General features: G+C 71.7%; 103 protein-coding genes and 4 tRNA genes (1 of these 107 cut by a window edge). 48 read left to right on the top strand and 59 right to left on the bottom strand.

The window, feature by feature from the left end; all coding sequences use genetic code 11:
- The 4 genes in view from RB608_RS07155 to RB608_RS07140 are tightly spaced (at most 37 nt apart) and all read left to right on the top strand, a layout consistent with a single transcriptional unit that may run on beyond the window.
- Positions 1–95, top strand: the final stretch of a protein-coding gene (locus RB608_RS07155; RefSeq protein ID WP_308087119.1) for a hypothetical protein. It extends 169 nt beyond the left edge of the window; the window shows 95 of its 264 coding nt (coding positions 170–264); its start codon lies beyond the left edge, outside the window; the stop codon is at positions 93–95.
- Positions 95–1,618: a sodium:solute symporter family protein gene (locus RB608_RS07150; RefSeq protein ID WP_308087118.1), complete on the top strand. Its 1,524-nt coding sequence runs from the start codon at positions 95–97 to the stop codon at positions 1,616–1,618. Before RB608_RS07155 ends, RB608_RS07150 begins: the two co-directional genes overlap by 1 nt.
- Positions 1,619–1,646: 28 nt before the next feature.
- Positions 1,647–2,972, top strand: a complete 1,326-nt coding sequence (locus RB608_RS07145; RefSeq protein WP_308087117.1) for an ArgE/DapE family deacylase — start codon at positions 1,647–1,649, stop codon at positions 2,970–2,972.
- A 37-nt stretch (positions 2,973–3,009) separates the two neighbouring features.
- Positions 3,010–3,789, top strand: a complete 780-nt coding sequence (locus tag RB608_RS07140) for an SDR family NAD(P)-dependent oxidoreductase (RefSeq protein WP_308087116.1) — start codon at positions 3,010–3,012, stop codon at positions 3,787–3,789.
- Between the two features lie 12 nt (positions 3,790–3,801).
- Here the strand turns inward: RB608_RS07140 and RB608_RS07135 are convergent, their stop codons facing one another.
- Together RB608_RS07135 and RB608_RS07130 are read right to left on the bottom strand one after the other, a co-directional pair.
- A complete protein-coding gene (locus RB608_RS07135; RefSeq protein WP_308087115.1) occupies positions 3,802–4,806 on the bottom strand; it encodes a LuxR C-terminal-related transcriptional regulator in 1,005 nt (334 codons plus the stop codon).
- Between the two features lie 114 nt (positions 4,807–4,920).
- Positions 4,921–6,489, bottom strand: coding sequence for an APC family permease (locus tag RB608_RS07130; RefSeq protein ID WP_308087114.1), 1,569 nt, complete (start codon positions 6,487–6,489; stop codon positions 4,921–4,923).
- Between the two features lie 220 nt (positions 6,490–6,709).
- Here RB608_RS07130 and RB608_RS07125 point away from each other — a divergent pair, with 220 nt between their 5' ends.
- The 10 genes from RB608_RS07125 (at position 6,710) to RB608_RS07080 (ending at position 14,702) form a co-directional block, all read left to right on the top strand.
- The gene (locus RB608_RS07125) at positions 6,710–7,996 is read left to right on the top strand and encodes an aminotransferase class III-fold pyridoxal phosphate-dependent enzyme (protein ID WP_308087113.1); all 1,287 of its coding nucleotides are present in this window, start codon (positions 6,710–6,712) and stop codon (positions 7,994–7,996) included.
- The gene (locus RB608_RS07120) at positions 7,996–9,591 is read left to right on the top strand and encodes an aldehyde dehydrogenase family protein (RefSeq protein ID WP_308087112.1); all 1,596 of its coding nucleotides are present in this window, start codon (positions 7,996–7,998) and stop codon (positions 9,589–9,591) included. The genes RB608_RS07125 and RB608_RS07120 overlap by 1 nt, the downstream gene beginning before the upstream one ends.
- A 3-nt stretch (positions 9,592–9,594) precedes the next feature.
- Entirely contained in the window at positions 9,595–10,197 is a 603-nt protein-coding gene (locus RB608_RS07115) for a BMC domain-containing protein (RefSeq protein ID WP_282402966.1), read from the top strand.
- Positions 10,194–10,691, top strand: a complete 498-nt coding sequence (locus RB608_RS07110) for a hypothetical protein (RefSeq protein WP_308087111.1) — start codon at positions 10,194–10,196, stop codon at positions 10,689–10,691. The genes RB608_RS07115 and RB608_RS07110 overlap by 4 nt, the downstream gene beginning before the upstream one ends.
- The gene (locus tag RB608_RS07105) at positions 10,691–10,957 is read left to right on the top strand and encodes a EutN/CcmL family microcompartment protein (RefSeq protein WP_308087110.1); all 267 of its coding nucleotides are present in this window, start codon (positions 10,691–10,693) and stop codon (positions 10,955–10,957) included. The genes RB608_RS07110 and RB608_RS07105 overlap by 1 nt, the downstream gene beginning before the upstream one ends.
- 64 nt (positions 10,958–11,021) lie before the next feature.
- Positions 11,022–11,303: a BMC domain-containing protein gene (locus tag RB608_RS07100; RefSeq protein ID WP_038681564.1), complete on the top strand. Its 282-nt coding sequence runs from the start codon at positions 11,022–11,024 to the stop codon at positions 11,301–11,303.
- A gap of 45 nt (positions 11,304–11,348) precedes the next feature.
- Positions 11,349–11,996, top strand: a complete 648-nt coding sequence (locus RB608_RS07095) for a microcompartment protein (protein ID WP_308087109.1) — start codon at positions 11,349–11,351, stop codon at positions 11,994–11,996.
- Complete coding sequence (locus tag RB608_RS07090) at positions 11,996–12,991, top strand: phosphotransferase (RefSeq protein ID WP_308087108.1); 996 nt, start codon at positions 11,996–11,998, stop codon at positions 12,989–12,991. The genes RB608_RS07095 and RB608_RS07090 overlap by 1 nt, the downstream gene beginning before the upstream one ends.
- A 52-nt stretch (positions 12,992–13,043) precedes the next feature.
- Complete coding sequence (fabG, locus tag RB608_RS07085) at positions 13,044–13,814, top strand: 3-oxoacyl-ACP reductase FabG (protein WP_308087107.1); 771 nt, start codon at positions 13,044–13,046, stop codon at positions 13,812–13,814.
- A gap of 99 nt (positions 13,815–13,913) precedes the next feature.
- Entirely contained in the window at positions 13,914–14,702 is a 789-nt protein-coding gene (locus RB608_RS07080) for a GntR family transcriptional regulator (RefSeq protein WP_308087106.1), read from the top strand.
- A 61-nt stretch (positions 14,703–14,763) separates the two neighbouring features.
- On the opposite strand, the gene RB608_RS07075 is transcribed toward RB608_RS07080, so the two are convergent.
- The 7 genes from RB608_RS07075 to RB608_RS07050 all read right to left on the bottom strand — a co-directional run bounded on the left by RB608_RS07075 (position 14,764) and on the right by RB608_RS07050 (position 24,352).
- Positions 14,764–15,072 (bottom strand): DUF1416 domain-containing protein, encoded by a 309-nt coding sequence (locus RB608_RS07075; protein ID WP_308087105.1) that lies wholly within the window; start codon positions 15,070–15,072, stop codon positions 14,764–14,766.
- On the bottom strand, positions 15,072–15,920 hold the full coding sequence (locus RB608_RS07070; RefSeq protein ID WP_308087104.1) for a sulfurtransferase: 849 nt from the start codon (positions 15,918–15,920) through the stop codon (positions 15,072–15,074). The genes RB608_RS07075 and RB608_RS07070 overlap by 1 nt, the downstream gene beginning before the upstream one ends.
- Positions 15,921–16,100: 180 nt before the next feature.
- Positions 16,101–16,181: a putative leader peptide gene (locus RB608_RS28270; protein WP_372449664.1), complete on the bottom strand. Its 81-nt coding sequence runs from the start codon at positions 16,179–16,181 to the stop codon at positions 16,101–16,103.
- Positions 16,182–16,429: 248 nt separating this feature from the next.
- Positions 16,430–20,896 carry a LamG-like jellyroll fold domain-containing protein gene (locus tag RB608_RS07065; RefSeq protein ID WP_308087103.1) on the bottom strand — a complete coding sequence of 1,489 codons (4,467 nt, stop codon included), beginning with the start codon at positions 20,894–20,896 and terminating at the stop codon, positions 16,430–16,432.
- A 12-nt stretch (positions 20,897–20,908) separates the two neighbouring features.
- Complete coding sequence (locus RB608_RS07060) at positions 20,909–21,592, bottom strand: hypothetical protein (protein ID WP_308087102.1); 684 nt, start codon at positions 21,590–21,592, stop codon at positions 20,909–20,911.
- Positions 21,589–22,401, bottom strand: a complete 813-nt coding sequence (locus RB608_RS07055) for a cobalt transporter (RefSeq protein WP_308087101.1) — start codon at positions 22,399–22,401, stop codon at positions 21,589–21,591. Before RB608_RS07055 ends, RB608_RS07060 begins: the two co-directional genes overlap by 4 nt.
- 112 nt (positions 22,402–22,513) lie before the next feature.
- The gene (locus RB608_RS07050) at positions 22,514–24,352 is read right to left on the bottom strand and encodes a DUF4012 domain-containing protein (RefSeq protein WP_308087100.1); all 1,839 of its coding nucleotides are present in this window, start codon (positions 24,350–24,352) and stop codon (positions 22,514–22,516) included.
- Between the two features lie 137 nt (positions 24,353–24,489).
- On the opposite strand from RB608_RS07050, the gene RB608_RS07045 reads away from it, so the two are divergent.
- Positions 24,490–25,917, top strand: coding sequence for a polysaccharide biosynthesis tyrosine autokinase (locus RB608_RS07045; protein WP_308087099.1), 1,428 nt, complete (start codon positions 24,490–24,492; stop codon positions 25,915–25,917).
- A gap of 77 nt (positions 25,918–25,994) precedes the next feature.
- On the opposite strand, the gene RB608_RS07040 is transcribed toward RB608_RS07045, so the two are convergent.
- Both RB608_RS07040 and RB608_RS07035 read right to left on the bottom strand, forming a co-directional pair.
- Positions 25,995–27,044, bottom strand: a complete 1,050-nt coding sequence (locus tag RB608_RS07040) for a class I SAM-dependent methyltransferase (protein WP_308087098.1) — start codon at positions 27,042–27,044, stop codon at positions 25,995–25,997.
- Positions 27,045–27,054: 10 nt separating this feature from the next.
- Positions 27,055–28,383 carry a lipopolysaccharide biosynthesis protein gene (locus RB608_RS07035; RefSeq protein WP_308087097.1) on the bottom strand — a complete coding sequence of 443 codons (1,329 nt, stop codon included), beginning with the start codon at positions 28,381–28,383 and terminating at the stop codon, positions 27,055–27,057.
- A 100-nt stretch (positions 28,384–28,483) separates the two neighbouring features.
- Here RB608_RS07035 and RB608_RS07030 point away from each other — a divergent pair, with 100 nt between their 5' ends.
- Complete coding sequence (locus RB608_RS07030) at positions 28,484–29,446, top strand: hypothetical protein (protein WP_308087096.1); 963 nt, start codon at positions 28,484–28,486, stop codon at positions 29,444–29,446.
- 9 nt (positions 29,447–29,455) lie between these two features.
- On the opposite strand, the gene RB608_RS07025 is transcribed toward RB608_RS07030, so the two are convergent.
- Genes RB608_RS07025 through RB608_RS07015 form a run of 3 tightly spaced genes read right to left on the bottom strand, consistent with a single transcriptional unit; the run spans position 29,456 to position 31,824 of the window.
- Positions 29,456–30,208 carry a 3-oxoacyl-ACP reductase family protein gene (locus tag RB608_RS07025; RefSeq protein ID WP_308087095.1) on the bottom strand — a complete coding sequence of 251 codons (753 nt, stop codon included), beginning with the start codon at positions 30,206–30,208 and terminating at the stop codon, positions 29,456–29,458.
- The gene (locus tag RB608_RS07020; protein ID WP_308087094.1) at positions 30,205–31,575 is read right to left on the bottom strand and encodes a fatty acid--CoA ligase family protein; all 1,371 of its coding nucleotides are present in this window, start codon (positions 31,573–31,575) and stop codon (positions 30,205–30,207) included. Before RB608_RS07020 ends, RB608_RS07025 begins: the two co-directional genes overlap by 4 nt.
- Before the next feature lie 18 nt (positions 31,576–31,593).
- Positions 31,594–31,824, bottom strand: coding sequence for an acyl carrier protein (locus RB608_RS07015; RefSeq protein ID WP_308087093.1), 231 nt, complete (start codon positions 31,822–31,824; stop codon positions 31,594–31,596).
- A gap of 95 nt (positions 31,825–31,919) precedes the next feature.
- Here RB608_RS07015 and RB608_RS28265 point away from each other — a divergent pair, with 95 nt between their 5' ends.
- On the top strand, positions 31,920–32,600 hold the full coding sequence (locus tag RB608_RS28265) for a CatB-related O-acetyltransferase (protein ID WP_392390975.1): 681 nt from the start codon (positions 31,920–31,922) through the stop codon (positions 32,598–32,600).
- A 141-nt stretch (positions 32,601–32,741) separates the two neighbouring features.
- On the opposite strand, the gene RB608_RS07005 is transcribed toward RB608_RS28265, so the two are convergent.
- Genes RB608_RS07005 through RB608_RS06995 form a run of 3 tightly spaced genes read right to left on the bottom strand, consistent with a single transcriptional unit; the run spans position 32,742 to position 35,212 of the window.
- Positions 32,742–33,350: a hypothetical protein gene (locus tag RB608_RS07005; protein ID WP_308087092.1), complete on the bottom strand. Its 609-nt coding sequence runs from the start codon at positions 33,348–33,350 to the stop codon at positions 32,742–32,744.
- On the bottom strand, positions 33,347–34,018 hold the full coding sequence (locus tag RB608_RS07000) for a methyltransferase domain-containing protein (protein WP_308087091.1): 672 nt from the start codon (positions 34,016–34,018) through the stop codon (positions 33,347–33,349). Before RB608_RS07000 ends, RB608_RS07005 begins: the two co-directional genes overlap by 4 nt.
- A gap of 39 nt (positions 34,019–34,057) precedes the next feature.
- A complete protein-coding gene (locus RB608_RS06995; RefSeq protein WP_308087089.1) occupies positions 34,058–35,212 on the bottom strand; it encodes a hypothetical protein in 1,155 nt (384 codons plus the stop codon).
- 115 nt (positions 35,213–35,327) lie between these two features.
- On the opposite strand from RB608_RS06995, the gene RB608_RS06990 reads away from it, so the two are divergent.
- Positions 35,328–36,053 (top strand): FkbM family methyltransferase, encoded by a 726-nt coding sequence (locus tag RB608_RS06990; protein ID WP_308087088.1) that lies wholly within the window; start codon positions 35,328–35,330, stop codon positions 36,051–36,053.
- A gap of 44 nt (positions 36,054–36,097) precedes the next feature.
- Here RB608_RS06990 and RB608_RS06985 read toward each other — a convergent pair whose 3' ends face one another.
- The 3 genes from RB608_RS06985 to gmd form a co-directional block, all read right to left on the bottom strand.
- Positions 36,098–37,189 (bottom strand): glycosyltransferase family 4 protein, encoded by a 1,092-nt coding sequence (locus RB608_RS06985; RefSeq protein WP_308087087.1) that lies wholly within the window; start codon positions 37,187–37,189, stop codon positions 36,098–36,100.
- Between the two features lies 1 nt (position 37,190).
- Positions 37,191–38,474, bottom strand: coding sequence for a methyltransferase (locus RB608_RS06980; protein ID WP_308087155.1), 1,284 nt, complete (start codon positions 38,472–38,474; stop codon positions 37,191–37,193).
- 118 nt (positions 38,475–38,592) lie between these two features.
- The gene (gene gmd, locus RB608_RS06975; protein ID WP_308087086.1) at positions 38,593–39,570 is read right to left on the bottom strand and encodes a GDP-mannose 4,6-dehydratase; all 978 of its coding nucleotides are present in this window, start codon (positions 39,568–39,570) and stop codon (positions 38,593–38,595) included.
- Between the two features lie 54 nt (positions 39,571–39,624).
- On the opposite strand from gmd, the gene RB608_RS06970 reads away from it, so the two are divergent.
- The 7 genes from RB608_RS06970 (at position 39,625) to RB608_RS06940 (ending at position 46,233) form a co-directional block, all read left to right on the top strand.
- Entirely contained in the window at positions 39,625–40,527 is a 903-nt protein-coding gene (locus RB608_RS06970; protein WP_308087085.1) for an SGNH/GDSL hydrolase family protein, read from the top strand.
- Positions 40,528–40,695: 168 nt separating this feature from the next.
- Positions 40,696–41,538, top strand: a complete 843-nt coding sequence (locus RB608_RS06965) for a class I SAM-dependent methyltransferase (protein ID WP_308087084.1) — start codon at positions 40,696–40,698, stop codon at positions 41,536–41,538.
- A gap of 42 nt (positions 41,539–41,580) precedes the next feature.
- The gene (locus RB608_RS06960; protein WP_308087083.1) at positions 41,581–42,507 is read left to right on the top strand and encodes an SGNH/GDSL hydrolase family protein; all 927 of its coding nucleotides are present in this window, start codon (positions 41,581–41,583) and stop codon (positions 42,505–42,507) included.
- 79 nt (positions 42,508–42,586) lie between these two features.
- Positions 42,587–43,570, top strand: coding sequence for an NAD-dependent epimerase/dehydratase family protein (locus tag RB608_RS06955; protein ID WP_308087082.1), 984 nt, complete (start codon positions 42,587–42,589; stop codon positions 43,568–43,570).
- A gap of 15 nt (positions 43,571–43,585) precedes the next feature.
- Positions 43,586–44,776 carry a glycosyltransferase family 4 protein gene (locus tag RB608_RS06950; protein ID WP_308087081.1) on the top strand — a complete coding sequence of 397 codons (1,191 nt, stop codon included), beginning with the start codon at positions 43,586–43,588 and terminating at the stop codon, positions 44,774–44,776.
- Positions 44,773–45,507, top strand: a complete 735-nt coding sequence (locus tag RB608_RS06945) for a hypothetical protein (protein ID WP_308087080.1) — start codon at positions 44,773–44,775, stop codon at positions 45,505–45,507. The genes RB608_RS06950 and RB608_RS06945 overlap by 4 nt, the downstream gene beginning before the upstream one ends.
- Positions 45,508–45,510: 3 nt before the next feature.
- On the top strand, positions 45,511–46,233 hold the full coding sequence (locus RB608_RS06940) for a sugar transferase (protein ID WP_308087079.1): 723 nt from the start codon (positions 45,511–45,513) through the stop codon (positions 46,231–46,233).
- Between the two features lie 38 nt (positions 46,234–46,271).
- Here the strand turns inward: RB608_RS06940 and RB608_RS06935 are convergent, their stop codons facing one another.
- The 4 genes from RB608_RS06935 to RB608_RS06920 all read right to left on the bottom strand — a co-directional run bounded on the left by RB608_RS06935 (position 46,272) and on the right by RB608_RS06920 (position 49,977).
- Positions 46,272–47,483: a glycosyltransferase family 61 protein gene (locus RB608_RS06935; RefSeq protein WP_308087078.1), complete on the bottom strand. Its 1,212-nt coding sequence runs from the start codon at positions 47,481–47,483 to the stop codon at positions 46,272–46,274.
- Positions 47,480–48,313, bottom strand: a complete 834-nt coding sequence (locus tag RB608_RS06930; RefSeq protein WP_308087077.1) for an FkbM family methyltransferase — start codon at positions 48,311–48,313, stop codon at positions 47,480–47,482. The genes RB608_RS06935 and RB608_RS06930 overlap by 4 nt, the downstream gene beginning before the upstream one ends.
- 3 nt (positions 48,314–48,316) lie before the next feature.
- Positions 48,317–49,621, bottom strand: coding sequence for an O-antigen ligase family protein (locus RB608_RS06925; RefSeq protein WP_308087076.1), 1,305 nt, complete (start codon positions 49,619–49,621; stop codon positions 48,317–48,319).
- Positions 49,622–49,701: 80 nt separating this feature from the next.
- Positions 49,702–49,977: a MoaD/ThiS family protein gene (locus RB608_RS06920; protein ID WP_308087075.1), complete on the bottom strand. Its 276-nt coding sequence runs from the start codon at positions 49,975–49,977 to the stop codon at positions 49,702–49,704.
- Between the two features lie 129 nt (positions 49,978–50,106).
- On the opposite strand from RB608_RS06920, the gene RB608_RS06915 reads away from it, so the two are divergent.
- The 5 genes from RB608_RS06915 to RB608_RS06895 all read left to right on the top strand — a co-directional run bounded on the left by RB608_RS06915 (position 50,107) and on the right by RB608_RS06895 (position 57,224).
- On the top strand, positions 50,107–50,841 hold the full coding sequence (locus RB608_RS06915; protein WP_308087074.1) for a response regulator transcription factor: 735 nt from the start codon (positions 50,107–50,109) through the stop codon (positions 50,839–50,841).
- Between the two features lie 219 nt (positions 50,842–51,060).
- Positions 51,061–51,894: an SGNH/GDSL hydrolase family protein gene (locus tag RB608_RS06910; RefSeq protein WP_308087073.1), complete on the top strand. Its 834-nt coding sequence runs from the start codon at positions 51,061–51,063 to the stop codon at positions 51,892–51,894.
- Entirely contained in the window at positions 51,891–52,772 is an 882-nt protein-coding gene (gene mshD, locus RB608_RS06905; RefSeq protein WP_308087072.1) for a mycothiol synthase, read from the top strand. Before RB608_RS06910 ends, mshD begins: the two co-directional genes overlap by 4 nt.
- Before the next feature lie 11 nt (positions 52,773–52,783).
- Positions 52,784–56,599: a hypothetical protein gene (locus tag RB608_RS06900; protein ID WP_308087071.1), complete on the top strand. Its 3,816-nt coding sequence runs from the start codon at positions 52,784–52,786 to the stop codon at positions 56,597–56,599.
- Between the two features lie 10 nt (positions 56,600–56,609).
- Positions 56,610–57,224, top strand: coding sequence for a hypothetical protein (locus tag RB608_RS06895; protein WP_308087070.1), 615 nt, complete (start codon positions 56,610–56,612; stop codon positions 57,222–57,224).
- Positions 57,225–57,250: 26 nt separating this feature from the next.
- Here the strand turns inward: RB608_RS06895 and RB608_RS06890 are convergent, their stop codons facing one another.
- The 6 genes from RB608_RS06890 to RB608_RS06865 form a co-directional block, all read right to left on the bottom strand.
- Positions 57,251–58,186 carry a hydroxymethylglutaryl-CoA lyase gene (locus tag RB608_RS06890; RefSeq protein ID WP_308087069.1) on the bottom strand — a complete coding sequence of 312 codons (936 nt, stop codon included), beginning with the start codon at positions 58,184–58,186 and terminating at the stop codon, positions 57,251–57,253.
- 2 nt (positions 58,187–58,188) lie between these two features.
- Complete coding sequence (locus RB608_RS06885) at positions 58,189–59,574, bottom strand: tripartite tricarboxylate transporter permease (RefSeq protein WP_308087068.1); 1,386 nt, start codon at positions 59,572–59,574, stop codon at positions 58,189–58,191.
- The gene (locus RB608_RS06880) at positions 59,571–59,981 is read right to left on the bottom strand and encodes a hypothetical protein (RefSeq protein WP_308087067.1); all 411 of its coding nucleotides are present in this window, start codon (positions 59,979–59,981) and stop codon (positions 59,571–59,573) included. Before RB608_RS06880 ends, RB608_RS06885 begins: the two co-directional genes overlap by 4 nt.
- Positions 59,982–60,097: 116 nt before the next feature.
- On the bottom strand, positions 60,098–61,597 hold the full coding sequence (locus tag RB608_RS06875) for an aldehyde dehydrogenase family protein (RefSeq protein ID WP_308087066.1): 1,500 nt from the start codon (positions 61,595–61,597) through the stop codon (positions 60,098–60,100).
- A gap of 21 nt (positions 61,598–61,618) precedes the next feature.
- Positions 61,619–62,725: a zinc-binding dehydrogenase gene (locus tag RB608_RS06870; protein WP_308087065.1), complete on the bottom strand. Its 1,107-nt coding sequence runs from the start codon at positions 62,723–62,725 to the stop codon at positions 61,619–61,621.
- Positions 62,722–63,933, bottom strand: a complete 1,212-nt coding sequence (locus tag RB608_RS06865; RefSeq protein WP_308087064.1) for a CoA transferase — start codon at positions 63,931–63,933, stop codon at positions 62,722–62,724. Before RB608_RS06865 ends, RB608_RS06870 begins: the two co-directional genes overlap by 4 nt.
- 150 nt (positions 63,934–64,083) lie before the next feature.
- On the opposite strand from RB608_RS06865, the gene RB608_RS06860 reads away from it, so the two are divergent.
- Positions 64,084–65,004: a LysR family transcriptional regulator gene (locus RB608_RS06860; RefSeq protein WP_308087063.1), complete on the top strand. Its 921-nt coding sequence runs from the start codon at positions 64,084–64,086 to the stop codon at positions 65,002–65,004.
- Positions 65,005–65,017: 13 nt separating this feature from the next.
- On the opposite strand, the gene RB608_RS06855 is transcribed toward RB608_RS06860, so the two are convergent.
- Entirely contained in the window at positions 65,018–66,031 is a 1,014-nt protein-coding gene (locus RB608_RS06855; protein ID WP_308087154.1) for an alpha/beta hydrolase, read from the bottom strand.
- Between the two features lie 84 nt (positions 66,032–66,115).
- Between RB608_RS06855 and RB608_RS06850 the strand changes: the two genes are divergently transcribed.
- The 3 genes from RB608_RS06850 (at position 66,116) to RB608_RS06840 (ending at position 70,138) form a co-directional block, all read left to right on the top strand.
- Positions 66,116–68,302, top strand: coding sequence for an RNA degradosome polyphosphate kinase (locus RB608_RS06850; protein ID WP_308087062.1), 2,187 nt, complete (start codon positions 66,116–66,118; stop codon positions 68,300–68,302).
- 175 nt (positions 68,303–68,477) lie between these two features.
- Positions 68,478–69,098 carry a DUF47 family protein gene (locus RB608_RS06845; RefSeq protein WP_257430197.1) on the top strand — a complete coding sequence of 207 codons (621 nt, stop codon included), beginning with the start codon at positions 68,478–68,480 and terminating at the stop codon, positions 69,096–69,098.
- 11 nt (positions 69,099–69,109) lie between these two features.
- Complete coding sequence (locus tag RB608_RS06840; RefSeq protein ID WP_308087061.1) at positions 69,110–70,138, top strand: inorganic phosphate transporter; 1,029 nt, start codon at positions 69,110–69,112, stop codon at positions 70,136–70,138.
- A 112-nt stretch (positions 70,139–70,250) separates the two neighbouring features.
- Here the strand turns inward: RB608_RS06840 and RB608_RS06835 are convergent, their stop codons facing one another.
- From RB608_RS06835 to RB608_RS06810, 6 genes are all read right to left on the bottom strand, one after another.
- The gene (locus RB608_RS06835) at positions 70,251–70,997 is read right to left on the bottom strand and encodes a winged helix-turn-helix domain-containing protein (RefSeq protein ID WP_308087060.1); all 747 of its coding nucleotides are present in this window, start codon (positions 70,995–70,997) and stop codon (positions 70,251–70,253) included.
- A 19-nt stretch (positions 70,998–71,016) separates the two neighbouring features.
- A complete protein-coding gene (pstB, locus tag RB608_RS06830; protein WP_308087059.1) occupies positions 71,017–71,796 on the bottom strand; it encodes a phosphate ABC transporter ATP-binding protein PstB in 780 nt (259 codons plus the stop codon).
- A gap of 8 nt (positions 71,797–71,804) precedes the next feature.
- Entirely contained in the window at positions 71,805–72,860 is a 1,056-nt protein-coding gene (pstA, locus tag RB608_RS06825) for a phosphate ABC transporter permease PstA (protein ID WP_308087058.1), read from the bottom strand.
- The gene (gene pstC, locus RB608_RS06820; protein ID WP_308087057.1) at positions 72,857–73,825 is read right to left on the bottom strand and encodes a phosphate ABC transporter permease subunit PstC; all 969 of its coding nucleotides are present in this window, start codon (positions 73,823–73,825) and stop codon (positions 72,857–72,859) included. The genes pstA and pstC overlap by 4 nt, the downstream gene beginning before the upstream one ends.
- Before the next feature lie 127 nt (positions 73,826–73,952).
- On the bottom strand, positions 73,953–75,053 hold the full coding sequence (locus tag RB608_RS06815; RefSeq protein ID WP_308087056.1) for a phosphate ABC transporter substrate-binding protein PstS: 1,101 nt from the start codon (positions 75,051–75,053) through the stop codon (positions 73,953–73,955).
- Between the two features lie 302 nt (positions 75,054–75,355).
- The gene (locus RB608_RS06810) at positions 75,356–76,216 is read right to left on the bottom strand and encodes an NUDIX hydrolase (protein WP_308087055.1); all 861 of its coding nucleotides are present in this window, start codon (positions 76,214–76,216) and stop codon (positions 75,356–75,358) included.
- Between the two features lie 37 nt (positions 76,217–76,253).
- Here RB608_RS06810 and RB608_RS06805 point away from each other — a divergent pair, with 37 nt between their 5' ends.
- A complete protein-coding gene (locus RB608_RS06805) occupies positions 76,254–77,303 on the top strand; it encodes a hypothetical protein (protein ID WP_308087054.1) in 1,050 nt (349 codons plus the stop codon).
- A 182-nt stretch (positions 77,304–77,485) separates the two neighbouring features.
- On the opposite strand, the gene RB608_RS06800 is transcribed toward RB608_RS06805, so the two are convergent.
- A complete protein-coding gene (locus RB608_RS06800; RefSeq protein WP_282402914.1) occupies positions 77,486–77,632 on the bottom strand; it encodes a hypothetical protein in 147 nt (48 codons plus the stop codon).
- Between the two features lie 166 nt (positions 77,633–77,798).
- Positions 77,799–78,002, bottom strand: a complete 204-nt coding sequence (locus tag RB608_RS06795; RefSeq protein ID WP_141006089.1) for a cold-shock protein — start codon at positions 78,000–78,002, stop codon at positions 77,799–77,801.
- Between the two features lie 503 nt (positions 78,003–78,505).
- Here RB608_RS06795 and RB608_RS06790 point away from each other — a divergent pair.
- Positions 78,506–78,578 (top strand) — tRNA-Lys (locus tag RB608_RS06790).
- Here the strand turns inward: RB608_RS06790 and RB608_RS06785 are convergent.
- On the bottom strand, positions 78,576–78,989 hold the full coding sequence (locus RB608_RS06785; RefSeq protein WP_308087053.1) for a Fur family transcriptional regulator: 414 nt from the start codon (positions 78,987–78,989) through the stop codon (positions 78,576–78,578). The genes RB608_RS06790 and RB608_RS06785 overlap by 3 nt on opposite strands.
- A gap of 177 nt (positions 78,990–79,166) precedes the next feature.
- On the opposite strand from RB608_RS06785, the gene RB608_RS06780 reads away from it, so the two are divergent.
- Positions 79,167–80,171, top strand: coding sequence for a hypothetical protein (locus tag RB608_RS06780; RefSeq protein WP_308087052.1), 1,005 nt, complete (start codon positions 79,167–79,169; stop codon positions 80,169–80,171).
- Here the strand turns inward: RB608_RS06780 and RB608_RS06775 are convergent.
- The gene (locus RB608_RS06775) at positions 80,158–80,691 is read right to left on the bottom strand and encodes a GNAT family N-acetyltransferase (RefSeq protein WP_308087051.1); all 534 of its coding nucleotides are present in this window, start codon (positions 80,689–80,691) and stop codon (positions 80,158–80,160) included. The genes RB608_RS06780 and RB608_RS06775 overlap by 14 nt on opposite strands.
- 73 nt (positions 80,692–80,764) lie before the next feature.
- Between RB608_RS06775 and RB608_RS06770 the strand changes: the two genes are divergently transcribed.
- The gene (locus RB608_RS06770) at positions 80,765–81,403 is read left to right on the top strand and encodes a PaaI family thioesterase (RefSeq protein ID WP_308087050.1); all 639 of its coding nucleotides are present in this window, start codon (positions 80,765–80,767) and stop codon (positions 81,401–81,403) included.
- Between the two features lie 96 nt (positions 81,404–81,499).
- Here the strand turns inward: RB608_RS06770 and RB608_RS06765 are convergent, their stop codons facing one another.
- Positions 81,500–82,987 carry an NAD(P)/FAD-dependent oxidoreductase gene (locus RB608_RS06765; protein ID WP_308087049.1) on the bottom strand — a complete coding sequence of 496 codons (1,488 nt, stop codon included), beginning with the start codon at positions 82,985–82,987 and terminating at the stop codon, positions 81,500–81,502.
- Positions 82,988–83,215: 228 nt separating this feature from the next.
- Between RB608_RS06765 and RB608_RS06760 the strand changes: the two genes are divergently transcribed.
- The 3 genes from RB608_RS06760 to RB608_RS06750 are packed head-to-tail and all read left to right on the top strand — an operon-like array spanning position 83,216 to position 84,952.
- Positions 83,216–84,202, top strand: coding sequence for an ATP-binding protein (locus RB608_RS06760; protein ID WP_308087048.1), 987 nt, complete (start codon positions 83,216–83,218; stop codon positions 84,200–84,202).
- A complete protein-coding gene (locus tag RB608_RS06755) occupies positions 84,199–84,597 on the top strand; it encodes a CrcB family protein (protein ID WP_308087047.1) in 399 nt (132 codons plus the stop codon). Before RB608_RS06760 ends, RB608_RS06755 begins: the two co-directional genes overlap by 4 nt.
- Positions 84,598–84,616: 19 nt before the next feature.
- Positions 84,617–84,952: a CrcB family protein gene (locus RB608_RS06750; RefSeq protein WP_308087046.1), complete on the top strand. Its 336-nt coding sequence runs from the start codon at positions 84,617–84,619 to the stop codon at positions 84,950–84,952.
- Positions 84,953–84,959: 7 nt separating this feature from the next.
- On the opposite strand, the gene RB608_RS06745 is transcribed toward RB608_RS06750, so the two are convergent.
- The gene (locus RB608_RS06745) at positions 84,960–85,316 is read right to left on the bottom strand and encodes a metallopeptidase family protein (RefSeq protein ID WP_308087045.1); all 357 of its coding nucleotides are present in this window, start codon (positions 85,314–85,316) and stop codon (positions 84,960–84,962) included.
- Between the two features lie 384 nt (positions 85,317–85,700).
- On the opposite strand from RB608_RS06745, the gene RB608_RS06740 reads away from it, so the two are divergent.
- Both RB608_RS06740 and RB608_RS06735 read left to right on the top strand, forming a co-directional pair.
- Positions 85,701–86,867: an IS110 family transposase gene (locus RB608_RS06740; protein ID WP_308087044.1), complete on the top strand. Its 1,167-nt coding sequence runs from the start codon at positions 85,701–85,703 to the stop codon at positions 86,865–86,867.
- A 159-nt stretch (positions 86,868–87,026) separates the two neighbouring features.
- A complete protein-coding gene (locus RB608_RS06735; RefSeq protein WP_308087043.1) occupies positions 87,027–91,169 on the top strand; it encodes an ATP-binding protein in 4,143 nt (1,380 codons plus the stop codon).
- Positions 91,170–91,661: 492 nt separating this feature from the next.
- Here the strand turns inward: RB608_RS06735 and RB608_RS06730 are convergent, their stop codons facing one another.
- The 3 genes from RB608_RS06730 to RB608_RS06720 form a co-directional block, all read right to left on the bottom strand.
- Entirely contained in the window at positions 91,662–91,883 is a 222-nt protein-coding gene (locus tag RB608_RS06730; protein WP_308087042.1) for a hypothetical protein, read from the bottom strand.
- Between the two features lie 92 nt (positions 91,884–91,975).
- Positions 91,976–92,052 (bottom strand) — tRNA-Asp (locus tag RB608_RS06725).
- A gap of 95 nt (positions 92,053–92,147) precedes the next feature.
- Positions 92,148–92,220 (bottom strand) — tRNA-Glu (locus RB608_RS06720).
- Positions 92,221–92,375: 155 nt separating this feature from the next.
- On the opposite strand from RB608_RS06720, the gene RB608_RS06715 reads away from it, so the two are divergent.
- Positions 92,376–92,449 (top strand) — tRNA-Phe (locus RB608_RS06715).
- A 55-nt stretch (positions 92,450–92,504) separates the two neighbouring features.
- On the opposite strand, the gene RB608_RS06710 is transcribed toward RB608_RS06715, so the two are convergent.
- Positions 92,505–94,544 (bottom strand): MMPL family transporter, encoded by a 2,040-nt coding sequence (locus RB608_RS06710; RefSeq protein WP_308087041.1) that lies wholly within the window; start codon positions 94,542–94,544, stop codon positions 92,505–92,507.
- Between the two features lie 17 nt (positions 94,545–94,561).
- On the opposite strand from RB608_RS06710, the gene RB608_RS06705 reads away from it, so the two are divergent.
- Positions 94,562–95,074, top strand: a complete 513-nt coding sequence (locus RB608_RS06705; protein WP_308087040.1) for a MarR family transcriptional regulator — start codon at positions 94,562–94,564, stop codon at positions 95,072–95,074.
- Between the two features lie 81 nt (positions 95,075–95,155).
- Here the strand turns inward: RB608_RS06705 and RB608_RS06700 are convergent, their stop codons facing one another.
- The 4 genes from RB608_RS06700 to RB608_RS06685 are packed head-to-tail and all read right to left on the bottom strand — an operon-like array spanning position 95,156 to position 99,745.
- Positions 95,156–96,088: an ABC transporter permease gene (locus RB608_RS06700; RefSeq protein ID WP_308087039.1), complete on the bottom strand. Its 933-nt coding sequence runs from the start codon at positions 96,086–96,088 to the stop codon at positions 95,156–95,158.
- Between the two features lies 1 nt (position 96,089).
- Entirely contained in the window at positions 96,090–97,178 is a 1,089-nt protein-coding gene (locus RB608_RS06695; protein ID WP_308087038.1) for an ABC transporter permease, read from the bottom strand.
- The gene (locus tag RB608_RS06690; RefSeq protein ID WP_308087037.1) at positions 97,171–98,742 is read right to left on the bottom strand and encodes an ABC transporter ATP-binding protein; all 1,572 of its coding nucleotides are present in this window, start codon (positions 98,740–98,742) and stop codon (positions 97,171–97,173) included. Before RB608_RS06690 ends, RB608_RS06695 begins: the two co-directional genes overlap by 8 nt.
- A gap of 1 nt (position 98,743) precedes the next feature.
- Positions 98,744–99,745, bottom strand: coding sequence for a BMP family protein (locus RB608_RS06685; protein WP_308087036.1), 1,002 nt, complete (start codon positions 99,743–99,745; stop codon positions 98,744–98,746).
- A 190-nt stretch (positions 99,746–99,935) separates the two neighbouring features.
- On the opposite strand from RB608_RS06685, the gene RB608_RS06680 reads away from it, so the two are divergent.
- Positions 99,936–101,273 carry a hypothetical protein gene (locus RB608_RS06680; protein WP_308087035.1) on the top strand — a complete coding sequence of 446 codons (1,338 nt, stop codon included), beginning with the start codon at positions 99,936–99,938 and terminating at the stop codon, positions 101,271–101,273.
- Positions 101,274–101,526: 253 nt separating this feature from the next.
- Here the strand turns inward: RB608_RS06680 and RB608_RS06675 are convergent, their stop codons facing one another.
- The 6 genes from RB608_RS06675 to RB608_RS06650 form a co-directional block, all read right to left on the bottom strand.
- The gene (locus tag RB608_RS06675) at positions 101,527–101,709 is read right to left on the bottom strand and encodes a DUF3073 domain-containing protein (RefSeq protein WP_308087034.1); all 183 of its coding nucleotides are present in this window, start codon (positions 101,707–101,709) and stop codon (positions 101,527–101,529) included.
- Positions 101,710–101,875: 166 nt separating this feature from the next.
- Positions 101,876–102,949, bottom strand: a complete 1,074-nt coding sequence (gene purM, locus RB608_RS06670; protein WP_308087033.1) for a phosphoribosylformylglycinamidine cyclo-ligase — start codon at positions 102,947–102,949, stop codon at positions 101,876–101,878.
- 168 nt (positions 102,950–103,117) lie between these two features.
- Positions 103,118–104,587, bottom strand: coding sequence for an amidophosphoribosyltransferase (gene purF, locus RB608_RS06665; RefSeq protein ID WP_308087032.1), 1,470 nt, complete (start codon positions 104,585–104,587; stop codon positions 103,118–103,120).
- 25 nt (positions 104,588–104,612) lie between these two features.
- Entirely contained in the window at positions 104,613–106,019 is a 1,407-nt protein-coding gene (locus RB608_RS06660) for an FAD/NAD(P)-binding protein (RefSeq protein ID WP_308087031.1), read from the bottom strand.
- A 159-nt stretch (positions 106,020–106,178) separates the two neighbouring features.
- The gene (locus RB608_RS06655) at positions 106,179–107,531 is read right to left on the bottom strand and encodes a dipeptidase (RefSeq protein ID WP_308087030.1); all 1,353 of its coding nucleotides are present in this window, start codon (positions 107,529–107,531) and stop codon (positions 106,179–106,181) included.
- A 10-nt stretch (positions 107,532–107,541) separates the two neighbouring features.
- Complete coding sequence (locus RB608_RS06650) at positions 107,542–107,901, bottom strand: sterol carrier family protein (RefSeq protein ID WP_308087029.1); 360 nt, start codon at positions 107,899–107,901, stop codon at positions 107,542–107,544.
- A gap of 192 nt (positions 107,902–108,093) precedes the next feature.
- Between RB608_RS06650 and RB608_RS06645 the strand changes: the two genes are divergently transcribed.
- Positions 108,094–109,137: a hypothetical protein gene (locus RB608_RS06645; protein WP_308087028.1), complete on the top strand. Its 1,044-nt coding sequence runs from the start codon at positions 108,094–108,096 to the stop codon at positions 109,135–109,137.
- A gap of 22 nt (positions 109,138–109,159) precedes the next feature.
- Here RB608_RS06645 and purL read toward each other — a convergent pair whose 3' ends face one another.
- Positions 109,160–111,448, bottom strand: coding sequence for a phosphoribosylformylglycinamidine synthase subunit PurL (purL, locus tag RB608_RS06640; protein WP_308087027.1), 2,289 nt, complete (start codon positions 111,446–111,448; stop codon positions 109,160–109,162).
- Positions 111,449–111,506: 58 nt separating this feature from the next.
- A complete protein-coding gene (locus RB608_RS06635) occupies positions 111,507–113,327 on the bottom strand; it encodes a serine/threonine-protein kinase (protein WP_308087026.1) in 1,821 nt (606 codons plus the stop codon).
- Between the two features lie 122 nt (positions 113,328–113,449).
- Between RB608_RS06635 and RB608_RS06630 the strand changes: the two genes are divergently transcribed.
- Positions 113,450–114,667 (top strand): glycoside hydrolase domain-containing protein, encoded by a 1,218-nt coding sequence (locus RB608_RS06630; RefSeq protein WP_308087025.1) that lies wholly within the window; start codon positions 113,450–113,452, stop codon positions 114,665–114,667.
- The last annotated feature ends 143 nt before the right edge of the window (positions 114,668–114,810 follow it).

Genomic DNA, 114,810 nt, shown 5'->3' with positions numbered 1-114,810 from the left:
ACGCCCTGCTCGCCACCGGTGCCGTGTGGCTGCTGTGGATCTTCGAGAACATCCGCGGCGAGGTGGGCGAGGAGCCCGAGGAGGTGGCGGCCTGATGACCTCCATGACCGGCTCCATGGCCGTCACCCTCGGGATGCTGACCGCGTTCTTCGCCCTGATCGTGTTCGTGCTCTACGCCACCAACCGCAGCGCGAAGTCGTTCTCCGACTACGCCGTCGGCGGCCGCTCGTTCACCAGCTGGTACATCGCGATGTCCTACACCAACTCGTGGTGGCCGGGCGCGACGTACACCGCCTTCTTCGGTCTCAGCGTCAGCGCCGGCGTGCTCGGCTTCTACGCCCTGGCCTACTCGCTGCTGGGCGTCACCGCGATGTACCTGATGGCGGAGCGGGCCTGGCTCTGGGGCAAGCGCTACGACCTCAAGACCCAGCCCGACATGCTGGGCCTGCGCTTCGACTCCCAGGCGGTGCGGGTGATCGCGAGCGCCATCGGCGTCGTGTGCCTGTTCCCGTGGATCGTCCTGGGCATGCAGGCGATGGGCCTGATCTTCCGCTTCGCCAGCTTCGGGCAGTGGTCGGTGACCACCTGCCTGATCGTCGGCGTCGCGGTGATCGCGGTCCGCCAGATCTGGACCGTGCAGATGGGCATGCGCGGCCTGGTGATCACCGACCTGGTCCAGGGCATCGTGGCGTACGTGCTGGCCGCCCTGGTCTGCCTCGGCATCCTGTTCGGCCCCGCCGACTCCGGCGGCTTCACGGCGCTGAAGGACGTGCCGGACGCGCTGCTCGTCGTCCCGGGCGACGGCGGCTCCTACGGTCCCTGGTACCTCTTCTCGCTCGTCGTCACCGGCGTGATCGGCTCACTGTGCTGGCCGACGAGCTACCAGCGGATCTACACCGCCCGGGGCGTCCGCAGCGTCAAGAAGGGCACGCTGCAGACGATGCTCGTCGCCGGCGGCTTCTACCTGATGCTCACGCTGGTCGCGCTCGCCGCCGCGTCGATGACCGACATCGCCGGCTCCCCGCAGGACGGCTGGTTCACGCTGCTCTACGACCGCGGCGGCCAGTGGCTGCTCGGCATGGCGCTGGTCATCGTGCTCGCCGCGAGCATGGGCTGGATCGACGGCTGCGTGCAGGTCTGCGGCGCCCAGATCGCCAACGACATCGTGCACGTCATCTCGCCACGCACCGACTTCCAGCTCAAGGTCGTGGCCAAGGGCTCGATGGTCGTCTACATGCTGGCGTCGGCGGTCGTCGCCTACATCGCCTTCGACTACCCACGCCTCCAACTGCTGGCGCAGATGTCCTACCAGGGCATCGTCCAGCTCGCCGTCCCGATGTTCCTCGGCATGTTCTGGAAGCGCGGCAGCAAGACGGCGGCCCTGGTGTCGATGTGCACCGGCTTCCTCGTCGCCGCGGTGCTGACCTGGCAGTTCCCGGACGACATGCCCGGCCTCGGCAGCCTCACCGGCGGTGTCGTCGCCCTCGCCATCAACCTCGTCGTGTACGTCGTGCTGGCCTACCTGCTGCCGCAGCCGGAGGAGGAGCGCCGGCGCATCGACGAGCTCTTCGAGGCCGGCCGGTCGCGCCCCGAGCCGACCCTCGCCCCCACCCACTGATCCCACCGATCCGAAACGGAGCTGTGTCATGACATCGCAGGAGACCCACGACCGCGTGCTGGCGGCGGTGGACGCCCTCAAGGACGACCTCGTCACCACGCTCTCGGAGGTCATCTCGATCCCGAGTGTGAACCCGAAGTACCCAGGCCAGGTGTACGACGAGGTGGTCGGCCTCGAGGGACGCGTGTCCCGCCTCGTGGGCGAGATCTACGAGGACGCCGGCGCCGACGTGGAGTACTGGGCCGTCGAGAAGGGCCGCGACAACGCGGTCGGCACGCTCAAGGGCACCGGCGGCGGCAGGTCGCTCATCTTCAACGGCCACGTGGACGTCGTACCGCCCGGCAACCCGGACCGGTGGACCTCGGGCGACCCGTTCTCCGGCAAGGTCGACGGCGACCGGGTCTGGGGCCGCGGCGCCAGCGACATGAAGGCGGGCCTGGTGGCCCAGGCGTTCGCGGTCAAGGCGCTGCAGCGGGCCGGGGTCGCGCTGAAGGGCGATCTCATCGTCGAGGCCGTCGTCGGCGAGGAGGTGATGGACCACGAGTGCGGCGTCACCTCGACCGTCGAGCACGGCTACCGCGCCGACGCGGCCGTGGTCGCCGAGCCGAGCGGGCCGACCAACCTCGGTGTCATCCCGGTGACCCCCGGGCTGCTGTGGTTCTCCGTCACCGTCCAGGGGAAGGCGACGCACTCGTCGATGCGCGGCCAGACCATCCGCGCGGGCGGCGGGGGCAGCGCGGTCGGCGTCAACGCGATCGACAAAGGGATGCTCGTCTTCCAGGCGATGCAGCGCCTGGAGGAGGAGTGGGCGTTCACCAAGTCCCATCCGCTCTTCGCGCCGGGCCACTTCACGATCCACCCGGGTGTCGTCCAGGGCGGGCCGCACGGCGTGCTCGTGCCGTTCATCCTGTCGGAGTACATGACCATCGAGTACTGCATCTGGTACCCGCCCCAGGACGACCCGGCGTCCGTGAAGGCCGAGGTCGAGGCGCAGATCCGCGCGATCGCGCAGACCGACGGCTGGCTGCGCGAGCACCCGCCGGTGGTCGAGTGGAAGCTCAACTGGCCGGCCAACGACCCCGGCGAGGCGGCGCACGCGATCACCGCCGCCGTTTCGTCGGCCCACGAGCGGGTGTCCGGCCAGACGGCGTACCAGGGTCCGCCTCCGGTGGCCGGCTTCTGCGCCGTCGAGGACTGCAGCTTCCTCACGGCGGCGGGCATCCCGGCGATCAGCTACGGCCCGGGCGACCTTCGGGTCGCGCACGCCGACGACGAGTACTGCCTCATCGACGAGGTCCACCTGGCCACCCGGACGTACGCCTCGCTGGCGCTCGACTGGTGCGGCACCGCGTGAGCCTCCCGAACACCGACCACTGAAGAAGGGACCGATCATGATCGACCTCACCGACAAGGTGGCCGTCGTCACCGGCGGATCCTCCGGCATCGGCCGGGCCATCGCCACCACCCTCGCCCGGGTCGGCGCGCACGTCGTCGTCGCCGACCTGACCGAGCAGGCGCGCGAGGGTGGCGAGACCACCACCGCTCTGATCGTCGCCGAGGGCGGCTCGGCGGAGTTCGTGAAGCTCGACGTCACCGCCAGCGCGCACGTGGCGTCGGTCTTCGCCGACCTGGACGAGCGCCTCGGCGGGCTGGACGTGCTCGTCAACAATGCGGGCGTGCTGCGCGAGGGCAGCGTGCACGAGACCGACGACGAGACCTGGCGCACCCAGTTCCTCGTCAACGTCGACGGCACCTTCCACTGCACCCGCGAGATGGTGCGCGGCCTGCTCGCCCGCGAGCGGCCGGGCAAGATCGTCAACATCAGCTCGATCAGCGGCTTCCGCGGCAACCCGGGCTTCGCGGCGTACTGCGCGACCAAGGGCGCGATCGTGAACTTCACGCGCCAGGTCGCGCTCGACTACGCGAGCAGGGGGATCAACGTCAACGCGGTCGCGCCCGGCTTCGTCACCACGCACATGACGGCGCTCTACGACCAGGCCACCCACGACGCGCTCGCCGGGCAGACGCCCCGCGGTCGCTGGGCGAGCCCCCAGGACGTCGCCAACGCCGTGCTCTTCCTCGCCAGCCCGCTCGCCGACCACGTCGTCGGCGACAACCTGCTGGTCGACGGCGGCTGGACGATCGGCACACCGGTCGAGCTGGACGCCTGAGGGACCGGGGCGTCAGATGCGGACGAGCGAGGGGGTGGGCGCCGCGAGCGGGACGATCCCCTCGGCCACCGCCTTGCTCGCCGCGGCCACCCGGGTGGCGCAGCCGAGCTTGGCGAGGATGTGCTCGACGTGGGTGGCGACCGTGCGCGGGCTGAGCGAGAGCGAGAGCCCGATCGCGGGGTTGCCCAGGCCGGCGGCTACCAGGGTCAGCACCTGGACCTCGCGTGGGGAGAGCCGGTACGGCGCCGCAGCCTCGCGCAGCGTCACCAGGACTCCGGTCGCCAGGCGGGTGGTGCGCACCTCGTGGCACCGGCCGGCCGGCGACACCCAGGCGAAGCGGGACGGCGGGCCCTCCGGCCGGGCCAGCAGCTCGGCGGTGAGCGGCGAGTCGTCGGCCAGCCAGCGGTCCCGGCGCAGGCCGGGCAGCGCCACGAGCCGCCGGTCGGCCGTGATCAGGCCGGCCTCGGCGGCGTCCTCGAGGAGCTCGGTCCAGCTGTGCCCCTCCGGCGGGCGCATCGCGTCCATGAGCGGCGCGATCACGCGCTGCAACGCGATCAACGTCTCGACGGCGGAGTCGCTGATCGGCAACGGCGAGTCGGAGCTCAGGTGCAGCGCCCCGGTGTAGCGCCCGTCGCGGGTGAAGAGACAGGTGGTCGACCCCTCCGCGAAGCCGCCCGGGATGAAGACCTCGTGCGCGCTGAACATGTCGCGGTAGTTGGGGATGTCGCACCAGCGCAGCGGCCGCGGGTTGCGGAAGCGCATGGTCAGGAACGCCGGGTCGTCGTTGACGAAGCCGTCGTTGAGGTAGGTCAGCACGGGGTCGGAGTAGCCGATCTCGGCGACCGTCAGGTGTCGCTCCTCGACCGGGTCGAAGGTGGACAGCGCGGCCGCCTCGAGCGGGATCGCCTCGCCGATGCGCTCCAGGACGGCCGTGGCCCGCACGGTGGCGGGGGTGTGCTCGACGCAGATGGCAGCCACGTCGGCCACCAGGTCGAGCGGCGAAGGACGACTGCTCATCGGGACTCCCTGCTGACGATCGGCCCAGCCTACGCTCCCCCTGCCTCCGTCGTACCGGACAGAACGGTCGCAAAATCGGTGATTTCACGACTGTTTTGTCCGGTACGACGGGGGTCAGGCGGAGCGCTCCTGGGTGTCCTCGAGGACGATCCGGCCGATCGTGTCGTACCGCTCCGGCGCGAAGCGCTTGGCCCACAGCGCGAACCCGAGGCCGGCCACGCCCACCGCGCCGACCACCCACGGCGACAGCTTGAAGACGATGTCGCTGGCCGCGGCGCCCGCCGCGAAGCCGGCGTTCTCGACCAGCAGCCAGATCACGTAGACCATGCCGATGCCGCCGATCAGCGGCGCCACGAGGGTCCGGAACCAGTTGGCCGTCTCGGGGTGCTTGCCCTGGACGTGGAAGTAGGCGATGCACGCGAACGCCGCGAGCGCCTGGACGATCATGATCGCCGTGGTCCCCATGATCGCCATCAGCGCGTAGAGCTGGCCGTAGGGGTCACGGTCGGTGACGAAGAAGAGCAGCACGATCACGGTCGCGACTGTGGTCTGCACGAACCCGGCGATGTACGGCGAGCCGTGCCGCGGGTGCGAGGCGCCGAGCGTCCTGCCGAAGCCGGGCACGAGATCCTCGCGGCCGATCGCGTAGATGTAGCGCGACGCGCAGTTGTGGAAGGCCATGCCGCAGGCGTAGGAGCCGCTCATCAGCAGGAACTCGAACAGCACGACCGCGCCGTGGCCGAGGTGCTGCTCGACCGGGCCGAAGAAGATCTGGCCGGCGGTGGCGCTGTCCTGGGCGAGGGCCACAGCGTTGTCCGGACCGGTGCCGACGATGGCCGACCACGACACGATGACGTAGAAGAGCCCGATGCCGAGCACGGAGAGCATGGTCGCCAGCGGGATGATCTTCTTGGGGTTGCGCGACTCCTCGCCGTACATCGCGGTCGACTCGAAGCCGACCCACGACCAGAAGGCGAAGAACAGGCCGATGCCGGCCGAGCCGGCCACGACGAGCGTGGCGCCCGTGTCGGGGCTGGTGACGCTGCCGTCGAGGCCCTGGAAGGCGTTGAGCGGGTTGAGCGAGCCGAGCGACCAGCCGTCGGGCCCCCCGCCGGAGGCGAGGATCGAGACGGTCATCGCGCCGAGCATGACGATCTCGGTGACGAGGAAGACCCCGAGCACGACCGCGGTCAGGTTGATGTCGAAGTAGGTCAGTGCCGTGTTCACGCCCAGCATCAGCAGCGCGTACCAGATCCAGGAGATGTCGAGGCCGGTGTGCGTGGCGAAGAAGCCGGCCGCGAAGAACGAGAAGATCCCGACCAGGGCGGCCTCGAACACGACGTACGCGAGGGTGGTCAGGGCCCCGGCGCCCATCCCGACCACGCGGCCCAGTCCGTGCGAGATGAAGCCGTAGAAGGCTCCCGTCGACGTGATGTGCTTGGCCATCGCCGAGTAGCCGAGCGCGAACAGCCCGAGCACGATCGTGGCGACGAGGTAGCCGGCGGGGGCGTTCGCCCCGCTGCCGAAGCCGATCGCGATGGGCACGTTGCCGACCATCGCGGTGATCGGCGCGGCGGTCGCGACCGCCATGAACATGACGCCGACCAGACCGACCGCGTTCGGCTTGAGGCGTTGGACCCCTGTGTCGGTCTCCGGTACTGCGCGCGTCTCCTCTGCAGACATGCGGACTCTCTCTCCCGTGCCCGAGGGGCACGTCCGGGTTGTGTGCTGGCTCACACCAGGCCCCGCATGCTGGCACTACCGAACAGACCAAATCAAGGTTTTGGGTCAGACAATTTTCTCAACTTTCAACCATTGACTTTTTCGGTCTGACCAAACAGGATCTTCGACACCAAGGCTTCCGGTGCCGCCACGGAGCGGCCACCGACACGTAGGGATGGCGATGCACGACTACGACGCGTTCAGCTTCGACTCGAAGGCAGAGATGCTCGAGAAGTCGGCGCACTACTGGAACCCCGACAAGACCAGGTTCTGGTCGGACAGCGGGATCGACCTGGTGATCGACCGGCGCGAGGGCTACCTGCTCTGGGACATGGACGGGCGCCGGCTGATCGACGTCCACCTCAACGGCGGCACCTACAACCTCGGGCACCGCAACCCGGAGGTGGTCGCCGCGGTGAAGAAGGCGATGGACCGCTTCGACGTCGGCAATCACCACTTCCCCTCGCTCGGACGGACCGCACTCGCGGAGGCGCTCGTCGAGTCGGCGCCGGCCGGCCTGACCAAGGTCGCCTACGCCTCCGGCGGCGGCGAGGCGATCGACATCGCGCTCAAGAGCGCGCGGCACGCCATGCAGAAGCGCAAGATCGTCTCGATCGTGAAGGCGTACCACGGGCACACCGGGCTGGCCGTCGCGACCGGCGACGACCGGTTCGCCAAGCTCTTCCTGGCCGACCGGCCCGAGGAGTTCCCCCAGGTCCCCTTCAACGACCTCGACGCCATGGAGCAGGCGCTGCGCGGTCGCGACGTCGCCGCCGTGATCATGGAGACGATCCCCGCGACCTACGGCTTCCCCCTGCCCGACCCCGGCTATCTCGAAGCGGTCAAAGCGCTCTGCGAGCGGTACGACGCGCTCTACATCGCCGACGAGGTGCAGACCGGCCTGATGCGCACCGGCGAGCTCTGGGGCATCACCAAGCACGGCATCGAACCGGACATCCTGGTCAGCGGCAAGGGCCTGTCCGGCGGCATCTACCCGATCGCCGCCGTGCTGCTCAGCGAGCGCGCCGGCGCCTGGCTGCACGAGGACGGCTTCGGCCACATCTCCACGTTCGGCGGCGCCGAGCTCGGCTGCGTCGCCGCGCTCACCACGCTCGAGATCACCCAGCGCCCCGAGGTCCGCTCGATGGTCCACTACATCGCCGACCGGGTCGGCACCGGGCTGCGGGAGGTCCAGGCCCAGTACCCCGACTGGTTCGTCGGGATCCGGCAGAACGGCGTCGTGCTCGGCCTGGAGTTCGCTCACCCGGAGGGCGCGAAGTACGTCATGCGCCAGCTCTACGAGCTCGGCGTCTGGGCGATCTTCTCCACGCTCGACCCGCGGGTCCTGCAGTACAAGCCGGGGATCCTGATGACGCCCGATCTCGTCGAGGAGCTCCTCGACCGCACCGCGCTGGCCATCGGCCGCGCGGCCGCCGACCCCGCACTCTCGCGCCGGAGGGCCAGCTGATGTCCGACCAGCCCCAGACCGTCACCGCGCCCGGCGCGGCCGGGCACCTCCTCGAGCGCGCCCGCTGGGCGGCCCGCGCCTACGCGTCGTACTCGGCGAGCGACGTCGAGCGGATCGTGCGCGCCGTCGCCGACGTCGCGCACGCCCATGCCGAGAAGTACGCCGAGTGGGCCGTGCGCGAGACCGGCTTCGGCGTGGTCGAGCACAAGGTCCGCAAGAACCAGGCCTGCTCGCGCGGCATCGTCGACGCCTACGCCGGCGACGACTTCGTGACGCCACGGGTGCGCATCGACGACAAGATCGTCGAGGTGCCGCGCCCGGCCGGCGTGGTGCTCGCCCTGACGCCCTCGACGAACCCGGTCGCCACCGTCTTCTTCAAGGTGATCCTGGCGCTGTTGACCCGCAACGCCGTGGTCGTCAGCCCGCACCCGATGGCGAAGGAGTGCTGCCACGACGCGGCCCGGCTGCTGGCCCGGGCCGCGGTCGAGGCGGGCGCCCCCGACGGCATCGTGCAGAGCATCGCCGAGCCGACGATCCCCCTGGTCGAGGCGCTGATGGGCGACGCCCGCACCAACGTCATCCTCGCCACGGGCGGCACCGGCGTGGTCCGCGCGGCCTACAGCTCGGGCAACCCGGCGATCGGCGTCGGGCCCGGCAACGTGCCGGTCCTCGTCGACGCGACGGCCGACGTGCGGGCCGCCGCCCGGCGGATCGTCGAGAGCAAGGCTTTCGACAACTCGGTGCTCTGCACCAACGAGTCGGTGCTCATCGCCGAGGAGGCGGTCGCCGACCAGCTCGTGCGCGAGATGGAGCGGGCCGGCGCGGCCATGCTCAGCGCGGACGACGCACAGCGACTGCGCGACTCCATGTTCCCCCAGGGCCGGCTCGACGTGGACGTCGTCGGCAAGGACGCCGCGTGGATCGCGCAGCGGGCCGGGATCCGGGTCGGGCCGCGCACGAAGGTGCTCGTCGCGCCCTTCGACACCGCCGTGCCCGAGGAGCCGCTCACCCACGAGAAGCTCTCGCCGGTGCTCGGGCTGATCCGCGTCCCCGACGCGAGCACCGGCATCGCGACCGCGCGGGCGATCATCCGGATCGCCGGCGCCGGGCACAGCGCGGCGATCCACTCCGCCGACCCCGGCACCGTGATGCGGTACGCCGCCGAGGTGCCCGTGCTGCGGGTCTCGGTCAACGTCGGCAACAGCACCGGCGGATCGGGGCTCGACACGAACCTGGCCCCGACCATGACGATCGGCACCGGCTTCGTCGGGCGCAGCGCGCTCGGCGAGAACCTCCAGCCGAAGCACCTCGTGAACTGGACCCGGATCGCCTACAACAGCGACCCCGCCGAGGCGATGCCGGCGTACGCCGGACTGAGCCCGTGGCCCGACCACCACGCGCCGGTGCCGGCGTACCCGGTGCCGTCGAACGACGAGCGCGCGCCCCGGTCGCACACACCCGCGCACGTCGACGCACTCGTCGACCGGATCGGTGCCCGCGCCGGTGCCGGCGGCGTGAGCGCCGGCGACGCCGCCTTCCGTGAGCAGGTACGACGCCTCGTCGTCGAAGAGCTCTCCCACCTCATCAAGGGCTGACCCATGGCTGAACTGCGTTCCTTCATCTTCATCGACCGGCTCCAGCCGCAGACCCTGTGCTACCTCGGCACCTGGATCAAGGGCACCCTGCCGCGCGCCCACATGGCGGCCCAGATCATCGAGGTCGCGCCCGGCATCGACATCGAGCCGATCACCGACGTGGCGCTCAAGCACGCCGAGGTGGCCGCCGGTGTCCTCGTCGTCGAGCGGCAGTTCGGCTACCTGGAGTTCCACGGCGAGACCGGGTCGGTCAAGGCCGCCGCCGAGGGGGTGCTCGACGCGCTCGGCGCGGACGCCGGCAGCGCGGTGCGCCCGCAGATCCTGGCCAGCAAGATCATCAGCTCGATCGACCACCAGCACGCCTTCCTCATCAACCGCAACAAGATCGGGTCGATGGTGCTGCCGGGCGAGTCGATGTACGTGCTCGAGGTCCAGCCCGCGTCGTACGCGATCGTGGCGACCAACGAGGCCGAGAAGGCCGCCGACATCAAGGTCGTCGACTACCGGATGATCGGCGCGACCGGCCGGGTCTACCTGTCCGGCAAGGAGGCCGACGTCCGGCAGGCGGCAGAGGCGGCTGAGGACGCCCTGCGAGGGCTCACGTGACCTCGCCCCCCGACCTGCGGACGCTGATCGCGGAGGTGGTCCGCGAGGTCGTCGCCGACCTCGCGGGACCGGCGCCGGCCGCCGCCGCGCCCCCGGCCCCCGTCACCGCGACGCCGGCACCTCCCGCCGGCGTCGCGGGCGCCGAGCACGTGACGCCGCCGCAGCTGCGCGAGCGCGTCGAGGCGGTCCGGATCGCCGACGACGCCGACCTCGACCGGTTCGCCCGGCAGCTGCTCGCCCTGTTCGAGAACCCCAAGAACCGCCAGGACCTGCGGGCCGGGCGACTCCGCTTCCGGCTCGAGGGCGGGACGACGTCCGCCGTGCCGCAGACCCGGCCGGTGCAGCGGATCGACTCCGGCGCGGTCACCGAGCGCCAGGTCAAGGCGGCCGCCGAGGCGGGCCGCCGGCTGGTCCTCGGCCGCCGCGCCGTGCTGACTCCCCTGGCGCGCGAGAGGGCTCGCGCGCTGGGGGTTCCCATCGAGAAGGAGCGCTGATGCTGAGAGCAGTCGTGACCGGAAGCGTCTGGTCCACCAAGAGGATCGACGGCCTGCCCAACGGCGCCTTCCTGGAGGTCGAGGTCGGCACCGAGGGCGACGGCAGCGGCACCCGCCTGGTCGCCTTCGACGTCCTGGGCAGCGGGCTCGGTGAGCACGTCCTGGTCGCCCAGGGCTCGGTCGCCGCCGCCTGGTTCCCCGGTACTCCCCCACCCGTCGACGCGCTGATCATCGGCTCCGTCGACGGTCCACCCCCCGGCGCCTAGCGCCCCACCGATGTCGGGCGCCGCGAGCGCCCGTCAACCACCCACCGCACCCAAGGAGCAGCACATGTCCAGCACCGCCATCGGCATGATCGAGACCAAGGGCTTCGTCGCCGCGCTCGCCGCCGCGGACGCCATGGTCAAGGCCGCGAACGTCACCATCACCGACCGCCAGGAGGTCGGCGACGGGCTCGTCGCCGTCGTCATCAGCGGCGAGGTCGGCGCGGTCAAGGCCGCCACCGAGGCGGGCGCCGAGACGGCCTCGCAGGTCGGCGAGCTCGTCAGCGTCCACGTCATCCCCCGCCCGCACGCGGAGATCGGCAACCACTTCGACGTCAGCGCGAAGTAGCCCCACCGCCGCCGCCACGCCAGCATCCCGAGAAGAGGAGGTCCGATGACCGCCACCCACGCCCGCACGGAGCTGCGGGTCAACCTGATGGTCGAGGACCTGCAGCCGCAGTTCGCCGCCTACCTGGGCACGCCCACCCGGGCGCGCGGCTACCCGCCGTACGCCGGGGACCACGCGCTCATCATCGAGGTCGCCCCCGCGCTCGCCATCGAGCGCGTGATCGACCTGGCGCTGCGCGCGGTGCCGACGGTCGAGCCCGGCATCCTCTTCGTGGAGCGGCAGTTCGGCGTGCTCGAGCTGCACGCGTCGTCGCTGGCCGACGTCACCGCCGCCGGCCAGGCGGTGCTCGACGGCACCGGCAGCTCGGCCAGCGACCAGCTCCGCCCGCGGGTGCTCTACCACGACATCATCGAGCACATCACCGACCAGCACGCGGTGATCCTCAACCGCAACCGATCGGGGTCGATGCTGATGCCGGGACAGTCGCTCCTCGTCTACGAGATGACGCCTGCCCTGTTCGCGGCCGTCGCCGCCAACGAGGCGGAGCGCGCGGCGCCGGGCATCACCATGGTCGACGTGCAGTTCATCGGGGCGGCCGGGCGGCTCTACCTCGGCGGCACCACCGAGGACGTCGAGGTGGCCCGCGACCGGATCACCACGGTCCTGGAGTCGATCGAGGGACGGGAGCACTGATGGACACCGTCGCCGCGGCGCTCGACACCCGGATCGCCGAGCTGGCCCTGTCGTCGTACGGCTTCAGCCCGGCACGGACCCTCCGGATGATCAACCTGTCCGAGAACGCCACTTTCCTGGTCGAGGACCCGGACACCGGACGCAGCGCCATCCTGCGCGTGCACCGGGTGGGCTACCACTCCCGCACCGACATCGAGAGCGAGCTCGCCTGGCTCGCCGCGCTGCGCACGGAGTCCGAGGTCGCGACCTCCGCGGAGATCCCCAACGAGAGCGGCGAGCCGGTGACCACCGTGGTCGTCGACGGGCAGGAGCGACACTGCGTCCTGTTCGAGCTCGTGCCCGGCATCGAGCCCGACGACGTCGCCCTCGGCACGTCCGACTTCGAGACGCTCGGCACGATCACCGCGCGGATGCACGAGCACGCACGCTCCTGGACCCCGCCGGCCGGCTTCCACCGGTTCCGCTGGGACTGGGAGCACTCCCTCGGCGAGCAGCCCCGCTGGGGGCGATGGCAGGACGGCATCGGCGTCGGCCCGGCCGAGGAGGAGGCGCTGGGCGCTGCCGCCGCGATCGTGCGGGAGCGCCTCGCGTCGTACGGCGCGGGAGCGGATCGGTTCGGTCTGGTCCATGCCGACCTCCGGCTGGCGAACCTGCTCGTCGAGGGCGACCAGGTCACCGTCATCGACTTCGACGACTGCGGGATGTCGTGGTTCATGTACGACTTCGGCACCGCCGTGTCGTTCATCGAGCACGACCCGCGGCTGGCGCAGTGGCAGGACGCCTGGCTGCGCGGCTACCGCTCCGTGACGGCGCTCGCCCCCGAGCACGAGGCGATGCTGCCGACCTTCGTCATGCTGCGCCGGCTCCTGCTCGTGGCCTGGTTGGGCTCCCACGCCCACTCCCGCGAGTGCCAGGAGCTCGGCCCCGGCTACACCGCCGGCACCGTCGAGCTCGCCCACCGCTATGTGGCGTCCGACGGCGCCACCCTCGCCTGACACCGCCTGACACCGCCTGACACCGCCCGATCCCATCCGAACCGGAGGACCCATGTTCACCTCACTCGCTGGACGCTCCGTCGTCGTCACCGGCGGCAGCAAGGGCATCGGCCGCGGCATCGCCACGGTCTTCGCCCGGGCCGACGCCCGGGTGCTCGTCACCGGACGGGACGAGGCGGCGCTGGAGGCCGCGTGCGCGGAGATCGGCGGCGCGACGTCGTACGCCGTGACCGACGTGAGCTCACGCGAGGACTGCGACCGGATGGCCGCGACCGCCGTCGAGCGGCACGGCGGGATCGACGTGCTGTGCGCCAACGCCGGGATCTTCCCCGCGGCCCGGCTCGACGCGATGACGGCCGCGGACCTGCACACCGTCATGGCGACCAACCTCGACGGCACCGTCTTCGCCGTCCAGGCCTGCCTGGACGCGCTGACCGCCAGCGGCCGGGGCCGGATCGTGGTGACCTCCTCGATCACCGGGCCCTACACCGGCTACCCGGGCTGGTCGCACTACGGCGCCAGCAAGGCCGCCCAGCTCGGCTTCGTCCGCACGGCGGCGCTGGAGCTGGCGCCGCGCGGGATCACCATCAACGCGGTGCTGCCGGGCAATGTCGTCACCGAGGGCCTCGACGGGCTCGGTGAGGACTACTTGGCCGCGATGGCCGCCAGCGTCCCGCAGAAGCGGCTGGGCAGCGTGGCCGACATCGGCAACGCGGCGCTCTTCTTCGCCACCGAGGAGGCGGGGTACGTCACCGGCCAGAGCCTGGTCGTCGACGGTGGCCAGGTGCTTCCCGAGTCGCTCCAGGCGCTCGCGGAGATCTGAGCCGGTTCCGGGTCGAGCGCGCCGGGTCGGGTACCGTTTCGACCACCTGGTCAGACCAATCGGGTGGTTCGCCGGGAACAGCCGGAGAGGAGCGAGGCAATGGCCAACGAGCACGCCGTCGCGGAGACCCTGCGGCGCCGGATGCTGACCGACATCGGCGCCGGCACCCTCCCCCCGGGCGCCCGGCTGGGCAGCGAGCGCGAGCTCTCCGAGCACTACGGCGTCAGTCGGGCGACCCTGCGCCAGGTGCTCGCCGCGCTCGAGGAGGCCGGGCTGGTGCGCCGGGTCGCCGGGCGGGGCGGCGGCACGTTCATCAACCACGCGAAGGTCGAGCACGACCTGACCAAGGTGGTCGGCGTCCCCGCCTATCTCGCCCGACAGGGCTACTCCGCCGGCACCCGCGTCGTCGCCACCAAGATGGGCGTCGCCGACGCGGCCACCCGCCGTGCCCTCCAGCTCGGCGAGGGCGACCTCGTCGTCGACGTACGACGGCTGCGGCTCGCCGACGGGACGCCGTTCTCACTCGACCACGCCCGCCTGCCCGCCGACCGCTTCCCCGGGCTGCTCGAGCAGTCATTGGGGGGCTCGATCTACGAGCTGATCGAGCACCACTACGGCGTGGTCATCGCCGACGCCGAGGAGGTCGTCGAGATCGTGCACGCGACCGACGAGGAGGCGGCCCTGCTCGCCGTCGCCGTCGGCGACCCGTTGGTCTCGATCACCCGGACCACCTACGACACGACCGGGACGCCGTTCGAGTTCTCCCACGACCTGTTCCGGTCCGACCGGGTGCGGATCACCCTGCGTACGCCGGGCCGAGGTCTGCGCGGCGTCCCTGGTGGGGACACGCCGCACTTCGCGACCATCTCGTCGGTCCCCGCGAGCTGAGCGGGACGCGCGACGGCCCGGACGACATCGTCGTCCGGGCCGTCGGGGCGTTGCCGGGGTCTCAGATCGAGATCAGGACCTCGGCGACCGAGCCGGTCTGCGCCTGGACGACGCGGTCGACGGGGTCGGCCTTCGGCGCCAGCGTGCGCAGGGTCCACTGGCCGTCGCCGGCGAAGAACCGGAAGTGGCCGGTCGCGGAGGTCGGGACCTCCGCGGTGAACTCGCCGGTCTGGTCGAGCAGCCGGACGTAGGCGCTCGCCACGGGCGCCGCGTCCTCACCGCTGCCGCGGACGACCTGGCCCTGGATCACGGCCTCCTTCGCGACGTTGACGCCGTCGAGCGACAGGCCGCCGACCTTGGCGCCGCACATCAGGCGTCACCGGGCTCGTCGCCGAGCGCGATCGGAACGCCGACGAGGGAGCCGTACTCGGTCCACGACCCGTCGTAGTTCTTGACGTTCTTCTTGCCGAGCAGCTCCTGCAGGACGAACCAGGTGAGCGAGGAGCGCTCACCGATGCGGCACAGCGCGATGGTGTCCTTGGTCTCGTCGAAGCCGACCTCGGCGTACAGCGCCTGCAGGTCCTCGTCGGACTTGAAGGTGCCGTCGTCGTTGGCGTTCTTGCTCCACGGCACGTTGACCGACGTCGGGATGTGGCCGGCCCGCTGCGACTGCTCCTGCGGGAGGTGGGCCGGGGCGAGGAGGCGGCCGGCGTACTCGTCGGGGCTGCGGACGTCGACCAGGTTGTGGGTGCCGATCGCGGCGACGGCGTCGTCACGGAAGGCGCGGATGGAGCGGTCCTGCTCCTGGGCGGTGTACGACGTCGCGGCGCGCGTGGGCAGCTCGTCGGTCAGCTCGCGGCTGTCGAGCTCCCACTTCTTGCGGCCGCCGTCCATCAGCTTGACGTCCTGGTGGCCGTAGAGCTTGAAGTACCAGTAGGCGTAGGCGGCGAACCAGTTGTTGTTGCCGCCGTAGAGGATCACGGTGTCGTCGTTGGCGACGCCGCGCTCGGACAGCAGGGCCTCGAACTGCTCCTTGTTGACGAAGTCGCGGCGGACCTGGTCCTGCAGGTCGGTGGTCCAGTCGAGCTTGATGGCACCCTTGATGTGGCCCTTGTCGTAGGCCGTGGTGTCCTCGTCGACCTCGATGACGACGACCTTGTCGGTGTCGAGGTTGTCCTCGACCCACTGGGTGGAGACGAGTGAATTCTCGCGGCTCATGGTGATTCCTTCTGGTGGTAGCGATGGTGCGGTACGACGGACGGTGCTGCTGCACGCGCTCCTGACGGGCGACACGGCGAACGCACAGGACAGCGCCTGGGCGCACGAGCGCGCCACGGAGACGACGGGCGAGGTGGCGGAGAGCCGGAGTCCTCGGAGACCCTCAGGAAGGGAGACCCGTCAGCAGGGTCGACACAGCGCCGAGCTGACGCGGCAGTTGTCCACCGCGCGCCGCTTGGTCAGCAGCAGGGTCGTCGACATGGGAGAGAGCCTAGGCGGCTTTCCCGGATCCACGAACTCGGCGTTCCAAATATCGAGACGCATGCCCACATATTGAGATCATCTGTCGAGTCCCCCCGTTGAGTCGTCGGATCCGACCCGTTGAGTCGGCGGATCTGACCCGTTGAGTCGTCACGTCCTCGCGTCGAGTCGTCACTTCTGACACCGTCGCCGCGGCAACGGGCAGAAGTGACGACTCGACAGGTCAGATGTGACGACTCAACGCCACCTCACCGCTTGCGGACGGTGAACACCGCCTTGTCCTTGGCGTACGCCGCGCTGCCGGCGTACTTCGCCTTCACCTTCCAGGTGCCGGGCCGCAGGCGCACCCTGCAGGTCGCGACCCCGTCCTCGATCGTCGCCACGCACAGCCGGCGCCCGCCGCTCTTGAACACGACCCGGCCGGTGACGCCCGGCGCGACCTTGGCCTTGAGCTTGACCTTCGCGTCACCGACGAGGGACGCCTTGGCGGCCTTGGCCTTCAGTCGCGGGTCCGCCTGCGCCGCCGCGACCTTCAGGACGAAGGACCGCTGCGACTCCTGGTGGCTCTTGTCGCCGGCGTAGGACGCGACGACCACGTAGTCGCCCGGGGGCGGCAGCGTCTTGACGGTGCACGAGGCCGTGCCGTTCGCGGCCATCGCCTCGCAGAGCATCTCCTCGCCCTCGAGGAAGCGGACCAGGCCCGTGGCCGACGCGGGGCTGACCTGGGCGCTCAGCGTGGGCTGCTGGCCGAAGGCCACCGACACATTGCCCACCGTGACGGCCGTGGTGGCGCGGGCGTCGACCGGCTCCACCACCCGCACGACCCGGGAGACGATCGCCTGGTTGCCGTTCTTGTCCGCGACGACGTAGGTCAGCGGGTAGCTGCCGGCCTGGCCGGTGTCCACGTCGCCGACGACCTCCATCTGGGTGGTGAGGTCACCGTCGACGTCGTCGGTCGCCGTCACGCCGTCCTTGGCCACGAACCTGTCACCGACCGTCAGCGTGGTCTCGGCCGGCACCTCGATCGTCGGTGCCGTCACGTCCGTGCCGGCCGCGGTCGCCCGGAACACCGTGCCGAACTGCGGCAGCGAGCCGATCCGGTCGCCCGACGTCGTGCGGCTCTCCGCCGTCCAGGCGTAGACGACGCCCGCCGTCAGGTCCTTCCACTCGACGGTGGCGGGCCAGCCCGACCTCGCGGTCTGCACGCCGATCACCTCGGCGGTCGGGGTGACCACCGTGAGCCCGTCGGTCGAGAACGTCGTGGTGCGGCTGGACAGGTCCACCGGGAGCACCAGGTTGTCCTCGGCGCCGTTGTAGCGCTTGCGGTCGTCGTACTCGGTCGCGCCGAAGTTGTCGAAGTGCGGCGAGTAGGTGTCGATGCTCACCTCGGCCCGGTCGACGTCGAACTGGAGCAGCCGGAGCCAGCTGGCGCCGAACTGCAGCAGATCGGTCGCCTTGTGGTCCGTGACGCCGTCGCCGTCGAGGTCGATGTTGCCGCTGCTGTCGACCTTGTCCGGCCACAGCTCACGCGCGGACACCTTGTAGAACTGGTAGTCCGCGAGCAGCTCGACCACATCGTGCTGCACGGTCGCGCCCACACCGGTCTTCAGGTTGGTGCCGACGCCGTGCTCGTGGCCGGCCAGGATCAAGAAGACGTTCGGGTTCGCCGAGACGACCTCGTCGTACAGCTTCGAGCCGTCGCCGGAGAAGCTCGCGCCTCGGCCGTCCTTGGCGGTGGAGGGAGCGATGTAAGCGTGCGTCAGCAGGATGCCGTTGCGGTCGGGGTAGCGCTCGAAGACCGAGCTGGCCCAGTCCGCCTCCTCCTGGGTGACGCCGTAGGACAGGCCCACGGCGACGAAGTCCAGGCCGCCCGCGGAGAACAGGATGTAGTTGTTCTGGTTGTCCTGGCCCGGGGTGCTGACGTTGCCCTCGGAGTCGGTCGTCTCGTCCCAGGCGTGGTACGACGCCCCCGCGGGCCAGCCCTTCGAGACCTCGTAGTAGCGGTCGGGCCCGTAGTACCGGTTGAACCGCGACGTCGGACCGGTCTCGTTGCCCAGCTGGTTGTCGTGATTGCCCGCGATGACCTGGTTCGGAATGCCGGAGCCGTCCAACGTCTGCTGCGCGTCGGAGGTGAACTCGAACTCGCGGGTGACCTGCTCGTCGAGACCCGGGTAGAGCAGCCCGCCGCTGCCGTTGGTCGCCAGCGGGTTGTAGTAGTCGTTCTCGATGATGTCGCCCGTGTGCCCGGCCCACTTGATCTTGCGCGGACCGGCCTGCTCGGCGATCCACTCGGTGGTGGCGCGGTAGGCCCGGTCCCAGATGGCCCGCTCCGCCTCCTTCATCTGGTCCGAGGGCTCGACGTTGCCGTCCCAGTCGTCGTAGGTGCCGCCCGCGGCGCCCTCGGCGAGGTACTGGGTGTCGGTGAAGTGGGCCAGCGAGAAGTCGTAGTCCTCGGGGTCCTCGAACCGGTCCTTGGTCTGGGCCGCCGACTCGTCGCGCGGGGCGAGGTCGTCGGCGAACGGGTCGGTGCCGAGCACCAGCAGGTGCACGGTGCCCTGGTCGACCATCGCCGGGCGGACGACGGCGTTGAGGACGGTGTCCCCGTCGCGCACGCCGCGCGCCGTGGCGAGCTCGGCCCACCGCGACGTCTCGGTGCTCCAGGCGTGCAGGGTGACCGAGCGCTCCGGGTCGACGACGCCCTTCCAGACGACCTGCTGGCCGGCAACGGCCGCGCCGACCGCCACGTCGAAGCGCTGGAACGGGATGTCGCCGCTGGTGGCGCTGGCCTTCGCCTCGCCGTCGTCGGGGGTGAGCTCGCCCGCGATCGGCTGCTCGTCCTCGTGCACGAAGTCCAGGGTCGTCGGGACCTTCTTCACCACACCCTGCACACCGCCGTCGGCGACGGTCGCGGTCGCCTCACGGAAGGTCGTGGTGACCTCGCCGCCGTCGGGGCTGGTCGCGATCGCGGAGAGCTGGACGACGCCCTTGCCCTCCCCGGAGCCGGCGCCGCCGCCGGTCGGGATCGTGTCGGACTCGAACGGGATCGTGAAGGCGATCTCCTTGCCGAACACGTCGACGGCGGATGCCGTGAGGGTGTGCGGGCCGGCCTGCAGGCCGGGGCCGATCAGGTCGCCCTCGGCGACCGGCTTGCCGTCCAGCAGGTAGGTCCAACCGGCGGCGTTGTCCTCGTGGGCGATGTCGAGGTCGAGCTCGACGGGCGCGGAGAGGCTGTCCCCGGCGGCCGGCACCGAGGAGGTCAGGCTGACGCCGGCGTCCGGGTGCTCGCCGAAGGCGGCGATGTCGAGCGCCTTGATCTCGGTGTCGTTCAGCGCGCGGCTGTAGATACGGGCGTTCGCCAGCCTGGCCGGGGCGTAGAACTGCGCACCGCCGTTGGGCGAGGAGTCGGCACCGAGCGTCCAGGCCCGGGCCGTGGCGTTGGGCAGGGTCAGGGCACCGGTGGCGGGCGTCGTGGCGGCGAGCACGCCGTCGACGTACAGCCTGATCTCGGTGCCGGTCCACAGGCCGACGACGTGGTACCAGCGGTTGGCGCTGAAGGTGGCCCGGGCGGTCTTGTAGCCACCGCCGATGTGGGCCATCAGGCCGACCTTGTCCTCGTTGAGGTAGATCGAGAGGCCGCCGGCCTCCTTGCCGGAGCAGACCGCGGCCTCGGTGCTGCGCGGCAGCGTGCCCAGGTAGCGGAACGTGCACTCGAGCGTGACCGCGTTGCTGATCTCGCCCCAGTGCGGGGTGAGGGCGTAGCCGTAGGCGTCGTCGCCGTCGAAGGACGCGACGTCACGGCCGAGCGCGTTGTCGTGCGCGATGGTCGGGCTGCCGAAGGTCTTCACGGCGAGGTCGCGGACCCGGTCCTTCGGCGTACCGTCCGCGAAGTCGACGTCCAGGACGTCCGCCGCGGGGGTCGGCACCGCGGTGTCCCACTCCGCGGCGAGGGCCTTCACCTCGTCCGCGGTGACGGCGCGGGAGAAGACGCCGGAGGCCGCGAAGGTGCTCGGCGGAGCGGGCTGACCGATGCCGGTCGGACTGGCGTCGGCACCCACGATGAAACGCTGGGCCGCGGCCGCCGGAGCGGTCAGGGCACCGGCGGCCGCCGTGGTCTGGGCGAGCTGGCCGTTGACATAGAGCTTGATCTGGCTGCCGTCCCAGGTCGCGACAGCGTGGTACCACCGGTCGCCCTCGATCGGCGTCAGTGCGCTCTTGTAGCCGCCGCCGATGTGCCCCATGAAGCCGAGGTTGCCGCCGGTGACGTACATCGACAGACCGCCGGCCTCCTTGTCGGAGCACAGGTCCATCTCCCGGACCACCGGCATCGCGGTGTCCACCCGGAACACGCACTCGATGCTGGCGCCGGTCGTCAGCTTGGGCCACTGCTCCTCGAAGGCGAAGCCGACCGCGTCGTCGACGCCGTCCACGGTCATCACCGGGCCCTGCCGGACGTCGGTGCCGTACGTCGGGGTGCCGTAGGTGATCGGGGCCAGCGACTGGGCGGCGTCGGTGGGCACGCCGCCGGGGAAGCCGACGTCGAGGATGTCGGGGGTGGGTGCCGGTTCGGCGGTCGCCGAAGGGGTCTCGGGCAGCAGCGCCGGGGCTGCTGCGGGTGCGGCCTGGCTCGGCGTGGCCATCAGGCCGCCCGAGGCGACGGCCGCCGCGACCACCGAGGTGGCGAGCAGCCGGAGCCTGCGCATCGGTCGTGCGGGCACGACATGTCTCCTTTATGGGGTGGGGGTGGGAGGGACCCGGCGACGGCGCCGGGCCACGACGGCTCCGGCGACGGCGACGAGGAGGACGACGCCGAGGACGCCGCCGATCTGGAGGGCGGCGCTGGTCCCGGTGCCCAGGGACTGCGCCTGCGTGGTGCCGCCGGCCGTGCCGGTGCCGGTTCCGCCGGTGCTGCCGGTGCCGCCGGTGCCACCCAGCGTCCAGTCGTGGCTGGGCGCGTCCGCCCCGTAGACCTGGTGCTGGCCGTCGGGGCCGGTGGCGAGGGTCCGGTACGCCGGGTGCAGGTCGGTCAGCGTGCTGACCGCGACCGTGGCGACGCGCGGTGCCTCGGCACAGGCGAAGACGAGGTCGGCCCCGTCGGCGATCAGGTCGCCGGTCGCCTCGACCCGGCCGGTGCACGCCTGACCGGCGGCACTCACCGTGACGTGCTCGAGGAGGTAGGCCTGGACCTCCGCGGCCTGCTCGACGAGCGCGGCGTCGCCGTCGTCGTAGCTGATCGCCCCGTCGAGCATGACCCGGTCCTCGGGCAGCACGCCGAGGTGGATGCCGAGCAGCGTGAGGTCGTCGGCGGCACCGACCTTCCAGGTGACGTGGACGACGGCGGGGTCGGCGGCGTCGGCCGCGATCTCGACGGTCTGCGGATCACCGAACGGATGCGCCGCGAGGAGGCCGGTCACGCCGCGCCCGCCAGCTGCCCGACCGCGGTCGTCGTCAGCACGCCGCCGATCACCGTGATGCTGGCCGCCGCGAGCACCGGCGCGACCCGGGTGGCCGCGGCGACCAGCGTCCGGGACTCGGCGGCGCGCACCACCAGGTTGCGTCCGGCCAGCGCGAGCAGGCCGACCCCGAACAGGACCGTGGCCAGGCCCAGCCCGAAGGTGATCACCAGCAGCAGCGCGAACCCCGAGCGGCCGGTGAAGATGCCGGTCACCAGCACCAGGAAGGCTGCCGGCGAGGGCGTCAGGCCGCCGGACATGCCAAGCAGCACCAGGCCGGGACGGCTGGGGCCGTGACCATGACCGTGCCCGTGCCCGTGACCGTGACCGTGCCCGTGGCCGTGCCCATGGCCATGACCGTGGCCGCCGGCCCGGAGGTGACGGCGCAGGAGCCAGACCCCGACCCCGATCACCAGCAACCCGGCGAACAGCTGCAACGCGCTGGTCAGACGCTCGAGGGAGAGCAGGTCCGAGAGCGACAGGAAGGTCCACGCCACCGCGACGACGAGGACCGAGACGGTGTGCATGACCGCCACCGAGGCCCCGAGCCAGGCGGCGTCGCGGACCTTGCCGTCGGAGCCGACGAGGTACGCCGCGGCGAGGCTCTTGCCGTGGCCGGGGCCGACCGCGTGGGCCGCGCCGGCGGCGAAGGCGAGCAGGAACGCCACCGGCACGAAGCCGGGCGCGCCGACCAGGTCGATCAGTCGGTCATCGAGGGAGGGGACGAGAAGGGCATCGGCCAGTCGCGCCACCTGGGAGGTGGGGGCCACGGGCAGCCATGTTCACGATGCCGGGTGACCGCAATGCCCCCGATCCGTGGCGCCGGGGTGTCCCGAAGGTAAAGAGATGGGGCCCGGCCCGGCGGACCGCGGCCGCGCGGCGTCAGCGGACGTCGCAGGCCGAGGGCACCGTCGCATTGGAGCTCACCGGCCGCGCCCCCGGACTCACCTCGACCTCGATGTCGCCGTCCTGCCCGGGGCCGCCGCGCATGACGAAGGAGAGGCGGTGGCGCTCCTGGGGCGCGAGGGAGACCGCGACCCGGACCAGGTCGCGGCCCTCGAACGGCAGTGCGTCGATCGACTGCGGGCGGCCGTCGACCGCGACCTCCTCGAGCCTCCCGCCGACCGGGGTCGTGAGATAGAGGACCAGCAGCTGGTGGCCGGGCGCCACCCGCACCCCCGGGTAGGTCGCCCCGGTGATCGCCGGCGGCAGCTGCCCGACGTCCGGCGGGGTGTCGCTGTGGAACTCGACCTCACCGGCGATCGCCTGCCGGCCGCCCTCGCAGGAGCGGGCGAAGACGCGGGCGTCGTACGCGAGGTAGTACTGCATCTTGGTGGGCCCGGCGTCGTTGAGGTAGATGCCGACCTGAGGCTCGGTGCCGCCCTCGGGAGTGAACTCGCCCGCGATCGCGGTGCCGGCGATCTCCCGCTGCGCCTCGGGCTCGGTCAGCGCGAGCCGGACCCGGCCCTCCTGGACGGCGCGCACCAGGCCGGTGAGGACGGCGACCGAGTTGCCCGAGCCGTCGGCGAAGGCGTCGAACACCGCTTCGGCGACCGCCTGTTGGTAGTCGCTGTGCGCCTGCCGGTCCTCGCTGAGCCGATAGATCTGGTTCTCCACCGCGGCGACCACCGTGTCCGACGTGACCGCCGGATAGCCGGGGACCGGGACGGCGCCGGTCCCGGCTAGCAGGTAGCTCACGGCCACCGGGTCGACGAAGATGACGCCGTCCACCCGGCCGCCGCGGACCTGCTGCCAGCGGGTGCGCAGCAGCTCCGCGGCCCGCCCGAAGTCCGGCGTGAGGGTGGCGTCGACGGGATAGACACCGAGGAGGTCGCCGAAGGCACCCCGCTCCTCGGCGCTCAACGGCAGGATCGGCTGGTCCGAGCTCCCGAGGTCCGCGGCGTCGGCCTGCTCGACGACCTCGACCTGCCCCCGGTCGGCCCGCACCAGCGTGAGGGCGCCGGGGAGGCCGCCACTGCTGCGTGCCTCGGCGTTGTTCTGCAGGACCAGCAGGAAGTGGCGCGGCCGGTCGTCCCCGATGAGCCGGGGGATCAGCCGAGCGGCGCGGTACGTCGTGTCGAGGGTCTGCCGCGCATCGACGACGAGGTCGCGCAGCTCGTCGAACCGGTGCCGGACCGGCCCCACGAACGAGCTCGGGTCGACGTCGGCCAGCGCGGCGTCGGCCCGGTCGAAGGCCGCCTCGCTGCGCTCGGCCGGATCGGCCAGTCCCGCGATCGCGTCGACGGGGAACGCATGGCCCTGGGGGCGGAAGGCCTCGCCCGAGACCTCCTCGGCGGCGTCGGCCAGCGGCGGGAGGCCGTCTCGTCCCAGGTCGGCGAGCACGTCGGCGACCACGGCGATGCCGTCGAGGTCGTCGCCGACGACCGGCAGCAGCTCGAGCGCCGACCAGGTCGGGCCACCGGTGCGCGACCGCGCGGTCTCGGCGGCGTCGCGGTACTCCGCCATCGCCCGGCGGGCCCCGTCGGCGTCGCCCCGGACGAGCGCGGCGCGCATCACCTCGGCCCGCGTCGCCACGTCCGCCAGCGCCCGGCTGGTGGACCACAGGGTCCAGCCCACCCAGGCGCCCGCCACGAGGACCACCGCCGCCAGGACCAGCAGGCCGCGGTGCCGGCTCCGGGAAAGATGGCGCAGCCGGCGACGCAGGCGCTCGACGGGTGTCCGCGGCCGGCTGCGGCGCCGGCGGCGCCGCTCGGTCGACATGGGGGCGAGCATAGAGGTACTTCGGGTGCCGACGTGTGGCGTCCTGCGCCATCGGGCGCAGTGACCGCCTACACTTTCGACCGCCGGCCGCGTGCCGGATCACACTGCCCCCACACGCGAGGACGAGGGTCGACACTTTGGACTTCAAACAGTTCGTCGGAGTGCTCCGGCGCCGGTGGCTCAGCGTCGTGGCCCTCATGGCCGTCGGAGTCGGTGTCGCCTCGTTGCTGAGCTTCGTCGTCCTCACGCCCAAGTACGAGTCGAAGTCGACCGTCTTCCTCAGCGTCGACGTGCGGGAGAGCACCGACGCGATCACGGCGCTGTACTTCGCGCAGACCCGGGCCACGGCGTACGCCGACCTGGCGCGCAGCCAGGAGCTCTCCCAGCGCGTGATCGACGCCCTCGACCTGGACATGACGCCGGGACAGCTCGCGGGCGAGATCACCGCCGAGGTCGTCGAGACCACCTCGCTGATCCAACTCAAGGTGACCGACACCTCGGCCCGGCAGGCCCAGACGATCAACGACGTCCTCACCGACCAGTTCACCCGCTACATCTCCGAGTTGGAGACCCCGGGTGGGACGTCGTCGGGTGAGTCGCCCCAGATCACCGCCCAGATCACCGACAAGGCGAGCTACAACCCCTCGCAGGTCAGCCCCCGCACGGCGCTCTATCTCGTCGTCGCCGGCCTCGTCGGCCTGCTGCTCGGCATCGCCCTGGCACTGGTGCGTGAGCTGCTGGACCGGACGATCCGGACCGCCGACCACGTCAGCGAGATCACCGAGGCGCCGGTCCTGGCGAGCGTCGGCTTCGACACCGACATGCGCAACGCTCCCCTGCTGACCGACCTCGGCGGCTTCGCCGCGCGCACCGAGGCGTTCCGGCTGCTGCGCACCAACCTGCAGTTCATCGACCTCGACAACCAGCCGCGCTGCCTGGTGATCACCAGCGCCGTGCCCGGCGAGGGCAAGACCATGACGGCCACCAACCTCGCCGTCGCCCTCGCCCAGACCGGCCGCAACACGCTGATCATCGACGCCGACCTGCGCCGGCCCCGGGTCGCGACGACCCTGGGCCTGGACCCGGCGATCGGACTCACGACGGCTCTCATCGGCCGCACCGAGATCCACGACGCGATCCAGGTCCACGAGGCCAGCGGCCTGCACGTCCTCGCGTCGGGCGCGAAGCCGCCGAACCCGACCGAGATCCTGCAGTCGCGGATCACCCAGGACCTGCTGCAGCGGCTGCGGGCGTCGTACGACATCGTGATCATCGACGCGCCGCCGCTGCTGCCGGTCGCAGACACGTCGGTCCTGGCCACCATCGGCGACGGCGTCATCCTGGTCGTCCGCCACGCCACCACCACGCGCGACCAGGTCGGCGAGGCCGTCAAGCGGCTCAACCAGGTCGGTGGCCGGCTCTACGGCATCGTGGTCAACATGGTCGCCAAGCGCGCGATCGGCTCCTACTACTATTACTACTACGAGGAGACCAGCCCCGAGCGCGGCAAGTCGGGGCGCTCCGGCGGCCCGGCCGCAGGGGGCAAGCGCGCCGCGCCGCGCTGATCTCGCTCACCCGGACACGACACAGGCCCCGCCGAGGCGGGGCCTGTGTCGTTCGCGGGCCGTGTCCGTCCGGGAGCTCAGCCGACCCGGCGCAGCCAGAGCGACGACGGGGGGTTGGGGTCGTCGGCCACCGGTACGTACCGCGGGTGGCTGCGCCTCAGGGCCGCCTCGTCGTCGTGGCGCAGCATCGGCACCGACAGCTCGATCGGGAACTCCTTGTTGAAGGCGAGGAAGGTCTGCACGACCATCGCCTCGTTCCAGTAGACCGGCCACCGCTCGCCGAACAGCCAGGTGTCGGCCGGGTAGGGCGTGTTGAACGGGAACGGCACGTCGTGGATGTGGACGATGACACCCGGCTTGATCCGCGGCAGCACCTCGAGGAAGAGGTAGGCGACGTCGCTGTCGATCTTGAGCGAGTGGGAGGAGTCGATGAACAGCAGGTCGCCCGCCTCCAGCTCCTCGAACCGCGCGGTGGGGACGTCCTGGACGAAGCCCTCGACGAGCTGGAAGTTGGGCAGCGAGCGCAGCGCGTCGAAGGGGTACGGCTCGACGCAGGTGATCTGCAGCGGCGCGCCCTCGGCGGCGTTGCGCCGGCCGGCGAGCGAGGCGTAGTAGGTGGACAGACCCGAGCCGACCTCGAGATAGCGGGCCGGCTTGTGCTCGCGCAGCATGTAGTAGAGCGTGCGCGCGTCGAACTCGGGATAGCCCGGGCCGAACCCCCGGCGGGTGTTGGCGAGGTAGTCGCCGGTCTCGGCGAGGAACTCGGCCTCCCACCGCGCGGCGAGGCCGTCGAGGCGCTCGCGCATCGCGGGCAGGTCGACGTCGAGGCCCGGCAGGCCCGAGGGCCGGTCCCAGCGGGCCCGGGTCTCCTCGATCTCCTCGAGCACCGGCAGCGTCGAGTAGTAGTCGGCCCGGTGGGCGACGTTGTAGCCGAGCCGGCCGAAGACCCGGCGGACGCCGCGGATCCGGGCCCGGCGGACCCGGAAGACCACGCGGTCGAGGAAGGCGATCAGGAAGCCCGGCGCGAACCGGGAGAGGAGACGCTTGACCCGGCCGGTGAACGGCACGTGGGTGGTGCGCTCCGCCGCCGTCGGGGCGACCTCGGGAGCAGTTTCGACACTCGACATGGCCGGGATCCTACGCACCGGCGGCACCGTCGGCGGCAGACTCCGCGGACCCGGACCCGGGAAGGTGTCCGGACGCCGTGGTGACGAGCACGCCGAAGCCCAGGAGCAGGCAGGCCGTGGCCGCCACCGCCGTCAGCAGGATGCCGACCAGCACGATGCTGTCGTCGAGCGCGGCGACCACGATGCCGACCGCGAGCGCGGCCGCGAGCACGAACTCCACGATCGAGGCATAGCGGGCGTGGTCCCGGGCCTGGAGGACGGCGATGAGCACCCGGCGCAGGCCCAGCATGCTCGCGGCGAGCACGACCCAGCGGGCGCACTCGACCGCACCGAGGAACTCCGTGCCGAAGGTCAGCCGCACCAGCGGCTCCATCGCCAGCTCGAGCGGCACCGTGATCACGAGCATCAGCACGGCCGTGAGACCGAGCGTGCGCCGGACGTACTCCCGCTCGGCCGCCGGGTCGGTCTGCAGCACCGCCAACCGTGGCAGCGCCACCCCGGCCAGTGACATCCCGAGCACGTTGTGCAGCGCGGAGAGGGCGGAGGCGACGCCGTACAGGCCCAGCATGGTGTTGCCGAGCAGGGAGCCCACCAGGAAGCGGTCGAGCTGGAGCCCGTCGATGGGCCCGACGCTGCTCACGTGCCCGCGGCGCGCGAGGCTGCGCAGCTCGTCGCGGTCCAGGCGCGGCGCGTCCGCACCGAGTGAGGGACGCAGGCTCCTGATCCGGGCCAGCAGCACGCCGCCGCTGAACGCCAGGATGACGAACGGGACGCCCACCGGCCCGAGGTTCCACCCGAAGGCCAGGCACACGCCGAAGGCGGCCACGACCGCCGCCTGCGGCAGCACCCCGGTCAGGGCGATCCGGATCGGCTCGGTCCCCTCCCCCAGCATCGCCCCCATCAGGATCCGCGCCGCCATCGCGTTGAGCGCGGTGAGCACGACCGCCACGGCCAGGAGCCCGGTGTCGACGCCGAGCTCGTCGCGGTCGACGAACACGAAGTACGCCGCGCCGACCGCCCCGGCCGCCACCCCGATCACCAGCCACGAGCGCGCCAGCCCCCGCAGTCCGTCCCGGGCCGGGATCCCGCGCTCCGCGAGCTGCTTGGTGATCGCGTTGGGCAGCCCGCCACCGAGCGTCAGCTGCGCGGCGACCGCGCCGAGCGTCGCCACCAGCAGAACCTGCCCGCGACCCTCGACGCCCAGCATCCGCGCGGCCATGATGCCGCTGGCCATGGTGAGCAGCTGGGTGAGCACGCCCGCTCCGGCGAGCAGCCACCACGGGACCGGTCGGTGCCGCTCGGCCGCTGACACGGACGCGGCAGGGGAGGACGTCGACACGGGTGCAGGATACGGGTAACGCCGGCCCCAGGACGGTCGTTGGAGAACCCGGGCCCGATGGGTGCGCGGCGAACGCCGCCGGGTCCGCGAAAGGAGTCCCGTGAGCGCGCCGTCCCACCAGCGACCTCTCGTCTTCAACCACATCCCGAAGTGCGCCGGCACGTCGGTGCGCAACGCGATCGTGGCGGCGCTTCCTCCGGACGCGACCACGGTCTACCGGGTCGACGTCTCCCTCGTCGGCGGCTACGACCGGTTCGACGCGCTCCGTCCGCAGGCGGCCGCGACCTTCGTCCGCAGCCCCGAGGAGCTGCCCGCCGACGGGGACTTCATCACCGGCCACATCGCGCCCGGCACCACCCGCGCCCGCTACGACGACCGCCGGGAGGTCACGATCCTGCGCCATCCGCGGCTGCGGGTGCTCTCGCAGTGGGTGCACAGCCGAGCGCTCTCCGACTTCGACCTGCGCCACTTCGGGCACGCGGGCTCGGTCGCCTTCCGGGTCGCCCGCGGGGGCCTCGGCGACTACCTCGACCACGCCATGATCGCGCCGAACATCGACAACACGATCACGCGCTTCCTCGCCTGGCCGCACCCGCTGCTGTCGCCGACCTCCTTCATCGAGGAGAGCCAGGAGGAGGAGATCCTCGGTGCCGCGCTCGACTCGCTCGATCGCTTCGATCATGTGGGTCTCGTCGAGGATCCCCGCTTCCTGGAGCACCTGGGCAGCGCCGTCGGGCTCACGCTGCCCGACATCCGGCTCAACGAGCGGGTCTCGGTGCCGCGCCGGCGACGGCCGCGCCTCGGGTCCGAGCTCGACGGCCGCACCGAGGAGCTGCTCGCCCGACGTACCCGGCTCGACGAGCGGCTGTGGACCCACGCCGCACGCCGGATCCGGCCCGACTCCGACCCCGCGCAGACGTTGGCGGTGGCGTGGGAGCAGGCCCTCACGCGCTACGACGCCGCGCTGGCCGCGCCGTACGAGACCCGGCGGGTCCGGCGGGCCGCCGAGCTCGCGTACGGCACCTACGCCGCCGCCCGCGGGCTGCGCCGCCCCTGGTACTGATCTCCCGGCTCAGCCGGTCAGGCCGCCGTCGACGACGAGCACCTGGCCGGTCAGGTAGGTGTTGCGCGGATCGGTCAGGAACTGGCAGGCGCGCGCGATGTCCTCGGGGTCGCCGAGCCGGCCGGCGGGCGTACGGCGCACGATCTGCTGCAGCTGCTCCTCGTCGAGCCCGTGGCTCATCTCCGTGCGCAGGTAGCCGGGCGCGATCGCGTTGACGGTGATGCCGCGGGTGCCGAGCTCACGGGCCAGCGCGCGGGTCATGCCCTCCAGGGCGGCCTTGGTGGCGCTGTAGACGGCGAGGCCGCGATAGCCGGAACGGCCGACGACCGAGGAGATGTTGACGATCGTGCCGCTGCGCTTGACCATCATCCGGCGGCTGACCTGGCGGGCCATGTAGAGCGAGCCCTTGACGTTGAGGTCGACCACGACGTCGATGTCCTCGTCGGAGGTCAGCCCGATCACGCCGTCGCGGGCGACGCCGGCGTTGTTGATCAGCACGTCGATGCGGCCGAACCGCTCGATCACGGCGTTGACGAAGGCCGCGCAGTCCGCGGAGCTCGACACGTCGGCCGGCTGGAACAGGAAGCGGCCGGCGACCGCGGGATCGCCCTGCCACTTCTCCACCTCGGGCGTGCTGCTGCGGGCGCAGGTGGCGACGACATCGCCCTCGTCGAGATAGGCCTGCACGATGCCGGCTCCGAGCCCGCGGCTGCCGCCGGTGACGACGACGACGCGCGGCTCGGCGGTGCTGGTCTCGCTCACGGTGCTTCTCTCCTGACGATCTTGCTCCCGGTCGTGCTGACCTCGTCGACGAACCGGATGCTGCGGGGGCGGGACGCCGACGGGAGGTCGGCGCACGCCGCGCGGATGGCGGCGTCGATCGCGGTGGTGTCCGCGCCTGCGGACGCCACCACCTCCACCGCAACGATCTGACCCGTCATCGGGTTCCGCCTCCCGTAGACCCGGGCGACGTCGACGCCCGCGACGGCGCCGATCCGCTCCTCGACGACGAGCGGGTGCACCTTCACCCCGCCGACGTTGATGATCTCCGAGGAGCGTCCCAGGAACACCAGGCGACCGTCCTCGACGGCGACGAGATCGCCCGTGGGGCGCCACTCCTCGGCGTCGACGTCGGGCTCGCCGTAGTAGCCGACCATGCCGGTGCGCGAGCGGATCCACAGCTCGCCGTCGACGACCTTCAGCGCGACGTCCGCGTCGTCGCCGCGCTCCAGCACGGCGGTCGACAGACCCGCCCGGCGGTCGCGCATCGAGCCGGTGGAGCCGAACTCGGACGCCGCGTAGACCTGGGAGACGGGCGTGTCGGGGAAGGTCGCCGCGAGCTCGCCCAGCAGCGGACCGGGGATCGCCTCGCCGCCCAGCGTGATCTGACGCAGCGACGGCACCGGGCCCCCGTCGGCGCGCAGCTCGGCGAGCAGGAACCGCCAGTACGTCGGTGTGGCGCTCGCGTGCGTGACCGCCAGCGCGCGCATCGCGGCGAGGCCCTCGCGCGGGCGGCGCGGCGCCGGGGCGACGAGGGTCGCGCCGGCGGCGAAGACGTGCAGCAGCACCTGGAGCCCGGCGAACTGGTGGAGCCCGAACGCCAGCAGCCAGCGCTCGTCGGCGGCGGGCCGGACGTGCGCGGTGGTGCGGACCAGGCGGCCCCAGTCGTGGCGGACGCCGCGGGGCGCGCCGGTCGTCCCCGTGGTGAGGACCAGATGGGGCCGGCGTGCCGGCAGCTCGCGGACGGTGACCTCCGCGGTGGTCGCGAGCAGCTCGCCGAGTCCGACCCGGCGCACGCCGTCCGGCAGCGCGGACGCCGGCAGGTCGTCGCGGTCGGTCACGACGACCGGGTGGTCGAACCTCACCACCAGGTCGAGCACCTGCTCGGCCTCGTCGGGCGGGAGCAGGCAGACCTCGACCCCGGTGGAGGCGGCGGCGGCCATCATCGCGACCACGGGCGCGGCCTCGTGGTCCGCCAGGGCGATCCGCTCGGCACCGAGCGCGGCCAGCCCGGTCGCGGCGCGCTCGGCCATCGCCAGCAGCTCGCCGTAGGAGACGGTCTGCTCGTGGGTGACCACGGCCGGCCGCTGCGGCCCCGCCTCCGCGCCGCGGCGCAGGAACTCGATCACGCGGGCTCCGGGTCCGACTCAGGCGGTCGCGTAGAACGAGACGATGTCGCTCAGCGTCTCGGGCATCGTCTCGCCCTGGAAGGGGTCCGTGCCGAACTCGTCCTCGAGGACCGCCGAGAGCTCGGCGGCCTCCAGCGAGTCCAGGCCCACGCCGTCGGCGTACAGCGGCGTCTCGACGGCGACCTCACCGGCCTCGGGCTTGACCCGCGCGACGAACTCTCGAACGATCTGCTCGACCCGATCCTGCATGCCAGCCTGCTCCTCGTATCGCCCGGAAATGGCGGGCCAACCATAGCCGCAACTCGGCCCTCACGAGCGCCGTTCCACCGGTAGCCTGCTCTCCCATGACCGCCGACATGCGCGTCCCTGCTCCCAGGACCGCCCGCGAGAAGATCGCCGCCCGGCTCAAGCGAAGCGTCCGGCGCTGGGTGGACGGCCCCCAGCTGCGTCACTTCGACGAGCTCGACGAGCGGCTGCTCACCTTCGAGTACCCGTCCTACCCGTGGATGAAGATCGTCGAGACCGTCGAGAACGACGGCCAGCCCGTGCACGTGAAGAGCTACGCCGGGGTCAATCCGACGGCGATCTTCATGCCCGGGGGCCTGCACCACGCCGACTGGGTCACGACCGTCCACGCCCACGTCGAGGACGGCGAATGGGTCCAGGCTCCCGACGCCGTCCACAACAAGGGACCGATCACCGTCGGGCACGACGCATTCGTCGCCTACGAGGCGCTCATCTCCTCCGGCGTCACCATCGGCGACGGCGCGATCGTGGCGACCCGGGCCGTGGTGGTGCGCGACGTCGAGCCCTACGAGATCGTCGGCGGCAACCCCGCCAAGCACATCAAGTACCGCTTCGAGCAGCCGGTCCGTGAGGCACTGCTACGGATCAGGTGGTGGGACTGGGACGTCGACAAGGTCGCCGCCCACAAGGGCATCATCCACTCGCCGCGGGTGGAGGAGTTCGTCGCCGCGCACGATCCGGACCTCGGTCCGCCCTCCTGCGAGATCTGCCGGGGCTGACTTGTTGGGGCCGAGCGTGTCGCAGACGGCGCTCGCCGCCCGGGGCCTCGCTTCGCTCGCCCCGCGGGCTTCACGCCGTGCCGCTTCGCGGCCGTGCGCCACGCTGCCGGCCGTGCTGACCATGCGGCCGACCTGGGCCGGCTACTCGATCCGCTCGTAGGTCCCGGGGATGACGGCGTCGCGGACGGCGACCTTGCGGGCGGGGACGCCGAACATCACGGCCCGCTCCGGAGCGTCGGAGAGCAGGACCGAGTTGGCGCCGATCTGGGCGTAGCGCCCCACGGTCACCTTGCCGACCAGGACGGCGTGCGCGAGCACGATCGCCCCGTCGCACACCGTCGGGAAACCGTCCTCCTCCGGCGGTGTGTCCGGCTGCTTCACGCCAGCCGTGACGCCACCGCCGAAGGTCACATTCGCCCCGACCCGCAGGCCGTTGCCGATGACGACCCCGTTGGGGTGCGGCATCAGCAGCCCGGGGCCGACGTCCATGCCCGGCACGAAGTCGGCGCTCACCAGCACCATCCCGATCGAGCGGAGCAGGAACGCCAGCCGGGTCCGGCCCCGGCGTACGGCGATCTGCTGGGCCCGCAGGATGACCGACGCGACCAGGCCCGGGTTGGACACCGCCTTCATCGCGACCGCCGGCCACGACGGCCGGACGTCGGGCCGGTAGCGCAGCAGGTCGGAGAAGACGAGGTCGCGGAAGCCCAGGCCCGCCGAGGTGGTGAGGCCGTCCACGGGCTCGCTCACCGGACCGCCTCGATCGCCATCTGCGCCCCGCCCTCGCCCGTGCGCTTGTCGAGCCCGCGCAGCGCCTCGTGCTGGCTGTCGGACAGCGACCACTCCCGGGCGTCGGTGAAGCCCGCCTTGGTCAGCTCGGCGCAGAGCGATGCGACGTCGTAGAGATAGCCGGTGTGGTGGCCGAAGGACGCGATCGGCACCCGCACCAGGTCGGTCGGGTGCTCGACGGTCAGACCGAGCGAGCGGTAGAAGCCGCCGACCTCGTCGTCGACCGAGCGGCTGCCGGCGAGGTACAGCTCGACGTGCTTGCCGAGGTCGGGCGTGACCAGGCGGATCACTCCGCCGGGACGCAGACAGCGATGGGCCTCGGCGAACATCCGGCGGCCGGCCTCGAGTGGCACGTGCTCGATCATGTTGTCGGCGTAGACGACGTCGAGAGCCCCGTCCTCGAAGGGCCAGCGCTCGGTGGCATCGAGATAGTTGCGGGTGCGTGCGTTGACGTTGACGACCAGCCAGCCGGGCCGGTCGGAGAGGCCGCCGATCTCGAGCCTGATCGGGCGCGGTGCCGCCGCCGCGGCGCTCGCCATCCGGCGCTTGGCGATCGGGGTGTTGACGGCGTGCGCCGCCGCGCGGGCCGCCGCGTAGAGCCGCGGGTGCTCGGACGGGTGAAGCCTCATGGGGGAACGCCTCCTGGGATCGTGGGGGCCGCTGCTCGGTCAGGCGCGCTGGCGCGACCGAGGACGGCGTACCCGTCCCAACGAGTCGACGCCCAACAGGTTCTCCGCGAATTCCTCTGCGGTCGCGGGCGGGATCGTGGTGGTCCGTCGCCGATCGGGGGGGTAGGCGAACACCCGGGCGATCGCGGCACCGATGCTGGCCCTGTCGAGCTCGGCGACCTCGCCGGCGTCGGTCGCGACGAGCTCGCGCGCCCGCACCCGCGATCCGGCCGTGACGACCGGCACCTCGGCGGCCAGCGCCTTGCCCATGATCCCGGACGGTCCGTTGTTGGTCAGGATGATCGGCGCCACGTCGACCGACGCGACGAGCCGGTCGAGCACGTCGCCGGCCAGGAAGCCGTCGCGCACGATCACCCGGCCCCGCTCCTGGGGAGGCAGCGCCTCGGCCCACGCCAGCACCTCGGGCGCGATCGGCCCGGCGAGCAGCAGGTCCGCGTCGAGGCCGGCCTCCCCCATCGCCTCCCAGACCAGCCGGGCGTTCTTGCGCTCGTTGACCACGCCGAAGATGCCGGCGATCCGGCGCCCGGCCGGCAGCTCGAGCTCGGCACGGTGCCGGGCCCGGTCGCGGGAGTGCGCGTCGCACAGGTCCGGGTCGCGGGTGCGCTTGACGATCCAGCCGGGAGTCAGGTCGTCGCGACCGGCGAAGCCCGCCGTGCGGTCCAGGGTGCGGGTCGTCATCGCCGCGACGGCCAGCGTCGCCTTCGGGACCCGCAGCTTCCAGCCGGTCAGGTCGCCCAGGCCGAGCTTGGCCGGGTAGCGGGTCAGCATGAACACGACGCGTGGGCGAGGCTCGATGCCGCGCAGGACGCGGGGTGCGTCGAGCCACCAGCGCTTGAGCGCCTGGTCGGCGTCCATCACCACGATGGTGTGGCGCTCCCCCGGCGCGGACGGCGTGCGCCGGCACACCGCGGCGGCCGCGGCGGCCATGACCCGGGTCGGCGGCAGGACGCCGTCGAAGACCTCCTCGACACGCACGTCGACATCGCCCAGGTAGTCGCCGAACGCCTCGTGCCCGGTCGCTCCGCGGGAGGTGAGCAGGACGACCTCCCCGCTGCGCAGCGCGAGCCGGGCGACATGGGCGACGGCCTGGAACCGGTGCCCGACCGGACTCGGCTCGACGAGAACGGTCGTCATCACACCTCTCCACACCCCACGGTCGCGATCCAGGAAGGGCCGCAGCATAGCCTGGATCCGGGGTTCCCGGCCGAGCCTCACGCCGGACCGCGGAGCACCGCTACGGTGTGCACCCATGGACCGAAGGCAGCTCACCTCGCGCGCCCTGCGCTCGGCGATCCAGGTCGTCGCGGACCGCGGGTTCGTCGTCCGCCGCCACCCGGCGGTGCGCCTGCAGACCCAGCTCGTCGCCCGCGACGTGGACCTGGTGTTCGACGTCGGCGCCGCGAAGGGCACCTACGGCACCGAGCTGCGCCACTTCGGCTACCGCGGACCGATCGTGTCCTGCGAGCCGATGAGCGCGCCGTACGCCGTCCTCTCGGCCACCGCCGCCGCGGACCCGCACTGGCACACCGTGCAGGTCGGACTCGGCGCCGAGAACGGCACCGCCGACATCCACGTCGCGTCCAACAGCGACAGCAGCTCGTTCCTGCCGATGGGCGAGCGGCACGCCGCAGCCGCACCCCACGTCGGCTACGTCGGCACGGAGACGGTGCGCGTGAGCCGCCTCGACGACCTCCTCGAGGAGCTCCCCGTCCGCGGGGAGCGGATCTTCCTGAAGGTGGACACCCAGGGCTTCGAGCGCCAGGTGCTCGACGGCGCCGCCCGGACCCTGACGCAGTGCGTCGGCGTCCAGCTGGAGCTGTCGTTCACGACGACCTACGAGGGCGGCATGCTCGTCGACGAGGCGATCAGCAGGATGTACGACGCCGGCTTCGTCCTGACCGGCCTGGAGCCCGGCTTCGCGGCGGCGTCGGGCGCGGTGCTCCAGGCCGACGGCGTCTTCTTCCGGGAGTCCTGACCCGGCGGGCCACGGTCCGGGCACGGTCCGGGCACGGTCCGGGCTCAGCAGGTGCGGAGGAACTCTTCCACGTTGCGGGCCCAGGAGGCCGGCGAGAGTCGCATCGACAGCGCCTTGCTGACCGCCGACATCTCCTCGAGCCGAGCGGCCCCGGCGGTGCTGGTGCGGGCCATCCGGTCCGCGAGCGCCGCGGCGTCCCCGGTCGCGTAGAGGAAGCCGTTGACCCCGTCCTGGACCATCGTCGGCGCGGCGCCGACCATGTCGGAGGTGATCACCGGCAGCCCCGCCGCGGCCGCCTCGTGGAGGACGACGCCGTACGGCTCGGCCAGGGACGGGTTCACGTAGGCGCTGCTGCGGTGGAACAGGCCGGCCAGGTCGCGCGGCTGCACGAAGCCGTGCCGGACCACACCGGGCACGCCCGCGAACTCCGACTCCAGCGGTCCGACCCCCGCCAGGTGCAGGTCCCAGGGCTCGTCGACGGTGTCGCGGTAGCGCCGGTAGGCGTCGGCGAGGACGTCGGCGCCCTTGTGGTGCACCATCCGCAGCGCGGACAGGAAGGCGCCCCGGCTCACCAGCTCCGAGCCGGGCCACGGGCCGGCGCCGTACAGGTCGGTGTCGGCGCACAGGCTGCCGCGCAGGATCGTGTCCGGCCCGAAGCCGAGGTGACGGGCGAAGGTCTCGGTCCTCTCGCACGGCACCATGGCGGCGTCGAACATCGGCCGCAGGAACCAGCGCGAGGTCGCCCGACCGACCCACTGGCGAGGCGTGCCCAACCAGTTGTTGTCCATCCAGCAGACCCGGAGGCACCGGCCGTCGCGGCCCTTGAGCACCTCGCGGTAGGGCGGGATGTGCCAGGAGTGCACCAGGATCGCGTGCGGCGCGAAGTCGTCGACGAGCCGGTTCAGCTCCTCCCCCCTCGGCAGCTCCTGCCACGCGTGCACGCGGGCGACGTCCTCGAGGGGGAACCGCTCGTAGGCGACGTTGTCCCGCTTGGCCTGGGTGATGACGAACAGCTCGACCCCGCGCCCGACCAGAGCGCGGAACTTGGCGTCGAGATAGCCCGTCAGGCCGGTGGCCAGCATGACGACGCGCAGGGGCTCGGCGTCCCTGCGCGCCGCCGCGACGGCGAGCGCCACGTCAGCCGCCCGTGCGCCGCGCGTACAGGACGTGCCGGTCCCGCTCCGTGCGGAGGACGACGTCGACCTGGTCGAAGCCGAGCGAGTTGAGCAGCGCGATCTCGTCGGGGAGCTCGTCGTGGCCCTCGTAGAGCAGCTCGGCGTGCTGGGCGAGGAAGCGCAGCACCCGGTCGCGGTCCGGCAGCCAGTGCACGACGGACAGGGCGGTGACCAGGTCGTAGCCGGACAGCCGCTGCTCCCAGGACTCCTCGCCCATCAGGTCGAGCTGCTCGAAGGTGGAGCCGGTCTCGAAGGCGTCGGCGACGGCGCGAGCGGCGTCGACGATCGTGGGGTCGTGGTCGACCCCGTGGGTCTCGACGGCGCCGTGCATCTTCGCGAAGTTCGAGAGCAGGCCCATGTTGCAGCCGAGCTCGAGCACCCGCTTGCCGGTGAAGTCGACCGAGGCGGCGATCGGGTCCCAGCGCAGCGGCCACGCCCGCTCACCCGACAGGTGGCGGCCGCGGTAGCTCAGCGCGTAGTAGGCCAGGCCCTGACCTCGCGCGTTGGCCGCGGACCGCTCGGCGAGATGCCAGGCGTCGCGCAGCCGCGCGACGTCGCGCGGATCGTCGGCGACCTTGGCCGGGGGCCGGTTCTTCACGAGCTGGTAGCGGGCCCGGCGGGCCGCGGTCAGGCTCTTCGGTGCGAGGGAGACCGCCGCGAGCTTCCAGAACGGCGTGGGGCTGCCGCCGACGCCCACCCAGTCGCGCAGCGCCGCACGCCGTGGGGAGGTGCGGGCCGCCCGGTCGAAGTCGACGAGCCGCACGGCCTCGCCCTCGACCAGGATGTTGTCGGTGCGCAGGTCGCCGTGGGAGATGCCCTGCCGGTGCAGGGCCCGCAGCTCGGGGACCAGCGAGCGCAGCACGCGCATCCGGTCCCTCGTCGTGAACGAGGTGTCCTGCTGGTCGAACAGGTGACTGCTGAACGTGCTGCCGGGCAGCACGTCCTGCAGCGAGACCTCCCAGCCGTCGCGCCGCACGTAGTCGACCTCGCGCCCCAGCGAGCGCAGGAACCCGGCCTCGACCTCCATCCCGGCGTCGGCGGGCCACGCCGGGTCGATCCGGCGGATCTTCGCCAGCCGGGCACCGGCGCGGTAGGTCCGGCTGTCGGTGATGTACCGACTCACGGAGACCAGCTCGGCCCCGTCGCCGAGGACGTCGGCGACGATGGCGCGCCACGCCGCCTCCTCCGCCTGGACGTGCTGGGCGGGAGTCGACTTCTCGACCTCGTCGGGTTCTGCGGGGGCCATGTCCACGTGCCACTTCCTCCTGGGGGGTCCGGCGAATCCTAGACTGACAACGTCCGGGCGCCGCCCAGGTTCCGAGGCATCCGCCAACGGTGCCGGCCGAGCGGGGCGTGGGGGTCGGTCACCGGCCGTGCAGCAGGCGGTTCAGGTCCTCGCGATCGGAATCGACCATGATCCGCGCGAGCTCGGGTGTCCGCACCGACGCCGTCCAGCCGAGCGCCTCCCTGGCCTTGGTCGCGTTCCCGATGAGGGCGTCGACCTCGGAGGGACGCTCGAAGGCGTCGTTGTGCTTGACGTGGTCCGCCCAGTCGAGGCCGGCGTGGCTGAACGCCGCCTCGCAGAAGTCGCGGACCGTGTAGCCCACGCCGGTCGCGAGGACGTAGTCGTCCGGCTCGTCGGTCTGCAACATCCGCCACATGCCCTCGACGTACTCGGGCGCGAACCCCCAATCGCGGACCGCCTCGAGGTTGCCGAGCTCGACGTGCTCGGCGATCCCGGCCTCGATGGCGGCGACCGCCTTGGTGATCTTGCGGGTCACGAAGTTCTCGCCACGCCGCGGCGACTCGTGGTTGAAGAGGATCCCCGATACGGCGAACAGGTTGTAGGCCTCGCGGTAGTTGACCGTCACCCAGTGCGCCTGCAGCTTCGAGGCGCCGTACGGCGAGCGCGGATGGAAGACCGAGAGCTCGTCCTGCGGCGGCGGGGTGAGGCCGAACATCTCCGAGGTCGAGGCCTGGTAGAAGCGGCACTCCAACCCGGCGGCCCGGACCGCCTCGAGCAGTCGCAGGGTGCCGATGGCATTGGTCGACGCCGTGTGGTCCGGCATCTCGAAGGAGACCTTCACGTGACTCTGCGCACCGAGGTTGTAGATCTCGTGGGGCTCGATCATCCGCACCAGGTTGACCAGGCTCACCCCGTCGGTCAGGTCGCCGTAGTGCAGGCTCAGCCGTGGGTTGTCCTTGAGGTGGTCGATCCGGCCGCGGTTGAGCATGGACGAACGCCGCACCAGGCCGTGGACCTCGTACCCCTTGTCGAGCAGCAGCTCGGCGAGGTAGGAGCCGTCCTGACCGGTGATGCCGGTGATGAATGCGCGCTTCACGTCGCAGAGCCTAGATGGCGGTCATCGGGGCGGTGGCTCGTATCATCCGGCTCTATGAGTCGTCGGCGAGCCGCTTCCGTCTGCGCCGCCCTCCTCGTGGCCGGTGGCCTCCTGGCGGCCTGCGGCGATCCCGACGAGGAGCCGCGGCACGACGCCGGCGCCAACAAGGGCCGGAGCATCGAGGCCGGGGACCGGTACGTCGCCCTCGGCGACTCGTACACCGCCGCCTACCTCACCGGTGAGACGGATCCCGAGTCGGGCGCCTGCCTGCGCTCGCTGACCAACTACCCCCGCCTGGTCGCCGAGCGGCTCGACCTCGAGCTCGTCGACGCGAGCTGCGGCGGCGCGACCAGTCGCGACGTGCTCTCCCCGCAGGAGAAGGAGGGCGGCACGGCGATCCCCGCACAGATCGAGGCGGTCACCAGCACCACCGACCTGGTCACCATCAGCGTCGGCGCCAACGACATCGACCTGTACGGGATCGTCATCGGCACCTGTGTCAGCCTCGCCGAGAGCGACCCCGACGGGTCGCCGTGCACGGACCTCGCCGAGGGCACCGAGGACAAGGGCGAGCGCAACCTGGCCGCCGTGGGCGACACGCTCGCCAGGATCGTCCGCACGGTCGCCGCCAAGGCACCGAAGGCCCGGGTGGTCCTCGTCGGCTACCCCCAGACCTTCCCCCCGGAGCGGCCGTGCCCGGACCTCCGGATCGCGAAGGGCGACGTCGACTTCGCCTACGACGCCGCCCGCGAGGTCACCGACACGCTGCGCTCGGCGGCCGACGCGATGGGCATCGAGTACGTCGACGTGTGGTCGGCCACGGCGGGCCACGACATCTGTGCCGAGGAGCCGTGGATCGCCGGCGCCGAGCCCGACCGCGGCGACGGCTTCGCCTACCACCCCTTCCCCGAGGAGCAGCGGACCGTCGCCGATCTCCTCGCGGCCACGTTGGGCTGAGGCTGGCCCGGGCGCAACGCGCTCAAAGCGCGTGATGCGAGCGCGGGAGGCGGGGACGTGCCCTAGGATCCGCCGACGAGGCCGTGCCCGCTCGGCACATTCGCGCGAAGGAGCCCCATGCCCGACGTCCAGCAGTGCCCGGCGTGCCGATCCCAGCAGATTCGCAGGATGCCGGTCTCACGGGCGACCGGCCGCACGATCGTGACCTGCCGGATCTGCGGGATGTCCGCGCACGGCGAGTACGACGACGCGCCGCCGCAGGTGGTCGACGAGGAGCAGATCACGCCGGAGCTGTACGCCGCGTACGTCGCCGCGAAGCGCGACGGCGGCCGACCGGAGATCTGGCGCGAGATGCTCGGAGCCAGCCTCGACCTGATCGGGGCGGGCCGCGGCAGCCGGGTCTTCGACGTGGGGGCCGGCGACGGCGGCTTCCTGCAGCTGGCGCGCGACGAGTTCGGGTGCGAGGTCTTCGGCAACGAGACGTCCGCGGCCGCCGTACGACTGGCCGAGGAGCGACACGGGGTCCGGCTGGAGCTCGGCGACATCGGCACCCTCGGGCACCGCGACGAGTTCGACGTCGTCACCATGTGGTGCGTGCTGGCGCATGTGCCGAACGGCGACCACCTGCTCGCCGACGCCCTCACCATGCTGCGCCCCGGCGGCTGCCTGGTCCTGCAGACACCGCACCGGACCCTCGCTGACAAGGCGGCGCTCGGCATGGCCAAGGCGACCGACGGCCGGGTCACCAAGGTGTCCGACCGCCGGCTGCCGACGCACCACCGGATCCTGCACACCCCGGCCAGCATGGAGCTGCAGCTCACCCGTCTCGGCTACACCGACGTGGTGGCGACGCCCAAGGCGCGCTACAGCCTGTCCTCGGAGCTGTACCTCTACTTCGCCGGCCTGCGCGGCCGGGCGCTCAAGGCCGGCAGCCGGGTCATGGACCAGTTCGTCGACCGCGGGCTCGCTCCCCGCATCGTCCTCGACGTCACGGCGCGCAAGCCCGCCTGACCGGCGCGTCCCCGCTGGGACCGCGGACGTAGGTTGGCCGGCATGCATCGTCAGGCACGACGTCGACGCATCCTGAGGCGCGGCGGCACCACGGCGGTCGCCGTCGCGCTCGCCCTGCTCCTCGCCGGCTGCCCGGCCACGCGCCGGGCACCCGAGGGCAACCCGGACCGGGCGATCGAGGCCGGCGACACGTACGTCGCGCTCGGCGACTCCTACACCGCGGGCTACCTGACCGGGGCGCTCGATCCCGACTCCGGGGGCTGCCTGCGCTCGCTCGACAACTACCCCCACCGCCTGGCCCGTGAGCTCGACCTCCGGCTCACCGACGTCAGCTGCGGCGGCGCCACCACGGAGGACGTCACCGCCCCCCAGCAGCCGTCGCGCGGCGGCGCGGTGCCGCCCCAGCTCGAGGCGGTCGACGAGGACACCGCGCTCGTCACGATCGGGCTGGGCGGCAACGACTTCAACCTCTTCGGCGTGCTGATCGTGAGCTGCGTCCAGGCCGGCCGGCAGGACCCGGCGGGAGCGCCGTGCGCCGACCTCGCCGCCGAGAACCCGAAGGCCCAGGACAACATCGGCAAGATCCGCGACCGCCTCGTCGACGTGGTCGACGCCGTCCGCGACCGGGCGCCCGAGGCCCGGATCGTCCTGGTCGGCTACCCGCAGACGTTCCCGGCGAGCACGGGCTGCGCACAGCTGCCGCTCGCCGAGGGCGACATCCCGTTCGCCTACGACGCCCTGATCTCGCTGAACAGCGCCGTCTCCTCCGCCGCCCGCAAGACCGGCGCCGAGTACGTCGACGTCTGGGCCGCCAGCGAGGGACACGACATCTGCGCGGCCGAGCCCTGGATCGCGGGCGCCGCGCCGCCGCGCCCCGACGGTGCGGCGTACCACCCCTACCCCGAGGAGCAGGAGCTCGTCGCCGGCCTCCTCCTCGAGGTTCTCGAAGGCGAGGCGGGTCGGGACTGAGGTCCCGTGACGTCGGCGTTCCTGCCTCGTTGAGATTCGCATGCAGCTGGGGGGCTGACACGCGAAGGAGTGAGGGAACATGACGGCTCGGCCTGTGGACGTACTGGTCGCTGGTGGAGGAGGGTTCATCGGAGGTCACCTGGCGGCCGACCTGCTGGCCCAGGGCAAGTCCGTGCGCGTGGTCGACGTGAAGCCGCCGGAGGAGTGGTACCAGGTCCACGCCGACGCCGAGAACGTCCAGGCCGACCTCTCCCTGCTCGACGCCGCCGAGACCGCGACGGCCGGCGCACGCGAGGTCTACATGCTCGCCGCCGACATGGGCGGGATGGGCTTCATCGAGAACAACAAGGCCCTGTGCATGCTGACGGTGCTGACCAGCACGCACATGCTCCAGGCCGCGAAGAAGTACGACGTCGAGCGCTACTTCTACTCCTCCTCGGCCTGCGTCTACGCCGCCGACAAGCAGACGGACACCGCGGTCACCGCGCTCCGGGAGGCCGACGCCTACCCCGCCATGCCGGAGGACGGCTACGGCTGGGAGAAGCTCTTCAGCGAGCGGATGGCCCGCCACTTCACCGAGGACTTCGGGCTGATCACCCGCACCGCCCGCTACCACAACGTCTACGGTCCCGAGGGCACCTGGACCGGCGGCCGCGAGAAGGCGCCCGCCGCGGTGTGCCGCAAGATCGCTGAGGCGGTCATCTCCGGCAAGCACGAGCTGGAGATCTGGGGCGACGGCGAGCAGACCCGCAGCTTCATGTACATCGACGACTGCGTGCGGGGCTCCCAGATGATCCTGGCGAGCGACCTCGAGGACCCGATCAACCTCGGCTCCGCGGAGCTCGTCTCGATCAACCAGCTCTACTCGATCGTCGAGGAGATCGCCGGCATCAAGTGCGAGCGGAAGTACGACCTCTCCGCGCCGCAGGGCGTGCGTGGCCGCAACTCCGACAACACGATGATCAACGAGGTCTTCGGCTGGGAGCCGTCGATCAGCCTCGCCGACGGTCTCGCGCAGACCTACGCCTGGGTCTACGACCAGGTCAAGCGCGCCCAGGGCTGAGCGCTCCTCCCCGACGTGCGCATCCTCGTCCACGACTACTCCGGACACCCGTTCCAGGTCGAGCTCAGCCGTGAGCTCGCCCGGCGGGGGCACTCCGTCACCCACTCCTACTGCCCGGGGTGGGTGTCCGGCAAGGGCCACCTGAAGGCCGAGCCGGGCGAGACGCTCGTCTTCGAGCCGGTCGGCCCGACCACCCCGATCGCCAAGGACCGGTTCGCCAAGCGGGTCCTGATCGAGGCGGCCGTCGGCTGGCAGCTGCTGCGCCAGGTCCGCCGCACCGGTGCCGGCACCGCGATGCTCTCCAACGCGCAGATCCCGACGCTGGTCGTGTTCGCGTTGGGCATGGCACTGCTGCGGCGGCCGTGGGTGCTTTGGCACCAGGACGTGTACGCCGTCGCGGTGAGGTCTTTCGCCGGCGACAAGCTCGGGGGGCTGTTCCGCTTCGTCGCCGCGGCGTTCAGCATCGCCGAGCGCTGGGTCTCGCGGCGGGCGGCGGCGATCGTCGTGATCGCGCCCTCCTTCGTCCCCGTCCACGAGGACTGGGGGACCGCCGACAAGGTCACCGTGATCCCCAACTGGGCGCCGCTCGACGAGATCGTCCCGGTGCCACGCGCCAACAGGTGGGCCAAGGAGCAGGAGCTGGACGACACCGCCACCCTGCTCTACTCGGGCACCCTCGGCCTCAAGCACGATCCGACCCTGCTGGTCGGCCTGGCCCGCCACGTGATCGACGCGGGCCGCCCGGTGCGCCTCGTCGTGGTCAACGAGGGCCCGGCGATCGAGGTGATCCGGGCGGAGGCCCGCCGGCTCGACGTACCCGTCACCCTGCTGCCCTTCCAGCCCTACGAGCGGCTGTCCGAGGTGCTCGGCTCCGGCGACGTGCTCGTGGTCCTGCTCGACAAGCAGGCGGGCGCCTTCTCGGTGCCGTCCAAGACCCTGTCCTACCTGTGCGCCGGCCGCCCCGTGCTGGGCATGATGCCGAGTGAGAACCTCGCGTCGGCGCTGATCAGCAAGGCCGGCGGCGCGGTGGTCGCCCCCGACGCCCGCTCGCTGCCGGAGGCGGCCGCCTGGGTCGCCCGGGTCGTCGCCGATCCCGAGCTGCGCGAGGAGCTGGGCGAGGCGTCGCGGGACCTCGCCGAACAGGAGTTCGCGCTGGCCGGGTGCGCCGACAGGTTCGAGACCATCCTGCGTCAGGCCAGCCGGTGAGCCGTCCGGCCGCGACCGTCCTCCTCGGCCCGAAGACCCGCCTGGGCCGGGCCGTCGTCGACGACCTCAGCGGATCCGCGCTGCTGGCGATCGCGCGCGACCCGGCCGACGTCGACGCCGTCGCCGCCGCGACCGGACTCCCCCAGGCCGACATCGTCGACGCCTCCGAGGGCGGCCTCGCCGACCGGGTCCGCACGCTCGGCGACGGGCCGGTGCGCCTGGTCGTCGCGGCGCTCGGCCCGGTCCATCCGGTGGAGCCCGACCTCGAGGCCGACCTGGTCGCGGTACGCCGCGATCTCGCCTACGTCGACGAGGTGCTGGCCTGCGGCCGACCGGTCGAGGTGGTCCTCGTCTCCACCGTCATCGCGCTCGCGCCGGGTGACGACCGCCGCTATTACGGCGGCTGGAAGTGCCTGCTCGAGGAGCTGCTCCAGCAGCGGACCGCGCGCGACGGTGCCACGCTCGCCGTCCTCTACCCCGGGCGACTGCGCCCGGGACGGGGCGGGGCGCCCTGGCACCGCCTGCACGCGTCGTACGACCGGCTCTCCCGCACCGCACTCGACCCCGACCTGGGCGACGCCCGGCGGACCGTCGGAGCGGACGCGCGAATTTGGCTGGCCGTGAGGAGTATCTCTTTCGCATTTCGCTCGTTGAATCTCTCATCGGGACGAGGCCGCAGCGCGCTGGGGGGCGCTAGGGACAGCGGGTCGACCGGGAGAGCACGGGAGTAGCGGATGCACATCAAGCGGGTGTTCGACGTGGTCGTGGTCAGCCTGGCCGCGGTGGTGTGGCTGCCAGCGGTGGCGGGTGGCGCGCTGCTGGTCCTGCTCACCTCGGGACGACCGGTGTTCTACCGGTCCAACCGGCTCGTGGGGAGCGGCGATCCGACCAAGGTCGTGAAGTTCCGGACGATGGTCAAGAACGCCGACCGACTGGTCAACCGCGACACGGTGCCGGTCACCAACACCCGCTTCCTCAACATCGCGCCGGACTCGCCGCTCTACACCCGGGCCGGGCGCCTCCTCGAGCGGTGCGGGCTGACCGAGATCCCGCAGCTCGTCCACGTGCTCAGCGGCAAGATGACCATCGTCGGCAACCGGCCGTTGCCCACCAACGTGATGAACGCGCTGCTCGACGAGTACTCCTACGCCGGCGACCGGTTCCTCACCGCGGCGGGCCTCACCGGCCCGGCCCAGCTGGTCGGCCGCGACGCACTGACCGACTCGGAGCGACTGCGCATCGAGGGTGCCTACTGCCACGCCGTCCTCGACGGCTACCGGCTGCGGCTCGACTTCTCGATCCTGCTCCGCACGGTCCTGATCGTGGCCCACCTCAAGCCGTCGCTCAGCTACACGGAGGTCATGGACCTCATCGCGCGCAACAGCGGCTCCCGCTCGGTCGTCGCCCTCGACGAGCACGCCTCGCCCCGGGCCGCCGACAACACCGAGGTCGCCTGAGCCCCGTCTCCGATGGATGCCGGCTCTGAGGCTCGCAGTCAGTCGGCGAGCAGGCGCTCCAGCGCCTGCTCGACCCGCGCGGGCGCCAGGTCGATGTCGTCCATCACGCCCCGCTGCGGGCGCCCGGGGCGTGTCGCCCGCGGACCGTCGGCGACGACGTACCGGTAGCGGCTCTCGGGGATGTTGCCGACGATCGACCAGTAGCCGCCGTTGAGATAGGTCGGCGCGAACAGCTCGAGCACCCGGACCCCGTCGCGCGCGAACACCAGATTGGTCAGCGCCGCACCGTGGGGGGCGACCACGACCCGAGCGGCCGCGAAGTGGTCGATCTGCTCCTGCACGCTGAGCGTCCCGGGGTCCACGACCGCGAAGCCCCGGCGGCGCAGCAGCGCCACGACGGCCTGCTCGTGCACCATCCGCCGCGTGTTCGGCGTCGTCCCGCGGGTCACGTAGACGCGCTCGGGCAGGCCGCTCGCCGCCGCCCGCGGGGGCAGCCGGTCCCGCAGCCAGGCGCTGGTCTCCGGGGACACGAGGGTGCTCACGTTCGGCAGCGACGGCACCAGCAGCCGCCGGGCCTGCAGCGAGAAGCCGGGGCCGGGAGCCACCAGACGGTCCTCCTCGAGACCGAGCATCGCGATCAGCTCCCGCTGGTAGCGGGTGGCGGTGTCGACCACCCAGCGGTCCGGTCGCAGGCCGGGGTGGGCCGCGTCCAGCATCCCCAGGCGCGGGAGCGCGTCGATGAGGAAGTGGTAGTAGTTGTGGCCGGTGCCGCGCGCCGCGAGGACCGCCACCGTGCCGTCCACCCGCTCGGCCGGTCGCGGGCGGGGGTTCCAGAACACCGGGTGCTCACGCCAGCCGGCGATGTCGAAGTAGTGGCTGGTCTCCAGGTCGAGCACGCCGCCGGCCGTGACGACCGCCGCGTGCCTGCCCTGCAGCCTGCCCTCCGTCAGCTCCAGGAGGAAGCGCTCGGGGACCCGTTGCTCCAGCCGGTCCGCGAAGTACCAGTGCGCCGGCGGCTCACCGACCGGCAACGTGCGCCGTACCGTGAAGGCCTCGCCGACCGGGACGATCCGGGTCGTGGCCGGCTCCAGCAGCGCGGTGTCCCGCGACCGCTCGCTGCCGGTGCGCGGCAGGCCGTGCGCCGGGCCGACGGTACGCCGGCCGGCGGCACCGAGCACCCGGGCACCCCAGCGGTGGCCCCGCTTGACGACCGGCCAGAGCGGCTGCAGCTGTGGCGGCAGGCGACTCACTGAGCCGGCCGCGAGAGCCAGATGACCCCCAGGCCGGGGCGCAGGCCCGGCTCGTGCCGGCCGGGCTCGAGCCCGACGGCGGCGAAGAAGGCCAGCAGCTCGTCGAGCGAGTGCCCGTCGACCGGGTGGTACTCCATGACGACCTTGCGCACCTGGGCCCAGGACGACGGCGAGCTGCGCAGCACGATGTCGTACTCGGCGCCCTCCACGTCCATCTTCACGATCTGCACCGAGCGTCCGTCGGCCGCGATCTCGGCGACGGCGCGGTCGAACGACTGCGCGGGCACGGTCACCTCGGTGGCGCCCTGCTCCTTCATCCAGCCCGGTGCGGTGAGGCCGTTGTGGCCGCTCGCGGTGCCGCTGTCGACGAAGGTGAACTCCCCGGGCTCCCCGGCCATGGCCTCGCCGTGGACGGTGATCGTGGCGCCGAGGCCGTTGTCGTCGACATTGCGGCTGATGTAGGACGCGGAGACCGGCGAGGCCTCGTAGACGTGGATCCGGCTCTTCGGCAGCACCTCGGCCAGCGCCAGCGAGAAGCTGCCGATCTGGCCGCCGACGTCGAGCACCGCGGCGTCGGCGTCGACACCGGCGGTGAGGTCGCGCAGGTGGTACGCGTCGTCGGCGAAGATCTCGTAGAGGGGGAAGCGGGCGCCGTTGACGTTCGGGCACGTGACGACGTACCCGTTGCGCATCCGGAAGGTCATCTCCTTGCGGCGCAGGCGCGTCCGGTGCGTCCCGAGGTCCCAGAAGACCTCCGGGAAGTTGCGGAACAACTGGGGCGTCTGGCGCACACGCTTGGCCAGGTGGGCGCCGCTGCGGACGAGCGTCATCGATCAGCCTTTCGGGGGGGCGGCACCGGCCGGAGCGAGCGCCGTGGGGGGCGTTCCTGACGGTCGTCCTGACAGGAACCAGGGTGTTGTTCGGCGGTACTCCATCACGGCCACGGCGCCCAGAGCGAGGGGCAACCAGATGCTGCGGTCGTAGAAGCCCGGCACTGTCGCGCCGAACCCGATGAAGGCCCACGCGACATACAACAGCCGACGATGCGGAACGTCACTGAACAAGGGCCGAGCGAAAACGAAAATCACGCAGAGGTACCCGGCGAGCCCGAAGACACCGATGGCCGCCGCGATCTCGAGGTACATGTTGTGGATCTCGAACAGGTCGATCAGCCCGGTGCCGATGAACGGCTGGGACAGGAACCGTTCGATGCCGCTCTGCTGCCCGAGCTCCCGGGCCTGGTCGGAGAAGCCCGAGCTGCTGCCGCCCACCAGGCGGCCCAGCGAGGACGTCTCCCCACTGATGTCGACCAGGATGGGGATCGCGATGACGAACAGCGCCCCGCCGAGCGCGTAGATGAAGCCCATGATCGCCGAGCGCTCGACGACGGGGATCATCAAGATGAGGACCGCCGCGACCACCATCGCGGCCCGGCTCCCGCTCAGGTAGATCGTCGCGCCGCACACGGCGCCGGCCCCGACGATCACCGTGCGCACGACCCACGTGCGGTGGCGGTAGAGCAGGTAGAGGAGCACGCAGAACGTGATCAGCCCGCCCTGGGCGAAGTAGTTGGGGTGGGTCGCCAGGCCGCCGTACCGGCCCTGGTTCGACGGGCCGTAGTACATCGCGTAGCCGAAGCTGACCATGTGCCCGAAGACGTAGGACCAGCACAGCAGATCGAAGACGAGATTGCTGGGCCGCCAGATCGCGAACACCGCCGGCAGCCCGGCCATCACGCCCAGCCACAGGATCATGGTCAGGTAGCTCTTCGCCGGCTCCGGGGACGCCACCGAGGCGATCGAGGACATCACGAACACGACCGTCACGCCGACGGCGAACAGGCCGGGGACCTCGATCCGCTTGTTGAAGAGCGACGGAGCGATCAGCAGCACGCCGAGAGCCACCAGGCCGTCGGTCGCCGTCACCAGCGAGCTGGCCGACGGCGCCAGCCCCTTGTACATCGGCGCGGTCGCGAAGGCGGCCATCAGCGTGAAGACCGCGGTGCGCTCGCGACCCACGAGCGCCAGCATCAGGACGTAGAAGGCCACCCCACCGGCCACGATCAGCGCGATCGTGCCCTGGCTCGCCAGGGCGGCCAGCACCACCGCCAGGAGCACCAGGCAGGCGGTCACGGCCATGCTGTCGGCCCGATACCGCCCGGGCGGGCGGGGCTTTCGGGAGGAGGCGAGCACCCGGGGAGTATAGGTCCGGCCCGGTCTCACCCTCCGGCGAACGGCGGGAGGAACTCGACGGTGTCTCCAGGGCGCACCAGCACCGCCGCGGGATCCTCCGAGGAGACGGGACGCTCGCCGATCAGCACCGAGCAGATGCCGATGACGTCGGGCAACCGGCTGCCCGGGTGGCGACCGACCACCTCGGCCCGCAGCTCGGCGAGGGTCAGGGCGCCGGTCACGGCCACCTCCTCCTCCGCGATCCCGGCCGCCGCGCGGGCGGCGGCCCAGTACCGGACTCGGATGACCTGCGTCTCACTCACCTCGACGACCCTTCCCCACTGACGGCGTATGTCGGTATCGTCCCTCATCAGAAAACTGGCCGGGGCCCAACGGTGCGTTTCGGTCTCGACTCGGTGCCGCCACGACGGTGGTGCCGGCGAGGAGGCCAGATGAGCACGCTCCTGTTGTTGACCAGCGCCCTGCAGCCCTCGGCCGAGGTGCTGCCCGGCCTCGCGCTTCTCGGCCACCAGGTGCGGATCCTGCCCGCTGAGGGCAGCGCCCTCCTCGACGCACCCGAGTCGGACCTCCTGCTCGTCGACGGTCGCCAGGACCTCGCCGGCGCCCGCGACCTGTGCCGGCTGATCCGCACGACGGGCACCGACGTGCCCGTCGTCCTCATCGTGACCGAGGGCGGCCTCGCCGTCGTCCACCACGACTGGGGCATGGACGACGTCGTGCTGCACACCTGCGGACCGGCCGAGCTCGAGGCCCGGATCCGGCTGGCGATCGGCCGGCTCACCGCGGCCCGCGACGCCGCGGACCCCGACGCCCACCTGATCCGCTCCGGTGAGGTCGTCGTCGACGAGGCCACCTACACCGCGAAGGTCGGCAGTCGCACGCTCGACCTCACCTTCAAGGAGTTCGAGCTCCTCAAGTTCCTCGCCCAGCACCCCGGCCGGGTGTTCAGCCGCCAGCAGCTGCTGCAGGAGGTGTGGGGCTACGACTACTTCGGCGGCACCCGCACCGTCGACGTCCACGTCCGGCGGCTGCGCGCGAAGCTGGGCCCCGAGAACGAGACCCTGATCGGCACCGTGCGCAATGTCGGGTACCGGTTCGTCCTGCCCACCAAGGACACCGCGTCCGCTCCCGCGGCCGAGGCCGAGGTCGAGAGCCGCGGCGTCTGATCGCGCCAGCCCCCACTCCCGAGGCTACGGCGGGAACGCCGCACGAGAAGGCGGCGGGAGCGAGGAACGAGCGACCGGAGCCGACGAGGGCGGCGCTTCGCGTCGTGCCGAGGTGTGGCCGCCACGCGAACCGGGCCACCTGCCCAAGCCAACGGCGTGCGCGGCAGCGCGGCGCGAGGAACGAGCGACGCGCTCGCGCCATCCCATAAGGTTCGTGCCGTGAACGAGACCGGATGGCTCCCGACCCGGATCTTCATCCGGGGCGCATCGACGGCCGGCTGGACCAGCCCGATGAGCGGGCCGCGCAGCGACCTCGGGTTCCCGCGCGTCATCGAGCGCGAGCTGCTCGCCTCGGGACAGCCGACCGAGGTCCGCTCGGTCACCGTCGGCGGGATGCCGACGTCCACGGTCGTACGCACCTGGGAACGCGACGTGGTCGGCTTCTCCCCCGACGTCGTCATCTACATGGTCGGCCACTACGAGACCCTGCACCTGCTCTGGCCCAACCGGATCGAGCGCCACGCCAACGCGTTCACCTGGCTCCCGCGGCGCCTGTCGACGGCGTACCGGACCAAGGTGTTGCGACCGCTGTGGCGCTCCCTGGTGCGCGCCCAGACGGCGCTCGACCGGCGGCTGCCGCCCCGGTACGGCGAGCGCCGGGTCCGCAACGCGGTCGCCGACATCATGCGCGCCACCGCGCGGGTGCGGGAGATCCAGAGCCCCCTCGTGATCCTCATGGAGACGCCGCTGCCGGGGACCTACGGCGAGCAGCTCTTCCCCGGCATGCCGCACCGCGTCCGCCTCCTCAACCGGCTCCTCGCGGAGGCGGTCGAGGCACGCGGAGAGCACGAGGTGCTCGTCTTCCCCACCAACGAGATCGTCGCGGCGGCGTACCCGGTGCGCGACGACGCCGTCCCCGACGGCTTCCACTTCTCCCCGGACGCGCACGACCTGGTCGGCCGCGCGCTCGCCACCCGGATCCAGGAGTGGACGCGGACCCAGGCACACCTGCGGCAACCCGACTCGGTGCGCCCGCTACGGTCGGAGGGGTGACCTCGGAGCTCCCCCTGCTGTCGGACGCGGCCGCCCTCGACGCGATCGGCCGGGTCCGCGACGCCAGCCGCGAGGCCGACGGGACCGACCCCGTCGACGAGGCGGTGACCCTCCGGCTCAAGCACCACGGGCTCGACGGCAGCGAGGCCTGGGTGACCGGCGACGGGTTCGCGCTGCGTCGCGGCACCGAGCTCGACCTCGTCGTCGCGCCGGCCGCCCGCGGCGAGGGGCTGGGCGCCAGCCTCGGCGCCCGAGCCGTCGCCGCGCCGGGGGCGCTCACCGCCTGGTCGCACGGCGACCACCCCGCCGCCGGAGCGCTCGCCGCGCGCTGGGGGTTCGCCCGCACCCGCGAGCTGTGGGTGATGCGCCGGCCGGCCGCCGTACCGCTGCCGTCCGCGGAGCCGCCCACCGGCGTCCGGATCCGCGGCTACGAGGCCGGCGACGCCGACGCGCTGCTCGCGGTCAACGCCGCCGCCTTCGCCCACCACCCCGAGCAGGGCGGCCTGGACGCCGACGGCCTGGCCGAGCGGACGGCCGAACCGTGGTTCGAGCCGGCCGGCCTGCTCCTCGCCGTCGACGACCACGGCTCCCTGCTCGGGTTCCACTGGACCAAGCAGCACGACGCCACCCTGGGCGAGGTGTACGTCGTCGGCGTCTCGCCCACCGCCCAGGGCCGGGGACTCGGCCGGGTGCTCACCCTCGCCGGTCTGCACCACCTCGCGGCGCGCGGCGTGGCCGAGGTCCTGCTGTACGTCGAGGCGGACAACACTCCGGCGCGCCGGCTCTACGAGGATCTCGGCTTCCGCCACGCGGCGGCCGACACCCACGTCCAGTACCAGCGCCCGGAACTCGCCCGTAACCCCGCGACCGGTGAGTAGATTTACCCACCATGAGCTCTGTCACCGACGGCGAGCCGGGTCCCGAGGACTCCCGGCTCGCTGAGTCGCGTCCTGGACGCGGCCGGGGACGGAGAGGACTCCTGCGGCGTCGTACCGACGACGGGCCGGTGGTCGGCGAGCTCGACGCCGATGACATCCAGGAGCTGCTGCGCCGGAGCAACACGTCGGTGCCGAGCGAGGAGGACCCGGCCGGCGAGAGCGAACCCGCCGACGGGACCTTCGACGACCTCGTGGCGCGCGTCGGCGACCGCACCGGCACGCCGCGCGCGGCCGAGGACGCCGACGTCGTCACCGACGACCTCGGGGACGTCTCCGAGGACACCCTCGTCGAGATACCCGCCGACTGGGCCAGCGTCATCGACCGGTCCCTCGGCCGGCCGCTCGCGGAGATCGATCCGCAGGAGTTCGAGGCCGGGGCGAGCGCCACCGCCGAGGACCCGACGCTGCGGGGAACGTTGACCGACCGGCTGGAGCGGATGCGCTCCGAGCCGGCGGAGGACGCCGCCGAGGAGACGCCCGGTTCGTCGGCCGCGGCCGACGGGGCAGGCCACGGGGGCGAGACGGGCGACTGGTCGGCCATCATCGCCCGCGCCACCCGGCGACCCTTCGGCGACTCGCTCGGTGCGACCGCACCGGCGGCCGAGGCCGAGGATGCCGATCAGCCCGGCGAGCCGGTGGCCGCGTCGCCCGCTGCCGAGTACGTCGACCCGCTCACCGCAGCGGTGTGGCACGACGAGGACACCGGCACCCGCGAGGACGACCCGTCGCCGGAGCCCGAGGCGGTCGTCGGGTCCGAAGGCGAGCCGGAGCCCGAGCCGGTGCGGGCGTTCGAGCCGACCCCGCCCGCGCGGCGGGCGAGCGACGAGGAGGCCGGCCAGCGCGTGATCGCGGCCGCCGTCGACGCGGGGTTCTCCGAGCCGACGCCGGTCCCCCAGGCCAAGGGTCTGGCCCGGCTACGACGACGCCCCGGCGCGAGCACGGCCGCGAAGCCGCAGGCCGGGCCGCGGCCGGAGGCCGTCGAGCCGCCGCTGCTCGAGGAGCCGATCCCGAACCTCACCGAAGGCACCGAGACCCCCCGCCGGCCGGAGGAGGTCCTGGCGCACGCCCGCGCCGAGATCGAGGCCGAGCTGGTCACCCCTGCGGAGACCAGCGGGGTGGCCGCGGACGACGCCGGCGCCGTACCCGACAACGCGGAGGTGGTCGCCGCGCTCGCCGCCCGGCTGCGACGCGACGCCGAGCTCGCCGCCGCCGAGCAGGCCGCCGAGCGGCTGGCCGCCGAGGAGGCCGCCCAGCTCGCCAACCAGGCCCGCGCCGAGGCGGACCGGCTGGCCCAGGAGCAGGCCGAGACCGCCGCTCTGGCGCACCGGGCGCGAGCCGAGGCCGAGGAGCTCGCCCGCACCGAGGCCGCCGCCCGTGAGGCCGCCGAACGGGCCGCCAGGGAGCGGGCCGAGCTCGCCGACGCCGAGTCGGCCAAGCGCGAGGAAGCCGAGCGGCACGCCGTCGCGCAGGCCGAACGCGCCGCCGAGGCGCACGCGGCCCGCCAGGCCGCCGAGGCCCGCGCCCAGGAGCAGGCCGAACTCGTGACCAGCGCCGCCGCGGCCCGGCAGGAGGCCGAGACGGCCGCCGAGTCGTACGCCACCGCGGCCCGCCAGGCCCACGAGGAGCGCGCCGCCGCCGAGGAGCGGGCTCGCGTCATGGCCGAGGCCGCCGCCGTCAGCGCCGCCGAGCACGCCGAGTTCGCCCGCCGCATGCTCGAGGAGCGGGAGGCCGCGGAGCGGAGTTCCGCGGAGATCGCCCAGGCACGAGCGCTTGCCGAAGAGGCCGCTCGCCAGCAGGCCGCCCTGGCCCAGGACGCCCACCGCGCCGCCGAGGCCGCCGAGGAGCGGGCCCGCCTGCTGGCCGAGCAGGCCGCCGCGAGCGCGCAGGAGCACGGCGCCCTGGCCCGTCAGGCCGTCGAGGAGCGGGCGGTGGCCGAACAGGCCGCCGCCGACCACGCCCGCCTCGCCCAGGAGGCCCACCAGGCTCGTGGAGCCGCGGAGCAGGCTGCCCTCGAACAGGCCGAGATGGCGCGGCTCGCCCTCGAGACCGCCGAGGCCGCCGAGCGCCGCGCGGTGGACGCCTCCGAGGCCCGCCGGGTCGCCGAGGAGGACGCCCGCCACCAGCTCGAGCTCGCCGCCGAGGCGCACGCCAGCGCCGTCGAGGGCCTGCGCTCGGATCTCGTCCAGGCCGAGGAGCGGGCACTCGAGCACGCCCGGGCCCGCGAGCAGGCCGAGGCCCGCGCCGCCGAGCTCGCTCGGGAACGCGAGCGCGCCCTGGCCGACGCCGCCGCGCTCGCCCAGCAGGTGGCCCAGATCCGGGCCCGGCTGAGCACCGACGACATGAACGCCGACCCGCCGGCGGTCGCGGAGCCCGTCGCCGTCGCCGCCCTGATCGACCTGCCGGCTGAGCCGGAGCCGGAGTTCGCGGCGATCGCCGAGCCGGAGTCCGAGCCAGTGATGATCGCCGAGCCGGAGCCCGAGCCCGAGCCAGTGATGATCGCCGAGCCGGAGCCGGAGCCGGAGCCGGAGCCCGAGCCGGAGCCCGAGCCGGAGCCCGAGCCGGAGCCCGAGCCGGAGCCGGAGCCCGAGCCGGAGCCCGAGCCGGAGCCCGAGCTGGCGCCGGAGCCCGAGGCCCTGGCACCGGAGCCGGTGGTGGTGGCCGAGCCGGAGCCACTGGACGTCGAGGCGCTGGTCGAGGCCGAGCCGGCCTCCGACGTCCCGCCGGTCGGCGACCTGGCCGCCCAGATGGCCCAGATCCGCGCCCGGCTGGCCGCCGAGACCGCCCCCGCGCCCCAGACGGAACCCGAGCCGGAGCTCACCGAGCCCGACGCCGAGGCCGACCGGGCCGAGCCGGCTGCGGAGATCGCCGACGTCCTCGACACGCCTGTCGAGCGGACCCCCTCACTGCTGGAGCAGTGGCGGGCCACGGCGAGCACGCCCGCGGAGACCGACGAGACCGACGAGTTCCTCGACGACGTCGAGACGCTCGACGTCGCGGCCGAGGACGACGACGCCCCGGCCGTCGCGCTGCTCGACGTGGAGGTTGTCGAGCCGGAGGCCCTTGCGCCGGCAGCCGAGCCCGAGGCCCTGGCGCCGGAGCCGGAGCCCACCCCGGAGCCCGAGCCGGAGCCGGAGGCGCTTGCACCCGAACCCGAGCCGGAGCCCGAGGCGCTTGCACCCGAACCCGAGCCGGAGCCCGAGGTCCCTGCGTCGGCACCCGAGCCGGCGACAGCGGTCCAGCCGGTCCTCGACGAGCCTCTGACAGAGGAGCCCGAGCCCACTCCCCAGCCCACCCCGGCAGCCGCGGCCGCGATGGTCGCCCCGGCGACGGGGGGCAAGCGCGTCCCGTTCCACGCCAAGCGCGGCAGCGACAGCCTCGCGCCACTGGCGATCCTGGGCGCCATCGGCCTGGCCGCGATGGTCGGTCGGATGGCGATCAAGGGCACCCTGGCCGACGACATCGCCTTCAGCGCCATCCTCACGGCCGTGGCCGCGATCCTGCTCGGCTACGCCCTCAAGGCCAGCAACTCCTCGCGCAGCGTCAGCATCGACGAGACCGGTGTCCTCAAGGTCACCCAGGGCGACATCAACAGCACCTTCGACCTGACCAGCCCCAACACCAAGATCGAGCAGACCGGGACCCCGGGTTCGAAGTCGTGGCGGGTGCTCATCCTGCGCCGCAGCATGTCTCCGGTCGTCATCGACGCCCGGATGGTCGACGGGCCCACCTTCCTGGAGGCGCTGCGCCAATGGCGTCGGGATCTGTGACCCGGAGCCGATGACCCGGCCCGACGTCGACCCGGTGGTCGCGCTCCGCCTGGAGCGCGACGATCTGGCCCGTCGGCTCGCCGCCAGCCAGGACGAGGTCACGAGACTGACCACCGAGCTGGAGAGCGCCCGCGCCCAGGTCAGCGCCCTCGAGATGCAGGGGGGCGACTCACTCTCGCTCTTCGAGGGTGAGCCTGCGGCGGGCGACCGGCTGACCGGCGACGGCAGCGATCCCCGGGTGCTGTCGATGGTGCTCGGCGCGACCGCGATCGTGGCCGGCATGGTGGCGCTGCTGACGCTGGTCAACGGCAAGCTCGGCACGCCGTTCGGCGTCGTGATGGTGCTCATCGCGATCGGACTCGGCTGGGCCGCTGCCCGGACCCGTGTCGTACCGGTGGAGGTCAGCGTCGTGCGCGGCGTCGTCTACGTCGAGCAGGGCGAGTCCACGCACCGCTTCGACCTGCGCAAGCCGGGGACCCGGGTCGAGATGGCCGGCCGCCCCGGCGAGACCGGCTGGGCGGTCCGGTTCCCGCGACGTGGCCTGGATCCGTTCGTGATCGACGGCTCTATGGTCGATGCCGAGGAGTTCGTCCGGCAGCTGCGCGAGCACCGCCCCGACCTCTGAGCCCCGACCCGGCGCGCGGGCCGGCCTCAGCCCAGCAGGGCCGCGGCGACCCGGCTGCGTGGCAGCGCGAGGAGCTCCGACATCACGGCACCGGCGCGGACGACCGCCATCAGGTCGACCCCCGTCTCGATCCCGAGGCCCGCCAGCATCCACAGCAGGTCCTCGGTGGCCAGGTTGCCGGTCGCCGACCCGGCGAACGGGCAGCCGCCGAGACCGGCGACCGAGCTGTCGAAGCAGGTGACACCCGCCTGCAGTCCGGCGTACACATTCGCGAGGGCCTGCCCGTAGGTGTCGTGGAAGTGCAGGGCGAGATCCCCAGGTACGACGCCGGCGTCGCCGTGGGCGTCGACGACGGCGCGGACCTGTCCGGCCGTCCCGACGCCGATCGTGTCGCCCAGCGACACCTGGTAGCAGCCGGCGTCGACGAGGGCACGCGAGACGGCCGCCACGCGCGCCGGCGCGACCGGCCCCTCCCACGGGTCGCCGAAGCACATCGACACGTAGCCGCGCACGCGCAGTCCGTGGCTTCTCGCCTCGGCCGCCACCTCGACAGCGGCCGCAAGCGCCTGCTCCAGCGAGCGGTTCAGGTTGCTGCGGGCGAAGGTCTCGGTCGCGCTGACGAACACCGCGACACAGCGCGCGCACGCCTCCAGCGCGCGCTGCAGCCCCGTGGCGTTCGGGACCAGCACCGGGTGGGGGGTCAGGTCCGGCCCCAGCCCGGCGAGTACGTCGGCCGCGTCCGCCAGCTGCGGGACCCAGCGCGGCGAGACGAAGCTCGTCGCCTCGACCACCGGCAGGCCCGCATCCAGCAGGTCGTGGATCAGCTGGATCTTGGCGGTCGTCGGGACGATCCGCTGCTCGGCCTGCAGCCCGTCCCGGGCCCCGACCTCGTACACCGTCACCTCGGCCGGCAGGCCGGCCCCCGGATAGGGAGCCGGCAGTCCGAGGGTGTCCGCGCGCACCGTCACAGCAGCACCGGGACGGTCAGGACCGAGACGTAGTAGGCCATGCACTGCACCCCGACGTGCATGCCGATCACCTTGTTCAAGACACCACCGACCAGGCCGACGGTCAGCATCACGACGACACCCCAGATGCCGCCCTCGTACATCGCGACGACGAGGACCAGACCCGCGAAGGCACCGACCACCGCCTCGTGGCTGAGGTTGCGGGCCACGAAGAGCGCCGCACGGCGGGCATAGGTCACCGTCAGCGGGTACGCGATCAGCGCGGCGGCGAGAACGCCGATCAGGCCGTACACCAGGAACTGTGTGGGGCTGAGGAGCGTGTGCAGGTTGTGGAGCTCGACGCCGTCCCCGCCGACCGTGAAGACGGGCGGGGCGTTGAACAGCGGGGCCGCGGCCCCGGCGGCGATCGGACTGAGCGGCAGGCCGACGGCCACGAGCGGGATCAGCGTCTCCGCCAGGTACGTCGAGTCGGTCACGCCGTTGCGTACCGAGATCACCCGGGTGAGCCGCTGGTAGGCGTGCTTGACGCGAGCGCCGACGATGTCGCCGACCAGGATCGCCATCGCGAGCGGGCTGACGACGAAGGTCAGGCTGGTGACACCCGCCGCGGCCGCGGTCGTCGTCGCCTCGGAGCGGGACAGCACGCGGAGCGGGTTGCGCGGCGCGGCCGCGGCGGAGCCATCGCCCCCGTCCTCGGGCGCCAGCCAGAACGTGGGCCGGCGATCGCGCAGCAGGGACGCTCGGCTCAGCGGCGAGGCCAGGCCGACCAGATCGACGATCATCGGTCCGACGGCGAGTCCCACGAAGAAGCTGATCGCCAGCGTCTTGCCGGTCTCGGCGGCGACGAACGTGTTCAGGCCCGTGATCATCGCGGTCAAGGGCACGAGGGCGATCACCGACGCCCAGCGGCCCTTGGACAGATAGGCGATCGCGATCGCGATGACCGGGAAGAGGTACGGGATGACCTGCTTGATGTCGTCGGCGATCGTCGCGAGCGCGCTGGCGGCGAGCACCGACACCGGGATCGCGATCAGGGCGGACAGCACGGCGGCCGAGACCATCTTGCGCAGCGCGATGTGCGGCACGCCGAGACGCCGTAGCGCGTTCGCCTCCTCCATCAGGGCGATCGCCATGGTGTCGCCCGGGATGCCCAGCAGGGTCGTCGGCACGGCGTGGGTCATGTGCTTGGCTGCCGCGCCGGCGATGAAGAACGTCAGTACGCCGGCCGGGGGCACGCCGAGCAGGACCACCGCGAGCGTCAGCGGGGCGAGGGTCGCCGTCTCGTCGGTGCCCGAGACGAGACCGAGGAGGGAGAAGATGACCGCGCCGGCGAGGCCGGCGAGCAGTGCGGCCGTGATGCCGTCGAGCAGCTCCGCGCTCACCGTGCCGCTCCCGGCTCAACAGCGTCGACCTGCGGCCCGTCCGGCGCGGCCTGCGCGGCGAGACGGCGCTCGGCCTCCTCGAACACCTCGTCGAGGCCGAGACGGCGCAGCTCCTCGCGGCCGGCTGCGTCGAGATCGGACAGCCGCCCCATCCCGAGCGGCTGGCGCGCGAGGTCGAGCGCGGCCTCGATCTGCTGCTCGCGGTCGAGGGTCTGCTCGCTGACGATCCGCTTGGGCTCGAACAGGCGTGCCGACACGATCGCCGCGACGAGACAGGCGAACAGGCCCGCGAGCATGGCGTAGGTCTTGGCGAGGTCCTGGTTCTCCATGGTCGCGGACAGCACCTCGCGTGCGACGAGGAACGTCGGCACGGCGAGTCCCGCCCCCAGCAGAACCGAGATCTTCACGTGGGTCTCGTTGACGGTGTCGCCCCACACCTCTACGAGACCCGCCTCCGGCTCCCGCGAAGCCGCGGCGCCTCCCTGTGACATGACCATTCCTTCCGTGGATCGATGAGGGGTGCTCACGCGCCCGCGATGTCGACGAAGAGCGTGCGGGGCCGGGAGTACTCGCGCAGCGCCTCGACGCCCTTCTCCCGTCCGTAGCCGCTGTCCCGGGTCCCGCCGAACGGGAGCTCGACGCCGCCGCCGGGCGCATAGCCGTTGACATAGGTCTGTCCGACGTCGAGCGTCCGCGCGGCCCGGAGCGCCCGGTCGACGTCCTGGCACCACACCGCCGCGGTGAGCCCGTACCGGCTGTTGTGCGCGGCCGCGATCGCCGCCGCGTCCGAGTCCACCGGCGTGACGGCCAGGAGCGGTCCGAAGACCTCCTCGGCGAACAGCTCGGTGTCCTGGCCGACCTCGTCGAAGAGGACCGGCGGCACGAAGAAGCCACCGAGCTCCTCGGCGGGCGGCTTCGCCTCGGCGGCGATCATCGCGCCCTGCGCGGCGGCCCGCTCCAGGAAGCCGGCGACCCGGTCGGCCTGCGCCCCCGAGACGACCGGGCCGACGGTCGGGTCGGTCAGCCCCGGACCGAGCGTCGCCTCGGTGAAGTACGGCGCGAGGGCGTCGACCAGTCGGCGATGCAGCGACGCGTGGACGACGACGCGGGTGCCGGCGGTGCAGGTCTGGCCCGCGTGGAGCAGGAGTGCGCGGGCGATCACGGGCGCCGCGCGGTCGACATCGGCGCCCTCCAGCACGAGGTGGGCGGACTTCCCGCCGAGCTCCAGCAGGGCGGGGCGCCCTCGATCCGCGCAGGCACGGGCGACCGAGCGGCCGGTGACGACCGAGCCGGTGAACGACACGTGGTCGACGTCAGGGTGGGCGGTGAGCGCGGCGCCGGCCTCGGCGCCTCCCGGCAGCACGTTCACGACACCCGCGGGGAAGCCGGCCTCGCGTGCGAGTCGGGCGTAGGCCAGCGCGACCAGCGGGGCCTCGTCGGCGGGCTTGACGACCGTCGCGTTGCCGGCCGCCAGAGCGGCGCCGACCGACCGCGCCGTGATCTGCGCCGGGTAGTTCCACGGGACCACGTGCCCGGTGACGCCGTGCGGGACGTGCTCCACCACGGCCAGCGACCCGGCACCGAGCGGGATCGCGTCGCCGAGGAAGCCCTCCACCACCGATCCGTAGAACTCGAAGTAGCGGGCGGCCGCGGTGATGTCGGCGCGCCCCTGCGCCAACGGCTTGCCCGTGTCCCGGGTCTCCAGCCGGGCGAGCACCTCGTGGTCGCGACGCACCAGGTCGGCGAGTCGTCGCAGCAGGGCGCCGCGTTCGCCGGGCGGTCGCGCCGCCCAGGCCGGCGCCGCGGTGCGGGCCGCCGCGACGGCGTCCGCGATCTCGTCGCCGGTGGCACTGGCGACGGTGGCGAGACGGCCACCCGTCGCGGGGTCCACGTCGTCGTGCCAGCGTTGCGGCTCGCGCTCCTCGCCGGCGACGTCCAGGCCGAAGGACCCGGGCAGGGCGGTGCTGTGGTCGTCGAGTGCGGGGCGCAGGCTGTCGAGGTCGGCGCGGTCGGTTACGGCCATGGGAGGCTCCTTCTTCTCTGGTCAGCGGCCGGCGGGACGGACGATCGGCTTGATCTCGGTCATCGCGACCATCGCCTCCATCGCGTCGCCGAGGGTGTCGAGGTCGTAGGTGGAGCCGAGCATCCGGTTCCAGTCGAAGCGGTCCTGGTAGCGGTCGAGCGCGAGCATCGCCCGGTGGTAGTCGCCGATCGCGCCGCTCATCGAGCCGGTGACCCGGAGGCCGCGCGTCACGATCGCTGCGACGTCGACCGGTTGCGGAGCGCCGCCCAGCGTGCCCAGCAGGACGTACCGGCCGTTGCGCGCCATCATCCGCACGCCCTCGCCGACGACTCCCGGCGCGCCGGCGAGCTCGAACGCGACGGAGGCGCCGCGGCCGGTGATCGACATGACCTCGTCGATGCGCCCGGCGGGGTCCGCACTCGGGTCGACGAGGACGGTGTGCGTGGCTCCCCACTCGGCGGCGAGGTCGAGGCGGTCCCGGGGACCGCCCACCACCACGAGGCGGCGCGGGCCGTTGAGCGACAACAGGGCCGTCGCGAAGAGTCCGAGCGGCCCGGCACCCTGGACGACGACGGTGTCGTCGCGGTCGACCGAGCCGGCCAGGTCGAGGGCCTTGACGACCGTCCGCAGCGCGCAGCTCCCCGCCGACGCCCAGGCGGAGTCGACGCCGTCGGGGATCCGCACCCGCCCCGCGTCGGGGCGGACGACGCCGTACTCGGCGAAGGTCCCCGTGAAGTGCGGCGGCACGGAGCAGTCGTTGAGATAGCCGATGTAGCGATGCGAGCACAGGACCGGCGTCTGCTCCACGGTGCACTCGTGGCACCGCCCGCACGATGCGTGGGCCCAGACGACCCGATCGCCGACCGCGAGGGGCTGCCCCACGCTGTCGACATCGGCGCCGTCGCCGAGCTCGACGATGCGCCCGGCCATCTCGTGCCCGAGGATCATCGGCAGGGACACGTCGAGGGACAGCTGTCCCTTCCAGGCGTGGACGTCGGACCCGCAGACCGTCGCCGTCTCGATCTCGACGACGAGCCCCCCGGCATCGGCCCGCGGCCGGGGGAAGGTCTCGACGGTGAAGTCCTGGCCGAAGCCACGCAGCACCGCCGCACGTCCTGTCGCGCTCATCTCGCCACCTCCTGGTAGTCGTCGCGTCCATGCTGAGCTTCGAGATCGGCCTCGAGCTCGGCGAGGATCTCGTCGGTGTGCTGACCGAGGGCCGGCGCCGGGCCGAGTCGATCGGCGCCGCCCACGGCCAGCGGGCCGCGCGTCATCACCACGCCGTCGTGCTCCGTGGTCAGCCCGAGCGCCCGGGCCTGCTCGCTGCGAGCCGCCTGATCGGGATCGAGGACCGGCGCGACGAGGACCCCGTGCCGGCGCAGCCGGCCCACGACCTCCTCGACCGTGAACCGGCCGACCGCCTCCTGGACGACACGCTCGACCCGGTCGCGACCGGTGACCCGGTCAGCGTTGGTGCGCCACTGTGGACCCCCCAGCGGGGCAGCCAGGTCCAGCGCGGTGATCAGCCGCTGGAACATCGCGTCGTTGGTCGCGCCGAGGACGACATGACCGTCGCCGGCCCGGAACGCCCGGTAGGGGACGATCGAGGCGTGCGCGCTCCCCCACGGGCGCGGCGCACCCCCGCCGGCCGACGACGATGCGATCACCGTGCCGAGCGCGCTGACCGCGGTGGCGTACAGCGACACGTCGATCCGGCGACCGCGGCCGGTGCGTCCCCGCTCGAGCAACGCCGCGAGCACCCCGTTGATCATGGTCAGTCCGGTCGCCAGGTCGACCATGGCCACCCCGAAGCGCACCGGCTCGCCGCCGGGGACACCGGTGACGCTCATCAGACCGGAGGCGGCTTCCACGATGACCTCGGTCCCCGCGTCGGACGCCAGGGGGCCGGTACGGCCGAAGCCGGTGATGGAGGCGTAGACCAACCGAGGATGGGCAGCCAGGACGTCGTCCGCGGCGAGCCCCAGCCGCTCGGCCACCCCGGGCCGGAAGTTCTCGACGACGACGTCGGCCGTCGCGAGCAGGCGGTCGACCGTACGGCGCCCCTCCGCGGTCGTGAGATCGAGCGCGATGCTCCGCTTGCCGCGGTTGACGGCGTGGAAGTAGGCGCTGGAGTCGCCGACGAACGGCGGGCCCCAGGCCCGGGTCTCGTCCCCGGCTCCGGGCATCTCGACCTTGATGACGTCGGCGCCCAACTCCGCGAGTGACATCGTGGCGTACGGGCCCGCGAGCACGCGGGTGAAGTCGAGCACGCGGACGTGCGCCAGGGGACGGAAGTCGTCCGACGACGGGGCCGGGGTGACGGGAACGGAGGTCATCTCTCACTCTCTCGGCGGCGCCGGGCGTCGCCTCTGCCTGGTGGCGCCGGTCACGTCCGGCGCTATGACGACCGTCACCGTATGCACTGTGCACTTTCTCTGCACGCCTCAATACACATTGATTGATGCGCCCATCGGGATAATGTTCGGATGCTCGTCCCCCTCGACCTCGACCTGCGCACCCTCCGCCTGGTGCTGGACGTCGCCCGGCAGCGGAGTTTCACGATGGCCGCGGAGCGGGCGCACCTCTCGCAGAGCGCGCTGAGTCGCGCCGTGAACGACGCCGAGCGGCGTCTGGGCATCCGGCTGTTCGATCGCACGACGCGCTCCGTCGAGCCCACCCCGGCCGGACGCGAGTTCGTCCGGATCGCCACGGGCCTGGTCGCCGACTACGAGCGGGGCATGCGGGAGTTCGCCCTGTTCCGCGACGGCGCGGGAGGGGTGGTCCGGGTCTCGGCGCTGCCCTCGGTGGCGGCGACCCTGCTGCCCTCCCTCGTCGCGCGGCTGCGCGAGGACGCCCCCGACGTCACGATCGACATCCACGACGTCCTCGCCCACGATGCGATCGAGGACCTGGTCGCCGGGCGCGCGGACCTGGCGATCGCGGGCGACGCCGACCTTCCCGCCGGCACCGCCTTCTCCCCGCTGCTGTCCGACCGGTTCCACGCCGTGCACCCGCGTGGTCACCGCTTCGCCGAGGGCGACGCCGTGACGTGGCGCGAGCTGGCGGAGGAGACGCTGGTGATGTTCGGGCCGTCCTCGAGCCTGCGCATCCTCACCGATGCGACCCTCGAGGCACTGGACGCCCGGCCCGCCGACACGATCGAGGCCCAGAACATCGCGGTCATCGCCGGCCTGGTCGCTGCGGGCCTGGGCGTCGCGGCAGCTCCGGCGACCGTGCTGCCCCTGATGGCGTTCGCCGATCTCGCCTCCACTCCGCTCGTCTCCCCCGAGGTCGACCGCACCCTCGGCATCGTCACCATTCCCGACCGGTCGACCTCCCCGGCCGCCGAGCGGGTCATCGCGTCGCTGAGCGCGATGTTCGTCGACGGTGCCCCACGAACCGGCTGACCGGCCGGCGCCCCTACGCCAGCGCGGCGCGCAGCCGGGCGGCGATCTCGCGGACGGCGGCGCGGCTGCTCCGGCCGACGCCCACGATGTTGAGGAATCCGTGGATCTGGTCGGGATACCGGCGCAGCTCCACCTCGGCGCCCGCGTCGGCCATCCGGCGGGCGTAGGCCTCGCCCTCGTCACGGAGCGGGTCGAAGCCGGCGGTGACGACGTACGCCGGCGCGAGCCCGTCGGGCAGGTCGATGTCGAGCAGGTTCATCCGCTCGTCGCGCTGGTCCTCGGGACGGGGCAGGTAGATGTCGTTGAACGAGGCGATCGCCTCCGCCGTGAGGTAGAGGCCCTCGCCGAACAGGCGCAGGCTCTCGGTCGCGCGGTCGGCGTCGGTGCACGGGTAGACGAGCAGCTGGAACGCCAGCGGGAGGCCGGTCCGGGCGGCGGTGATCGCCGTGTAGGCGGCGAGATTGCCCCCGGCGGAGTCACCGGCGACGCCGATCCGGTCCTGGTCGACTCCGAGCTCGGCCGCGTGCTCGTGCACCCAGCGCAAGGCCGCCTCGGCGTCCTCGAAGGCCGCCGGGAAGGCTGCCTCGGGGCCGACGCGGTACTCCACCGCCAGCACCCGCACCCCGGAGCTCTCGGCGAGCACCCGGCACGGCGCGTCGTGGGAGGTCAGATCGCCGTAGAGGAAGCCGCCGCCGTGGAAGAACAGCAGCAGTCCGCGGCCGACGGGCCTCGACGGCTCGTAGAGCCGCGCGGGCAGATCCGCAACGGCGAGATCGCGGATGCTGCCGATCGCCGGCTGCCCACCGGCCAGCGTTGCGTTCTCGCGCAACGCCGCCCGGCCCTGCACGACACCCTCACCGGCGAGGTCGCCCTTGCGGGCCAGGCGCTGCAGCGTCAGCATCAGCCGCAGGTCCGCCGCGAGCGTCTGGCCGTCCAGGACGAGGGGGCCGCCGCTCAGCAGCCGCTGCACCCTACTCGGCAGTCCCATCACCGTCGTCAGCGCACGGGACTCGATCGCGGTTCGCATGCTCACGGGATTCAACATACTTCGGGTACGGCCGTCCCCGCAGGCGTCATCTCCCGTTCACCCGGAAGTGCCACACTCGCGAGCATGTCGACCGAGCAGCAGCCGACGTCCCTCCTGCCGGATGCCGACACCGGCACCCTGACGGCCGTCCCCGACGAGCGGGAGGACGGGGCACGGGCGCGCACCTACGTCCCCGATCCCGCGCTGGTCGAGGCGATCGAGGCGGTCGACAACAGGTTCGTCGACCGGGAGCTGTCCTGGCTCCGGTTCAACGAGCGCGTGCTCGAGCTGGCCGAGGACACCGAGCTGCCGCTGCTGGAACGGGCCCGGTTCCTGGCGATCTTCACCAGCAACCTCGACGAGTTCTTCATGGTCCGGGTGGCCGGTCTCAAGCGCCGGATCGCGACCGGCCTCGCCGTGCGCGCGGCCAGCGGTCTGATGCCGCTGGAGGTGCTCGAGGCGATCTGGCGCCGCTCGGCCGAGCTGAGCCAGCGCCATGCCCGGGTGTTCCACGACGAGGTGATCCCGGCACTCAGCGGCCAGGGCATCGACCTGGTCCGCTGGGCGGACCTGGACCGCGACGAGCAGAAGGAGTGCAAGCGGCTCTTCAAAGACCGGATCTTCCCGGTCCTGACCCCGCTGGCGGTCGACCCGGCACATCCCTTCCCCTATATCTCCGGGCTCTCGCTCAACCTCGCGGTCGTGGTGCGCAACCCGAAGACGGGCAAGGAGCTGTTCGCCCGCGTCAAGGTGCCCTCGAACTTCGACCGCTTCGTGGCGCTCGGCAACGCCCGCTTCGTGCCGCTGGAGGACGTGATCGGCGCTCACCTGCGGCGTCTCTTCCCCGGGATGGAGGTGTTGGAGGCACACACCTTCCGGGTGACCCGCAACGAGGACCTCGAGGTCGAGGAGGACGACGCCGAGAATCTCCTCGCCGCTCTGGAGAAGGAGCTGCTGCGCCGCAAGTTCGGCCCGCCCGTGCGACTGGAGGTCGAGGAGTCGATCGCGCCGTCGGTGCTCGAGCTGCTCGTCTCCGAGCTCGACATCAGCGAGAACGAGGTGTTCCGGCTGCCCGGTCCGCTCGACCTGCGCGGCCTGCACTCCATCGCCGACCTGCCTCGCGAGGACCTGAAGTACCCGTCCTTCGTGCCGAGCACCCACACCCGCCTCGCCGACTTCGAGTCGGCCGCGCCGGTCGACGTGTTCAAGGCGCTGCGCCGGCGTGACGTGCTGCTGCACCACCCCTACGACTCGTTCGCCACCTCCGTGCAGCGCTTCATCGAGCAGGCGGCGGCGGACCCCCACGTGCTGGCGATCAAGCAGACCCTCTATCGCACCTCCGGCGACTCGCCCATCATCGATGCCCTGATCGACGCGGCCGAGGCAGGCAAGCAGGTGCTGGTGCTGGTGGAGATCAAGGCCCGCTTCGACGAGCGGGCCAACATCCGCTGGGCCCGCAAGCTCGAGCAGGCGGGCTGCCACGTCGTGTACGGCCTGGTCGGCCTGAAGACCCACTGCAAGTTGGCGATGGTGGTCCGCGACGAAGGCGAGCAGGCGGGCGGCATCCGCCGCTACACCCATATCGGCACCGGCAACTACAACCCCAAGACCTCGCGGATGTACGAGGACCTCGGCCTGCTCACGACCGACGACACCATCGGCGAGGACGTCGCCCACCTGTTCAACAACCTGTCCGGCTGGTCCCGCAAGGCGACCTACGAACAGCTCCTGGTCGCCCCCGACTCGGTCCGGGCCGGCCTGATCGAGCAGATCCACGCCGAGATCGAGCACCACCGGGCCGGCCGGCCCGCCGGGATCCGGTTCAAGGCCAACTCGGTCGTCGACGAGGAGACGGTCGACGCCCTCTACCTCGCCTCGTGCGAGGGGGTGCCCGTCGAGCTGCTCGTCCGCGGCATCTGCGCGCTGCGCCCCGGCGTACCCGGTCTGAGCGAGAACGTCCGGGTCCGCTCCGTGCTGGGCCGCTTCCTCGAGCACAGCCGGGTCTTCTCCTTCGAGGGCGGCGGCGAGCCGGTCACCTGGATCGGCTCGGCCGACCTCATGCACCGCAACCTCGACCGCCGGGTCGAGGTCCTGGTGCGCCTGCCCACGGCCAGCCGCGACGAGGTACGGCGTCTCCTGGACCTCGCCTTCGCGCCGACGACCCAGGCCTGGGAGCTCGGCGCCGACGGCGAGTGGCAGCGCAACGCCGGCACCGTCCACCTGCAGGAGACCCTGATCGAGCAGCAGCGGAAGCGTCGTACGACCACTTGAACCGCCCCTGACCTGCGACAACGCGTCGCGCGGCCGGCGGCACCGCGGGAGACGCCCTCCAGCGGCGTGCTGCCTCCCGTAGCGCCGGAGACGTGCTCCGCCCATTGGGATTGCGTTCACGCCGTCGTGGTCCCCTAGCATGAGCGCGTTCGCCTCCGCCTCAACGGGAGTCCATGTGGGTCTACGTCTGCGTCCGGTCGATACCTCCTTCTACGACCTTTTCACCCAGTCGGCCCAGCACCTCGTGGGCGGCGCCGAGCTCCTCGCGGAGATGCTGTCCGAGTCCTCGGACAAAGCGAACGTCGCCGAACGGATGCGGGCCGCCGAGCACGCCGCCGACGAGACGACCCACGCGATCGTCAAGAAGGTCAACAGCACCTTCGTGACGCCCTTCGACCGCGAGGACATCTACGACCTCGGCTCCGGTCTCGACGACGTCATGGACATGATGGACGAGGCGGTCGACCTGATCCTGCTCTACGAGGTGCAGGTGGCGTTCCCTGCGGAGCTCTCCGAGCAGGTCGAGGTGCTCCAGCGCTGCGCCGAGCTGACCGCGGCCGCGATGCCCCGTCTGCAGTCCATGCAGTCGCTCGACGACTACTGGATCGAGATCAACCGCCTCGAGAACGCCGGCGACCGCAACCACCGGCGTACGCTCGCCAAGCTGTTCTCCGGTGAGTACGCGACCATCGAGGTACTCAAGCTCAAGGACATCGTCGAGTCCCTCGAGGGCGCCATCGACGCGTTCGAGAAGGTCGCGAACATCGTCGAGCAGATCGCCGTCAAGGAAGGCTGACCGGTCCTCCCATGACCCTCACCCTGGCGATCGTCATCGCCGTGGTCGTCATCGCCCTCGCGTTCGACTACACCAACGGCTTCCACGACGCCGCGAACGCGATCGCGACCTCGGTCTCGACCCGCGCGCTCACGCCACGGATCGCGCTCACCCTGGCCGCGCTGATGAACTTCATCGGGGCACTGCTCGGGCAGGAGGTCGCCAAGACGGTCGCCGACGTCATCACGATCGAGGACAAGAGCGGCACCCTGCTCGTCGGGGTCCACCACGGCCTGGTCATCGTGATGGCCGGCCTGCTCGGCGCGATCATCTGGAACATGATCACCTGGTACTTCGGCCTGCCGTCGTCCTCCTCGCACGCCCTCATCGGCGGTCTGGTCGGCGCGGCGATCGCCGGCGGGGTCAGCGTCAAGTGGGACACCATCGTGCAGAAGGTGCTCATCCCGATGGTCATCTCGCCGCTGTTCGGCTTCTGCGCCGCCTTCGCGGTGATGACCGCCATCTTGTGGATCTTCCGCCGCAGCAACCCCCATCGGGTCAACCGCGGCTTCCGCGGCATGCAGACCATCTCCGCCGCCGCCCTGGCACTCGGCCACGGCCTGCAGGACGCCCAGAAGACGATGGGCGTCATCCTGCTGACGCTGGTGATCGCCTACCCCGGTGACTACAGCATCGACCACCTGCCCATCTGGGTCGTGCTCGCCGCCGCGGGCGCCATCTCCGCGGGCACGTACGCCGGTGGCTGGCGGATCATGCGCACCCTCGGCCGCAAGATCATCCACCTCGACCCGCCCCGCGGCTTCGCGGCCGAGTCGGTCGGCGCGGGCGTGCTCTACACGACCGCGTTCGTCTTCCACGCCCCGATCTCGACCACCCACACGATCACCTCGGCGGTGATGGGTGCCGGTGCGACGAAGCGGCTCTCCGCGGTCCGCTGGGGCATGGCCCGCACCATCTTGATGGCGTGGGTCTCGACGTTCCCGGCGGCGGCGGGCGCCGCGTGGGGCTGCTACGAGATCCTCCGCCTCATCCTGCTGTGACATTGGGCCGAGCGTGTCGCCCATCGAAGGCTGCGCACGGACCCTCCGGGCCCGTGCTTGCCTCCGATGCGCTGCGCGCGGGCGCCACGCTGCCGGCCACCTGCCCAGGCGCTCAGCCCACCGTGAGCGAGTAGCCCCGCCCCCGGATCCGGCGTACGTCGGCGACGGCTCCCAACCGCGTCCGCAGCCGGGTGACGTGCATGGCGATCGTGTTGCCGCCCGGCCGCTTGCCGTCGGTGCCCCACAGCGCGTCCCGCAGCTCGTCGTCGGTGACCACGCCGGGCGAGGCGAGCATGAGGGCCCGCAGCAGCTCGAACTCCTTGAGCGGCAGGTCGGCGATCCGCTCACCGTGCACCCGCACGCTGTACGCCGTCGCGTCGAGCACCAGCGGACCGACCTCGAGCCGGGCGTGCTCGGCGAGCGAGCGCGGCGCATGCGCGAGCAGCTCCCACAGGTGCTGGGGTGCGTACGGCCGCACGGCGACCGCGGAGGCACCGGCGAGCATGAGCGCCCCCACCCCGTCCGGGCCGCTGCCCGCCGGGAGACAGGTCCCGGCGATCACGTACGGCGCCCCGTGCTGCCGGATCACGTCGACGAACTCCGTCGCCGGGATGCCCGGCGCCTCGGGCGTCACCACCACCGCGTGGGGATTGGTGCGCCCGAACTCCACGAGGCCGTCGAGGGTCGACCCGACCCAGGTCACATGCACGCCACGGCCCGCCATCGCCTCCGCGAGCGCGCCCCCGTCGTCGGTCGGATCGACGACGAGGAGCTGAGCTCCCGACGACTCGACCCAGCGGTGGAGGTAGGCGCGCACGGACTGGCGACGGACGTCGCGGCGTCCGTCCCGTGTGCCCATCGTTCTGCGGCGGTCCGGCTCAGCCGAAGCGGCCGGAGATGTAAGCCTCCGTCGAGGGGTCGTCCGGGTTCGCGAACATCTTCTTGGTCGGGTTGAACTCGACCAGGTGCCCCGGCTCACCGGTCGCCTTGAGGTTGAAGAAGCCGGTGTCGTCCGAGACCCGCGCCGCCTGCTGCATGTTGTGGGTGACGATCACGATCGTGAACTCGTCCTTGAGCTCGTGGATCAGGTCCTCGATGGCCGAGGTCGAGATCGGGTCGAGCGCGGAGCACGGCTCGTCCATGAGCAGGATCTGCGGCTCGACCGCGATCGCCCGGGCGATGCACAGCCGCTGCTGCTGGCCGCCGGAGAGGCCCATGCCCGGCTTGTTGAGCCGCTCCTTGACCTCGTTCCACAGGTTGGCCCCGCGCAGCGACTTCTCCACGATGTCGTCCGCAGCGGACTTCTTCATCTTGCCCGCGTTGAGCCGCAGACCCGCCAGGACGTTGTCGTAGATCGACATCGTCGGGAACGGGTTGGGCCGCTGGAAGACCATCCCGACCTGGCGGCGTACGGCGACCGGGTCGACGCCGGGCTCGTAGAGGTCCTGGCCGTCGACGACGATCTTGCCCTCGACCCGGGCCCCCGGGATCACCTCGTGCATCCGGTTGAGCGAGCGCAGGAAGGTGGACTTGCCGCAGCCCGACGGACCGATGAACGCGGTCACCGCGCCGGCGCGGATCGTCATGTTGACGCCCTCGACCGCGAGGAAGTCGCCGTAGTAGATGTTGACGTCGGAGACGTCGATGCTCTTGGCCATGGTGGTTCTCAACCCTTCTTGGGCGCGAAGATCTTGCCGACGATGCGTGCTGCGAGGTTGAGCACCATCACGATGACGATGAGGATGAAGGCGGCGCCCCAGGCGATCGCCTCGGCGGGGGCGTCGCCCCGCAGGTTCTGTCCGTAGATGAGGACCGGCAGGGTCGTCATCGCGCCGTCGAACACGTTCATGTTGGTGCGGTCCGTGGCGCCGGCGATGAGCAGCAGCGGGGCCGTCTCGCCGATGACCCGGGAGGTCGCGAGCGTGATGCCGGTGAGGATGCCCCCGAGCGCGGTGGGCAACACGATCCGCACGATCGTCTTCCACTTCGGCGTGCCCAGTGCGTACGACGCCTCGCGCAGGTCGTCGGGCACCAGCATCAGCATCTCCTCGGTGGCCCGCACCACGATGGGGATCATCAGCAGCGAGAGCGCCACCGATCCCCCGACCCCGGACACATAGGCCGGGCCGAAGATCAGCGTGAACAGCGCGAAGGCGAACAGACCGGCGACGATGGACGGGATGCCGGTCATCACGTCGACCAGGAAGGTGATCGCCTTGGCCAGCTTGTTGCCCTTGCCGTACTCGATCAGGTAGATCGCCGCCATCACGCCGACCGGGACCGAGATGATCGCCGCGCCGAGCGTGACCAGCAGGGTGCCGATGATCGCGTGGTAGACGCCCACCGGCTGGTCGATCTGCGTCTTGAAGAAGGAGTAGCTGAGGAAGGTGCCGTCGATCCGCCCGGCGCCCTTGCTGACGACCCGCCAGATCAGCGAGACCAGCGGGACCACGGCGATGCCGAACGACGTCCAGATCAGCCCGGTCATCAGCCGGTCGGTGGCACCGCGGCGGCCCTCGATCACGAGCGACCAGACCGGCAGGGCGATCAGGTAGGCGACCGCGCCGAGGATGACGGCGCCGACGATGCCCAGCCCGAGCACCAGCAGCAGGGCGCCGAAGGCGACCGCGATCACGCCCACGACGGCCGGGGCCTGCCGCGGCAGCCGCGGCTGCACGAGCGGGACGTGGACCCGGGTCTGGACCTCTTCGAGGGTGGTCATCGGGCCATCCGCCTCTCGCTGCGGCCCACGATCCAGCGGGCGAGGAAGTTGACCAGGAAGGTCATCAGGAAGAGCACCAGACCGGTCGCGACGAGAACGTTGAGGAGGTCGGCGCTGCGCTCCTTGTACTTGAGCGCGATATTGGCCGCGATCGAGGTCGGGCTGGAGGTGGCGATGATGTTCCAGGAGAGGTCGAAGCCGACCGAGAGCACCATCGTGACGGCCATCGTCTCGCCGAGCGCACGGCCCAGGCCGAGCATGACGGCCGAGACCATGCCGGAGCGGGCGTACGGGAAGACCGTCATCCGCACCATCTCCCAGCGCGTGGCGCCGAGGGCCAGCGCGGCCTCCTCGTGCAGCCGCGGCGTACGCGAGAAGACCTCGCGGGTGATGGCGGTGATGATCGGCAGGATCATGATCGCGAGCACGATGCCGGCGGTCAGCACCGAGCGACCGGCCGGGTTCGGCTCGCCGAACAGGTTGCCGATGATCGGGATCGGGCCGATGTGGTCGTGCAGCCACACGTGCATCGGCACGAGCTTGTTGGCGAGGAAGAACGCGCCCCACAGGCCGTAGACGACGGAGGGGACGGCGGCGAGCAGGTCGATCACGTAGGCGACCGGTGCCGCGATCCACCGTGGTGCGTAGTGGCTGATGACCAGGGCGATGCCGAAGGACAGCGGGACCGCGATGATCAGCGCGATGACCGAGGCGGTGAACGTCCCGACGAGCAGCGGGAGGACGTAGCCGAGGAAGCTCTCGGCGTGTGGTCCGTAGACCTCCGCCGGCTTGGTGAAGCCGGACGCACCCTTGATCGCGAGGAAGATGAAGACGCCGGCCAGCGCGGCCAGGATGGTCAGGCCGGCCGCGAGGGCGCTGCCGGCGAAGATGCGGTCGCCGACGCCGGCGCGGGCCCTTGCCCAGTTCGCGGAGGCCTCCTCGGCCTCGGCGGCGGGTGCTGTCACTGCTGTCACCTCATGCTCGGGTGCTGCTCGGGTGCTGCTCGGGTGCGGTTCGGGAGTGCTGCGGGGGTGCTGCTGGGTGGCCGTGAGGGGTGAGGACGGGAGCCCGTCCTCCCCCCTCACGTCGAGCTCACTGGGCTGCGATGCCCGCCACGATCTCCTGCGCCTGGGCGGCGGTCTCGGGCGCGAGCTTCGCGGAGCCGGCGAAGTCGGCCGCCTCGGCCTGGCCCTCGTCGGAGACGATGTAGCTCAGGTAGCCCTTGACGTTGTCCGCCTCGGCCTGGTCCTCGTAGGTCTCACAGGCGATGAGGTAGGACAGCAGGATGACCGGGTAGGCGCCGGCCTCCGTGGTGTTGCGGTCGACGTCGACGGCGATGTCGGTGGCGTCGCGGCCCTCGACGACCGGGGAGACCGCGACGGTCTTGGCGGCCCCCTCGGGCGACGGCGCGACGTACTCGTCGCCGACCTTCACGGAGACGACGTTCAGGTCGCCGGTCTGGCTGGCGTCGGCGTAGCCGATGGCGCCGTCGACGTCACCGATCTGCTTGACGACACCGGAGGTGCCCTCGGCGGAGAGGCCGCCGGAGACCGGGAACGCGTCCTCGGCCTCGTAGCCCCAGTCGGAGGACGCGACCTTGCCGAGGTAGTCGGTGAAGTTCTTGGTCGTGCCCGAGTCGTCGGCGCGGTGGACCGGCGAGATCTTCAGGTCGGGCAGCGTCGCGTCGGGGTTCTGGTCGGCGATCGCCTTGTCGTTCCAGTTGGTGATCTTGCCGTCGAAGATCTTCGCGATGGTCGAGGCGTCGAGGTTGACGGTGTCGACGTCCGGGACGTTGAACGCGACGGCGATCGAGGAGATGTACGCCGGGACCTCGATGACGTTGCCGCCACAGCGCTCCTTGGCGGCCTCGAGCTCCTCGTCGGCGATGTACGAGTCGGAGCCGGCGAAGGACAGGGCGCCGCTGGTGAACTGGCTGCGGCCGTCGGTCGAGCCGAGCAGCGCGTAGTCGATGGTGAGGCCGTCGTTCTGACCCTGGAACGCGGTCTTCCACGCCTCCTGGGCCTTCTCCTGCGACGTCGCGCCGCCGCCCTTCAGGTTGCCGCTGAGGCCGCTGCTGCCGGAGTCGCCGTTGTCACTGCCGCCGTCCTCGTTGGACGCGCCGCAGGCGCTCATCAGCAGGGCCAGAGCAGCGATACCGGGCACGGCGGCACGGCGGATGGACTTGAGATTCAAGGAACTCGCCTCTCGGAGGTGAGGGGCTTCGGTTCCCGCCCCTCGATACGTAGTAGGACGATCGTGAAGTTAGGCAGCGTCGGTAACACAACTCCCCGACCGATCTGAACGAACGGTGAACAGTGGCGGTCGGGGCGGAGACACCCCGTGGCCCCGGTCACCATGGCCGTTGAGTCGTCGGTTCTGACCCGTTGAGTCGTCGGTTCTGACCCGTTGAGTCGTCAGCGCCCGTTGGCGGCGCAACGCGTTAGTGACGGCTCAACCGGTCAGAAGTGACGACTCAAGGGTCCATTTGTGACGACTCAACGAGGACGGTGGCGCTCGAGCGCGACCACCCGGCTCTTGCGGACGTGCAGGACGAGCACCTCGGCGGGCTCCAGGCCCGCCTCGGGGCCGAGCTCGATCCCCGCGGCGTCGTACACGAGGGGGAGGACGGGGCGGTGGGTGCACAGCACGCTCCCACCCTCGGCGAGGAGCAGCTCCTCGACGACCTTGGCCACCGCCCTCGGCGTCGCGTGCTCCTCGCTCAGCCGCGGGCGCAGGTCCAGCGAGAAGCCCGCCGTCTCGGCGTAGGGCCGCACGGTCTGCACGCACCGGGTGCTCGTCGACGTGACGATCCGGGTGACGTCGTAGGCCGCCAGGAGCGGCACCAGCCGGTCCGCCTCGTGCTCGCCGACCTGGAGCAGCGTGCGCCCGGCGTCCGCTCCGCGCCACGCGCTCCGCGAACGGGCCCGGGCGTGGCGGAGTACGACGACCGCATGGGTCCGGCGGCGCACCTTGCGGGCCGCGGCGAGGGTCTCCCGGTCGCGCTCGTAGCTCAACCGGCCCGGCGCCTCGTCGACCGGCACCCAGGCGACGTCGTCGATCTCGTCGTTGGGCCGGTACTCCGACACGTCGTCGTCACCCACGACCCGGCCGGTCCAGTAGTGGACGGTCTTCATCCGGCGCGCCACCGGATACCGCTGCGACCGCAGCGGCGGCCCCAGCCGGACGTGGACGCCCGTCTCCTCCGCGACCTCACGGACCGCTGCCGCGGTCGGGTGCTCACCGCGGTCGAGCTTGCCCTTCGGGAACGACCAGTCGCCGTACTTGGGCCGGTGCACGAGAAGCACCTCGCGTCCGGGACGGAACACGACCACGCCGGCAGCGAGGATGTCGGGCACGCACTCAGACTAGGGCCCCCGGCTTTAGGGTACGGGCATGCGTCGCCGCCCGATCGTGCTCCTCGTCATCGCGGCGCTCGTCGTGTCGGTGGCTGTCGTCGTGGGCTGGCGACTGCGCTCGGAGGACCGCTCGCGGTTCGCCGAGGCGCTCAGGCTCGCGCCGACCACGGCCGCACGGCTCAGCTGGACCGACTGGGCCGGTGTCCGCGCCGAGCTGGATGCCGACCTGTCGTCGACGTCCACCGGCGCCGACGTGGACGTCTTCCTCCGCGACGCCTTCGACCGCGACCTGTCGTCGACCACGGCGCTCGATGCGTCGGCGCCGACGATCCAGGACGAGATCGGCTTCTCCCCCGCCACCCTCGACTGGGAGCTGTTCACCCAGGGCGCGGACGGTGCGCTGGTGCTGATGGGCCTCCCCGACGGCTTCGACGTGTCCGGGCTGCGGGACCGGTTGCGCTCGGTCGGCTTCGTGGAGCCCGACGACGCCGACGGCGTATGGCGCGGCGGGGTCGACCTGCTGGAGGGCCTGGGCGGGCCGGTCACCCCCGAGCTCGCGGCGCTCGTGATCGACGAGGAGGCCGGGATCGTGGCCGGCAGCGACGACCCGGACTTCCTCGAGCAGCGCGGCGACCTGGCGCGGGGGGACGCCGAGGGTGGGGTACGCGACGTCGTCGACGCCGTGGGACCGGCGCTGAGCGCCTCCGTGGCGACCGGCGACCAGGCGTGCTCGTCGCTCGCGATGACCGACGCCGATCCGGCCGACCGGACCCGGGCGAGCGAGCTGGTGGAGCAGGCAGGCGGCGTCCACCCGGTGACCGGGTTCGCCATCGGCGCCCAGCCGGGCGGCGACATCCGGGTGGCGATGGCCTTCGAGAGCGAGGCCCAGGCCCGCGCGGACGCCGACAGCCGCTCGCGGCTCGCCGCCGGGCCGGCTCCGGGCCAGGGCGGCACCTTCCCGGAGCGGTTCGCGCTCGGCAAGGTGGTCGCGTCCGGGCGCGTGCTCACGATGGCGATGACGCCGGTCGAGGGGACCTTCGTGCTCTCCGACCTCAGCCACGGGCCGGTGCTGTTCGCGACCTGCTGACGCGGCGGGGCGGCGTCCGCGCGGCGTGTGGCCGCCGGAGCAACCTCACCCACTCCCACCCGACCGCGTGCGCGGCAGCGTGGCGCACGGCGGCGAAGCCGCATCGTGCGACGCCCGCGGGGCTGAGCTTGCGAGGCCCCGGGCGGCGAGCACGATCTGCGACACGCTCGCGCAGACAAAAACTAGTGCAGTACGCCGAGAATGCGGTCGATCTCCTCGACCGAGAGCCGGTCGTCGCTGGCGCTGGCGGCGATGATCAGGTTGGTGGTCAGCTCGACCTCCGTGAGGAGCTCGCCGTCCTCGAGGGTGACGTCGAACTGATCGGCCATCCTTCCCCTCCTCGAGCCGAGCACAGCGCGGTCTTCCGACACCATGATCCCCCGCCGCGGCCCCGACAAACCCAAAAGTTGCGGAAAAATTCGACCGGACGAAAACCGCCGTGGGACCCCGCCGGCCGGCGGGGTCCCACGGAGGACGAGGTCTCCTCGGAACGGGTCAGAGAGGACGGACGTTCTCGGCCTGCGGGCCCTTCGGGCCCTGGGTCACGTCGAACTCGACCTTCTGGTTGTCCTCCAGGGACTTGTAGCCCTGGGACTGGATCGCCGAGTAGTGGACGAAGACGTCGTCGCCGCCACCCTCCTGCTCGATGAAGCCGAAGCCCTTCTCGGCGCTGAACCACTTGACGGTGCCCTGAGCCATGTTGCTCGTAACTCCTCGTATCGGGGCGAGAGCCGCCACCTCGACGGCCCGCAGCGGCTGCGATGACACGTCGCTCCGACCGTGATGCAACACCACCAACCAGATGCGCCGTCGGCCACAGACTCCGCAGGCGTTCACCTTCGAGAACTGCAGTCGCTGCGGCATCGACCCTACCAATCCGGGCCGACAGCGGAACCTCTCGAGCGCCACGAACTTCGGACCGCCCGTGAAGGTTCTGCAACACACGTGTGACGGCCCGGAGAACGGCTCGGGCGGGCTCAGCCGAGCCGGTCGACGTACGCGAGGACCCGGTTGAACAGCGCCGTCACGCCCGGCGGCGTCGGGGCCCGGGCGCCGGCGGTTCTCCAGGCCCCGCTGATCACTCATGCGGTCTGGTCGGCCCTGGTGCTGCGCTACCTGCCGCCGCTGTTCCGCGGGCGCGTCACGCGTGCGCGGCCCCGGGCGATCGCGACGGCGTCCGGACCGCCCACTAGGCTCGGTCCGGGCCGTTAGCTCAGTTGGTAGAGCACCGGACTTTTAATCCGAGTGTCGCGGGTTCGAGCCCCGCACGGCCTACTCCGAGCGCTGTCGGGCGCAGTCGGCGCACAGTCCGACCAGCTCGACGGTGTGGCTGACCTCGGTGAACCCGTGCTCGTCGGCGATGGACCGCGCCCACCGCTCCACGGCGGAACCGGTGATCTCGACCGTGCGGCCGCAGGAGCGGCACACGAGATGGTGATGGTGCGAGTCGCTGCACTGGCGGTACGTCGCCTCGCCGGCGGGGTTGTGGCGTACGTCGACGTCGCCCACCTCGGCCATGGCCTGCAGGGTCCGGTAGACGGTGGCGAGGCCGACCTTGTCGCCCGTACGCCGCAGGCTGTCGTGGATCTCCTGCGCGCTCTGGAAGTCGGCTGCCTGGGCCAGGGCATCGGTGATCGCCCGGCGCTGCCGGGTCGGCCGGAGCACGGCGGGGCGGGTGTCGGACACCGGACCTCCTGGGGAGACTGCCATCGGACTGGGAATCGCTCTCAATCTACCGCCCGGACAATCAGGACCAGGCGGCCCTGGTCCGTTCGGACCACCCGGACGGGACCGCCGAACCGGCGACGGGCCCGATCCGCGGGGAGTAGCCTGACCGGCGGAGGGAACAGAGAGGACTCGCTCGTGGGGAGCAATGACGAGTTCGGTACGGACACCGAGAGCATCCGAGCCTGGCTGAACAAGCGGGCCACCTATGCCCGCGACGCCCGGGTAGTCGGCGCGCCCCGGGGCGGCGGCCTCGCTCCCACCCCCGCCCCGCGGCCGACCGCGTCGGCGAGCACCTCCCCCGCTCCGGCGCCCACCGGAGCCGACTCCATCCGAGCCGACTCCACCCGGGCCGGCCGCGCGGTCCTCGAGGCTCTCGGCGTCGACGCGCCGCCCGAACCGCCGTCCCGGATCGCCCGGGCCGGCCGCCTGGACAGCACCGACCTCGGCCGGTCCGTGGTCGAGGCGCTGCGCGCCGACCTGCCGAAGCAGCCGCGGCCACCGCAGGCGGTCGCCGCGGCTCCGGCGTCAGCGCCGGCGTCGCCGCCGGAGGAGGCGGCTCCCGCGCCCGCCCCGGTCCGACCGACGCCGCCACCGCGGGCGCCCGCCACCCCCGAGGTCAAGCACGGCCGATGGACCGAGCCCGAGGACAACCTGACCGCGCTCAACGCCAGCACGGACGCGCAGTTCCCGGTCCGCGGCGGGATCCGGCGGGCGCTCTCCTGGGCGCTGCTCGCCGTCCTCGCGGCGACCGCCGCCGCGTCGTACGCCGCGGTCCGGGAGCCGACGTCCGCGACGATCGGGACGGCGGGCATCCTCGGCTTCCTGCTGCTCGTGGTCTGGGCGGTGCGCGCCGGGTGCACGACCACCGAGCTCGCGATCCGGCGCGGCCAGCTCAGCATCCGGCGCAACGGGCAGACCGAGATCGTCGACGTGGGCAGCCCGTACACGCCGGTCGCGATCGTGGGCGAGCCGAGCGACCGGCGCTGGACGGTGCTGATCGAGCGGGAGGGGCTGCCCCTGGTGGTGATCACCCGGTCGATGGTCGATCCGCACTGGTTCACAACCGTGCTCTATCGCCTGCGGCCCGGTCTGCGGCCCGGTCCGGCCGGGGAGCCGGACGAGCCGGTCAGCCGGCCGTAGGGATCCAGAAACGCAACCGGCCCTCCCGCTCGTCCTCGAGCTGCCCGCCCCCGGCCTCGATGGTGCGCCGGGACGCCTCGTTGTCGAGGTCGCAGGTGACCAGCACTCGGTCGATCCCGAGCCGGCCCGCCGCGTGGACGCCGAGCGCGAGGGCGCGTACGGCGTGCCCGCGCCTGCGGGCGCCCGGCCGCACGGAGTAGCCGATGTGACCGCCCTGCTCGAAGAGCCACGCGTTGAGCGTGTGGCGCAGATGCAGGAATCCGACCAGGTCGTCGTCGGGGTCGCCGTCCTCCGCCGCGATCCAGAAGTACGTCGACGGCACCCGGGTGCCGTCGACGTCGGCGGTCGAGGTCGCCTCGGTCATGGTCACGAACGCGGCGCAGCCGGCGCGGGTGGGCACCGGGTCGCCGTCGAGATGCCAGTAGCCGGAGCCGTGCATCTGCTCCGGTCCGCCGAAGTCCTCCACCATCGCGGCCCAAGGCTGCCAGCGGGAGAGGGCGGGGTCGACGAGCGCGGTCATGTCCCCATCCCATCACTGCGGGTCAACGGGTTTCCCGGAGCCGGAAACGAGAACGTGTTCTACTCTAGCGGGCATGAACTGGCACCTGCCCGACTCCGACGTGACGCCGGCGGCCGAGATCGAGCGGCAGGCCGCGACCTGGCGCCCGCTCGCCGCGGCCGCGCGGGAGCTGGTCGACCTCTGCGTGATGTCGGACGTCGACGAGGACGAGGTGCGCGCCGCGCAGGCCGATGTCGAGGCAGCGGTCGCCCGCCTGCGCAAGGTACGCCGGACCCGCACCCTCGGCGAGGAGCACCTCACCGAGGGGCGGCGGCGCCCCTGGGGCAACCCGGTCATCGGGCTGCGCAACCCGATCGCACCCCCGCTGGAGGTCGCCAGCGATCCCAGCGGCCGGGCCACGACGGAGTTCCGCTGCGGCGCGGCGTACGAGGGACCGCCCGGCCTGGTCCACGGCGGCGTGGTGTCGCTGCTCCTCGACCAGATCCTCGGCCACGCCGTCGGGGCGGCGGGCCGGCCGGGGATGACCGGCACGCTGACGGTCGTCTACCGCCGGGGTACGCCGCTCGGCGACCTGCGCGCGGAGGCCTGGATCGACCGCGAGGAGGGCGTCAAGACCTGGGCCCGGGCGCACCTGATCGGCCCCGACGGCGCGACCGCCGAGGCCGAGGGCGTGTTCATCCTGCCGCGCGCGATCCGCGAGCGAGGGGCCTGACATGGGGACTTGTCAGGCATCTCCTGCACTTGTTGGGGGTTGCAACCCCCAACAAGTGCAGGAATCCCCGGCTGACCGGGGATTCATGCAGCCGGCTCAGCCAACCTTCACGCCCCGCTTGTTCTCGTCGCTCAGCCGGGCCTCCTCGGCCGCCTGGGCCTCGAGCTCCGCGCGGCGCTGCGCCTCGTCGTACTCGCCGGGCTGGGAGACCAGGTCCGTCGCACCGCGGGCGAGGCGCTGGAGCGCCACCCGGGCGAAGATCTGCTGCTCGGTCGAGGTCCGCTCCGAGCGTCCCCTGCCCAGGAACGAGACCGCCCAGCGCAGGACGGCGGTCACCCGGTTCTTGAAGCCGGTGAGGTAGAAGAGATGGACCACCAGCCACATCAGCCAGGCGAGGATGCCGGTGATCCGGAGCTGGCCGACCATCGCGACCGCCCGGAAGCGGCTGATGATGGCCATCGAGCCCTTGTCGAAGTACTTGAAGGGCGGCTGCGCGGGCTTGCCGTCGAGGCGACCCTCGATCTCCTTGGCGGCGTACTTCGCCCCCTGGATCGCGACCTGCGCGACGCCCGGGAGGTTGTCGAGCGAGATCATGTCGCCGACCACGAACACCTCGGGGTAGCCCGGGAGGGTGAGGTCGGGGTTGACCGAGATCCGGCCGGCGCGGTCGAGCGGGGCGCCGGTCTGCGCGGAGAGCTGCTTGCCGAGCGGGTTGGCCTGGACACCGGCGGCCCAGACCTTGGCGACCGCCTCGACCCGCTCCTCGCTGCCGTCCTTGTACTTCACGGTCAGGCCGCGCTCGTCGACCTGCGAGACCAGTGCGCCGAGCATGACCTCGACGCCGAGCTTCTCGAGCTTCTCCTGGGTCCACTTGCCGAGCTTGGCCCCGAACGGCGGCAGCACCTGGGGCGCCGCGTCGACCAGGATCACGCGCGCGTGGCGCGTCGAGATCGCCCGGAAGTCGCGGGTCAGCGTGCGGTGGGCGAGCTCGGCGATCTGGCCGGCCATCTCCACACCGGTCGGGCCGGCGCCGACGACGACGAAGGTCAGCAGGTGGTCGACGTCCTCGCCGCGCGAGGCGGCGAGCTCGGCCATCTCGAACGCGCCGAAGATCCGGCCGCGCAGCTCGAGGGCGTCGTCGACGCTCTTCATGCCGGGCGCGAACTCGGCGAAGTGGTCATTGCCGAAGTAGGACTGGCCCGCGCCGGCGGCCACGATGAGGGAGTCGTACGGCGTCACGAGCTCGCGGCCCAGGACGTGGGAGATCACCTGGCGGTTCTCGAGGTCGATCGTGGTGACCTCGCCGAGCAGGACCTGGGCGTTCTTCTGGTTGGCGAGGACCTCGCGGGTGGGTGGTGCGATCTCACCCTCGGAGAGGATGCCGGTCGCCACCTGGTAGAGCAGCGGCTGGAAGAGGTGGTGGGTCGTCTTCGCGATCATCGTGACGTCGACGTCGGCCTTGCGGAGCTGCTTGGTGCCGAAGAGGCCACCGAAGCCGGAGCCGATGACGACGACCTGGTGACGGTCCGAACGGGGGACGATGATGCGGTCGGGCAGTTCGGGTTGAGTATCGCCTGCTGCCATGGCTTCCTCCTGGACACCTGTGGTGACGACACGATGACGTCGCTGCCGTTCATTCTTCCGTCTCCGTCGCACGACCCCCAACCCGACGTCGCGGTCTGCTCGGTCACACGCGTGTCGGACCGTCACCAAACATCCCGGACACGGTTGGTTTAGTGGTGTCCCGGGCGGGGTATCGCACCCGGGATCGCCACCTTCATCGACCGGACGAGACCCCCGGAAGGTTCCTCCGTGCAGCACCGGCAGACCCTGGACCTGGCCCCCGGGCCACGGATCGTGCACGACGCACGACGCTGGGTGGTCCAGACCTGCGGTCAGCTCGGTCGTGAGGACCTCGCCGACTGCGCCGAGCTCGCGGTGTCCGAGCTGGTCACCAACGCCGTCCTGCACGGCACCGCTCCCATCCGGCTCCAGGTGCACGGCACCGCCGAGCACCCCCGGTTCGAGGTCCACGACGCCTCCGTCATCCCGCCGCAGCCGTCGACCCAGGCGGGCGGGTTCGACATCGACGCCTTCGACCTCGACGCGTTCGACGAGCTCGACGAGGAGCAGCTGGCCGCGCTGACGACCGTCGGCCGCGGCCTCGACATCGTCTCGCGGGCCTCCGTCGCCTGGGGGGCCGAGATCGACGAGGACGGCAAGGCGGTGTGGTTCGAGCCGGCTCCCGAGCTGTCCGAGACCGAGGGCGCGCCGTACCAACAGACGCACAGCATGCCGTCGCTCCAGGCCGACCACACCCGGGTGGGCGAGGTCGGCGTCCAGATCAACGGCGTGCCGATCGGCGCCTTCGGGCGCTTCCAGCGCCACTACCGCGACCTGCGTCGCGAGATCCGGCTGCTCGCCCTCGCCCACGAGGACGACTACCCCCTGGCGAAGGTGCTCTCCGAGCACTTCGACGCCCTCGAGCGGCCGCTGCGGGCCAACATGGGCCGCGAGCAGGTCGACAAGGCGTACGCCGACGGCCGCGCCACGATCGACCTGCGGCTGCGGATGCCACGGGAGGCGGCGCGACAGATCGGCGGCTTGATCGACCTTCTCGACGCGGCCGACGAGTTCTCCCGCGCCCAGCGCCTGCTGACCGCGCCCCGGACCGCCGAGCAGCGGTCCTTCCAGATCTGGTTCCTCGGCGAGTTCCGGCGCCAGGCCGTGGGCGCGCCCCCGGTCGCGTGGCAGGGCAGCGGCAACGGCTCCGGAGCGCGCCCTAGTCTGCAGGCATGACGCCTGCCCCGCTCCCCCGGCTGCTCCTGGCCGTGGCGGCGGGGGGCGCGGTCGGCGCGGTGGCCCGCTACGCCGCGACCGAGCTGGTCGCCGACGGCTCGGGGTTCCCCTGGACCACCTTCGCGATCAACGTCTCGGGTTCGACCCTGCTCGCCGCGCTGCTCCTGCTCCCCCTGGCCCGTCGCTCGGCGGTCTGGGCCGCGGCGCTCGGCCCCGGCGTGCTCGGCGGGTACACGACCTTCTCCGCCACCTCCGAGCAGACGCGGGCGTTCCTCGCCGACGGCCGCGCCGGGCTCGCGCTCGCCTATGTCGTCGGCACCCTCGCCGCCTGTCTGGTGGCGGTCAACCTGGTCGGCCTCCTCGCGCCTCCCCTGCCCGCGGAGGACGAGCTGTGAGCCCCCGCCGGACCGCCGCATGACCGTGCTCCTCGTCGCGCTCGGGGCCGCCGTCGGCGCTCCCCTGCGCTACGCGCTGGGCCAGCGCTTCGACGGCTCCTGGCACCGCGGCACACTCACCGCCAACACCGTGGCGAGCCTGGTGCTGGGTGCGTGCGTCGGCTGGTCCGTCGACGGCTCGGCCTTCGCGCTGGTCGGGACGGGATTCTGCGGCGGCCTGTCGACGTACTCGTCGCTCGCGGTGCAGGCGCGCGACCTCGGGCCCCGCCGTGGCACGGCGTACGCCGTCGTCACGATCGTGCTCGGACTGGCGGCCTGCGCGGCGGGGTTCTGGGTGGCCGGGGGGCAGGCGTAGCCGGGGGTCAGGCGTAGCCGAGGTCGTGCAGCCGGGCGTCGTCGATCCCGAAGTGGTGGGCGACCTCGTGGACCACGGTGATCCGAACCTCCTCGGCGAGGTCCTCCTCGTCGTCGCACATGTCCAGCAGCGGCCCCCGGAAGAGGAAGATCCGGTCGGGCAGCTGCGGCAGCAGGCCGCCGCCGCGCTCGGTGAGCGCCACCCCGTCGTACAGGCCGAGGAGGTCGTCGGGCTCCCCCTCCGGCGGCTCGTCCTCGACCAGCACGACCACGTTGTGCACGAGACGGGCCAGCTCCTCGGGGATCTCGTCGAGAGCACGGTCGACGAGGGCGTCGAACTCCTCGGGGCTCATCTCGACGGGCATGGCGTCATTGTGCCCGGGGCACCCAGCCGCCTCGTGGCCGAAGGCCGCCCACCTCGGCCCATGGCCTCTACAGGAGCTCCAGCCGATCCACAGAGTCGAGCGCCCGCATGCAACCAGTCACCGCGCCTCGACGCTGCAACTCGGCGATCGAACGCGGCTACTAGACGATTCCGTTAGGGCCGACGTCTGGCCAGACTCGGTCCGGGTGATCGGCGGGAAGCTCTCTATGCGGCTGCCCACCGGCTGATCTGGTGTGGCTCGCTATCGGTCTGCAGCCCGCCGGTCACCGTGACGAGGCGTGGCTCAAGAAGGGACTGCCCTGCTCGTAGTAGCAATGCCCACCTCGCCGTCCACTTCGGATCGAGCACAGGCGGGAGTGAGCACATGGAGCACGTGATCATCGGGGTAGATCCCCACAAACTGTCGGCCACGGTCGAGGTAGTCGACGGCCACGAGCAACTGCTCGGGTCAGGTCGGTTCACCACCGACCGGGCCGGCTACGCAGCAATGCGCAGCTACGCGAAGAAGTGGCCAGAGCGGGTGTGGGCAGTCGAGGGCAGCAACGGTGCTGGCCGGCCACTCGCGCAACGACTCCTCGAAGACGGCGAGCACGTCGTCGACGTCCCCACGAAACTCGCTGCCCGAGTCCGACTCTTCGACACCGGGCACAACCGCAAGACCGACGCCCACGACGCCCACGCGGTCGCGGCCGTCGCAGTACGGACCAAGACTCTGCGGGTGCTCCAGCTCGACGGTGAACTTGAAGCCCTGCGGATGCTCACCGACCGCCGCGAAGCACTCACCCGTCGGCGAGTCCAGACCGTCGACCGGCTCCAGGCCCTGCTCGCTGAACTGCTGCCAGGACAGGCGAAACGCGACATCACAACCGGCCAGGCCAAGGCAATGCTCGCCTCCGTCCGCCCCCGCGACATCGCCGGCAAGACGCGCCGACGCATCGCCGCCGAAGAACTCGCGGAGCTGGTCGCGGTCGAGGCAAAGATCAAGAAGTCCACCGCCGAGCTGAAGGCGATCGTGCTGGCTCGCGGCTCACGCCTGATGGACCTCCACGGCGTCGGACCGGTCGTGGCCGCGCGGGTGCTGGCCGACGTCGGCGACGTCAGCCGATTCGCTGACCGCAACCGGTTCGCGTCATGGACCGGCACCGCCCCACTCGATGCGTCCTCAGGTGAGCAGAACCGCCACCGGCTCTCGAGAGCCGGGAACCGTCGGATGAACCACATGATCCACATCGCTGCGATCAGCCAGATCCGCCTCGACACCGACGGGCGCGCGTATTACCAACGCAAGCGAGCCGAGGGCAAGAAGCCGCTCGAGGCCATCAGGTGCCTCAAGCGGCGGATCTCCGATGCCATCTACCGCCAGCTCCTCGACGACGCCCGGCGCGCTGCCATCGACGACGTTGGCACGGGTCCGGGAGGGCACTGTAGGGCGTCTCAAGAATCCAGCGCGGTCGACCTTCCCCTGCACATCGACACTTCGGATCAGCCACTTCCCGGACCCGCAGAGAAGACGCTACGCCCGACCGATTGACAACAGAAGGGAGCCAATATGACACTCCCCCAAACGACTCCAAGCAGCAGCAGGTTTGTCCCCAGGGTGCTTGCCGCTCTGCTGCGGTAGTAGGCAGGAGATCCAGTCGAGCGGCCGGTCGAGTCGGGCGTTCGCCGGAGAGGCCGATAGTTTCAGCCTATGCCGATTCGCCTAAGAGAGATTCGGTCTCACGAGGGAAGCCAGGCCCGAGCGTGGGAGGAACTGGCGTATCAGTTGCGTCCGCCCGTCGCACCTGGGCACCTGGAGACTCGCAAGACACGTGCCCCCGACGCCGGAGTCGAGTGGTACGAGATCTATGCGGACGGGCACACCGAAGGGTTCCAGGCCAAGTTTCACGCCTCGCTTGCCGACGCTCTGAGCGGTATGAAGGAATCCGTCGTTGCAGTCTGTGCGAAGCGGCCCGAATTGACGCAACTGACCTTCGTGGTTCCCTACGACTTCACCGACAGCGGAGCGGGCCAGACCAAGTCAGACCAAGACCGATGGGACGACGCCGTATCAGGCTGGCGGCAGACCGTCGACGGTGCTGCCCGAATCACGTTCCGAACAATCCGAGCCGGCGATGTCTTGGCGGAACTGGCAACCTCCAGGCACGCCGGGCGGCGGGCCTTCTGGTTCGGAAACTTCGAGTTATCGCCAGAGTGGTTCGAGAAGCAGATCGCCGAGACCATCGCTGTTGTGGGGGATAGGTATACCCCAACGGCCGACACAGACGTATCTGTAAACGGCGCAGTCGAGGCCACTGCTGCCGGGGATCGGTTTCTCCGCTCCCTGCGTTCACATCTTGATGCTGCAGTCTCCGCCAGTCGTAGGGACTCCGGCATGTGGGGGTCAACATCGGAGCAAGCAGTTCAGCTTCTTGACCGGCTCGCAGAGCTTCGCGCTGGCGTGACCGAACCCTCGGCAGAACCGGATTCACTCGTGTCGACCGGTCACTTCGACGTGGAGTCAGGTCGTCAGGCCGTCGACGACTTACTCGTATGTGCGGTGGAAGCCGCCGATCAACTAGAAAAGTTCAATAACCGACGGATGCGGAGCGCAACCGAGAAGCTTCGTGAACTGCGTGATCTGCTTGCTTCCCCGACGGCCGCCGCGTATGCCTCGCGCACGCTTGCGCTGGTCGGAAGGGCTGGTATCGGTAAGACCCACGCCCTGGTGCGGGCAGCGGTCGAGCTTCATATGCAGGGTTCCCCAGTCGTTGCGGTCGTTGGACAGAGGCTCGGCGACGCCGCGTGGTGGTCAGAGCTGAAGGCGGTGCTCGGTGTTGAAGCGGACACTGCTGACGTGTTTCTGCAAGAACTCGACTCGCTCGCGGAGGCAAGGGGGCGACGTGCTCTCATTCTTATTGACGCGTTGAACGAATCTCAGAATCCACGAAGATGGCGAACCGAGCTTAAGGCGCTGCTGGCTCAGACGACGGCGTACCCAAACGTGGCTGTGATCGTTTCGTACCGCAGCGACTACTCATCGGTTATTGAACCGCCCAACTCCCTGCCGGTGATCTCACACAGAGGCTTCGTGGGCAGGGAGGGGCAGGCGCTCTCGGCATACTGCCGAGTGTTTGGGGTCCCGGTGCCGGCGAGGTCCTCCTTCGACCCAGCGTTCTCCAGCCCCCTGTTCCTGCGCATGTTCTGCGAGGTACTTGCCTCGGATGGCCCGAGCACCGCGGGCAGTCTCACGCGGTCGACTTTGTTCGCACGGTTCGCCACTATCCGCGCCGCGCGTGTGATCGATGCGCTGCGCCTTGCCCCATCCAGCCACGCGGTCACTGATGCGCTGGACCTACTTGCGGAAAAGCTTCTGGCAGCAGGTGGGCGACCCATCCCGAGGGCGGACGTCGAGAGTGCTGTCGATGCCCTGCTCCCAAACCGAAACTGGCCCGACACGCTGTTCGGTCGAATGCACAGTGAGGGCCTGATCGAGGTTCACCCGTCGTTCTCCGCCGGCGAGTCTGTGACCCTGCCGTTTCAGGCTTACTCGGAGCACGTTCTTGCCAACCGCCTTCTGGACTCTCTGGGTGGTCCGAATGAGCTTTCCGACAGCGTGGCCGACGCGCCCTGGCTTTGGCGGGCGCTAGCAGTTCTCTTGCCCGAACGAGATTCTGTTGAGCTTCTTGACCTTCTCCCTGAGCACCATGCGAACCGCCGCCTGAAGGAGGCGGTTCGCGACAGCCTCTTGGATCGAACGGCTGATGCGTTCGGGGAACGTGCCTTCGAGCTCCTTGAGCATCAGATCGCTGGCGAGTTCGATGAGCGGGTCGATGGCGTCGACGCCATCATCGCGCTTGGGCCACGCCTCGGACACCCAGCGAATGCGCGATGGCTCCACGAGAAACTCAAGACCCAGGCCCTCCCCGAACGCGACGCGTCGTGGTCGATCGCGGCCTACACCGCCGACGAATACTCGCCCTCATTGACTCGCTTGGAAAGTTGGGCTCAAGGCCTCGGTCAGGAGGTGGAGACCGATGAAGCCGAACTGGCTGCCATCACGCTGATGTGGTTGCTGACTTCGCCAAACAGGTTCCTGCGCGACAAGGTCACCAGGATACTCACTGGCCTGTTGACGAAGCGGCTGTCGGTGGCAGGCGCGGTTATGACGTTGGCAAGTGAGATCGACGACCCGTATGTCCAAGAGCGAGTGCTGCTCTCGTGCTACGGCGCACTAATGATCGCCGGAGACTCCGACGCTGACGGAAGCAGGGAAACGATCGGTGCCATGTCGAAATGGCTCCTCGCAGGCCTTCCAGTGCACGTCTTGGCACGGGACAGTGCCCGCGGCATGGCGGCTTGGGCCCACGCCCGCGGAATTCTCACGGAGGAACAGAAAGTCGCGTTCGACCCGCCTTACGGCGCTGCGCCGCCTGAGGAACCGCCGACTGCCGAGGAGCTGGAATCGGCCTACGGATGCGTCAAGGATGCGGATGGCAACTTCAAGGATTGGCGCGCCAACACGATCCTGATGTCCTGCCTTACGTGGATGGGCGACTTCAACAAGTACGTGGTGAGAGGTGACGTCGGATCATTCAGTCGATACCCGTTCGCGGGACCGCGGCCTCCACGCAAGCGCGGTGACCCGCTCGGCACCGTCGAGGCGGACTGGGCGGGGCGGTGGATCGCCAACCGCGCGATCGCCCACGGTTGGACCGCAGAGCGTTTCGAGGAGTTCGAACGCAACCACCGGGCCGACAGAGGACGGGAAGCCCACAAGCCCGAGCGCTTTGGGAAGAAGTACCAATGGCTCGCGCTTCACGAACTGCTCGCGCGCCTAGCAGACAACTACCACCTTGCCCGAGAACCCTGGTCACCTGAGCACGACCGATATGAGGGGCCGTGGCCCTGGTATGGACGAGACCTAGATCCGAGTATTCCGGCCCGTCGGGCGTCTGATCCGCCGCAGCATCTTGTGTTGACACACGCACCAGATGCAGCCTGGGCTCTCCTCCCGAACCCAGCCCTCGATGTTGCCGCCACGCCCGACAGTTGGGTCGCCGAAGTGGCGGACCTCGCTTCGGCGAAGCAGGTGTTCATGCCGACAGACGGAGCCGGACGCCCTTGGATCGCGTTGCAGCGGTACTCGACATGGGACCGCGACAACGCTCAACGAACTGGAATGACCAAGCGCGAGCGTGACGTCTTCTATCTGCAGTTCTCTTGGCTGGTTCCCAGAGGTGAGGGTCAACGTCTCCTCGATCTCTTCCGAGAACACGGCTTATCAGGTCGATGGATGGACGATCGTAGTCGTACCCATGGGCGCTACCTAGGAGAACTCGCCTGGTCGCCTGTTGCGAAGGCAGAGGCCGCGACCGAGGCAGACGATCACTATCACCAGCGACTAACCGGAGCCGGGCTGGCACCGCGGCCCGCGATCGAGAAGTACCTGTGGGAAGGGAGTGTTCTCGACTGTTCGATTGAGGAGAGCATCGACTTCTACGTGCCGACCGACGAACTTCTCGGATCGGCTGCATGGGACGGAGTATGTGCGCGGTGGACGGTGGGTGGGGTGACAGCCGCCTGTGCTCTCGACGTTCCTGACACCGAGAACGGCCAGGATGCGCTCTTGGCCGCCCCAGGGTGGCTGCGCCAGCGACTCGCGGAGCTCAACTGCGACCTCGTTATTGGCGTTCTGGGCGAGCGGCACGCACTCCCGATAGACGATGACGACTACCGAAAGATGGCGTACTCAGATTTCTGGTACGGGGCAGTCATCGGTTCCGAGCCTCACGCAGATGAGATGGTCGGCCCGATACTCGAGGTCCGTCGATCGGTAGATGACCCGCGATAGCTAAAGGTGCCCTACTGCGCATTCTGGGGAGCCCGACTCATGAACCGGAGACCCCTCTACTTCGCGCTCTGCGCACCTGCGTCAGTCTGGGCGGTCGACGCGGGCAGTCGTCGGGAACTGCGGCGACTCCGAGGAGCGTCCGCCTCAGGGATATGGCTGTGGCAGCAGGGTGAACGCGTCCACGTGTCCGGGGTCGTACGACCCGGAAAGTGCCGATGGCCCGGTGGTCGCGATGCCCGGCGATGCGAGCGGCATCCGATCGCGTGAGATCCACGAGCTCGAAGCTCCCGTCTGCCACTGACTCGAGGAAGGCAACCTCGGCGAACGTCCCCACCTTGGCCTCGAGCAGGTAACCCACCTCGGCCAAGACGGTCTGCGGCAACAGCAGACGCCTGTCTGCCAGCCGTAGACCGGTGAAGAGCTCGACACAAGCATGATGGTCGGCGTCCTTGCGATCGGCCGCCGCGAAGATCGTGCCCGTGTCGCAGATGATCACGACCGGCGAGCGCCGAATCCCTCGGCGAGGATCTCGTCAGCCCGACGTGCGTTGTCGGTGCGGCCGTCCATGGATGCGCCGATGCCGAAGAACCTCGGTGGCCAATCACCCATGGGTTTTGCCGTGGTCAACCGACGCACGTCTGCGAGCACGACCTCGACCTGATCGTCGGGCAGGCCCTCGATCAGGTGGATCAGCTCGTCGCGGCTCGCGGTCACGCCGACGACACTAGGTCGACGTGCCGGCAGGCGGTGGTACCTGACCGGCGGCCCGGGAATGCAAGAAGCCCGGACCTTGCGATCCGGGCTGCTGGCGACCCTGACGAGACTCGAACTCGCGACCTCCGCCGTGACAGGGCGGCGCGCTAACCAACTGCGCTACAGGGCCATTCGCTCACGTTGCTTTCGCGCGGTGAAGCGGATGGAACTCTAACCCATCCACCTGCGCGAGTCCCAATCGGGAGCCACCTCGGCGGTCAAGCGCACCCCCAACCGGATTCGAACCGGCGTACCCGCCGTGAAAGGGCGGTGTCCTAGGCCGCTAGACGATGGGGGCCCGCCACGGGGGACAGGTCCTCCGTAGCGCGCGCCAGCATAGTGCCCGCCGGGGCGCGTCCGCTCATCGTGACCGCGGATCAGGCACCGGAGCGTCCCGATGTCGCCGCCGCTTTCGTACGTCGGCGCACCCTCCGGTAAGGTAGGCGACTGCTTGGGCAGGTAGCTCAGTTGGTACGAGCGATCGCCTGAAAAGTGATAGGTCGGCGGTTCGACCCCGCCCCTGCCCACCGCAGACGAGACCCCCGCCGGACACCGGCGGGGGTCTCGTCGTCTCGACGCTCCTCAAGCCCTGCCGACGTCCTGGCCGACCTGCCGCGGCCACCAGAACCGGTCGCCCAGCCGGACGGCGACGGCCGGCACCAGGACGGTGCGGACCAGCAGCGTGTCGAGCAGTACGCCGACGCAGATCACGATGCCGAGCTGGGCCAGGACGACGAGCGGGAGCACCCCGAGGACCGCGAACACGGCGGCGAGCAGGATGCCCGCGCTGGTGATGACGCCGCCCGTCGACGCCAGCGCCCGCAACATGCCCTCGCGGGCACCGTGTTGCCGGGCCTCCTCGGCCGCCCGGGCGACGAGGAAGATGTTGTAGTCGACGCCGAGGGCGACCAGGAACAGGAACGCCTGGAGAGGTACGCCGACGTCGAGCCGGTCGAACCCGAACAGGCCGCTGCTCAGCAGCCAGCCCGCGCCGAGGGCCGCCAGGTAGGTCGCGACCACGGTGAGCACCAGCACGATCGGGGCCACCACCGACCGCAGGAGCAGACCCAGCGCCAGCAGCACCACGACCAGGATGACCGGCAGGATCAGCGCGCGGTCGGCTCCGGTGGCCGCGGCGGTGTCGACGTCCTCCGCGTCGGTGCCGCCCACCAGCGTGTCGGGGAACCCGGCGAGCGCGGTGCGGAGCGAGGCGACGTCGGCCCGCGCCTCCGGCGTACCGGGTGCGTGGGCGAGTACGACGTCGATCCGGGTCCGCCCGTCGTGCTCCCCCACGGGTCGCGCGGCATCGACCCCGTCGGCGGCCTCGGCCGCCCGGACGACCGCGGCGACGTCGGCGCGGGTGAGGACGACGGCGGGGTCGGCGCTGCCGGCGGGGAAGGACTCCGCCAGCCGTCCGGCGGCGGCGATCGACTCGGGGGTGTCGATGAACTGGTCGGCCTCGGACAGACCGCTCCGGATGCCGAGGATGCCGCTCGCCATCACCGCCAGCACGACCAGGCCGGCGGACGCGGCGAGGACCGGGCGGCGCGCGACCGCGTCGCCGACGCGGCGCCAGAACGAGCGCCCCTCGGAGAGGGCCGGCTCCCCGACCTCCGGGCGGCGCGGCCAGAAGATCCACCGCGGGAAGACGACCAGGGCCAGGGGCAGCACGACCAGCACGGCGAAGGCCGCCACCACCACACCGATGGCGCAGGCCAGGCCCAGGCCGCGGGTGGCCGGGAAGGCGGAGAGCAGCAGCGCCAGCAGCGCGACGACGACGGTGGCCGCGCTGGCGAGCACGGCCTCGCCCGTGCGCGACCACGCGCGAGCCATCGCCGCGGGACGACTCGGTGTCCGGCGCAGCTCGTCGCGATAGCGCGAGATCAGCAGCAGCGCGTAGTCGGTGCCCGCGCCGAACACCAGCACCGAGAGGATGCCCGTCGTCGACTGGTCGAAGGCGACGTCGAGGACGCTGAGCACGTGCGTGGCCGCGACCGCCGCGAGCCGGTCGGTCAGGCCGACCACGAGCAATGGCACCAGCCACAGCACCGGCGATCGATAGGTGATGATCAGCAGCACCGCCACGACCGAGGCGGTGACCGCGAGGAGCGTGAGGTCGGCGCCCTCGAACACCCGGGCCAGGTCGCCCTGGATCGCGGCCGGACCGGTGACGTCGGCCCGGACACCCTCCGGCAGCCCCACACGGACGCCGGCACGCAGCTCCTCGACGTCGTCGGCGAGCTTCGCCGCGTCCGTGCTCGGCATCGGGAGTACGCCGACCAGCGCGCTGCCGTCCTCCGCCGCCTGCAGCGGCGCTGCGGCCGCCCCGCCCGTGGCGCGGGCGAACACCTTGCCGACCTCCTCCCGGTCTGCCGGGGTGAGCGCGCGGTCCGCCGTGAACAGGACCACCGCCACCTGGTCGTCGCCGGACGGGAAGTCCTCGAGGAGGCGGGCGACCGCGGTGGCGTCGTACCCGTCCGGCAGCTTGTCGCTCTCCGCCCGGTCGACCGGTGCCGTGCCGAACCCGCCGATGAGGGCGCCTCCGACGAGCAGGTAGAGGACCGGCAGGATCCAGGCGACCCGCGGGCGGAGCAGGCGCGCGGCGACGGAAGATGGTTCCATGATGGAAGGATATGCGCATGTCCCCTCCCGCTGACCAGCCCGTCGGCATCCGGGCGCCGGCCCTGGTGCAGCGGTTCTCCTACGAGCTCAACCGCTTCACCCACCTGTTCGCGCACCGCCACGGCCTCCACCCGACCGATGTCGACGCCCTCGCCCACCTGCACCAGGCGGCGCTGCGGGGAGAGTCGACGACCCCCACGCGCCTGGCCGCCGCGATCGGGCTCAGCGCGCCGGCGACCTCGGCCCTCCTGCGCCGCCTGGAGACGAGCGGGCACGTCGAGCGCACCACCGACCCCGCGGATGGCCGCCGCCACCTGCTCACCCTCACCGCGTCCGCCCGCCAAGTCGCCGCCGGCTTCTTCGGGCCGCTCGCGGACGCGCTGCGAGCATCGTTGGCAGGCCTCGACGATGCCGAGGTCGCGGTCGTCGAGCGCTGGCTGGCCGACGCGACCGACGCCGCGCGGCAACTGAGCGACCGGATGACGGGCCAGGGGCGGCCGGCGACCGCGGCCCCGGAGATCGGCTCGTGACCCCGGCCCGGGCAGCACGAAACCCCCGCCGGGACTCATCGAGCGGGGGTTTCGCGTCTGGGGGGACCGGGACGGTCCGGCTCAGCCGACCAGGCGGCTCTCACGGTCGTAGTTGCGACCCAGGAACGACGGCTGCCGCGCCCAGCGGAACGCGAACACCATCACGAGCAGCGTGGCGACGTACGGCAGCATCAGCACGAACTGGTGCGGGATCCCGATGCCCGCGACCTGGGCACGCAGCGCCAGCACCTCCATGCCGGCGAAGAACGCCGCGCCGGCGATCACCAGGTGCGGCCGCCAGCCGCCGAGGAAGGCCAGCGCGATGACCAGCCAGCCGCGACCGGCCACCATGCCCTCGGTGTAGAGGCCCGTGTAGACCATCGGCAGGTAGGCACCGGCCATGCCGACCAGACCTGAGCCGACGACGGTCGACCAGGTCCGCGCCCACGTGACATTGATGCCGAGGCTGTCGGCCGCCTTGGGGTTCTCGCCGATCGAGCGGAACGCGAGACCGCTGCGGGTCTTGTACATGAACCACCAGATCGCCACGGAGATCGCGAACGCGAGGTAGACGACCAGGTCGTGGTCGAACAGCACCTCTCCCAGGAACGGGATGTCCGAGAGCAGCGGGATCGGCTTGTCCTCCAGGGTCGGGATGAGCGGCGGCTCCATCGTGATGCCGATGACCTCGCGGTAGAGCAGGCCCGCGGCGCCCAGCGCGGCGAAGTACAGCGCCAGGCCGACGACGAACTGGTCCAGCCGCAGCTGCGTGGTCATGTAGGCCAGCACGAGCCCGAAGACGCCGGCGATCGCGAAGGCGGCCGCCATGCCGACGGTGTTGCTGCCGGCCTTGAAGCTGACCAGGAAGCCGACCGCCGCGCCGAGGACCATGAGGCCCTCCTGCGAGACGTTGAAGACGCCCGCCCGGCCGCTGAGGACGGTGCCCTGCGCGGCGAGCAGGAAGGGCACCATCGCCGGGATCATCAGCGTGAGGAACTCGGTGATCTCACCCATGTCAGGACCTCCGGATCTTCGCTCGGGCGATGTCGGACAACAGCAGGAACAGCAGGATCAGCGCCTCGATGATGAGGACCATCTCGACGGGCACCTGCGCGGTGCGCTGCATGGACCCGGCGCCGACCTCGAGGACCGCGATGCCGAAGGCGATGAACGGCAGCGCGAGCATGCTGCCCCGCGCCATCAGGCCGACGATGATGCCGAGGATCAGGAAGTTCGACTGCATCCCCTCGAGCATCTTGCCGTGGACACCGGCCACCTCGATCGCACCGGCCAGGCCCGCGACGGCGCCGCCGACGACGAGACCCGCGCCGGCGAGCCGGGAGGTGCGGATGCCGTGCACCTGGGCGGCGCGGAGGTTGGCGCCGACCGCACGCATCTCGAAGCCGGTCGACGTACGCCGCATGAACACGGCGATCACGATCACGAGGAGGACGGTCAGGAGGACACCCGTGTGCATGGGCGGCGCCTGGCCGATGCCCGGCAGCAGCGCACCCTCCCCGACCGGGGTGGTCGCCGGGTGACCGGCGCCGCGGTCGGGCCAGACGTGGCTGGCGACGTAGTCGATGAGCTGGAACGAGATGAAGTTCAGCACGACGGTGCTGAGGATCTCGTTGACCTGGAACTTCGTCATCAAGAAGGCGGCGATCCCGGCCCACACGGCGCCCGAGAGGGCTCCCGCGACCAGGACGCAGGGCAGCAGCACGACCATGGGCAGGTCGGACCACAGGATGCCGAGCGCGACACCGCCCGTCGCGCCGACCAGCAGCTGCCCCTCGGCGCCGATGTTGAACTTGCCGGTCGCGAGCGGGATGGCGAAGGCGTAGGCGCACAGCAGGACCGGCACCCACTTGTGCAGGGTCTCGATGGTGCCGAACCGGGTGTTGAAGCTGGTGGTCAGCACCGACTCGAACGCCGCGATCGGGTCTCGGCCGATCGCCGCGATGATCAGTCCGCCCACGACGAACGCGAGCACCACCGAGACGACGTACGGGACGACCAGCCACAGCGCCTCGGCGACCCGGGAGGGACGCTTTCCGGGAGTCTCGGCCGGCGTGGCCGGTGGAGCGGTCAGGGTCTCAGACACGGGCTTCTCCAAGTCCAGTCATGCTGCGGCCGACCGCATAGGCGTCGACGGATCCGTGCTGCCACTCCCCTGCCTTGGAGCCCTGGTAGAGCGCGATCACCCGATCGGACAGGGCGATCACCTCGTCGAGGTCCTCGGAGATCAGCAGGACGGCGCAGCCGGCCGCGGTGGCCTTGCGCACCTGCTGGTACACGAATCGCGTCGAGCCGATGTCGAGGCCGCGCGTCGGGTTGTGCAGGATCAGCATCCGGGGCTGCCGGGCGAAGGCCCGGGCCAGGATGACCCGCTGGATGTTGCCGCCGGACAGGTCGCCGACCAGCGTGCCCGGACCGTTGGCGCGCACCGAGAACTCGGCGATCGCGTCGACGGCCCGCTGCTTCGCGGCACCCCAGTCGATCAGCCCGCGCCTGCGGACCTGGTCGCTGCGCTGCGAGCCGAGCACCAGGTTCTCCGTGATGCTCGCGGTCGGCAGGATGCCGTCGCGGTGCCGGTCCTCCGGCACGTAGGCGACGCCGTGCTCCAGCCACGCCGAGGTCGCCAGGCCGCCCATCGAGCGCCCCGTCACCTCGACCGTGCCCGCGCGCAGCGGACGTACGCCGGCCAGCGCCTCGGCCAGCTCGACCTGTCCGTTGCCGGCCACGCCGGCGATGCCGACGATCTCGCCCTCGCGCAGCTCCAGGCCGAAGCCCTGGATCAGCTCGTGGCCCTGGTCGTTGACGACGACCAGGTCCCGGACGGCGACCGCGGTCGTCGTACCGACGGAGGAGAGGACCTCCTCGACCTTGTCGGCGTCCACCGCCCCGAGTGCGGCGGCGTCCACCGCGGCACCCGGGTCCGTCGTACTCCCGACCATCTTCTCGGCCAGGTGCTCGGCGTCGGTGTCGGCACGCTCGATGGTCTCGACCCGGCGGCCGTCGCGCATCACCGTCATCCGGTCGCAGACGCTGAGCGTCTCGCGGATCTTGTGGGTGATCAGCACGACGCTCATCCCGTCGTCCACCATCGCCCGCATGGAGCCGAAGAGGTCGTCGACCTCCTGCGGGGTGAGGTTGGTCGTCGGCTCGTCGAGGATGAGCAGCTTCGCGCCGCGGTAGAGCGCCTTGAGGATCTCGACCCGCTGGCGGACGCCGACCGGCAGCTCCTCGACGACCGCGTCCGGGTCGACGGTGAGTCCGAACCGCTCGCTCAGGTCGCGGATCCGCTCCTTGGCCTCGGAGAGATCCAGACGGAGCGGGCCGGGCACGTCGGTCCCGAGCACGATGTTCTCGGTCACGGTGTAGTTGTCGACCTGGAGGAACGTCTGGTGGACCATGCCGACCCCGGCGGCGATGGCGTCCTTCGGCGAGCCGATGCTGGCCGGCTGCCCGTCGAGGAGAACCTCTCCGGCGTTGGGCCGGTACAGCCCGTAGAGGACGTTCATCAGCGTGGTCTTGCCGGCGCCGTTGCCGCCGAGCAGGCCGTGCACCTCGTTGCGTCCGACCACCAGGTCGACGGCATCGAGGGCGGTGACCGGCCCGAAGGTCTTGACGATCCCCCGCATCTCCAGACGCGGGCTCTCGGTCACGTCACTTCACCTCGGCCTGGTTGAGCTCGACCTCGATGGAGCCGTCGGTGATGCCGGCGACGGCCTTCTCCACCTCGGCCTTGACCTCGGCCGGGACGTTGTCGCCCACGTGGACGCTGGCGCCCTGGCCGAACCCGATGACGTAGTGACCCGTGGTCGTGCCGCCGTCGATGTCGGCGAGGATCTCGGTCAGCGGCTGCACGAAGTCGTAGAGGACGGTGGCGGCGTAGTGCTCGGGGCCGTTCTGCGACTTGTCGGTGTACTTCACCGTCACCCAGGCCGAGCCGGGGTCGGTGTCGTTGACGGCCTTGAACGCACCGACCACGCCGAGGTTGAGCGAGGTGACGATGACGTCGGCGCCACCGGAGAGCAGCTGACTGGTGAGCTGCTGGGCCTTGACCGTGTCGTTGAAGTCGCCGCTCCACACCGGGTTGAGCTCGACGTCCTTGCCGCTGTCGGCGATCGCCTGCTCCACGGCGTGCACCTCGGAGTAGGAGAAGGGCAGGCTCAGGCCACCGAGGTAGCCGACCTTGCCGCTCTTGGTGAGGTTCGTGGCGAGCACGCCGATCGGGTAGAAGACCGTGTGGAAGTTGCGGTCGATGACCCAGACGTTGTCGGGCTGGCCCTCCGGCTCGCCGTCGAACTCGCCGATGAAGCGGACGTCGGGGTTCTGCTTCGCGATCTTCGCGGTGGCCTCGTAGAACTGCGAGCCGTGCGTCCAGACCACGTTGAAGCCGTCGGCGACGTACTCCTGCAGGACGCGCTCGATGTCGGGCACCGCGACGCTCTCGGAGTACGACACCTCCGCGCCGTCCTTCTCGGCCGCCTTCAGCGCCTCGAGTCCGAGAGCGTTGTAGTCGGCGTCCGTCGTCGGTCCGGAGAAGATCGCGGCGATCCGCGTCTTCCCGTCGCCCGAGCCGCCGTCACCGTCGCCGCCGCCGCAGCCGGCCGCGACGAGGAGGATCGCCGTCAGTCCCGCCAGAAGTCGAATGAGTCCACGCATGTTGCTTCAACCCTTCAAGGAGTCCGCCGCCCGACCGTCCTGGGGCCCGCCCCGAGGCGGATGTGTCGGGCGTCACTTCGGGAGATCCTTGTGTGGTCTGGTATGTCCCGGCACCGGCGAGCGTTGCCCAACGACGGCGTGGCTCTTGGTAAACACCTGACCACGGCCGGCGAGCAAGTAGCCTGCGCGGGTGTTGCCGTCCTTCGAGATCGCCGCCCGGCACCGCCCGGTGGCCCTGGTGGCGGCGCCCGACAGCTTCCCGTTGCGCGCGCCCTTCGGCGCGATCGAGGCCGGGATCCGGGAGGACGCGGCGGCCGAACTGGCGCTGCGCGGACCGGACGGGACCCGGTTGGCGGTCCGGATCGAAGACGGTCGCACGTCGCTGCGGGTGGACGTCGGCAGCGGCGAGCAGGTGCTGCGCAGCCGCCGTCACGGCCGGACCGGTACGCCACCGAGCCGGCTGGGCCTCACGCTGACGGGCAGCCACCTGGCGGTGCTGACCTTCGAGCGCGACGGGTGGGTGGCCCGCGGGCGGATCGACCTGCGCGAGATCGGCGGACCCGACACCCGGGACCCGGCGTGGCTGGCCGGGCTGCGGCCGGACGCCTCCGGCGGGGTCGACGACGTGCGCGCGGGGAGCTTCGGGCAGCTCGGGCTCCGCGACGTCCGCGTCGTGTCGCACGCCGACGGGTCGCCGTACCGGATCGGCGGTGACGTGCTCCTCACCGCGACCAGCGCCGGACCCGGCTTCTTCGACACGGCGCACACCTCGGTGTGGGCACTGTCGGCGTCCGGCGATCTCGACTGGCGCAGCGACCTGTTCTTCGAGCGTCCCGACCGGCCCGGCGTGTACGGCGACCACGCCACCCACCTCGTCCGCGACGGCGAGCGCTGGCTGATCGCGACCAGCACCTGGTCCGACTTCCCGGCGCGCAAGGCCGACCGGGTGCCCGGCGCGCTCGGCATCACCCTCGCCGAGTCCACCGAGGACCTCACCCGCGGGCAGCACGTGCTGGCGACCCGGCGGCTGACGCTGCCGACCGACGGACCGAGCGTCGGGATGTGGGACCCGCACCTCGTGCGCCCCGACGGACCGGAGGGCGGCTGGCTGGTCGGCTACGTCAGCGCGCGGAGGTTCTTCGACTTCCACCCGCTGCTCGCCGCCGGACCCTCGCTCGACCACCTCGCGCTGCGGGGGGCGGCGACCGGCCGGCGCGCGACCGAGGGCACCACCCTGCTGCGGGACGGGGACGCCTGGCGGGTCCTCGCCAGCGACGGCAGGGACAACCGCCGTGCGGTCCGCGGCCGGTATCCGATGTTCGACACCACCATGACCGAGGTCGGCACGCTGTCCGCGCCGTACCCGACCAACATCCCGTGGCCGACCGTCGTACCACCCGACCCGGACGTGCCGGGCGACGAGTGGCGACTGGTGACGTTCGACGGGACGAGGTGCGGCGGCCGGCTGGCCGGCTACGGCACCCACGGTGACCTGGTGGTCATGCACGCCACGACGTCCGCCCGCTGATCAGGCGCCACTCCCGAGCCGTGCCCACCCGCCCCCGGCACGTCGGTCATCTCGCCCCACCTGCCCTCAGGCTGCGGCGGGAACGCCGCACGAGGAGGCGCAGGGAGCGAGGAACGAGCGACCGGAGCCGACGAGAGCGTCGCTTTCCGCCGCGCCGACGTCTTGCCGCCGAGCGAACCCAGGACCTACGGAACTCGACTGCGTGGCCGGCAGCGTGTCGCGAGGAACGAGCGACACGCTCGGCCCATCCAGCTCAGTCGCGACGGTCGGCGTAGTCCGACCACTTGTCGAGCACTTCGGGCTCGACCTCGTCGGAGCTGGACGCAGGCTCTCCATGGAGCTCAGCGGCCAGAGCCGAGAGATCAGTCTCGTGAGTGCGGTACTTCAGGTCGCGAGCGACCTTGGTCTGCTTGGCTTTCGCACGGCCGCGGCCCATAGGGTCCAGCCCCCTCGCACACTTGGCCGGTAGCCCTCCGGGCCCCGGACTGCTGAATACGTAGTCTCGTGGGTCCAACGGTACATGGCCGGTGGCTGTTCCCGCACGCCGGGAGCACCTTCCCGCGCGCCCCCGCTCCGCGCGGGCGGCGCAAGTGAGGCGCAGGTCACCAACCGGGGTGCTGGCCGACCAGCTCGACGGTGCCCTTCTGCTCCGGGTCGACGTCGACCTCGCCGGCCACCCAGCTCTCGATGCCGGAGTCGGCGAGACGGGCCACGGCGGCGTCGACGGCGTCGGGGGCGACCAGGGCGACCATGCCGACCCCGCAGTTGAGGGTGGCCTCGAGGTCCGGCTGGTCGACCTGGCCGACCCGGCGCACGACGTCGAAGACGGGCGCGGGCGTCCAGGTTCCGCGATCGAGGGTGGCCTTGAGCTCGGGCGGCATGACCCGCGCGAGGTTGTTGGCCAGGCCGCCGCCGGTGACGTGGGCCATCGCGTGGGTCTCGGTCTCGCGGGCGATCGCGAGGCAGGGCTTCGTGTAGAGGCGGGTCGGCTCCAGAAGCTCCTCTCCCAGCGTGCGGCCGAAGTCGTCGACGTGCCGGTCCACCGTCCAGCCGGCCTGCGTGAAGAACACGTGGCGGGCCAGGGAGTAGCCGTTGGAGTGCAGCCCGCTGGCGGCCATCGCGATCACCACGTCGCCCGCACGCACCCGCGAGGCGCCGAGCAGGTCGTCCGCCTCGACGACACCGGTGGTGGCGCCCGCGACGTCGTACTCGTCGGGCGCGAGCAGGCCGGGGTGCTCGGCGGTCTCGCCGCCGACCAGCGCGCAGCCGGCCACGACGCACGCCTCGGCGATGCCCTTGACGATCGCGGCGATCCGCTCGGGCACGACCTTGCCGGTCGCGATGTAGTCGGTCATGAACAGCGGCTCGGCACCGCAGACGACGAGGTCGTCGACGACCATGCCGACCAGGTCGAAGCCGATGGTGTCGTGCTTGTCGACCAGCTGCGCGACGGCGACCTTGGTGCCGACGCCGTCGGTGGAGGTCGCCAGCAGCGGACGCTTGTACGACGTCAGCGCGCTCGCGTCGAAGAGGCCGGCGAAGCCGCCGAGGCCGCCGAGCATCTCGGGACGGCGGGCCTTCTCGACCCACTCCTTCATCAGGTCGACGGCGCGGTCCGCGGCCTCGATGTCGACGCCCGCGCGGGCATAGGCGTTGTCAGCGGTCGGACTGGTCACTGCGACTCCTCTTCGGGTGGGTGTGGCCGCCAGCGAGCCTGGCGCCACGCCTGCCTCGACTGCGCGGCCGGCAGCGTGGCGCCCCGCGCGCAGCGCATCGCGGGTGCCCGCGATCCGAGCGGAGCGAGGACCGTGCGGCACCCGCGATCGGGCGACACGCTCGGCCCATCATGGGTTGTTGAAAACTGGGAGCGCCTCGCCGTGTGCGCTCGGCCGGAGCGTCGCCTCGAGGAGGTGCTTGCCGAGCAGGCTCTCGTCGGGGAGCTCGATCGGGTACTCGCCGGTGAAGCAGGCGGTGCACAGCGTGCTCTGCGGCTGGCCGGTCGCCTGGACCATACCCTCCAGCGAGATGTAGCCGAGGCTGTCGGCACCCACGCTCGCCGCGATCTCGTCGACGTCGAGCCCGTTGGCGATGAGCTCGGCGCGGGTGGCGAAGTCGATGCCGTAGAAGCACGGCCACTTGACCGGCGGCGAGGAGATCCGGACGTGGACCTCGAGCGCACCGGCCTCGCGCAGCATCCGGACCTGGGCCCGCTGGGTGTTGCCGCGCACGATCGAGTCGTCGACGACGACGATCCGCTTGCCGCGGATCATGTGCTCCAGCGCATTGAGCTTGAGCCGGATGCCGAGCTGCCGCAGGGTCTGCGACGGCTGGATGAAGGTGCGGCCGACGTAGGCGTTCTTGACGAAGCCCTGGCCGAACGGGATGCCGCTCTCGAGCGCGTAGCCGGAGGCGGCCGGCGTACCGGACTCGGGGACCGGGATGACCAGGTCGGCGTCGACGGGGAACTCGCGGGCCAGCTGGCGGCCCATCTCGACCCGCGCCTCGTGGACGCTGCGGTGGGCGATCGTGGCGTCGGGGCGGGCGAGGTAGACGTACTCGAACACGCAGCCCTTGCGCCGCGGCTCGGCGAACTTGTGGGAGCGCAGGCCGTCCTCGTCGATGACGATGAGCTCACCGGGCTCGACCTCGCGCACGACGCTCGCGCCGGTCGTCGCCAGGGCGGCGTCCTCGCTCGCGACGACCCAGCCGCGCTCGAGGCGGCCGAGCACGAGCGGCCGGATGCCCTCGGGGTCGCGGGCGGCGTACAGCGTGTTCTCGTTCATGAACACGAACGAGAAGGCGCCCTGGACCTGGGGCAGCAGCTCCAGCGCGCGGGCCTCCAGCGACTGGTCCGGGTGGTGCGCGAGGAGCGCGGTCACCAGGCTGGTGTCGTTGGTGGACGACTCGAGGTTGCGGGCGTGGATGTCGAGCTCGCCGTCATAGCTCGGCAGGTCCTGGACCATCTCCGCGAGCTGCGCGGTGTTGATCAGGTTGCCGTTGTGACCCAGCGCGATCGAGCCGTCCTCGGTCGGCCGGAAGGTGGGCTGCGCGTTCTGCCACGTGCTCGCGCCCGTGGTCGAGTAGCGACAGTGGCCGACCGCGAGGTGGCCTGCGAACGACTCGAGGGTGTTCTCGTCGAAGACCTGGGACACCAGGCCCATGTCCTTGTAGACGAGGATCTGCCGACCGTTGCTGACCGAGATGCCCGCGGACTCCTGCCCGCGGTGCTGCAGCGAGTAGAGACCGAAGTACGTCAGCTTCGCGACGTCCTCACCCGGGGCCCAGACACCGAAGACTCCGCACACGTTGCGCAAGCCTACCGGCCGAGCTGCCGATCCTTCAGTTCGCGACGACCCGACGAGACACCCGCTCGACCACGGCCCCCGCGACCTGGGCGGCCTGCCCCCGGATCTCGGGGATGGCCGTCGACTCCCACAGCGTGCCCTTGCGCGGCGGGCCGACGACGAACAGCCCCTCGACCACCCGGCCGTCGCTCCCGCGGACGGCACCCTCGACGGTGGCGTCGATGCCGAGCGCGAGGGGGTCGGGGGCGACCGTGCCGCGGGCGACCAGGGCTCGCAGGAGCGGGTCGGCGCTCTGCCGTACGTCGGCGAGCGGGCCGGTGCAGTTGACGACCGCGTCCGCCTCGATCGGCTGCTGGCCGGACGCGATCGTGACCCGGCGGCGCTCGCCGAGATCCGCCACGGCGTGCAGGCTCCCGGCGTGGACGGCCAGCCGGTCGTCGTACCGGTAGGACTGGAGGCGCAGCGCGACCTCGGGCGCCATCCGGTGCCGGCGGACCTCCCAGTCGCGCGCGTGGACGTCGAGGAAGCGGCGGCGCTCCGCGACCGCGAGCCGGCGCCACAGCTCCTGGGTGAGCGGGCGGAGCCCGTCGACGACGGCGCGCCAGCCGACGCCGCGCTCGGCGGCGGCCCGGCACTCCTCGGAGATCGCGGCCGCGATCGCGTCGGCGGTCACGGCCTCGTCGGGGACCTTGGTGACCCACGCGGTGTGGGCCTGACCGACGTGGGGCTTGGGCAGCAGGCCGTTGCGGCTGAGCAGCGTGACGTGCCGTGCGAGGCCGTCCTCGAGCAGGGTGATGGCGGTGTCGATGCCGGTCAGGCCGGTGCCGACGACGACGACCCGCGCGGCGGCCGGCAGCGTGCGCAGCCGGGCCAGCTCCCACGGGTTGCCGACGTGCCAGGGCGCGTCGGGCAGCGCCGCCCCGTCCGCCGTGGCGAGCGGACGGGGCGGCTGGTTCCCGTGGCAGAGCACGACGGCGTCGGCGCGCGAGGTGGACCGCTCGGTGACGATCTCGAATCCCGCGCCGGCGGGGACGACGTCGAGCACCCGGCCGGCGCGGATCCGGAGCCGGTCGTCGGCGACGTCGGCGAGCCGGTCCTGGAGGTAGATCGCGTAGTCGGCGCGCGGCAGGAAACCCTGCGGATCACTGCTGCGGCCGGTCCGCAGCGCCCAGTCGAGCAGGTCCGACGGGGCGTCGGGGAACGCGCTCATGTGGCGCGCCCGGACGTTGAGCAGGTGCCGCTGGTCGTTGGTGCCGTAGGCCACGCCCCGCCCGACGATCCCGCTGGCCTCGTGGATGACGACCTCGAGCCCCGGGTCGTCGGCGCGGACGAGGAGATTGATGGCGGTGAGGACGCCACTCGCCCCTCCCCCGATCACCGCCACCCGGGTCCGCGTGCGAGGGGACGTCGGGGTCGTCGTCGGGATGCTCGTCGCCGTCATTCAAGTGAGTCTAGCGAATCACTCGACTTTTGCGATGTTGAGTTGCCCGATCCTCACCGTCGAGTTGCCGCACCGCGCGCGGTCGGGTCCACCGAAGTGGCAACTCGAGCGCGAGGATGGGGAAACTCGACGGTGAGTCAGGGGCAACTCAACGAGGGGTCAGGCGCCGAGGTTGCGCAGCAGCAGCGCCTCGGCGAGCAGGACCTTCTCGAACTCGGCGAGGTGCAGGCCCTCGTTGGGGCCGTGGGCGCGGGTGTCGGGGTCCTCGACGCCGGTCACCAGCACGGAGGCCTGGGGGAAGGACTCGAGGAACTCCGCGATGAACGGGATCGAGCCGCCGACGCCCATGTCGACCGGCGCGGTGCCGTCCCAGGCCTCGGTGAAGGCGGACCTCGCGGCGTCGTACGCCGGCCCGTCGACGTCGAGCGCGATCGGCTCGCCGGTGTCGACGACCTCGATCGAGAGCTGGGCGCCCCAAGGGACGTGCTGCTCGAGGTGGGCGCGCAGGCAGGCCAGGGCGTTCGCGGAGGTCTCACCGGGCGCGGTGCGCAGCGCGAGGCGGGCCCGCGCCGACGGGATCAGGGTGTTGGACGAGCCGTCGACCTTGGGCGCGTCGAGGCCGATCACCGACAGCGCGGGCTGGGTCCACAGCCGCTCCACGGCCGGGCCGGAGCCGACCCACCGGACGCCCTCGGCGACGCCGGACTCGGCGCGCAGCCGCTCCTCGGGGTAGTCGATGTCGGCGGCCGGGCCGGAGTGCAGGCCGGCGACGGCGACCTGGCCGGCGTCGTCGTGGAGCGTGGCGATCAGGCGGGACAGGGTGATCAGGGCGTCGGGGACCAGGCCGCCCCACATGCCCTGGTGGACGGCGTGGTCGAGGGTGCGGACCTCGACGTTGACCCGCACCAGGCCGCGCAGGCTGGTGGTCAGCGCCGGGACGCCGATGTCCCAGTTGCCGGAGTCGGCGATCACGATGACGTCGGAGCGCAGCTCCTCGACGTACTTCTCCAGCAGCTGCGGGAGGGTCGCGCTGGCGACCTCCTCCTCACCCTCGATGAAGAGGCGGACCGTGACGGGCAGCTCGTCGCCGAGCATCCGCAGCGCGGCGACGTGGGTCATGATGCCGGCCTTGTCGTCGGCCGCGCCGCGGCCGTAGAGGCGGCCGTTGCGCTCGGTCGGCTCCCACGGCGGCGTGTCCCACTCGGCATGGTCGTTCTCGGGCTGCACGTCGTGGTGGGCGTACAGCAGCACCGTGGGCGCGCCCTCGGGGCCCTTCTTCTCACCGATGACGGCGGGCGGCGCGCCGTCGAAGGCGCGCACGATCTGCACGTCGACACCCTCCGCGGCGAACAGGTCGGCGGTCGCCCGCGCGCTCACCTCGACCTGGTCGAGACGGTCGGGGTCGGCGCTGACGGACTGGATGCGGACGAGGGCCTCGAGATCCGATCGGACACCCGGGAGGATCTCGGCGAGGCGCGTACGCAGGTCGGTGGTGGAGACGGGTCCGGACATGCCCGCCAATCTAGGGGAGGGGCAGGTACGGCGTCAGGTCGGTGCGCTCACCGCTGGCCCGGACCCGGCCCGCGTCCACGGCCTCCGCCCACCCGAGCCTCCCGGTGGCGAGGGCGATCCAGGTCGCGGCGTCGGTCTCGACGACCGCCGGCGGCGTGCCGCGGGTATGCCGGACGCCCTCGACGACCTGCACGGCGGCGTACGGCGGCACCCGCACCTCGACGGATCGGCCGGGCGCGCGGGTCTCGAGGAGCGCGAGGAAGTGCTTGGTCAGCAGGCGCAGGTCGGCGCGCTCGGCGCCACCGGCCCCGAGCCGGGCCAGGGCGGCCGCCACGTCCGCCTCAGCGGCGGGCTTGAGCCGGGCGGGCATCAGGCATCGTCCTCCGGGTAGGGCTGGAGCACCGAGCAGGTCGGTGGCTGCACACGGTCGGGCAGTGCGCACCCTACGGCCTGGGCCCGGCGTCGTACCGCTCGCCGGGGACCGGTCGGCGGTCTCACGCCCCCGACGTCCCAGATCCGAGTCCGGCACCCACCCGACGCCGCCAGCCACCACAATGGGGCCATGCTCCCTCGTCGACGCTCAGCGACCGCGCTCGGTCTGCTCCTGCTCGCGCCCGCCCTCGCCGCCTGCGGCGGCGACCCCGCCGGCGTGGTGGCGGGCGACGTGGTCCCGGCCCGGCAGGACGCGCGGATCGCCGAGAGCGGGAGCGAGACGACGATCGCCCTGCCGATCGGCAACCTCCTGGTCACCGCCGGGAAGCCGGTCCGGGAGATCTCGGCCGACGCCACCCGCCAGCTCGAGAAGCTGACCGCCACCGACGGCGAGGTGTTCATGCCGGTCAGCTGGCAGTACGACACGACCTCACTCGGCACCTACGCCCGCTACCTGGAGACGACCTCGACCCCGGTGGTCGACCTCGTCGTCGACGGCGCGTCCTACCGGATCCCCCCGCCGGAGGTCTCGACGGAGGGCCCGGAGGCCTTCTTCGTCGCCGTCCGCGGTTCGGGCGAGGACCCCCGGCTGAAGGTCGACTTCGACGGCGTCGTGCAGACCGCCGACCTGGCGACCGGTGACGTCGACGCCGGTGCCGCCGCGCCGCTCTACGACCTGGCGCCGGCGAGCGGAGAGGCCCTACCCTGCGGCGGATCCGTCCGACCGAGTCGCGCCGTCACGGTGAGCGAGATCGCGTTCACGTGCACCCTGACGCCGCCCGTCCTGCTGCCGTACGCCGGCGACGCGTGGGCCGCCGACGGACGCACCTGGCTGGCGACCACGGTCGAGACGACGTTCGGCCGGTGGGACGAGGCAGCGGCGGACCTCAGCGCGGGCGCGATCTACTACGCCGGGACCGTCGACGGCGGCTTCACCCTCGGCGGCTCGAAGGCCGTCCAGGTGATCCGCGACGCCGGTCGGGGCACCTGCCCCGACATCGCCAACCAGAACTGCAGCGCGGTCTTCCACGTGCTCTTCGACGTCGGCGAGGACGCCCCGCGCAACCTCGTGATCAAGCAGCGCTACGAGCTCGGGCGGACCTCGACCTGGGGCACGATCGACGCGCCGGAGCAGCTCAAGCTGACCGTGACCGACCGGACCAGGCTGCCGTAGCGCGAGCGACGCGCTCGCGCCATCACCCCAGGGCGTTCGGCAGGGTGGCGCTCCACGCCTCCCGCAGCTCGGCCACCGGGACCTCGAACCGGCCCTCGACGGCGAGGACGTCGCCGCCGGTCGTGCCGAGCTCGACGGCGGGTACGCCGTGGCGGGCGGCGATCGTCATCAGCTCGTCCACCCGGTCGGCGGCGACGGTCACGATTGCGCGGGCCGCGGACTCGGCGAAGAGCTCGATGAAGGCGTCGCCGGGCAGGTCGACCCGGGCGCCGACGCCACCGACCATCGCGGCCTCGGCCAGGGCCTGCGCCAGTCCGCCGTCGGACAGGTCGTGGGCGCTGGTGACGACGCCGACCAGGTCGCGCAGGGCCAGGGCGAGGTTGTGCTCGTTGGCGAGGTTGACCGCCGGGGGACGGCCGCCGAGGTGGCCGTGGACGACGTGGGCCCACTCGGACCCGGAGAGCTCCTCGTGGGTGCTGCCGAGCTGGACGATCCGCTCGCCGGCGGCCTGGAACGAGGAGGGGGTACGACGGCGCACGTCGTCGATGACGCCGAGCACCGCGACGACGGGCGTCGGCAGGATGGCGGTCTCGCCGGTCTGGTTGTAGAGGCTGACGTTGCCGCCGGTGACCGGGATGCCGAGCTCGGCGCAGGCGTCCTTCAGGCCGCGGCACGCCTCGGCGAACTGCCACATCACGTCGGGGTCCTCGGGCGAGCCGAAGTTGAGGCAGTCGCTGACCGCGAGCGGCGTGGCGCCGCCGGTGGCGACATTGCGGTAGGCCTCGGCGAGCGCGAGCTGCGCGCCGGCGTACGGGTCGAGCTTGGCGAAGCGACCGTTGCAGTCGGTGGCGACCGAGACGCCGAGGTGGGTCTCCTCGTCGACCCGGACCATGCCGGAGTCGGCCGGCTGGGCCAGCACCGTGTTGCCCTGGACGTAGCGGTCGTACTGGTCGGTGATCCACGACTTGTCGCAGAGGTTGGGACTGGCGACCATCCGGAGCAGGGTCGCGCGCAGCTCGTCGCCGGTGCTCGGGCGCGGGAGCGCCTCGGCGCCGTCGGCCTGCAGCGCGTCCTGCCAGTCGGGCCGGGCGTACGGGCGCTCGTAGACGGGCCCGTCGTGCGCCACCGTGCGCGGGGGTACGTCGACCACGGTCTCCCCGTGCCAGGTGATCTCGAGCCGGTCGGTGTCGGTGACCTCGCCGATGTCGACGGCCTCGACGTCCCACTTGGCGCAGATCGCGAGGAAGGCCGCGACGTCGCCGGGCTCCACGACCGCCATCATCCGCTCCTGGCTCTCGCTCATCAGGATCTCCTCGGGCGAGAGCGTCGAGTCGCGCAACGGGACCCGGTCGAGCTCGCAGCGCATGCCGCCGTCGCCGGCCGAGGCCAGCTCGGAGGTCGCGCAGGAGAGGCCGGCGCCACCGAGGTCCTGGATGCCGGCGACGACGCCGGCCGCGAACAGCTCGAGGGTGCACTCGATGAGCAGCTTCTCCATGAACGGGTCGCCGACCTGGACGCTCGGCCGCTTGGCCGGGCCGGAGCCCCCATCTTCGGACTCCGTGAACGTCTCGGAGGCCAGCACCGAGACGCCGCCGATGCCGTCACCGCCGGTGCGGGCGCCGTACAGGATGACGCGGTTGCCGGTGCCGGACGCCTTGGCGAGGTGGAGGTCCTCGTGGCGCAGCACGCCGACACACAGCGCATTGACGAGAGGGTTGCCGAGGTAGGTCTCGTCGAAGACCGCCTCGCCGCCGATATTGGGCAGGCCCAGGCAGTTGCCGTAGCCGCCGACGCCCGCGACGATCCCGGGCAGCACCCGGTGGGTGTCGTCGGCGTCGAGCGGGCCGAAGCGCAGCGGGTCCATGACCGCGACCGGGCGGGCCCCCATCGCGATGATGTCGCGGACGATGCCGCCGACGCCGGTCGCCGCGCCCTGGTAGGGCTCGACGTACGACGGGTGGTTGTGGCTCTCGACCTTGAAGCTGACCGCGTAGCCCTGGCCGATGTCGATGACACCGGCGTTCTCGCCGATGCCGGCCAGCATCGGGCCGATCGGGGTCTCCTGGGCGAGCTCGCCGAACTGCTTGAGGTGCACCTTGGAGGACTTGTAGGAGCAGTGCTCGCTCCACATGACCGAGTACATCGCCAGCTCGGCCCCGGTGGGGCGACGGCCCAGGATCTCGCGGATCCGCTCGTACTCGTCGGCCTTCAGGCCCAGCTCGGACCAGGGCTGCTCCCGGTCGGGGTCACCGGCCGCCACGGCCACGGTGTCGAGCGTCGGACGGGCGGGTGCGGAAGCGGTGTCGGCCACGGCCCCAAGGGTATCGGCCGCTCGCCTGATCACCCCGATCGGCTCGGCCCTAGTCGACTCAGCCGCGGGGGACGGCCGCGACGTCGTCACCCGGCGGCAGGTCGAGGTCCTCGAGCACGTCGCGCACCGCCTGCTCGTCGTCCGCGTAGATCGTGATGGAGTACGGCGCCGCGCGGTCGTCGTACCAGACGGCGAGCTTGCTCTTCCACTGCTTGCCGTCGGCCTTGGTCAGCTCGACCCACGCGGCGTGCAGGCCCGACCGGTAGGGGTAGTCGCGCACGACCCGGTCGCGGTAGTTGGCGTCCATCGCCTGCCAGGTCGTCCACTGCGTGTAGTGGACCGAGGACTCCTGGTCGTGGCACCAGCGGGCCCGCACCCGCGTGGGTCTGGGCTCGACCACCTCCGTGCAGTCGGCGGCTCCCGGGAAGGCGGCGACGAGCGCATCAGGCGCGGGAGCGTCCCGGGAGGCGACCTCGTCGCCCGGCGGCAGGTCGAGGTCGTCGAGCACGTCGCGCACCGCCTGCTCGCTGTCCGCGCAGACGGTGACCGAGTACGGCGCCGCGCGGTCGTCGTACCAGAGGGCGAGCTTGCGCCGACAGTGCTCGCGGTCGACCTCGGCGAGCTCCACCCAGGCCGACCGCAGGTCGGATCGGTACGCGTAGTCCCGCTCGGTCCGGTCCCGGTAGTTGGCGTCCATCGCGTCCCAGCCGCGCCACTGGGCGTAATACACCGACGACGTGGCGTCGAGGCACCAGCGGGCCTGCACCCGGGCCGACTTGGGATCGGACACCACCTCACACTCGGCAGCGCGCGGGAAGACCGCGAGCAGCGCGTCGGTCGCCGGCGCGACGACACCAGCCGACGGGTCACCCCCGCGCGCCGACGGGGCCGGGCCGGAGCGGTCGAGGGCCCAGGCGATCGCGCCCGCCCCGAGGGCGAGCGCCACGACGAGGCCGATCAGCAGCGGGATCCACCGGCGCCGCCGGGCCGACGGGGCCGCGACCGGCCGCGGCCGGGTGGGCGGGCCGATGTCGACCAGCGTGGGCTCGGGGTCGTCGAGCGGGATCGCGTCGAGCGCGGCGACCAGCTCGGCCGTCGTACCGAACCGGGCGGCGGGGTCCTTGGCCATCGCGGTGGCGAGGACCTCGTTGACCGCCACGGCGTCCGCGCTCGACGCGGGCAGCTGCGGGACCGGTCCCTGGAGGTGACCGAGCAGGACCTGCCCGGTCGCGCCTTCGTACGGCGCCCGCGCCGTGAGCGCCGCCCAGAGCACGCAGCCGAGGGCGTAGATGTCCGAGGCGACCGTCGCGTCGACCCCCTGGTGCCGCTCGGGCGCCATGTAGCCGGGCGTCCCGACCGCGCCGGTGGTGGCCAGCTGCTCGAGGTCGGCGACGGCCGCGATGCCGAAGTCGCACAGCACCGGGCGGATCCGGCCGTCCGCCAGCTCCCCGACCAGCACGTTGGAGGGCTTGATGTCGCGGTGCAGGATGCCGACCTCGTGGGCCGTGCCGAGACCGACGGCCAGGTCCCGGACCAACGCCACGGCGTCGGGCAGGAACAGGGGACCGTCGTCGCGCAGCAGCCGGTTCAGATCGCCGCCGGGGACCAGCTCGGTGGCGATGAAGAGCGCGCCGTCCTCCTCGCCGGCGTCGAAGACACGCACGACGTACGGCGAGTCCAGCCGGGCGAGCGCCTTGGCCTCGCGCAGGAACCGGGCCCGGTAGGCCGCGTCGTCCACGAGGTGCGGGGCCAGCACCTTGAGCGCCACCGGGCGGTCGAGGTCGCGGTGGACCGCCGCCAGGACCACGCCCATGCCGCCGCGGCCGAGCTGTCCGGTGACGTCGTACCGACCGAAGGAGTCACCCGGATGCAGCGCCACCCGGCTACCGTATGCGAATTACAACTCTGTAGTTCACCGAGAGGCCTGTTACCGGTGTGAAAGTTGTGGTTATCGTGACTCGGCTCCCCGTCCCCGAGCTTCCCCTTCCCCTGGAGTCTGCGATGCCTTCCCGGCCCCTTCCCCCGTCCGCCCGTCCCCGGTCCGGCCATCGGTTCCGTGTCCCGATCGCGGGCGCCGCGGCCGGCGCGCTCGCCGTCCTGCTGACCCTGGCGCTGCTGACGCCGTTGGGCGGCGCACCCCGGGCGGCCGACCCGGACGCGCCGGTCGACACCCCGGTCGACCTGGCCGCGAGCTCGACGAACCCGGTGACGCCCGGCGACTTCACCGGCTACGGGTTCGACCAGTGCGAGACCCAGTCGCAGAAGAACATGGACGCCTGGCTGGCGCACTCGCCCTTCCGGGCGGTCGGGGTGTACATCTCCGGCGCCTCGCGGTTCTGCCGGACGCAGAAGAACCTCACCCCCACCTGGGTGGCCACCCAGCTCGCCAAGGGCTGGCGGCTCCTCCCGATCACGCTCGGCCCGCAGTCGACCTGCGTGGGCCGCTTCCCCCGCTACGGCGCGGCCATCGACCCGACCATCAACAACGCGAGCGCCGGCGGCTACGCGGCCGCCCGCGGCCAGGGCACGGCCGAGGCGGACAGCGCCGTGGCCGCGGCCCAGGCTCTGGGGATCGTCCCGGGCAGCACGCTCTGGTACGACCTCGAGGGCTGGGGCAACTACAAGGACGCGACCTGCCGGGAGTCCTCCCTCGCCTTCCTGAGCGGCTGGACCGCCCGCATCCGCGCGCTCGGCTATGTGTCGGGCGTCTACTCCAGCGCCGGCTCCGGCATCCGGATCCTCGACGACGCGCGCCGGCAGGGCCGGGCCGACGTGGTGCTCCCCGACCGGATCTGGATCGCCCGCTGGGACGGCGTCGCGAACACCTCCACCAGCTATATCGCCGAGGACGGCTGGCGGCCCGGCAACCGGATGAAGCAGTACCGGGGCGGCCACAACGAGACCTGGGGCGGCGTGACCATCAACATCGACAGCAACTACCTCGAGCTGGGCAACGGCACGCCGCCGCGCTGCGGCGGCGTCAAGGTCAACCTGGCGAACTACAAGAAGATCACCCCGACCAAGGCCAAGCCCAAGCAGGTCCGCGCGCTCAAGTGCCTGCTCCAGGAGCAGAGTCTCTACCCGGGCAAGATGTCGAAGAAGTACAACAAGAAGCTGAAGGCCGGCATCCACGGCTGGCAGGCCCGTGCCGGCCAGAAGGTCAAGGACAAGTGGACCAAGAAGAACTGGGCCTCGCTCCTGGCCGGCGGCGCCTCGTAGGGAGCCGGGTGGGGGTTGAGTCGTCACATCTGACCCGGTGAACCGTCACTTTCGTCCATCGCCGCTGACAACCGGGGCCAGAAGTGACGGCTCGACGGGTCAGATCCGCCGACTCAACGGGTCAGGGCCCGGGCTACTCGACG

Origin of the sequence: Nocardioides sp. LHD-245, from assembly GCF_030929495.1 — a bacterium.
Classification (GTDB): domain Bacteria; phylum Actinomycetota; class Actinomycetes; order Propionibacteriales; family Nocardioidaceae; genus Nocardioides.
The sequence above is the reverse complement of the archived record's forward strand: the minus strand, read 5'-3'. Positions and strand labels throughout refer to the sequence as shown.

Bases quoted from the DNA above. Each gene is read 5' to 3' on its own strand.
- RB608_RS07150 (WP_308087118.1), top strand. From the start codon at position 95: ATGACCTCCATGACCGGCTCCATGGCCGTCACCCTCGGGATGCTGACC.
- RB608_RS07145 (WP_308087117.1), top strand. From the start codon at position 1,647: ATGACATCGCAGGAGACCCACGACCGCGTGCTGGCGGCGGTGGACGCC.
- RB608_RS07140 (WP_308087116.1), top strand. From the start codon at position 3,010: ATGATCGACCTCACCGACAAGGTGGCCGTCGTCACCGGCGGATCCTCC.
- RB608_RS07135 (WP_308087115.1), bottom strand. From the start codon at position 4,806: ATGAGCAGTCGTCCTTCGCCGCTCGACCTGGTGGCCGACGTGGCTGCC.
- RB608_RS07130 (WP_308087114.1), bottom strand. From the start codon at position 6,489: ATGTCTGCAGAGGAGACGCGCGCAGTACCGGAGACCGACACAGGGGTC.
- RB608_RS07125 (WP_308087113.1), top strand. From the start codon at position 6,710: ATGCACGACTACGACGCGTTCAGCTTCGACTCGAAGGCAGAGATGCTC.
- RB608_RS07120 (WP_308087112.1), top strand. From the start codon at position 7,996: ATGTCCGACCAGCCCCAGACCGTCACCGCGCCCGGCGCGGCCGGGCAC.
- RB608_RS07115 (WP_282402966.1), top strand. From the start codon at position 9,595: ATGGCTGAACTGCGTTCCTTCATCTTCATCGACCGGCTCCAGCCGCAG.
- RB608_RS07105 (WP_308087110.1), top strand. From the start codon at position 10,691: ATGCTGAGAGCAGTCGTGACCGGAAGCGTCTGGTCCACCAAGAGGATC.
- RB608_RS07100 (WP_038681564.1), top strand. From the start codon at position 11,022: ATGTCCAGCACCGCCATCGGCATGATCGAGACCAAGGGCTTCGTCGCC.
- RB608_RS07095 (WP_308087109.1), top strand. From the start codon at position 11,349: ATGACCGCCACCCACGCCCGCACGGAGCTGCGGGTCAACCTGATGGTC.
- RB608_RS07090 (WP_308087108.1), top strand. From the start codon at position 11,996: ATGGACACCGTCGCCGCGGCGCTCGACACCCGGATCGCCGAGCTGGCC.
- fabG (WP_308087107.1), top strand. From the start codon at position 13,044: ATGTTCACCTCACTCGCTGGACGCTCCGTCGTCGTCACCGGCGGCAGC.
- RB608_RS07080 (WP_308087106.1), top strand. From the start codon at position 13,914: ATGGCCAACGAGCACGCCGTCGCGGAGACCCTGCGGCGCCGGATGCTG.
- RB608_RS07075 (WP_308087105.1), bottom strand. From the start codon at position 15,072: ATGTGCGGCGCCAAGGTCGGCGGCCTGTCGCTCGACGGCGTCAACGTC.
- RB608_RS07070 (WP_308087104.1), bottom strand. From the start codon at position 15,920: ATGAGCCGCGAGAATTCACTCGTCTCCACCCAGTGGGTCGAGGACAAC.
- RB608_RS28270 (WP_372449664.1), bottom strand. From the start codon at position 16,181: ATGTCGACGACCCTGCTGCTGACCAAGCGGCGCGCGGTGGACAACTGC.
- RB608_RS07050 (WP_308087100.1), bottom strand. From the start codon at position 24,352: ATGTCGACCGAGCGGCGCCGCCGGCGCCGCAGCCGGCCGCGGACACCC.
- RB608_RS07040 (WP_308087098.1), bottom strand. From the start codon at position 27,044: ATGTCGAGTGTCGAAACTGCTCCCGAGGTCGCCCCGACGGCGGCGGAG.
- RB608_RS07015 (WP_308087093.1), bottom strand. From the start codon at position 31,824: ATGCAGGATCGGGTCGAGCAGATCGTTCGAGAGTTCGTCGCGCGGGTC.
- RB608_RS28265 (WP_392390975.1), top strand. From the start codon at position 31,920: ATGACCGCCGACATGCGCGTCCCTGCTCCCAGGACCGCCCGCGAGAAG.
- RB608_RS07000 (WP_308087091.1), bottom strand. From the start codon at position 34,018: ATGAGGCTTCACCCGTCCGAGCACCCGCGGCTCTACGCGGCGGCCCGC.
- RB608_RS06995 (WP_308087089.1), bottom strand. From the start codon at position 35,212: ATGACGACCGTTCTCGTCGAGCCGAGTCCGGTCGGGCACCGGTTCCAG.
- RB608_RS06990 (WP_308087088.1), top strand. From the start codon at position 35,328: ATGGACCGAAGGCAGCTCACCTCGCGCGCCCTGCGCTCGGCGATCCAG.
- RB608_RS06980 (WP_308087155.1), bottom strand. From the start codon at position 38,474: ATGGCCCCCGCAGAACCCGACGAGGTCGAGAAGTCGACTCCCGCCCAG.
- RB608_RS06970 (WP_308087085.1), top strand. From the start codon at position 39,625: ATGAGTCGTCGGCGAGCCGCTTCCGTCTGCGCCGCCCTCCTCGTGGCC.
- RB608_RS06965 (WP_308087084.1), top strand. From the start codon at position 40,696: ATGCCGGTCTCACGGGCGACCGGCCGCACGATCGTGACCTGCCGGATC.
- RB608_RS06960 (WP_308087083.1), top strand. From the start codon at position 41,581: ATGCATCGTCAGGCACGACGTCGACGCATCCTGAGGCGCGGCGGCACC.
- RB608_RS06955 (WP_308087082.1), top strand. From the start codon at position 42,587: ATGACGGCTCGGCCTGTGGACGTACTGGTCGCTGGTGGAGGAGGGTTC.
- RB608_RS06940 (WP_308087079.1), top strand. From the start codon at position 45,511: ATGCACATCAAGCGGGTGTTCGACGTGGTCGTGGTCAGCCTGGCCGCG.
- RB608_RS06930 (WP_308087077.1), bottom strand. From the start codon at position 48,313: ATGACGCTCGTCCGCAGCGGCGCCCACCTGGCCAAGCGTGTGCGCCAG.
- RB608_RS06925 (WP_308087076.1), bottom strand. From the start codon at position 49,621: ATGGCCGTGACCGCCTGCCTGGTGCTCCTGGCGGTGGTGCTGGCCGCC.
- RB608_RS06915 (WP_308087074.1), top strand. From the start codon at position 50,107: ATGAGCACGCTCCTGTTGTTGACCAGCGCCCTGCAGCCCTCGGCCGAG.
- RB608_RS06900 (WP_308087071.1), top strand. From the start codon at position 52,784: ATGAGCTCTGTCACCGACGGCGAGCCGGGTCCCGAGGACTCCCGGCTC.
- RB608_RS06895 (WP_308087070.1), top strand. From the start codon at position 56,610: ATGACCCGGCCCGACGTCGACCCGGTGGTCGCGCTCCGCCTGGAGCGC.
- RB608_RS06875 (WP_308087066.1), bottom strand. From the start codon at position 61,597: ATGGCCGTAACCGACCGCGCCGACCTCGACAGCCTGCGCCCCGCACTC.
- RB608_RS06870 (WP_308087065.1), bottom strand. From the start codon at position 62,725: ATGAGCGCGACAGGACGTGCGGCGGTGCTGCGTGGCTTCGGCCAGGAC.
- RB608_RS06865 (WP_308087064.1), bottom strand. From the start codon at position 63,933: ATGACCTCCGTTCCCGTCACCCCGGCCCCGTCGTCGGACGACTTCCGT.
- RB608_RS06860 (WP_308087063.1), top strand. From the start codon at position 64,084: ATGCTCGTCCCCCTCGACCTCGACCTGCGCACCCTCCGCCTGGTGCTG.
- RB608_RS06855 (WP_308087154.1), bottom strand. From the start codon at position 66,031: ATGCGAACCGCGATCGAGTCCCGTGCGCTGACGACGGTGATGGGACTG.
- RB608_RS06850 (WP_308087062.1), top strand. From the start codon at position 66,116: ATGTCGACCGAGCAGCAGCCGACGTCCCTCCTGCCGGATGCCGACACC.
- RB608_RS06840 (WP_308087061.1), top strand. From the start codon at position 69,110: ATGACCCTCACCCTGGCGATCGTCATCGCCGTGGTCGTCATCGCCCTC.
- RB608_RS06835 (WP_308087060.1), bottom strand. From the start codon at position 70,997: ATGGGCACACGGGACGGACGCCGCGACGTCCGTCGCCAGTCCGTGCGC.
- pstB (WP_308087059.1), bottom strand. From the start codon at position 71,796: ATGGCCAAGAGCATCGACGTCTCCGACGTCAACATCTACTACGGCGAC.
- pstA (WP_308087058.1), bottom strand. From the start codon at position 72,860: ATGACCACCCTCGAAGAGGTCCAGACCCGGGTCCACGTCCCGCTCGTG.
- RB608_RS06805 (WP_308087054.1), top strand. From the start codon at position 76,254: ATGCGTCGCCGCCCGATCGTGCTCCTCGTCATCGCGGCGCTCGTCGTG.
- RB608_RS06800 (WP_282402914.1), bottom strand. From the start codon at position 77,632: ATGGCCGATCAGTTCGACGTCACCCTCGAGGACGGCGAGCTCCTCACG.
- RB608_RS06795 (WP_141006089.1), bottom strand. From the start codon at position 78,002: ATGGCTCAGGGCACCGTCAAGTGGTTCAGCGCCGAGAAGGGCTTCGGC.
- RB608_RS06775 (WP_308087051.1), bottom strand. From the start codon at position 80,691: ATGACCGCGCTCGTCGACCCCGCCCTCTCCCGCTGGCAGCCTTGGGCC.
- RB608_RS06770 (WP_308087050.1), top strand. From the start codon at position 80,765: ATGAACTGGCACCTGCCCGACTCCGACGTGACGCCGGCGGCCGAGATC.
- RB608_RS06765 (WP_308087049.1), bottom strand. From the start codon at position 82,987: ATGGCAGCAGGCGATACTCAACCCGAACTGCCCGACCGCATCATCGTC.
- RB608_RS06755 (WP_308087047.1), top strand. From the start codon at position 84,199: ATGACGCCTGCCCCGCTCCCCCGGCTGCTCCTGGCCGTGGCGGCGGGG.
- RB608_RS06750 (WP_308087046.1), top strand. From the start codon at position 84,617: ATGACCGTGCTCCTCGTCGCGCTCGGGGCCGCCGTCGGCGCTCCCCTG.
- RB608_RS06745 (WP_308087045.1), bottom strand. From the start codon at position 85,316: ATGCCCGTCGAGATGAGCCCCGAGGAGTTCGACGCCCTCGTCGACCGT.
- RB608_RS06740 (WP_308087044.1), top strand. From the start codon at position 85,701: ATGGAGCACGTGATCATCGGGGTAGATCCCCACAAACTGTCGGCCACG.
- RB608_RS06735 (WP_308087043.1), top strand. From the start codon at position 87,027: ATGCCGATTCGCCTAAGAGAGATTCGGTCTCACGAGGGAAGCCAGGCC.
- RB608_RS06710 (WP_308087041.1), bottom strand. From the start codon at position 94,544: ATGGAACCATCTTCCGTCGCCGCGCGCCTGCTCCGCCCGCGGGTCGCC.
- RB608_RS06705 (WP_308087040.1), top strand. From the start codon at position 94,562: ATGTCCCCTCCCGCTGACCAGCCCGTCGGCATCCGGGCGCCGGCCCTG.
- RB608_RS06700 (WP_308087039.1), bottom strand. From the start codon at position 96,088: ATGGGTGAGATCACCGAGTTCCTCACGCTGATGATCCCGGCGATGGTG.
- RB608_RS06685 (WP_308087036.1), bottom strand. From the start codon at position 99,745: ATGCGTGGACTCATTCGACTTCTGGCGGGACTGACGGCGATCCTCCTC.
- RB608_RS06675 (WP_308087034.1), bottom strand. From the start codon at position 101,709: ATGGGCCGCGGCCGTGCGAAAGCCAAGCAGACCAAGGTCGCTCGCGAC.
- RB608_RS06660 (WP_308087031.1), bottom strand. From the start codon at position 106,019: ATGACGGCGACGAGCATCCCGACGACGACCCCGACGTCCCCTCGCACG.
- RB608_RS06655 (WP_308087030.1), bottom strand. From the start codon at position 107,531: ATGTCCGGACCCGTCTCCACCACCGACCTGCGTACGCGCCTCGCCGAG.
- RB608_RS06650 (WP_308087029.1), bottom strand. From the start codon at position 107,901: ATGCCCGCCCGGCTCAAGCCCGCCGCTGAGGCGGACGTGGCGGCCGCC.
- RB608_RS06645 (WP_308087028.1), top strand. From the start codon at position 108,094: ATGCTCCCTCGTCGACGCTCAGCGACCGCGCTCGGTCTGCTCCTGCTC.
- RB608_RS06630 (WP_308087025.1), top strand. From the start codon at position 113,450: ATGCCTTCCCGGCCCCTTCCCCCGTCCGCCCGTCCCCGGTCCGGCCAT.